Origin of the sequence: Pseudobacillus badius (genome assembly GCF_002189605.1) — a bacterium.
Taxonomy (GTDB): domain Bacteria; phylum Bacillota; class Bacilli; order Bacillales; family Domibacillaceae; genus Pseudobacillus; species Pseudobacillus badius.
Genome location: NZ_MWMM01000003.1, coordinates 53,440 through 168,782, shown reverse-complemented (window position 1 = coordinate 168,782; position 115,343 = coordinate 53,440). Strand labels below are relative to the sequence as shown.

The window sequence follows — 115,343 nt, the reverse complement described above, 5'->3', positions numbered from 1 at the left end:
CTGGCGGTGAACAACAGCGCGTATCCATTGCGCGTTCCATCGTCAATCAGCCGAAGGTCGTTATTGCTGACGAACCGACAGGGAATCTTGATCCTGATACAGCATGGGGGATTATGGATATTTTTGAAAAGATTAATGCGAAAGGCACGACCTTAGTAATGGCGACTCATAACAAGGAAATCGTCAACACGATCCGCCGCCGGGTATTGGCGATTGAGGATGGCCGGATCGTACGCGATGAACAGCGGGGGGATTATGGCTATGAAATCTAGAACACTCCGCCGTCATTTCAGGGAAAGCTTTAAAAATTTAAGGCGCAATGGCTGGATGACGTTTGCTGCTATTTCGGCTGTGACGGTTACTTTGCTGCTTGTCGGAGTTTTTCTGACGATTCTACTAAACTTAAACAAAGCTGCAACCGATATAGAGAATGATGTCGAAGTGCGTGTCTTAGTTAAGTTGGATGCAACGAAGGCAGAACAGCAGGAGCTGAAGAAGCGGCTGTCAAACTTGCCGGAGGTAGCAAGCGTTACCTACTCGCCAAAAGAAAAAGAGCTTCAAAATTTAATTAAAGACATGGGGGAAGACTTTGCTCTATTTGAGCAAAATAACCCGCTCTATGACGTATTTGTAGTGAAAACGAAGCGGCCTGCAGATACACCGAAAATAGCAAAAAAGATCAAGAGTTTCCAGTATACAGAAGATGCTATTTATGGAGAAAAGAAGGTTGAACGTTTGTTCAGCTTCTTAAAAACAAGCCGCAATGTCGGGCTCGTTCTTAGCATTGGCTTGCTGTTTACAGCGATGTTCTTGATTTCCAATACGATTAAAATGACGATTTTTGCGCGGCGAAAAGAAATTGAGATTATGAGATTAGTTGGTGCGACTAACTGGTTTATCCGCTGGCCGTTCTTATTAGAAGGGCTTTGGCTCGGATTGCTCGGCTCTTTGCTGCCGGTCGCAGCCGTGATGATTGGCTATTCTTATGTGATCGGAGCAATGACGACATATATGCAGGGCCATTTTATTCAGCCGCTGCCTTATTCTCCATTTGTATGGCAAATCAGTGGAATCCTTCTGCTGATCGGAGCGTTTATCGGCATGTGGGGAAGCTTTGTAGCTGTGCGCAGGTTTTTAAAAGTCTGATAAATAAACAAGAAATTTTCGGGGGAAGAGAGAGGAGAATTGGAGTTTGAAGAAAGGCATAGGTTTTAAAGTTGTTTTAACGGCGTCCATTGGTTTTGGCAGCACGTTCGGTTTGGCCGGAGAAGCATTTGCTTCGAAACTATCGGATCTTGAGAGCCGCCAGAATCAAATCGAAAACAAGCAATCGAACGTTGAGCAAAACATTAATGAGAAAAGCAAGAAAATTACTGAACTCCAAAGTGAGCAGGCCAAGCTGTCTGCAGAAATTAAACAGCTTGACCAGTCCATTACCAAGGCTGAAAAGCAAATCCGTGAAAAGCAAACAGCGATTGCTAATACGAAGAAAGAAATAGAGAAATTAAGAAAAGAAATAGAGGAGCTCAAAGCCCGCATCGCTGAGCGTAATTTGATTCTTCAGGAACGGGCCCGTTCTCTTCAGCAGAGCGGTGGATCAGCAAGCTATATTGATGTGCTGCTCGGTTCCGAAAGCTTTACTGATTTTATCAACCGCGCCAGTGCTGTAACGACGCTTGTGAAAGCAGACAAAGATATTCTGCAAGAGCAAGAGAAAGACAAGAAGCAGCTCGAAAAGAACGAAAAAGCAGTAAAAGCCAAGCTGGCTAACCTGGAAAGCATGCTGGCGGATTTGAAGGAATTAAAAGCAGGCCTCGATAAGAAAAAGGCTGCTAAAGATCAAGTAATGGAACAGCTCGCCAATGAGGAAGATCATGCCCACAACCAGAAACTAAGCTTGGAGGAAGAGAAGGAACTGCTTGCTTCTCAAGAAAAAGCAATCCAAGCAGCCATCACATCTGAGCAATCCCGCCTTGCGAAAGAAGAAGAAGCCCGCAAGGAACAGGCCCGTCTGGCTCGCCAAAAAGAGCAGCAGCCTGCTGCTGATCAAAGGGAAAGCAGCCGGCAGCCAGCTGCAGCACCACAGGAAAAGTCAGTCGCTGAAAGCCGTTCAAATGATACCCCGGCTGTTTCAGCAGGAAGCTTTATGCGTCCGGCTCAAGGACATGTTTCTTCCGGATTCGGTGCAAGAAGCCTAGGGGATCATAAAGGAATCGATATTGCCAACAGCGTCAGCGTGCCAATCGTTGCCGCGGCAGATGGAGAAGTGATTCGATCTTATTATTCATCTTCTTATGGCAACTGTATTTTGATCTCTCACTCTATTAACGGAAAAGTCTTTACTACCGTTTATGCTCATATGTCAGAGCGTGTGGTCCAAGGAGGAAGTGTTTCCAAAGGACAGGTAATCGGCTATATGGGTAACACAGGCCGCTCATTCGGCCAGCATTTGCACTTCGAAGTCCATGAAGGACCTTGGACACTATCGAAAGAAAATGCGGTTGACCCTCGCAAATATGTGAACTTTTAAGAAAAAGCCGTTCTTGAAAGCTGGTGGCAGCTTTTGGGGACGGCTTTTATATTTTGCCGGCTGGCAGGACGAAAGAGTCTGGGCGTTCGCCCGCGCAATCTCCCCCCTTTTGAATAGGCTGTAATTGTAAGTGAAGGGGAGGTGTAAAGTATGAGCGCTGGCGGATGCGGATATGGAGGCGGCTTTGCGTTGATCGTTGTCTTATTTATCCTCTTGATTATTGTTGGCTCGGCTTATATTGGCTGGGGTTACTAATCAATAACAGAGGAGAGGAGTGTCTCGTCAGCTGACTTTTCAGCTGAGAGATACTCCTTTTTTCAGAGGTGAGAAGAAAGTTAGCCTGCCGCGCCAACATATAAGGGACGAAACATTGGACGAAAGCAGAATTTTTGTGTAGGTTAATACCTGTAGAGGTACTAAATCATTTGCGGTTATTCAAGTTTAACAAAAAAGTCATTAATCATATTCAATTTGTCAGGCAATATTTTTAAGTAAAGGAATAAAATAAGATGAACTGGTTTACGATAGGTTCTTTGACAGTTCCTGCTTCCCAACTCGCCTTCTTGGCTGCCTGTATCATGGCATCCTTGGCGATTTGGCTGAAAAAGGACAAGCCGTTTTTGGATTTTTATATGAATGCTGTTTTTCTGTTCATAGCTGTTTGGAAGGGGAGCGTTGTTTTGTTCAGCTTCCCCATTGTTATGAACTCGCCGCTCGCCTTATTATATTTCGACGGCGGCTGGAAAGGGGTGTGGCTCGGTTTCTTGGCTGTCATTGCCTATGCTGCCTGGAAATGCCCTCTGCCAAAACAGAAGCAGGCCGTTTGGTCGTGGATGGTCATGGTGCTGGCCTTTGAAGCAGCGCTGGCCTTGCTGACTGGACAGGCGGGCATAGCGATGTGGTTTCGGCTGGCGGGAGGACTCGTCTTGCTCTTTGTTCCCTTGAAACAAGCAGGCAGGACGATTTGGCTATTCACCTTATGGCAGCTGCTGTTTGGATCGATGTCAGCTGATTTGCTTTCCCAGGCGAATATGATATATATAGCGGCAGCGCTATTTTTCACTTTGATGATTAGGAGGGATTTTGTTGGATAAGAAATGGTTTGGCATTCTGCTGCTGATTTTACTTGCAGGCATTGCAGCAGTGAATATCATAAAGGATCGAAAGGAAATTACAGAGATCGAAAATCCGGGGATAGAGGTTGCTGATCAGGAAGCTGAATCAAGTGCAGCTGCCGGAATCGGACTAGGTGATCTGCCGCCGGATTTCTCCCTGCAAACCTTGGATGGGAAAAAAGTGTCTTTATCCGATTACCGGGGGAAAAAGGTCATTCTAAATTTCTGGGCAACCTGGTGTCCGCCTTGTAAAGCGGAAATGCCTCATATGCAGAGTTTTTACGAAAAAGAAGCAGAAAAAAGCGGGGCGGAGATTCTGGCCGTCAATTTGACAAGCAAGGATAATGGACAAGCAACAGTGGCTGACTTTGTGAAGCAGTATGATTTAACGTTCCCTGTTTTGCTCGATGAGGAAGGAGCTGTTGGCGAGAAGTATCAAGTCAGTATTATTCCAACCACCTATTTCTTGAACACAGACGGCACAGTCCATCAAGTCGTTAAAGGGCCGATGGACGAGGAAATGATGCGCGGTCTTGTCGATGAAATGGAATAGGCAAATGACAGCTGGCAAGAAAACAGCCTAAGCTAACAATGAAGCTTATGCTTGCTTCTTGCCTTTTTTCTAAGAGGCATTCATAACTTGTCCACTCTTCTCATAAAGTGGAAGAAAGGGCTGTCCGTGCGGTAGTGTAAGCCGGGCGGCTTTTTTAGCTTTCCAAATTGGAGGGGACGGAATGGTGAAGAAAAAATGGGTGGCAGTGCTGACGGCGTCTTCTTTTATCATAGGAGCCGGCGGAATGTATGGGGGGCTGAACGTGCTTGATGAAAAAGAGAACACGGCACAGCCCCAGCGGATGGCATCAGAACAAAAGAGCACGCCGGATGAGCTTCACAAAGTGCAGACGGTGTACGAGGTGATCGCGAATCAATATGTAGAAAAAGTCAATCGTACAGAGCTGATTGAAGGCGCCATTGACGGAATGGTCAGCTCGTTAAAAGATCCTTATTCTGTATATATGGACGCCGATACGGCAAAGCAATTTGAAGAAGCGCTCGATTCCTCCTTTGAAGGCATTGGGGCAGAGATTACAGTCGTTGAGGGCAAGCTGACGATTGTCGCTCCATTTAAAGATTCACCAGCCGAAAAAGCAGGTCTAAAGCCGAAAGATCAAATTGTGACCATTGACGGCAAATCGGTGAGCGGTCTGACCATTTATGAGGCAACTAAGAAAATACGCGGAAAAAAAGGCACGACAGTTACCGTGGGCATCATTCGCCCAGGCATGACGAAGCCGCTGGATATTAAAGTGAAGCGTGAGGATATCCCGATTGAGACGGTATTTGCCAAAGTGAGAGAGAAGCAAGGGAAGCGAATCGGTTTAATTGAAATGACCTCTTTTTCTGAAGATACGGGGAAAGATTTCAAAGCGAAGCTGAAGAAGCTCGAGAAAAAAGAACTGGACGGTCTCGTGATTGATGTGCGCGGAAATCCGGGCGGTTTCTTAACAAGCGTTGAAGAAATTTTAAAAGAACTGGTTACCGAGAATAAGCCATACATGCAAATAGAGGAAAAGTCCGGGCGTAAAGTGCCTTATTTCTCGGAGAAGAAGAAGGTGAAGCCTTACCCGGTGGCCGTACTGACGGATGAGGGAAGCGCTTCTGCTTCTGAGATATTGGCAGGGGCGCTGAAGGAGGCGGAAGGCTATCCAATCATCGGCGAAACAAGCTTTGGAAAGGGAACTGTTCAACAGCCGGTGCCGCTCGGAGATGGCAGCAACTTAAAGCTGACGACTCATAAGTGGCTCACGCCGAATGGCAACTGGATACACAAAAAAGGAATCCGCCCCGATATTGAAGTGCGCCAGCCGGATTACTTTTACGCGCACCCGCTCCAGGTGAATAAGCCGCTAATGCGTGAAATGAACAATGACCGTGTAAAAAGCGCGCAGATGATGCTGGATGGTCTTGGGTATGCGCCTGGAAGAACAGATGGCTACTTCAGCAAAGAGACGGAGGAAGCTGTACGCGCCCTGCAGATAAAATCAGGCGTCAAGGTGACCGGGAAAATCAATAAAGAAACAGCAAGAAAGCTGGAAGAGCAATGGACGGCCGAAATGAAAGAGGAGAAAAATGATCTCCAGCTGCAAGCGGCGCTTTCTTATATTAGAAACTTGGATAGGTAAAAGAGAGGCTTTAAAAAGAACGATTGCTGAAGAGGCTGTCGTTCTTTTTTGTGTGCAGTAATACTTCTTTCACAAATGAAACAAGATATATACTCACGCATGGCCACTTTTTTTGCTACAATATTCAATATAATGCAATTCACGTAAGGTGGGGAACGTTATGCTACAAGAATGGTTACTGGAGCTCTTGGCCGGCTTCGGAAAATTATTTATCCATCCAATTTTTTATTTTTCGTTCCTGCTTGCTTTCGTCGTTGGCATGTTTCGTGTAAACCGGGAACGGAAAGACTTTCATACACGCGTGTATGATATTTACCAGGAAATTCGCTATATTTTGCCGTCCAGCTTATTCCTCGGACTGCTGCTCTCTCTTGCCGCAATCGGTTTTGGTCTTACGCTCCCTTTGGAACTGCTCAATGTCATTGCTGCTGTGACGATTGTGTTAAGCGCAGGAGGCTTTCGTTTGCTGTCTCCTGCATGGACGATTGGCCTGGCTTTGCTGATTTTTATTGTATCGGAGAAAATCGGCTATTCGTTTATCCCGTATGACGGTCTCTCGCTGAACAAAATTCTGATGACCATGGCCATTATTTTGGCTCTCTTATTGATTACAGAGGGGATTTTGATGCTTAAACGGGGCTGGCAGGGCACATCGCCGCGCCTTGTGGATAGCCCGCGCGGATTGAAGGTAGGTGTGCAATTCGCTCAGCGTTTATGGCTGGTGCCGGTGTTTTTGGTGCTGCCGGCCGGTGATTTGACAGCGCCATGGCCTTGGTGGCCGGTCATATCCGTTGGGTCGGAGACTTACTCCCTCATCTGGTTTCCTTTCTTGATCGGCTTTGCCCAGCTGATTAAAAGCACACTGCCGGAGCTTGCTGTAAAGGCGACGGGCAAAAGCGTGATGGCCATTGGGGCTGTTACATTGCTGCTTGCTGTATCGGCTTATTGGGTACCGCTGCTTGCTGTAGTCAGCGCAGTATTTGCTTTTGTCGGGCGTATTTGGATTTCCTGGCGCCATTACGCATATGAAAAGGATCGTCATTATTTCTTTACCCCGCAGCCCAAAGGCGTCATGATTCTTGGGATTCTCCCCTATACACCTGCAAAGAAAATGGATTTGAAAATCGGGGAAATTATTTATAAAGTAAACGGTATTGACGTCAATACGGAAAGCGAATTTTATGAAGCGCTGCAGAAGAATGCAGCTTACTGCAAGCTTGAGGTGCTAGATGTGAACGGACAAAACCGCTTTGCCCAAGGCTCGCTTTACGAGGGACAGCATTACGAGCTTGGCTTAATTTTAGTAGATGAAGGCAAGGAACTGGCTGCCGAGGAGGCAAAGTGACAAATCCCTTCCTTCTTAATCTGCCACAGCATTGAATGACTTCTTCACTAAAGAGCGCCGGGCTGCCCGGCGCTCTTTGTGTTTAGCGTTTGTGCTGCAGCAGACGGTTATGAAGGTTCGTTAACAGCAGCAAAGCAAGAACGGCGCCAGTTAAATTCAGCGCCATGTCCCATTGGGCGTCCCACATATCACCTTGCATGCCGAGAAAGTCTGTCGATACTTTTTTTCCTTTAATGATCACGACCGACAGCCATTCAATGATTTCATAGAGCGCTGCTATGGCAAGCGAGAGGCTGAGGCTGATGATGGAGAGCCAGAAGCCCTTAGTTAACGGTGATGCCCGCAGGAGAATTTCTCTGATGACGATAACGAACATTCCCTTTAAAAAGTGCCCTAATCGGTCATAGTGGTTCCTGCTTAAATCAAACGCATCCTTCAGCCGGTTAAAGAGAGGGACCTTCGCATAAGTGTAATGGCCGCCAATAGACATCGCAACCGCTAAGATGGCAATAATGATATAAGAAAGAGTCGTCAGCTGAAAGCGGCGATAGGTGGCGCTTAAAATGATCAAGCCGGCCACAGCTGGAAGAACTTCCGCTGCCCAGGTCAGATAATCAACGGGTTTAATGACTGACCAGATAATGAATGCAAGAACAAAAACTAATAATAACAAATGCATGGCTGTGTCTCGATTGTGCCCCACTGTTCTCCTCCTGTTAACATCTCATTTATTTTAGTATGAAAGAGAAAGTGCTTTCCTATGCAGTTCATTTATATGGACCATCTGTCAGTATAAAAAAAGAGAGAAGGCTGCGCCTATCTCCCTTTTGTTGGTGCTTATTGCTGTCAGGCAATCAGTTTCAGGCCGCTCATCAGGATAATCACTGACATCACTGCTCTTAGCGGCTTGGCAGGAAATTTAGCGGATAAGCTGCTTCCTAGAATCACCCCGGGTATGGAACCAAGCAAGAGGTTCATCATTAAAGAGTAATCGACATTGCCGATCCCGGCGTGCATTATGCCAGCTGCCGTTACTAACAAAAAAGCATGGGCAATATCCGTGCCGACCAGCTCTGATGGCCGCATTTTATACAAATACAACATAGCGAGCGCAAATAAAGAGCCAGAGCCGATCGACGTCAAGCCGACAATAAAGCCTAGTACGGCACCAATCGCGATGGTTAGCGTTCTTTTTTCTTCAAGAGGTTTGCGCTGAATATAGTTGGATTCAAATTTGTCCTTCATAAAGGTTTTAACGAGTGTCGTTAAAGCGACCAAAATTAAGACATATCCAAGGGCGTGCTTGATAATTTCCTCTTGGTTGTTGAAAAAAGAATCGAACAGATGCAGAAGGCCAACGGCGCAGATGGCACTTGGCACGCTGCCGATTGCTAAATATTTAACGAGCCGCATATTGATGGTCTTCTGTTTCCAATGCTGAATGGAACCGAACAGCTTGGTGATCGAGTTATATACAAGATCTGTACCGACAGCGATGGCCGGGTTAATCCCGATCAGCACTAAAACAGGCGTTAATAAGGCGGCGCCGCCCACCCCAGTCAAACCAACCAAAAAACCGACAAGGAGCCCCATGATAATTATTCCCATGCTCATTAGCTGCACACTCCAGTCCGACTTTAATCGGTATAAAAAATAATTTTTATATCCTCACTTTATGAAGAGCGTGCATGCCTTGCTACTAGGAGAAGGGAAGCGGATAAGCCATTTTTGAAAGAAAAAGGAAAACCGATAAAGGTTATCAGGGGAATGAAAAGATGAACAATGTTTTTGGGGGAATGAGAAAAGCCCGGCCTAAAAGCCGGACTTGAGGAGTTTATTGGTTGTTGTTTGTTCCGTTCAGATCGATTTTTTTGCATCCTACATATAAGCAGGATAAAACGTCCAGGTTCGGGTTTGCTTTAGACAATCCTTTAATATAAGGAGTAACCAAATCTTTGAAATCTGCGCCTACTTCTTCTTCTTCAAGAATGCCATACACATACAGCTTTTTTTCATCGAATAAAAGGGCCAGATTTCCAACGGCTTTATTATTAGGGTCCACTACATTTAACACTTGAAACTGAGGAGTCATCACCTCAGGTGAAAAGTATATTTGCAATCTGATCTGCTCCTTTACGTAAATTGAAGTTTTTTAAACAATGTGTCGCTTTCCTCGGAAGGCTCTTTTTTACTTACTTTAATAAGGACAAGGCATAAGAGGGCAGCGAGCAAGGTTAAGCCGGCAGTTGTCAAAAACATGCCTGTCCGCGACCAAACCATTAACGCACTGTAAACGGGCGGGCCGATGGCTACCCCTAAGAACCGGACTGATCCGTACAGAGAGGTGACAAATCCCCTGCGGTCAGAAGGAACCGACCCGGTAATAAAACTGTTAATACACGGAAGAACAAGTCCGGTGCCGATGCTGCTGATGACGAGAACGGCAAAAAAGGGAACAAGGCTTTTAAAGAACACCAAGGCCGAAAAAGAAAGGGTCATTAAAAGCAAACCGATGACAATCAACGATTTCATCAGGCCCATTTTTTTGCCGATTTTGCTGCCTGTGATATAAGAAGTAGTTGTCATGAAGAGCAAAGGAATGGCCAAGATGCCTCCTTTTAGCACTCCATCTATCTTGTAGGTCTTCTCAAGAATATCGGAAATGTAAAATAAAATTCCAAATAGAGTAAACAAACAAATAGCTCCCGTTAAATAGGCGGCAAATAGCCAGCGCCCTTCCGTTTTAAAAACAGACACCAGGCCCTTTATATATTGGCCAACGGGCGGCGGTTCTTTTTTTGTTTTCTTTTCTTTAATAAAGAAAATCGTCAGCAAGATCGAGATAAAGCAAAAAATCGGGAAAACAAAAAATGCTGCGTACCAAAAGAGCAGCGCCACAAGAGAGCCGATAATCGGACTGATGACTTTTCCGAAGCCATTGGAAGCTTCAACCAGTCCAAGCACTTTGCTTTGTTCTCCTCCTTTAAATAAGTCCCCCGTCAATGCCATAGCGATCGGCGCAGTGCCGGCAGCGCCAATTCCTTGCATGACCCTTCCGGCAAGAATCCATGTATAAGCGTTAGAGAACCAGGCGGCAGCCATTCCTGCCAAAAGCCCTCCCACTCCATACAGAATAAGAGCCGGAATAATGACGGCTTTCCTTGAGAAGCGGTCGGATAAGTAGCCTAGTATAGGAATCGATAAAGCGGCAGCGATCGAAAATACCGAGATAATCAAGCTTACTTGAAATTGAGTGATATGGAGCTCTGTTTTCATTTTTGGGAGAACGGGAATCAGCATGGAATTTCCCAAGACCAGAATAAGCGGAATGGAGCCGATCGCAAAAATAGTCATGCCTTTTCGTTTCTGCTTTGGCAATGATGTACACCCCTGACTGTTAAGAATATATGCCTTTCTATTGTTTGGATGCCGCTTCATCTTTATGCAGGATAATCGTCTAATTTCCGTGGGGAAAAGCCCATTATCTACACGTTTACCCAGTTTTTGAATAGTCTATCTTAGAAAAATAGAGGAGGCCCATTCCCTATGGAATTTTTAGAATTGCCGAAGAGAACGGCAGGAAACAGAACGTACGGCTTAACTTCAATTATTGATTTAGGCACCCCATTAGAAGAGCTGAAAAGCATTTTACATGATTACGCTCCCCTGATTGATATCGCTAAATTGGGCTTTGGCTCGGCTTACGTAACACCAAACTTAAAAAAGAAAGTCGACCTCTATAAACAGCATGACATCCATCCTTATTTTGGAGGCACGCTGTTTGAAAAGTGCTACTACCAGAATAAAATTCCGGAGTACTTGGCCAGTTTGCGCGATTTCGGCATTGATTACATTGAGGTCTCAAACGGGACGCTGAATATTCCATTGCAGGAACGGCTTGACCTTATTTCCCGAATAAAAAAAGATTTTCGCGTTATTGCAGAGGTGGGCTCTAAAGATTCCAGCCAGGAAATGGCTGTCTCACAATGGAAAGATGAAATGAAGCAATTGCTTGAGGCAGGCTGCCAATATGTGATTACAGAAGGAAGAGACTCCGGCACAGCGGGCATTTATGAGAAAAACGGCAATATTAAATGCAACTTGATCAGTGAATTAATCCAAGACATCGACAGCAAAAAAATCATTTTTGAGGCGCCTACTCCTAAGCATCAAATGTATTTTATTAAAGAGATTGGAGCAAATGTAAATTTAGGCAATGTGAAAATTAACGACGTGCTGGTTTTGGAAGCCCAACGGCGCGGGCTGAGAAGCGAGACTTTTTATTTGGAGGACAGTGAATGCAAATTACCCTTATAAGGCATTTGCCAACGGAATGGAACAAGCAGCAAAAGTTGCAAGGGAGAAGAGATATCGAACTTGCGCCATTAACGGAGGCTTCCTGGCAGGGCGTCCTGCAGAACAGGCTTCTGCTTGACAAATTAGCGCCATTTGATGAGGTGCTCGCCAGTACGATGAAGCGGACCCAACAAACTGCGCAAATTTATGGCTATCCATTTACAGTCGAGCCTTTGCTGGATGAATTAGATTTTGGGCCATTCGAAGGTCTTTCCAAGGAAAAGCTTTATGAATACTGTGGAAAGAAATGGATGGATCATCCGGAAGAATTAATCCTGGGAGAAAGCGTAGCAAATTTGAAAAGACGGATTGTTTTATTTTTGGAGAAGTACAGGGACCGGCAAAATATATTAGCATTCGGCCATGGCACCTGGATAAGAGCCGCGATCTCTTATTGCTATTGCGGGGATATCAATCATATGAACAAAATAACGAATGCGTCATTTTGAATTTTCATGTTTAGGCACAGCGGGGAAAGAAATGGGGGAAAAGCTGGTGGCAGAGCCGTTAACCTATGAAAAGTGGGACGACAAAAAGGCAAGAGAAGTGTTAGAAGGCCAGTCTGACTCTTTAGACGTGTTGAAGTGGGCTTTCCATGAATATGGGCAGGATATCGTCTATGCTTGCAGCTTTGGAGCGGAAGGAATCGTGTTGATCGATTTGATTGCCAAGGTAAACAAGCAGGCCGAAATTGTTTTTCTCGATACGGGGCTGCATTTTCCGGAAACATACGAGCTGATTGACAAGGTGCAGGAGCGTTATCCATCGCTTTTCATAAAGAAGGTGAAGCCGGCAATGACGGTGCAGGAGCAAGCCGAAGAGCACGGAGAAGAGTTATGGAAACGCGATCCTAACCTTTGCTGCCATTTGAGAAAGGTGGCTCCTCTGCAGGAGGCATTAAAGGATGCCAAAGCGTGGATTTCAGGGCTTCGAAGAGAGCAGTCTCCGTCCAGAAGTCATGTTGAGTATATCAATAAAGATGAAAAGTTTCATAAGATAAAGGTTTGTCCGCTTATTCACTGGACGTGGGAAGAGATTATGACCTATCTCCATGTTCATCAGCTGCCGTATAATCCGCTGCATGATAACGGGTTTCCAAGCATCGGATGCACACCGTGTACGGAGGCAATTTCAGGGAATGAAGGATCCCGGGCTGGCAGGTGGGCTGGGCGCCCGAAAACAGAATGCGGCCTTCATCAAGATTAAAAAGCAGGTATCGGAGGGAAGAAATGTGGGAGAACAAGCGCCGCATGGCGGCAAATTAGTCAACCGGGTGAACTTGCGCTGCCCGGTTGATGCTTCACTTCACGCTATTGAGTTGAGCCCTTTGGAGCTGAGTGATTTGGAGTTAATCGCAAATGGAGCCTACAGTCCGCTAGAGGGGTTTATGGGAAAGGCTGATTACGAAGCAGTTGTTGATCATATGCGGCTGGAGAACGGGACTCCCTGGTCATTGCCTATTACATTGGCCGTAGATGAACAGCGAGCGGTGCGGCTTAGACATGGAGAAACGGTCAACCTTGTTCATAAAGGCGCTATTTATGGTGTAATGACGGTAGAGGAGCTGTTTTTCCCGGATAAAAAAGCCGAAGCGGATAAGGTCTATCAAACGGCTGATTTGAATCATCCAGGAGTGAAAAAATTGTTTGCGCGGCCGGAAGTCTATGTAGCCGGTCCAATTACCCTTGTAAAAAGGCCGGAGAAAAGCAAATTTGCCCGCTATTATTTAGATCCTGCGGAAACGAGAAAGAAATTTCAAGAGCTTGGATGGGAAAGCATTGTTGGTTTTCAAACACGCAATCCTGTACATCGGGCCCACGAATATATCCAAAAAACGGCATTGGAAACAGTAGACGGCCTCTTTTTGAATCCTCTTGTCGGCGAAACGAAAGCGGACGATATTCCGAGTGAAATCCGCATGGAAAGCTATGAGGTGCTTTTGAACAATTATTATCCGAAAGACCGGGTGTTTCTAGCGGTTTTTCCAGCGGCCATGCGCTATGCTGGCCCGCGGGAAGCTATTTTTCACGCCATTGTCAGGAAAAACTTCGGCTGCACACATTTTATTGTCGGCCGGGATCATGCAGGCGTAGGCAGTTATTATGGCACGTATGATGCCCAAAAGATATTCAGTTATTTTGAAGAGGGAGAACTCGGGATTAAGCCGCTGTTTTTTGAGCATAGCTTCTATTGCAAAAAGTGTGCAAATATGGCATCGGAAAAAACGTGTCCTCATGGGAAAGAAGAGCATGTTATTCTCTCGGGAACGGCCGTCCGGCAAATGCTGAAAAATGGAGAGCATCCGCCCCAAGAGTTCAGCCGGCCGGAAGTGATTGATACCTTGATCAAAGGCATGAAGAAAGCTTATACAAAAATATAAAGGATGTAGAGTATGGGAAAAGCTGATCACATCACTTGGCATCATGCAGCAGTAACGAAAGAAAAGCGCCACCTTTTAAACGGGCATAAAAGCTGTGTGTTATGGTTTACCGGGCTATCAGGCTCTGGCAAATCAACGGTGGCCAATGCAGTGGATGAAGCGCTGTTTCAGCGGCAATGCCGCAGCTATGTGCTCGACGGGGACAATATCCGCCACGGATTAAATCAGGATTTAAGCTTCCAAGCAAGGGACCGGAAAGAAAACATCCGCCGAATAGGAGAAGTGGCAAAGCTGTTTGTCGATAGCGGCCACATTGTTTCTTCTGCTTTTATCTCGCCTTTCCGAGAGGACCGGCAGCTTGTCAGGAATATGTTTCAGCCAGGTGAATTTATTGAAGTGCATATCCATTGCCCCATTCACATTTGTGAGGCACGTGATCCGAAGGGGTTATATGAAAAGGCGAGAAAAGGAGTCATCCCTGATTTTACAGGCATTACTTCTCCCTATGAGCCTCCTGAGCATCCTGAGATTGTCATTGAGACGGATCAACTGTCCATTGAGCAAGCAGTGCAGAAAGTCATCACGTACTTAACAGAAAAGAAGATCCTGTAAGGCGGATCTTCTTTTATTTTCGTCTCCAATGGGGAGAGAGCACACTGACTTTCCGGAAGCGGAAGGCATAAATATAATCAATAATGCTAGTAGAGAAAAACTGGCAAATAACAGCATAAATCACAATTTTATAATCAATGATCAGGGAAGTGAGCAGAAAAATAAACAAATTAATGCCCATCATGACCTTCCCTGGACTCCAGTTTTTATAAGAGGCAATCATCAACGCCGGGATGACCATTCCTCCGCTTGAAGCTCCTACTCGAATCAGGAGACCGACGCCGATGCCGAAAAGAATACTGCCCGCTAACATATCGAAAAAAATGTGGACATGCACATGGGGAATTTGATACGTCAGAATACTGATCGTCGTGGAAGTCACTGCTACTGAGGTAATTGTCCGGAAAGTCCAGGTAAAGCCGAAATAATTCAATGCAAACAGCAAGAAAAATGCATTGGCCAGCCATAAAGAAAAGCCGAGGGGAAAATGGAACCAATGATTCATCAGGAGAGCCAGACCCGCAGCTCCGCCAGAGGGGATGGAGTGTGGAAACAAGAATAAAGACATGGCCATCCCTTGCAAGCAAGCACCGGCGAACAAGTAGAAGTAGATTAACAGCAGTTTTCTCATAAGGGTTCAAATAAATCCTTTACATTACTTTGTCTCATCTCCATATAGACTCCTCCCAAAAGACTTTCTCTCCTTGTCCATTTTATGAGAGGCGAAAAAGGAATATGTTTCATTCCGGAGATGCGGTTTTCCAGCCCCATGAAAAGACCATACAGCAAAAGGCGCCTCAATCGGACAAAGGGCATAGAGTCCAATCGAGGCACCTTGTTTATTTTACAATGCGCTTATAACCTGAATAGGTCGCCAGGAAGTAGCCGCCATACACGGTGATAATAATGAGCCCGGTTAACAGGGAGGACAGCAGAACATTTCCGCCTCCTGCAACCATAATCTCTTTATTCACCACTTGAACACCAAAAATGGAGTGGAGGACGGCCAGAGAAAGAGGCATCGTAAAATAAATGAAAATTTGTCTGAAGATCGCTTGGTTGATGCCTTTTTTCGTCACGCCGATTTTCTTCAATATCGTATACCTTTCGGCGTTGTCGCTTGCTTCCGAGAGCTGCTGCAAGGCAAGCACAGCGGCGCTGGAAATCAAGAAGATAATTCCAAGATAGATGCCGATGAAGACGGTAATGGCCGATGCGCCCGTATAGGTTTCATGTACCATTGTTTTCGTGGCGCCGCTTAATGTAAAGCCCTGTTCTTTTTGCAGCTGGCCGCGCATCGAGGCATTCAGCAGTTTGTACAGGTAATCATTTTTGGCACGCTCGCCGCCGTCATACTGGATATTTGTGATGGAATGGAGCGGCTTCATCGAGACAGCTGCTTGATCAGGCACCACCGCTGTTAAGAACTCCAATCCTTTAAAGTCCGTAGAGGACGCAAAATCAATCACATTTCCGGCAATAGAGTATGTTTGACCATTCAATTTAATTGTTTTCGTTTCCCGCGTGAAGCGCTTAAATGTGTCTTTGAAGGTGCTCCCGGCACTGGATAATAGGAGGACCTCATTGTCTTTTGTCTTCACCGGCTTTTTCCCTTGCATGGCGGCAATTGCTTCATAATCGGAACGGGCAATAGCCGTCACGTAAGTCTGATCAAAGTGGTCAACGAGCGGCTCGCTGCTTTTATCTTTGTAAGGAAGCAGAAGCGGCTTTAACGATTGATCCGTTTGATAGCGAGTGAAGCGGTACGTTTCTCCATAACTGTCTAAGTCCAGTCCCAGCTTCTGTTCAGCTTGGCGGATATCCTTGATGGGTGAGTTTTCTTCAATGAACAAGCCTACGCTGGCATCATAAGGTGTAGCGGCTTCTAAATCGCGGTTCATCGCATCCTTTAGGCTGAAGCCGCTGGAAAGGACGCCGATTGTGAAGAACAGCATTAAACAAATAATTGTCATGGACAAGAAGGTCGTATTGACTTTGCTGTTAATTTGCCGCAGCACAAAAATATTGATGTCTTTAAAGTAAATATTTTTGGACTGCTGGATAATATTTAAAGCGAACCCTGACAATGACATGAAAAACAGCAGGGTGCCAAACGAACCGAGTCCTACGCATGTCCAGACAAGCGCCGTGCTTTCCATCAAGCCGTATTTCAGCATGACTCCGTAAGCGATCCCCAAAATGAGGAGCGACAAAATAAACAGCATGACTGAAACAGCCGTTTTTCGCACCTTTAACTGCTCGTTTTTTCTTGCCGCTGTTAATAAATCGATTAATTTATATCTTGAGATGACAATGCTGTTAAACACCATGACCAGTAAATAAATGATGCCAAAGTAAAGAACGGTTTTCAGCATGGCATCATTCGAAAAAACGAACGCATAACCGGTAAAATCAACGTCAAACATGGAAGCTGTCAGCAGGGATAGCCCTTGCGAAATAAATACACCGGCCGCCAAGCCTGCCGCCAATGACAGAATGCCGACAACGAGAGTCTCCGTAACAAGGAGCCGGGAGATCTTATATTTGCCCATGCCGAGCGTCATATATAAGCCGAGCTCTTTCTTTCGCCGCTTGATTAAGAAATTATTGGCAAAGATGATCAAAAAGCCGAGAATAACAGAAACGAAAATGGAAACAAAGGAAAGCAGCTGCTTCAATGTTCTAATTATATCTGACTGGCTTGCCGATAAATCCTGCATCGCTTCCTGATCAGCCACTGAGTTAAAGCTGTAAAAAATACAAACCGCGAAGGTCAAGGTCAAAAAGTAAATGAAATAATCTTTAAAGCTTCGTTTAACGTTGCGAAGCGATAGCTTAAAAAACATTATTCGTGTCGCCTCCTAAAAGGGTGACTACTTCGATAATCCGGCTGAAAAACTCCTTGCGTGAATCAGTGCCTCTGATCAGCTCGTTAAAGACTTTGCCGTCTTTAATAAATAAAATGCGCTTGGCATAACTGGCTGTAAAAGCATCATGCGTGACCATTAGGATGGTCGCTTGCATTTCGTCATTCAGCTTCTCAAATGCATCCAGCAGAAGCCGGGAGGATTTTGAATCAAGCGCCCCGGTCGGCTCATCCGCCAGAATAATCGAGGGGTTAGTTACGATGGCTCGCGCGGAAGCAACGCGCTGTTTTTGGCCGCCTGACATTTGATAAGGAAATTTGTTTAATACAGAGGTGATTTCCAGCTTGGCCGCCGCTTTTTCTACAAGCTGCGTAATTTCCCTCGGGTTTCGTCCCTGAATGGTCAAGGCAATCGCAATATTTTCAAAACCGGTCAGCGTATCCAGCAGGTTGAAATCCTGGAAGATGAAGCCGAGCTCATCCCGCCGGAATTTCTCCAGCCTTCCCCCTTTTAACTGGGTGATGTCGGTGCCGTTAATTTGAATATTTCCAGTCGTTACATGATCGATGGTGGAAATACAGTTCAACAAGGTTGTTTTCCCGCTTCCGGACGGCCCCATAATACCGACAAACTCGCCTTTTTCGATTGAGAAGCTGATATTATCGATTGCTTTGGTCACATTCCCTTTATTGCCAAAGTATTTTTCAATTTGTTCAACTCTTAACACGGAATCCAATTTTGCCACGCTCCTTTGTATGATACGTTCAGTGTACCGCCTTTAAAGGGAGGGACATATTGCTTTTCGTTGCAGAAGCCTTACATTTTTGTAAGATTGGCAAAGAGCCGCTTGCCAATGGCTGATCACGCGGCTGGCAAGCGGCTTTTTTTATTGCTCAAGCAAAGTGACTTTGCTTTTTGGAAAGATGATCGTTACTTCTGTTCCAGCGTGTTTGACTGATTGGATATCGATTCCGAGATGAAGTTTATCGGCAAGCTGCTTGCATAAATACAGGCCAATGCCGGTCGATGCTTGGAAAGCTCGTCCGTTTTCTCCCGTAAAGCCCTTATCAAATACTCGCCGGATATCTTTTTCATCAATGCCGATCCCGTTATCAGCAATATGCAGCACGAGATTATGCTCATGCCTGCTTACAAAGATGCGAATGTGTTTCTTGTCGGCTTGACTGTATTTGATGCTGTTAATGATGAGTTGGTTAAGAATGAATTCCACCCATTTTTCATCGGAGTATACAACATCTTCAAACTCGGCCAATTCTAATTGAATTTTGTTATAAATAAAGGCTTTAGCATTTTTTTTCAAAACATTCGTCACACAGCTTCTCAGCTTAAATTCTTTCACGAGATAGTCTTTATCTGCGCTGCTGCTGCGAGCATAATACAGCGCTTGTTCAACGAGCCCTTCAATTTTGTTCAGTTCTTCGTATAACCCTTTTGCTACAGTGTTTTGCTGATTATCAATAATTAATTTGGCTGCGGCGATCGGAGTTTTAATTTCGTGAACCCATGTTTCCACATATTCGCGGTATTCTGTCTGCATCCGTTTGTGCTGATTGACGTGCTCGTGCATTTGCTTATTTGTCGACTGCAAAATCTCGTACATCATCTGTCCTTCCAAAAAATCAGGCGGCTCCACCATCTCTGTAAGCAAATATTGCTGATCAAGCAGCTGTGCATTCTTCACGAGCGGGTCATAATAATTTTTTCTTTGCCAGAATTCCAATGCATAGGAAGTAAAAAGGGGAGTAAACCAGCAAAGAAAAAGGAGGATAATCAGCCATGCAGGCACATGAATCACCCATAGAAAAACAGAGACAGCGAGGAACAGCAGGACATTCACAAATAAGAAAGCGGACCTTTCCTTTAAGTAGGCGCTTATCTTCATGATAAGATATACCCGAGACCCCGTCTCGTTTCAATCGGATTTTCCATACCGAGGCTTTCAATTTTTCGGCGCAGACGCGTTACATTCACGGACAAAGTATTGTCATCAACAAATAAATCGGAGGACCATAAGTGTTCCATTAGTTCTTCTCTGGAAACGATGCTGCCTTTCTTCACCATCAAATAATGAAGAATTTTAAATTCATTTTTCGTTAACTCCTGCTGCCCGCCTTTATAGGAGATGGTCCCATTCGCTAAGTGGAGCTTGAGTTCCCCTACTGTCAGGCTTAATGCCTCGGGCTGTTTATAAGCCCGTTTAAGAACGGCATCGATCCGGGCAAGAAGGATCTGTGTATGATAAGGCTTTGTCACAAAATCATCTGCGCCAAGATTCATGCTCATCAATTCATCCATTTCATTATTCCGGCTTGTGACGATAATAATTGGCACCTGAGATGATTTCCGGATTTCCCGGCAGATGAAATAGCCGTCGAATACCGGCAAATTAATATCGAGCAAAATTAAATGAATGTCCTCCTTTGTTGCATAAGAGAGAACATGCTGGAAATCATCGGGCGCTTCCACCTCATAGCCATAGGCTGTTAAAAAGTCTTTGAGCTCATTGCGCACCGTTTCTGCATCTTCTATAATCAAAATTTTCATTTTCTGCAAATTCACCGCTCCTTTACATGCGAGGCTGCCTATAGTTTACTTTTTCAAAAAAAAAAAGAAAAGCAGTATTTGGAAAAGATGCCGGCTTTGCCCGTAAAAGCTTGTAAAAAATGCTTGATTGTTTTAAGTGCAACTAACAAAAACTATACATGCTTGAAAAAGCAATTCAACAGAGGGCAGGTGGAAGTAGATGAAAAAGAACATTCAGCTATTACCTATTGTTGCTTCAATCGGCATCGGCGCCGTAGCTTACAGTATGATGACGGGCCGAAGCGGACAGCTTCCAAGCATGATTCCTCAGCTGACAGGCATGGGGGGCGGGGGAATGAATAATCAGCCCGCCCGGTCCGGACATCCATCCATGCGATAAATAAGAAGAGGGCGCCCTGGGTATTTATATCGGGCGCTCTCTTTCCACTACATCTGAAGTTGGCAAGAAATTCTCCAAAAAAAAGAGAAATGAACATAGCCGGCCCTAATAGAATAAAATGTAGCATCCATTCATTGCTTGCCTGTTATTATTGTTTGTTATTTTGTTTTCTAAATATTGACTGAAAAAGACCGATATCTTAAAGTAGAAGTATGTAAAAGTGAGGTGAGGATATTGGGAAGGCAGTAGAAAGAAATGTAAAAATGTTTGCAGGCAGTGCAGATCAGTTTATGGAAACAAACAACCAGACTGTTTTTTGTAAGCAAACAGGCCGGATCAAGCCTCAGCGCGCAAAAAAAAGGACGGTTGAATAGAAATATTCATTTTAACTTAACGGAGGTGTAATTCCTTACGGCACAATGTAGCCGCAAGGATCTTATTTGGACATATTAAACTTAATCATGGTTGCCTTTTTAATTGCATTAACCGGTTTCTTCGTAGCGACCGAGTTCGCAATTGTAAAGGTCAGAAGCACAAGGATTGATCAACTGGCAGCAGAGGGACGGGCAAATACAGAGGCTGCAAAGAAAGTAATTTCAAATCTTGATGAGTATTTATCGGCCTGTCAGCTAGGAATCACGGTGACGGCTCTTGGACTCGGCTGGCTTGGTGAGCCGACGGTGGAAAGCTTGCTTCATCCGCTGTTTGAGCGTCTGAATTTGGGAGATTCTGTTGTCAGCGTGCTGTCATTCTTGATCGCTTTTTCCACGGTTACTTTTTTGCACGTCGTTGTAGGTGAACTGGCGCCGAAAACGATTGCTATTCAAAAGGCAGAGCAAGTGACGCTGCTGGCTGCCAAACCAATGATTATTTTTTACCGACTAATGTATCCATTCATTAAATTGCTGAACGGGTCATCCACGCTGTTAATTAAATTATTCGGCTTTAAATCTGTGTCAGAAAGTGAAATGGCGCATACCGAAGAAGAACTGCGGATGATCTTGTCAGAAAGCTTAAAGAGCGGAGAAATTAACCAATCGGAATATAAATATGTGAACAATATTTTTGAATTTGATGATCGTCTGGCGAAAGAAATCATGGTGCCGCGTACAGAAGTAACAGCATTTGATAAGTCGCACACCGTAGAGCAATGTATTGAGGTAGCTATGGAGGAAAATTACACCCGCTACCCGATTGCAGATGGCGATAAGGACCGCATCATCGGCATGGTGAATATGAAGGAAGTCTTAACAGACTATATTCGGGATGAAACAAAGAAGAATGTGACGATCGACCATTATATTCGCCCGGTTATTCAAGTCATCGAGTCTATTGCGATTCATGATTTGCTTGTAAAAATGCAAAAGGAACGCATTCAAATGGCGATCCTGATTGATGAATACGGCGGTACGGCCGGACTTGTCACGACAGAAGATATTCTTGAGGAAATCGTCGGGGAAATTCGCGATGAGTTTGATCAGGATGAAACACCAATGATTAAACGAATCAATGATCACCAAACGATGCTTGATGGGAAGGTGCTGCTGAGCGAAGTCAACGACTTGTTTGGAACGGATATTGATGAGGAAGATGTTGATACGATCGGCGGATGGATTTTAACGGAGAAGTTTGAGGTCCAGGAAGGTGACACGATCGAACGGGACGGTTTCACATTTAAGGTTGTGGAGCTGGACGGCTACCACATCAAATTTGTTGAAGTGACAAAAGAAGTTCCTGAAATCCCGCCAGTGATCGGAGAAATCGAGGCTGTCAAAGAAGCCTGATTCAAGAATAGACCAAAAGCCTGATTCGCTTGATGCGGATCAGGCTTTTTTTGATAGGGGCCTGTTTTTAAAAGTGAACTACTTTACGGATAGCAGCTTTAACACGGGACGGGGTCGGCAGGTAATGCTCTTCTAACGCCCAAAATGGAACATGAACATCGGCGCCGGTGACGCGCTCGATCGGCGCCCGCATATAGAGAAAGGAGGTATCGTTAATAATAGAAAGGATATCATTACTTAAGCCGCCGGTAGCATGTGCTTCGTGAACAATGACACAGCGGCCTGTTTTTTGAACGGATTCTGCAATAATGTCCTTATCAAGAGGATACAGCGTGCGTAAATCAATCACGTCACAGGTAATGCCCGCTTTGGCAGCTTCTGCTGCTGCTTTCATTACGACCGGCATCATCGCTCCCCAGGCGATCAGTGTGACATCCTCTCCTTCCTGAACTCTTTGGCCTTTGCCGATTTCCACTGTATATTTCTCCTCCGGCACGTCGCCGCGAATGGAACGGTAGGAATGCAGAGGCTCGAGGAACAGGACCGGATCAGGATCTTCCACGGCTGCTATGAGCAATCCCTTCGCATCATAGGGAGTGGAAGGACAGACCACTTTTATTCCCGGCATATGTGTAAATAACGCTTCTGCGCTGTCTGAGTGGATTTCCGGCGCGCGGACGCCAGCTCCGTAGGGCGCGCGAATGACTAGGGGAACAGTGAAAACCCCTTTGGAGCGATAGCGCATTCGTGTAGCATGAGTCATAATTTGTTCGTATGCCGGGTAAATAAATCCTAAAAATTGAATCTCAGCAATTGGGAGCAGCCCGTTCAAGGCCATGCCGATGGAGGCGCCCATCAATCCTGATTCACTTAACGGCGTATCAAAAACTCTCTTCTCTCCAAACTCCTCCTGCAGTCCGTCCGTTGCCCGAAAGACACCGCCATTCTTTCCGACATCTTCTCCAAGGATAACCACTTCTTTTCGCTCCTTGAGCATAGTGCGCATTCCGTCTGTAATCGCTTGAATGAATGTTAATTGTCTTGATTTCACGGTTGTTAACATTTATTCTTCCTCCTGTAAATGCTTAAGATATTGCTGTTTATGCTCCGCAATGGTCCAGGTAGGTGTTGCAAATATAAAATCGTACATGTCATTTATATCTGGCGGCGGCATCGATTCCATTTCCTTTACAGCCTCTTCGATCTCTTCAGCAGCTTCGGCCTGTACGCTATCCATCCAAGCATCATCTCCATAACCGTTACGTTTGATAAAATGCTCAAGCCGCGTAACGGGGTCGTATTCCCGCCGTTCTTCACTTTCTTGCTGATCGCGATACTTGCTTGGATCATCAGCGGTTGTATGGGCGCCATACCGCCATGTAATTGCTTCAATCAACGTAGGTCCTCCGCCATTGCGGGCCCGCTCCAGTGCCTTTTTTGTCTGAAAGTACACGGCAAATATATCGTTTCCATCGAGCCGAACGCCTGGAATATCATAAGCCACGGCTTTTTGGACGATCGTTTCCGAGTTCATTTGTTTATGAATGGGGAGGGAGATGGCATAGCCGTTGTTTTGGTTGAAGAAAACGACGGGAGCCTGATACACGCTTGCAAAATTTAAGCCTTCATGAAAGTCTCCCTCTGATGTAGCGCCATCGCCGAAATAGGCGATGACAGCTTCCGATGAACCTTTAAATTTAGCAGCCATTGCGGCTCCGGCTGCCAAGGGAAGCTGGGTGGCAATAGGGACTGAGGGCGGCAAAATCTTCTTTCCCGCCGGCGGCAGGTTCCCTTCCACGCGGCCATTCCAGGAAGAGAGGATACCGTACGATTTTCCGAAAGTGATGCTGGCGGCATGGTCGCGGTAAGTTGGAAACATCCAGTCGTCCGCTTCAAGAGCTAATGCGCTGCCGACTTGAGCAGCCTCCTGTCCTTCAAAAGGAGGATAAGTGCCTAACCGTCCCTGCCGCTGCAGGCTCTTTGCTTTACGATCCAATGTCCGCATGCGAACGAGCTGTCGATAGAACGTTTGGGCTAACTCTTCGTTGATGGCGCTTTCATAAACTGGATCGACCAGCTGGCCTTGATGGTTGATGACTTGCTGAACAGGGAAATGGACGTTGATTTTATGCTCGCTTAATAATGGGGTAGAGATCACTTTTGCTGCCAATTTAGCCACTCCTTTAATTGGTTTTTAAAAAACTGACTTTTCAATTTTTTATGATGTTTTACATCTTAATACAGAAAAAAATATCGCGCAAATACGTACATTAACGCGTTTTTTCTTTATGGCAGCAGTAGTTTACCCTATTAAAGACTAACAGCTGAGCCTGCTGGAGAAAGAAAGTGTTTAGAAAAAGAACAAGCCGGCAATTCCTATAGATAGGAATTGCCGGCTCAAAAGCTCCGCGCAATCTTTGCATACTAAGTATTTTTACAAAAATACGAAATAAATAACCGCTGCAAGCACAATTCGATAAATCGCGAATGGCGTCAATTTAATTTTGTTGATAAGCGCCAGGAAGAAACGGATCGACAGCAGGGCAAACAGAAAGGCGCTAATGAAACCGACGATGAAAAACGGAAGTACATCGATGGAGAAATACTCCCAGTTCTTGATAAGAGAAATCGCACTTGCTCCTGCCATGATAGGCATGGCCATAATAAAGGTAAAGTCAGCTGCCGCCCGATGGCTCATGCCAAGCAAAACGCCTCCGGAAATAGTGGACCCCGAGCGGGAAAAGCCCGGCCACAGCGCGATACATTGGAACAAACCGACGAGAAAAGCTTGCTTGTACGTAATTTCGTCAACCGTTTTTGTTTTTACACTCTTAGGCGCCAGCCAGTCGGCTGCCAGCATAAGCAGGGCGCCGGCAACGAGGCCAATTAACACCGTGTACACATTAAAGAGGTGTTCATCAATATAGTCCTCAAAAGCAAACCCGAGTACAATGGCAGGAATCAGCCCGATGAATATATGAACCAATGTCAGTCTAGGCCCGATCTGACTCATCGTTCCCTGGTTCTTTTGCAATCCCAGCAGGTTAAGAATGCGGTCTTTAAAGACCACAACAACGGCTAAGATAGAGCCGAGCTGGATGACAACCTTAAAGGTATTGGCCACTGGAGCGGAAAACAATTCCTTCGATTTTAACAAAATATCATCTACAATAATCATATGACCTGTCGAAGAAACAGGAGCAAATTCTGTTGCTCCTTCTACGAGCCCAAGAATAAAAGCTACAAATAATTCCCATAAATTCATGTTGTCACCTCAAAAAATAAAATAAATAGCCACTTAACGATTGTAGGGCTACAATGAAAATATGTCTAGAAAATCGAATAAATGCCTTTCATTTTTTCTCCTATCAATTATAGCTTCGGAAAGGAAGGATCAGTCAATGGGAATACATAATTATTTTAAGAGTTTATCGGACTTGGAGCAGCTGTTCCGGCTGCCTGGAAAATTTAAATATCAATCGCATAATGTGGCCGCCCATTCATTTAAAGTCACGAAGATTGCCCAATTCTTAGGGACCATTGAAGAAATGGAAGGACAAACTGTCAATTGGCAGGCATTGTATGAAAAAGCGTTGAATCATGACTATGCCGAGCTGTTTACGGGTGACATTAAAACCCCTGTCAAGTACGCCACAAAGGAGCTAAAAGATCTGTTCTCTCAAGTCGAGGAGCAGATGGCGAAGAAATTTGTGGAGCAGGAATTTCCGCCGGAACTGCAAAGTATTTACATGGAACGGTTTAAAGAAGGGAAAGATGATACGCTTGAGGGGCGTATTCTCTCCGTCGCTGATAAGATTGACTTGCTGTATGAGTCTTTCGGAGAAATTTTAAAACGCAATCCCGAGCCGCTTTTTCTGGAAATATACAAAGAAGCCTTGTCCACGATTATGGAGTTTTCCGATTTGAACTGCGTAAAATATTTTATTAAAAATATTTTGCCTGATATGCTGTCTGAAGAGTTTATTCCGTATAACGAGCTGAATTACATGACAGAAATGATTGTAAAAAAATATGAGAAAAAGTAAGTTCTTTTTCTAAAAAAGGCTTCCGAAGTGGAAAAAATTTCAGTATGATGGAGTCAGAAAAAGCTGCTTGCTGGGAGTGAAAACATGGTAGGGAAAATAATATTGGCAATGTTTCTGCCCGGCTTTCTCGTTGTTTTTTTCACGAGGGTGACATTTAATCATTTTTTAGGCCTGGGTTTAACTGTCGCGTTAATTGCGGCCTCTGCTTATAAGGGGTATACGCACACATGGCCGCTTATTATTATAGATGCTGCTTCATTGACATTGGGCTTCTGGCTTGCCAGTCTCATGGTGAAAAAGAAAAAACAACCGAAATCGTAAGCGGGCAGGCAATGACTGACTTCTGTTTAATGCTCTCTTGAATATAAATTCCGGCGCCGACGCTTCAAGGCAGCCGGAATTTTTTTTGAGCCGGCAAAATCAGTCAAGACGAGTGATCACGGGGAACAATCGAATGAGAAAATAATAAATGAAAAATAGCACTTGCTTTTTTATACCCCATAGGGTAATATGAAGTTAAATCAAATATACCCGTTGGGGTAATAGGAGGGTGTAAACATGTTTTTTCGTTCTTACTTTGATGAAAAGTTAGCTCAATACTCTTATATGGTCGCTTGTCAAAAAACCGGAGAAGCCATCGTTATTGATCCGGCCCGTGATATTACGCCTTATGTAGAAACAGCCCAAAAGGAAGGCTTTCAATTAACAGCCGCAACAGAAACGCATATTCACGCTGATTTCGTTTCAGGAGCCCGTCAATTGGCGCATGATTACGGAGTCACATTATATTTATCAGATGAAGGCGATGAAAACTGGAAGTATCAGTACCTTGATAACCTTTCCGCTCAACTGGTGAAAGACGGCGATGTTTTCATGGTTGGCAATGTGGAATTTAAAGTAATGCATACACCAGGACATACCCCGGAAAGTATTTCATTTGTGCTGACAGACAGAGGCGGCGGTTCAACGGAGCCAATGGGAATCTTTACTGGCGACTTTGTTTTTGTCGGTGATGTCGGCCGTCCGGACTTGCTGGAAAAAGCGGCCGGCGTAAAAGGCACGGCTGCTTCCGGAGCGGCGCAAATGTATGATTCGCTTCAGAAATTTAGACAGCTGCCGGATTATTTAGTTGTCTGGCCGGGACATGGCGCAGGAAGTGCTTGCGGCAAATCACTTGGCGCTGTTCCACTCTCCACTGTCGGCTATGAAAAAGCTAATAACTGGGCTTTGCAGGAAATGGATAAGGAACAATTTGAAAAAGAACTTCTGAAAGATCAGCCGGAGCCTCCAAAATATTTTGCTGTCATGAAAAAAGTCAATAAGGCCGGCCCGGCTGTGCTGACGAATGAAACGATTCCTTATGTAGAAACCTACAAAGAATTAGAGGCATATATCAGCCGAGAAGATACAATTATAGTGGATACTAGAAATGGAAATGAGTTTGCGCAAGGACATATTGAAGGCACAATCAACTTGCCGTATACCAAAATCTTTACAAACTGGGCGGGCTGGATTCTCGACTATGAAAAGCAGCTGGTGCTTATTGCAGAAGAACAACAGACCGTTCACATTCAGCATTCGCTTGAGTCAATCGGACTGGATCGCATCGCCGCATTTGCCAGCCCGAATGTTGTCAGTGAAGCACCGGAACTTGAGAAGTATGCCAATATTAATGTGAATGAGTTAAAAGCCCAATACGAAAAGGAAGATGTCTATGTAGTGGACATCCGCCAGCAGGGAGAATGGGAAGCAGGACATATCCCAACAGCCCGCCATCATATGCTTGGCTATTTAGAGGAAGAAGCGGATCAATTACCGAAGGACAAAAAGCTTATTATTCATTGTCAATCCGGAGCCCGTTCTGCGATTGGAGCAAGCTTGCTTCAAGCCAAAGGTTTTAAAAACATCGAAAACCTGGCCAGCGGCTTTGCCGGCTGGAAGAACGAAAACGGACCAGTCAAACAATCATAACAAGGAGGAAACAGGATGAATAAAGTAACCGTCTATTCAACAAATATGTGCCCATATTGCACAATGATGAAAAATTTTCTGAAGGAACAAGGTATTCCGTTTACAGAAGTAAACGTGCAGCAAGACCGGCAAGCGGCCCAGCGTCTAGTGGAAACAACCGGACAAATGGGTGTGCCGCAGACAGAAATTAACGGCCAATGGATTCTTGGATACGATCCGGATGCGGTCATGGCGCTGCTTAAATAAAGAGTAAACAGGGTGCCCTATAAGCGATCTTTTCGGGCGCCCTTCTTTTGTCCCGGAAATGGCTTGAAGGATGGCAAGGGATGGCCGCAGGCAGAAAACAGGCTATGGAGGTGATTCTTCGTGGAATATGGAAAAGACTTAAAAAACCGTTTAAAACGCATTGAAGGACAGGTTCGCGGCATTATGAAGATGATGGAAGAAGGAGAAGACTGTACGGCTGTTGTCACGCAGCTGAGCGCCATTCAGGGAGCTGTCGGACGTGCGGCCGGCCTGATTGTCAGCAGAAATTTAGAGCAATGTATCCGGACGAATATTCAGGAAGGGGAACCGACAGATGACCTGGTGAAAGAAGCGGTCAACCTCCTTGTAAAGAGCCGGTAATTTTTTGAGCAAAATTATACCCCATGGCGTAATAGGAGGGAAAACATGACGATTGCTTTTTATCTTATCTTGACAGCAGTTGCGGTGGCGGCATTAAAAAATATGATGCCGGCAGCGGGCGTGCGCCAGGCTACAGCGGCAGAATTGAAAAAGGACACGGGGAAGAAGGAAAAACAATGGATTGATGTCCGCACACCGGGAGAATTTAATGCAGGTCATATTGCCGGCTTTAAAAACATTCCGCTTCATCAGCTGTCTGCCCGTTTGAAGGAACTTGATCCCCAGCAAGAGGTTGTGGTGATGTGCCAGAGCGGCATGCGCAGCCAAAAGGCTGCCCGGCTATTAAAGAAGAAAGGCTTTAAGCATATTGCCAACGTAGCCGGCGGCATCGGCGCGTGGAGATAAAAAATAGGAAAGGGGAGAAGAACGAATGGATTGGTCTATTGGCTGGATTGCTGTTATTTTTTTCATTGGATTTATTGGCTCTTTTCTATCCGGAATGGTTGGCATCGGCGGCTCTATTATTAAATACCCGATGCTCTTGTATATTCCGCCCATGCTGGGCTTTGCGGCCTTCAGCGCCCACGAGGTTGCCGGCGTCAGCGCGGTCCAAGTCTTTTTTGCGACAATTGCCGGGGTATGGGCATACCGGAAAAGCGAGTATTTAAATAAGACGTTGATTATTTACATGGGGGCTGCCATTCTTGTCGGAAGTTTTATTGGAGGATTTGGCTCGCAGAAGATGGATGAATCCACTGTTAATGTGATTTATGGAGTGCTTGCTGCACTTGCTGCGGTCATGATGTTTATTCCTAAGAGAAACTTGGACGATCGGCCAATGGAGGAAGTGAAATTTAGTAAATGGCTTGCTGCCTTCTTTGCTTTCGTTGTTGGCATCGGTGCCGGGATTGTCGGAGCTGCCGGAGCATTTTTGCTTGTGCCGATTATGCTCGTTATCTTAAAAATTCCAACGAGAATGACGATTGCCAGCTCGCTCGCTATTACCTTTATTTCCTCGATCGGTTCGACAGCCGGCAAACTCATGACTGGACAAGTGCTGTTTATGCCGGCTGTTATTATGGTAGTGGCCAGCCTTCTTGCTTCGCCGCTTGGCGCCAAAGCAGGACAAAAAATGAATACGAAAATATTGCAGTGGCTGCTTGCTGTCTTAATTGCGGCTACAGCCATTAAAATTTGGGTGGATATTTTAGTATAAAGCAAGCCCTCTCTAATGAATGGAAAGAGTTAGGCTGCCGGCAAATTCGATAAAAATCGAGTTTGCCGGCAGCTTTTTTATTTTGCTGGCGGGCTCAGCTGGTTTCCCTTCCGGTCGCTTCAATCAACAGCCGTGCAATTATTCTCCTAGAGCCGATGAGACCAGCCTTGCTCGTTCTATCAGTTTCTCTGCTATGAACTTAAGGAAGGTGGCCAGCAGGACTTAGAGAGAAACAGGAACATATGTGCGTTTATTAATAGCCAGCCAGGTTTCATTTATGCTAAAATGGGGATTATGATTACTAACAATAGAAAACGGCACAAGCTTTAATAGAAAGCATGTTGATAGAACAGAATAAGCACATTTGCCAGGAGGCAGGGGGTTGAATGGTGAAGAACCAATTTGAAATCGTGTCTAAATACAGCCCGCAAGGCGACCAGCCAAAAGCGATTGCTGAGCTTGTTTCGGGCATAAAGGAAGGAAAGAAGCATCAGACGCTGCTCGGAGCGACAGGGACCGGGAAAACTTTCACGATCTCTAACGTGATTAAAGAAGTAAACAAGCCGACGCTTGTCATTGCCCATAATAAGACGCTTGCGGGCCAGCTGTACAGTGAATTTAAAGAGTTTTTTCCGAATAACGCTGTTGAATATTTTGTCAGCTACTACGATTATTATCAGCCGGAGGCTTATGTGCCGCAGACGGATACATTTATTGAAAAAGACGCAAGCATCAACGATGAGATTGACAAGCTGCGCCACTCGGCTACTTCTTCTTTGTTTGAGCGCAACGATGTCATCATTATTGCCAGTGTATCGTGTATTTACGGTTTGGGCTCGCCGGAGGAATATCGTGACCTCGTGATTTCTTTGCGCGCCGGGATGGAGATTGAACGGAATCAATTGCTGCGCAAGCTCGTGGACGTCCAATACGAGCGCAATGATATTGACTTTAAGCGGGGGACTTTTCGCGTGCGCGGAGATGTAGTGGAAATCTTTCCTGCCTCCCGTGACGAGCATTGCATTCGAGTGGAGTTTTTCGGAGATGAGATTGACCGGATCCGCGAAGTCGATGCGCTGACTGGCGAAATTATTGGCGACCGTGAACATGTCGCTATTTTTCCAGCTTCCCACTTCGTTACAAGAGAAGAAAAAATGAGAATCGCGATTGGCAACATTGAGCAAGAATTGGAAGAGCAGCTCGCTGTTTTGCGTGCGGAAAATAAATTGCTTGAGGCCCAGCGGCTTGAGCAGCGGACGCGTTATGATTTAGAGATGATGAGGGAAATGGGATTTTGCTCAGGCATTGAGAATTATTCCCGCCATTTAACCTTGCGCCCGCCTGGCTCCACACCGTATACACTGCTTGATTACTTTCCAGAAGATTTTCTTATTGTAGTGGATGAATCACATGTGACGCTTCCGCAAATCCGGGGAATGTTTAACGGTGACCAGGCGCGCAAGCAAGTGCTTGTCGATCATGGCTTCCGCCTTCCATCGGCCAAGGATAACCGGCCGCTGAAGTTTGAAGAATTTGAAGAGCATGTGCGTCAAATTGTCTATGTATCCGCCACGCCAGGGCCATATGAGATCGAGCATACTCCGCAAATGACCGAACAAATCATCCGGCCGACCGGCCTGCTTGATCCAACGGTCGACGTTCGCCCGATTGAAGGCCAGATTGATGACCTGATAAGTGAAATTAATGAGCGGACGGCTCGGAATGAACGCGTGCTTGTAACAACGCTAACGAAGAAAATGTCTGAAGACTTAACGGATTATTTAAAGGAGATCGGTGTCAAAGTCCAATATCTTCATTCGGAAATAAAGACGCTGGAACGAATAGAAATTATCCGGGATCTGCGTCTTGGAAAATTCGATGTGCTGGTAGGCATCAACTTGTTGAGAGAGGGGCTCGATATTCCTGAAGTCTCACTTGTGACCATATTGGATGCTGATAAGGAAGGGTTTCTCCGCTCGGAACGCTCGCTGATCCAGACGATGGGACGGGCTGCCCGCAATGCCGGCGGCCATGTGATTATGTATGCCGACAAAATCACTGATTCTATGGCCAAGGCGATAGAAGAAACGAAGCGGCGCCGTGAGATTCAACAGGCGTACAATGAAAAACACGGCGTTACGCCAAAAACCATTCAGAAAGATATTCGTGATGTGATCCGGGCCACGCATGCAGCGGAAGAAGCAGAAAGCTATGAAACGGCCGCTTCCAAGAAGAAACTAGCTCCGCAAGAACGGAATCGCCTGATTGCCAGCTTAGAAAATGAAATGAAGGCAGCAGCCAAAGCGCTCGACTTTGAATTGGCCGCCCAGCTGCGTGATGCATTGTTAGAGTTGAAATCGGAAGGATGACTTGGATATGGGAATAGATAAAATTACAGTAAAAGGAGCCAGGGCACATAATTTAAAAAACATTGATATTACGATCCCCCGTGATAAGCTCGTTGTACTGACAGGCTTATCGGGCTCGGGAAAATCATCGCTGGCGTTCGATACAATTTATGCGGAAGGACAGCGCCGGTATGTAGAATCTTTATCCGCTTATGCCCGCCAGTTTCTTGGCCAAATGGATAAGCCGGATGTTGATGCGATTGAAGGGCTGTCTCCGGCCATTTCTATTGATCAGAAGACAACGAGCCGGAACCCGCGCTCAACGGTCGGAACAGTGACTGAAATTTATGATTATGTGCGTTTGTTGTTTGCCCGTGTCGGCCGGCCGACTTGCCCCGTTCACGGCATTGAAATTACATCGCAGACGATCGAGCAAATGGTTGACCGCATCATGCAATATGAAGACCGGACGAAGCTGCAAGTGCTTGCGCCGATTGTTTCCGGCCGGAAAGGCACGCATGTCAAAGTGTTTGAAGATATCAAGCGCCAAGGCTATGTCCGCGTGCGTGTCAACGGGGAAATGCGGGAAGTTGAGGAAGAGATTGAGCTTGAGAAAAATAAAAAGCATTCCATTGAAGTCGTGATTGACCGTGTTGTAGTAAAAGACGGCGTTGAAGCCCGGCTCGCTGATTCCCTGGAAACGGCATTGAAGCTCGGGGAGGGCAATGTCATTATTGATGTTATCGGCCGCGAGGAATTGCTGTTTTCCGAGCATCATGCCTGCCCGCATTGCGGTTTTTCCATAGGGGAACTTGAGCCGCGCATGTTTTCCTTCAATAGTCCGTATGGAGCCTGTCCAACATGTGACGGTCTCGGATCGAAGCTGAAAGTAGATGTGGACTTAGTTATTCCTAACCCGGATTTAAGCTTGAAGGAGCATGCGATCGCCCCATGGGAGCCGACAAGCTCACAATATTATCCGCAGCTGCTGGAAGCGGTTTGCCATCATTACGGCATTCCGATGGATGTGCCTGTCAAGGAGCTGGACAAAGCGCAGCTTGATAAAATTTTAAACGGATCAGGACGGGAACGGATTCATTTCCGCTATGAAAACGACTTTGGCCAAATCCGGGAAAATGACATTATTTTCGAAGGTGTGCTCAACAATATTGAGCGCCGGTATAAAGAAACAAGCTCAGATTATATCCGGGAGCAAATGGAAAAGTATATGGGACAGCAAAAATGTCCGACCTGTAAAGGATACCGCCTCAAAAAAGAAAGCCTGGCCGTGAAAATCAATGGCCTGCATATTAGCGAGGTCACCGATTTTTCGATCGAAGAAGCAGAGCAATTTTTCGAGCGCCTGTCATTAACAGAAAAAGAAATGCAGATCGCCCAGTTAATTTTACGTGAGATTCGGGAGCGTCTTGGCTTTTTAGTCGATGTAGGACTTGATTATTTAACGCTTAGCCGTTCAGCTGGTACGCTGTCGGGAGGAGAAGCCCAGCGTATCCGCCTGGCTACCCAAATCGGCTCACGATTGACCGGTGTTCTCTATATTCTCGATGAGCCGTCTATCGGGCTTCATCAGCGTGATAACGACCGTTTAATCAGCACTATGCAAAATATGCGCGATATCGGCAATACACTGATCGTGGTCGAGCACGATGAAGATACGATGATGGCCGCTGATTATTTAATTGATGTGGGACCTGGCGCCGGCGTGCATGGCGGTGAAATTGTGGCAGCCGGTACGCCGGAAGAGGTCATGAACGATCCGGCTTCGCTGACCGGCCAGTATTTGTCAGGGAAAAAGTTTATCCCGCTGCCAGCCGAGCGCCGCGCACCGGATGGCCGCTGGGTGGAAGTAACAGGCGCAAAAGAGAACAACCTGAAAAATGTAAAAGCTAAATTTCCGCTTGGTACATTTATTGCTGTCACCGGGGTGTCCGGTTCGGGGAAAAGTACGTTAATCAACGACATTCTTTATAAAACTCTTGCGCAAAAGCTGCAGCGTTCCAAGCAAAAGCCGGGCAAGCACGGCACGGTCAAAGGGATCGAGCATCTTGATAAAGTGATTGACATTGATCAGTCGCCGATCGGGCGTACGCCGCGTTCTAATCCGGCTACCTACACCGGTGTTTTTGATGATATCCGTGAAGTATTTGCCTCGACCAATGAAGCGAAAGTCCGCGGCTACAAAAAAGGGCGATTCAGCTTTAATGTGAAGGGCGGCCGCTGTGAAGCATGCCGCGGAGACGGGATTATCAAAATCGAAATGCACTTTTTGCCGGACGTGTATGTGCCATGTGAAGTATGCCATGGCAAGCGCTACAACCGCGAGACGCTGGAAGTGAAATATAAAGGCAAAAATATTGCAGATGTTCTTGCTATGACAGTAGAGGATGCCCTGGACTTTTTTGAAAACATTCCTAAAATTAAACGTAAGCTCCAGACGATCGCAGATGTCGGCCTTGGTTATATCAAGCTGGGCCAGCCGGCGACGACACTGTCTGGAGGAGAAGCCCAGCGCGTGAAGCTTGCTTCGGAACTGCACCGCCGCTCGACCGGCCGTTCGTTTTACATCTTGGACGAGCCCACGACCGGCCTGCATGTGGATGATATCGCCCGCCTGCTCACTGTGCTGCAGCGGCTGGTGGAAAACGGCGACACTGTTCTTGTGATTGAGCACAACCTCGATGTGATCAAGACGGCAGACTACATCGTCGACCTTGGCCCTGAAGGCGGCGATAAAGGCGGAACCATTGTAGCGGCCGGCACGCCTGAAGAAGTGGCGGCAGCGGAAGGGTCTTACACCGGTCATTATTTAAATAGAGTATTGGTCCGCGAGCGCGAGAGAGTGGAACACATAGAAAGCTAAGGTGCCGCGATTGGCAGCTACTTGCAAAAATAGTGAAACTTTTTCTTTTGATCTTCGTAAGAATGAACAGAAAGCCAATTCTTAAATGAATGGAGTGCCTGAAATGAACGAAGAGAAAAAACGAATTTTAGAAATGGTGGAATCAGGTTTAATTTCAGCAAGTGAAGGCTTAACTTTGCTGGAGGCGCTGGATAAAGAACCTTCGAAGCAAGCATACAAAGAGCGCCGGGACAGCTTTTTCGATGAGCTGATCGGCCTTGGCCAAAAGCTGAGCGGCACCGCAGAAAAGAAAAGCGAGCCATCCGGCGCTTCCGCTAACCAGCCAAAGGATAAGCTCTTTCAGTTTGTCCAGTCGGCTGTCCAGAAGCTCAAGGATTTTGAGCTTCCGCTCGGAAAAACAGCTGAGTTCTCGCATACGTTTCAGGAGACAGACTTTACTCCGAAGCGCATTAAGGCAGAAGTGGCGAGCGGCAGCTTTACGATTAAGCCTTGGACAGAAAGCGGCGTAAAGGCAGAGTGCCACGTTAAAATCTACGGGGCTGACAACGAAGATGAAGCGAGAGAATCGTTTATCAAGAACAGTGTTTTTTATGCGCGTGAAGACAAGCTCTCCTTCTCGGTCGGCTTAAAGCTAATGAAAGTGGACACAGTTTTGTATGTGCCGGAAGCTGCTGTCCACGATCTTTCTGTCAAGCTGTTTAACGGCTCCTTCGCCATGCGCGACATGGAAGTGCAGGAGCTGGAAGTAAAAACAGCCAACGGCAAAATCGAAGTGAAAAAATCGAAGGTGGGCGACTTTGAAGGAGAAACGGGCAATGGCCAAATCTTCTTCGTTGATTGTGAAGGCAAAAAAGTGGAAGCCAGCTCGTTTAACGGAGCTGTTCATGTTATCGGCTCGGTTGGCTACACGGATATTAAATCCTTTAACGGCAACGTTCTTTGTGATTTGAAGTCCGATGCCGCCCACACGGTTAAAGCCCAAGCGGTAACCGGAAACATTGAAGTGTATGTGCCGGATCATATGGCGATGAAGGGGATGCTGCGCACCAATCTTGGCTCTCTGTTGCTTCCTGAATCTGGAATGAAAAAAATAATGGAAAAAGAGGAAATGGTTCAGAAGCTTGTCCGTTTTGAGAGCGAAAAAGAAGCGACTGGCCAAGTAGTCATCGATGCAGAAACAAAAACGGGAACAGTTTCCGTAAAAACAACGTTATTTCATGAAGCAGCGAATGATGGAGAGAATGAACCGCCCTCTATTCCCGAAGGTAAGTGATAAAGATGAATTGGATCATAGGTATTTTAGTTAATGCAGTCTTGTTTATTGCCATTTCCGGCTATTTTACAGGCCTGTACGTAGACAGCTTTTTATCGGCGGTTATTGCTAGTGTTGTTTTGTCCATCTTAAATATGATTGTCAGACCGCTGCTTGTTCTTTTTACTTTGCCGATTACTTTTTTGACACTTGGTCTTTTCCTGTTTGTCATTAACGCTGTTACATTGCTTTTGACAGACAGCATCATGGGCTCCGCATTTGACATTTCCGGCTTTGGCATGGCGCTTCTTATCGCCGTCATTATGGCAATTGTCAACCTGGCTCTGCAGATGACCATCTTAAAAAAAAATGACTGATTGCTCCTGTTGAGCGAAAAGCAAAAGCCAGCCTTCTCCGCCATTATCTGTCAAGCAGCAGCGACAGAAAAGCGGAGAAGGCTGGTTTTATTTTATGAGGAAACACAGTTTTTTGCCGCCTCGGCATTTTCGCTATCGGCTGTTGCATGCAAAAAGCTGGTTCAATAAAGCTAGCAGCCATTAGCCTTTTCATCCGTATCCCTCCCTGTTTCTTTTTACTTTCATCACATGGAAATGAAAATTTATCATTCTTCATTTTAATTGAACCTAGTAAAAGTGTTACAATGGTATCAGAATGCCATCATGAGGAGGAAAAAACAGTGGCTAAAGTGCGTACATCTGATTTGCTGGAAAATCTCGATTTGGAACTCATCAGCGGTGAAGACGGCATTCATCGTCCGATTATAACAAGTGACCTTTCCCGGCCAGGCCTTGAGCTTGCTGGCTTTTTTGATTATTACCCGAAAGAAAGGATACAGCTGCTCGGAATGACGGAGCTGACTTTCTTTCAGAAGCTTCATTCAAATGAGAAGCTGCCGCGAATGGAAAGACTATGTGATGACAGAACACCTGCTATTATTATTTCACGCGAATTGGAAGTACCGGAGGAATTAATTGAAGCATCAGAACGGCATGCAGTGCCCGTGATGAGATCAAAGCTGACAACAACGAGGCTTTCAAGTAAGTTGACGAATTATTTGGAAAAGATGCTGGCTCCAACAACCGCCGTTCACGGTGTGCTTGTTGATATTTACGGTGTAGGCGTACTGATTACCGGCCAAAGCGGCGTAGGTAAAAGCGAAGCGGCTCTTGATCTCGTAAAACGAGGGCATCGCCTTGTAGCTGATGATTGTGTGGAGATTCGCCAGGAAGACAATGATACACTTGTCGGCAGTGCACCGGAGCTGATTGAGCATCTGCTGGAAATTCGCGGGCTGGGCATCATTAATATTATGACGCTATTTGGCGCTGGCGCCATCAGAGGCAACAAACGAATCACTCTCAATGTTCACCTTGAGCTTTGGAATTCGAAAAAACAATATGACCGGCTAGGAATTGAAGAAGATAAGCTGAAGATTATTGATACAGAAATTACGAAAATCACCCTTCCTGTGCGTCCAGGAAGAAACATTGCCGTCATTATTGAAGTAGCGGCGATGAACTTCCGCTTGAAACGGCTCGGAATTAACACAGCGAAAGACTTCACAGATAAGTTAGCGAATGTCATCAGCGAGCGCGATACAGATTTTATGTAATAACAGCTGATGGGCAGAAAGGGGAAAAAGAATGGAAGGTTACCCGCTTAATCCGATTGCTATTGCGATTGGGCCATTTGAGGTTCACTGGTATGGCTTAATCATTGGCTTCGGCATTGCACTTGGCTTTTATTTAGCTGCCAAAGAAGGCGACCGTCTCGGCTTGCCTAAAGATACATTTGCCGACTTGCTCATTTGGGCGATTCCGATCGCCATTATTTCGGCGCGCATTTATTATGTTTTATTCCAATGGGAATATTACTCTCAGCATCCTGGAGACATTATTAAAATTTGGAATGGCGGAATTGCCATTCACGGCGCATTGATCGGCGCGGTTGCGACAGCTGTTGTTTTCTCAAAAGCCAAAAATATTTCCTTTTGGAAATTGGCTGACATAGCCGCTCCAAGCATCATTTTGGGGCAGGCCATTGGCCGATGGGGAAACTTTATGAACCAGGAGGCGCATGGCGGGGAAGTGACCCGCTCCTTCCTGGAGAATTTGCATTTGCCGGAGTTTATCATTAATCAAATGTATATTGACGGACAGTATTATCATCCAACGTTTTTATATGAATCCATTTGGAATTTTGCTGGTTTTCTCTTGCTGTTAGGCTTGCGCAAAGTGAACTTAAAACGGGGAGAACTGTTTTTAATTTATGTGATGTGGTACTCCATCGGGCGCTTCTTTATTGAAGGGCTGCGGACAGACAGCTTAATGCTGACAGATTCGCTGCGGATCGCCCAAGTGATTTCGCTCGTTCTTTTGGCAGCGGCTGCTATTCTCCTGTTCATCCGCCGCAGCCGGAAAAGCAGCCAGCTGCCTTATAACAGCTTAGCGAATGAATAAATGGGGAGGGTAACATGGGGAAAACACTAAAAAACGGTTTTATTTCAGGGGTAAAAACAACTTGGCTGCTTGGAAAAATCATTTTTCCTGTCACCCTCATCGTGACGCTGCTGCAATATACGCCGATATTGCCTTGGCTGATGAAGGCGATCAGTCCGGTTATGGGATTGTTTGGTTTATCAGGGGATGCCTCCATTCCGCTGGTGCTTGGCAACTTTTTAAATTTATACGCGGCAATCGGCGCCATTTTGTCGTTAGATTTAACCGTGAAAGAAGTATTTATATTAGCTGTTATGCTGTCATTTTCGCATAATTTGTTTATCGAATCTGGTGTTGCTGCCCGTGTTGGCGTGAAGCTGTCTGTTGTCCTGGCAGTCAGATTAGGGCTTGCTGCTGTATCAGCGATTGTGATCAATCTTATTTGGCATGGCGGAGGCGGCACCGCGCAGTACGGGATGGCACCGCCGCTGCAAGCCGATCCGGATGGCTGGGGACAAATTTTGATGATTGGTCTTGAAAAAGCGGGTTATGGCATTTTCCAGCTGGCGGTCATTGTCATGCCATTAATGTTGATGATTCAAGTCTTAAAAGACTTAAAATGGCTGGATATCTTTTCCCGCTGGATGGCTCCGGTTACTCGCTTGCTGGGAATGAAAGAAAACACATCGATGACATTGGCATCCGGCTTGCTTTTCGGCCTCGCGCTCGGTTCAGCAGTTATGATTCAAGCGGTAAAAGAGGATGGCGTCAGCAGCCGGGATGTGACACTGGCGATGGTTTTTCTGGTAGCGTGCCATGCCGTCGTGGAGGATACCGTTATTTTTATTCCGCTCGGTATTACCGGATGGCCTCTGCTTGCTCTGTTTTTAATCCGGCTGATGACAGCCATTGTACTGACGCTCGCGGTGTCAGCACTTTGGAAGCCGGCTGAACTGGTCCAAAGAAAGGAAGCAAAACTCTCATGACAAAAATAACAACCTTGCTGTTTGATTTAGATGGAACGTTAATTAATACAAATGAATTGATTATTTCTTCATTTTTACACACGTTAAATCACTATTTTCCAGATCAATATAAGCGTGAAGACGTCTACCCTTTTATGGGACCGACTCTCGCAGAAACATTTTCGGGGATCGATCCGGAGCGCGCAGAAGAAATGATTGCTCACTATCGCAAATTCAACCTTGAGAACCATGACCTGCTCGTTACGGAGTTTGAGGGCGTATATGAGACGATCCGCACATTAAAAGAAAATCAATTTAAGCTTGCTATTGTATCAACAAAGCTTAGAGATACGGTCATAAAAGGGCTTAAATTGACTCACCTGTATCCTTTTTTTGATACGATCGTCGCTTTGGATGATGTGACTGAGCCCAAGCCGCATCCTGAACCGCTGCTGAAGGCCTTGCGAGAGGTTGGCTCTAAGCCGGAGGAAGCGATGATGATCGGTGATAACTTTCATGATATTGAAGGCGGAAAAAATGCCGGCACTCTAACAGCCGGGGTAGCCTGGTCTGTTAAAGGAAAAGACTTTTTGCAGTCCTTCCAGCCGGATTATATGCTCGATACGATGCCTGAACTTCTTGATATTTTAAAGATTGGAGTTCCGGAGAAGTGAGAAGGACGAAGCGGTATAAAACGGAGGGAGCCAACTCGCTCTGGAATATTTATCAAACCGTTTCTTTTTGGAAAACATTTAAAAACACAGTGATCATTGAGATTGGCCGGTTTACGCCTTTTATGAGGCTGAAAAACAGTTTATACCGGACTTTTCTCGGCATGAAAATCGGTGATCAAACAGCGCTCGCTTATAAAGTGGTGCCGGATATTATGTTTCCGGAGCTGATTTCGATCGGCCGCAACACGATTATTGGCTATAATACAGTTATTCTCGCTCACGAATATTTGATTGAAGAATATCGCCTCGGGGAAGTGATCATCGGCAATCATGTAATGATTGGCGCCAACAGCACGGTGCTGCCGGGTGTGACGATTGGAGACGGAGCCGTTATTTCTGCTGCCACTCTTGTGCATCGCGATGTGCCTCCTGGTGCCTTTGCCGGCGGAAATCCTATGCAGATTAAAGAAAAGCCTCAGCCGGAGCTGTCGAACAAGTCTCTAAAGTAGAAGCAGGCGGAGAAAAAAGGACCGTCTCAGCAAGCCATTCTTTATGGCTTGCTGGGACGGTCCTGGCTTTTTTATGCATAAGGATAAGGGAGAGAAATTAGCTGAAAATAATAAAACATTATAGCAGGAAAAAGGTATAAACGAAAAAAATTCATTGTAAGCGCTCTTAAAATAAAAAAAGGGTTGTTAATTGATTTTTTAGAATATAGAATATTAATTAAATTATTCGGAAAATTCAAAGAGGGGGAATTAGAGTGCTTACATTTTTTGCTGCTTTGTTTTTACTGATCGTAGGCTACTTGGTTTATTCTAAATTTGTTGAGCGGGTTTTCGTCATTGATGACAGCCAGAAAACACCGGCTTATACACAAGCGGATGGCATGGATTATGTGCCGATGAGCTGGTGGAAGGGATCGCTGATTCAGCTGCTTAATATTGCTGGTCTTGGACCGATTTTTGGAGCAGTATCCGGTGCCCTCTACGGCCCAGTCGCATTTATATGGATTGTTGTCGGCTGTATTTTCGCCGGAGCAGTTCATGATTACTTTTCGGGCATGCTTTCACTTCGGCACGGAGGAGCTCAATACCCGACTCTTGTGGGGCGTTATCTGGGCAAAGGGATGAAAGCGGCGATCAATGTGGTGTCTATTATTTTAATGATTTTGGTAGCGGCTGCGTTTACAGCCGGACCTGCCCAGCTGATTGCGCAAATTACCCCTTTAAGCTTTATGGCTGCTCTTGTTGCTGTGTTTGCTTATTTTTTGCTGGCAGCGGTTTTGCCGGTAAATAAAGTGATCGGAAAAATTTATCCGGTTTTTGGCGCGATTTTAATTTTTATGGCAATCGCGATTGCGGCTGCTTTGCTGTTCGGGAGTAAGCCGATACCGAATTTAACTTTCGAAAACCTGCATCCCGGGGAGCTGCCGATCTGGCCGCTCTTAATGGTCACCATTTCCTGCGGAGCTATTTCGGGATTTCATTCCACGCAAAGTCCAATTGTTGCCCGCACAATGAAGAAAGAATCAGAAGGACGAAAGATTTTCTATGGGGCGATGATCGCTGAAGGAGTGATTGCTTTAATTTGGGCAGCAGCCGGCATGACATTCTTTGGAGGAACAGGAGGATTGCAGGCGGCACTCGCATCTGGAGGACCAGCTGGTGTAGTCAATGAAATTTCTACCTCGCTGCTTGGCACGCTCGGAGGAATCTTAGCGATACTGGGCGTTATCATTTTGCCGATTACGACCGGGGATACGGCGCTTCGCTCTTCAAGAATGATGCTGACTGAAATGGCTTCTAAGTGGGTGGATGCTGAAAAGAAAAATGTTGTGCTGATTTTTACGGTTATCGTGGCGACGCCGATGTTCTTCCTTTCAACGATTGATTACACCTTTTTATGGAGGTACGTGGGCTGGACGAATCAAGTGGTAGCGGCGGTCATGCTGTGGACAGCAGTCTCTTATTTGCTCAAAGAAGGCAAGGCGCATTGGATTGCAGGGGTTCCGGCTATGTTTATGACAGCCGTCGTATGCACATATATCTTTTATGCGCCAGAAGGGTTTGCCATGGATTATCAAGTTTCTCTCCTGATCGGTGCTGTTTTAACGGTCTTGGTTGGAGCAATCTATGTTTGGCAAATAGTTAGGCATAAGCAATTAAAGTTAAAAGAACTGTCTGTACACTCGGCTTAAAAAACTGCGGGCTGTCCATTTTTAGTGGCGCCCGCAGTTTTTTTGTGATTAAGGCTTGTTCAAGCGTATAGGTTCTGCCAATCTATGTATATAGCTATTTTTGGGAGGCCGATCATGGGCGGAAGAACAAAACATAAACTGACACTGCGTGCACTTATTGTGCTGCTCGTTGTTCTGGTAGTAATATCATCGCTCGGTGTGACAAACATGCTGATTGCCAGTGAAGTAACCAAATCGACAAGAGAAACGCTGGAGGAAAAAGCTGCAATGACATCCCGGCTTGTTGCTGAATCAGAGGTGGTCCGCAACAGCTTATCAGGAGAAAGGCCGGAAACAGACATTCAGCCGTTTGCAGAGAAAGTGCGCCGGCAGTCAAAGACGGATTATATTACCGTCTTTGATATGAACGGGATCCGTAAATCCCATCCTGCTCCTGCGTTGATCGGCAAGCCATTTCAAGGCGGGGATGAAGGCGGGGTGCTAGCGGGAAAAGAGTATATGTCTACTGCAGAAGGCTCTCTAGGGCGATCGATTCGTTATTTTACCCCTATCTATAATGAAGCAGGCCGTCAAGTAGGGGCGGTAGCGGCAGGGATCACGCTGGAGAAAGTAGAAACCGCGGTCACAGAAAGCCGGCATACCATTTATGCCGGGCTTGCTGCCGGGCTGTTCATTGGCTTATCGGGCGCCTTCTATCTAGGCCGCAGAGTGCGCGAAGTGATGTTCGGTTTAGAGCCCCATGAAATTGCCCGCTTGCTTGAAGAACGAAATGTCATGATCGAATCTGCTCATGAAGGAACGATTGCGATAGATAGAAAAGGCCGGGTGACATTAATGAATAAAGCTGCTCGCCGGCTGCTTGAGCAAACAAGGGCATTCGGATCATTGCCGGACAAGGAGGCAGATTCCATTATTTCTTCCTTTGGGCTGATGGCCGTACTAGAAACAGGTGAGGCGATTATGGATAAAGAGGTGGATATCAACGGCTCTGTTTTTTATATGAATGCTTTCCCCCTGCTCGTAGAAGGGAAGAGGATTGGCGCCATTGCCAGGTTCAGGGATCAAACGGAGTTGAAGAAGCTGGCCGAGCGTTTGAGCGGAACGGAAATGTATGCCGAGGCCCTTAGAGCGCAAACGCACGAATTCATGAATCGGCTGCACGTCATTTTAGGCATGGCACAAATGAAAAACTATGCTGCTTTGCCCGCTTATATTGAGCAAATCAATATTCATTATCAAGATAGTGTCGGTTACTTGGCGCGCCGCATTAAAGATCCGGTGATTGCTGGCTTTTTACTGGCCAAAATGAGCTATTCTATTGAAAAAGGAAAAGAGCTGCGCTTATCAGAGGATTCTTATTTGCCTGCTGTAGATAGCCGGCTGACGCATGAATTGATTACGATTTTAGGAAACTTAATTGATAACGCACTGGAGGCTACCCCTGTTAGCGGCCGGCCGGTTACTGTATTAATTGAATCAGAAGGAAATCATTTAATCATTGAAGTAAAAGACCACGGAAAAGGAATGCCCGATCCGGACCGCATCTTTGAAAAAGGGGTTTCCGATAAAGGGAGCCACCGCGGCTTTGGGATGCATCTCGTTCGTAAAAGTGTGGAACGGCTGAACGGAGAGATTCAAGTATCCTCACAAGAAGGAAAAGGGACGATCATAGAGGTGATAATTCCTCTGGGGAAAAGGAGAGAACCAAATGATTACGGTATTAATTGTTGAAGACGATCCGATGGTAGCGGAACTGAACAAGCAATATGTAGAGGCATTGCCGGGTTTTCAGATAATCTCTGCTGCGGCTTTGCCGGAGGAAGCGCTGCAAAAAGTGCAACAATTAAAACCGGACCTGCTGCTGCTCGATATTTATATGCCTGGAATGACTGGTCTGGAATTGCTTAAGCAATTGCGCACAGCCGGTTCAGAAACAGATGTCATTGTTATTAGTGCAGCGAATGATACGGCAAGCATTCAACAGGCGCTGCAATACGGCGCGGTAGATTATTTAATTAAGCCATTTAATTGGGAACGATTTCAACAAGCGATGTTAGCTTATCGGGAGCGCAAACAATTTTTGCTCGCTTCCCACGCAGTAAAGCAGGGGGACATTGACCGGATGCTTCATCAGCATACAAGGGCCGTATCGCCCTCTGACTTGCCGAAAGGGCTGACTAAAGAAACATTGAAAATAATTTGGAACGCTATACAGGAAGAGGGGGAAGCTGATTTTTCAGCAGAGGATATTGCCTTTAGCTCGGGAGTTTCCCGTGTATCTGTGCGTAAATACTTATCATTTTTAGATAGCGCGCATATTTTAACTGCAAGCGTTTCCTACGGTTCCGTTGGACGCCCGCAAACCCGGTATCGGCTGAATGGAGAAAATCATGAGCAGATACATTGTTTTATTTAAAGAAAGCGTTTGCTTTTTTTACTTTCAAAACACTTTTTTTACTTACTTAACTACAATTAACCGATTCATTGAATTATCTTTATTAAAAAACAATTTAGATAATTAAGAGGGGGATTGTATGCAGCGATCAGCAGTAAGTGTTTGGAATGAATGTTGGAAGGCGCATGATAAGCTGAAGCAATTGTTGTTATTCTCAAATGGGAGATCGGCACAGCCAGCAGCTGTCAAAGCGCGGGAAGAAAAGGAGGGGAACTCGCATCCTCCCCGAAAAAACCATTATATGCGTCCTGTCCAATGGATAGGCTTTTTGCTTGGTCCAGTGCTTTTCTTTGCGATTCTATTGTTTTTCTCGCCGGCAGGCTTGAATCCAGAAGCAAAAGCGGTTCTGGCTATTACCGTATGGATAGCTGTTTGGTGGATTACGGAAGCGATTCCAATACCCGTTACTTCTTTGCTGCCTCTGATATTAATGCCGCTGACGGGCGCGCTTGATGGAGATGCGGCAGCTGCAGCGTATGGCGATCCGATTATTTTCTTATTTCTCGGCGGCTTCATGATTGCTATCGCAATGGAGAAATGGAATTTGCACCAGCGGATTGCCATGAATATTGTATCTTTCCTAGGAACAGGCTCTAAGCGTATCGTCTTGGGCTTTATGGTGGCGACCGGCTTTTTGTCTATGTGGGTGTCTAATACAGCGGCTGTCATGATGATGGTGCCGATCGGAACAGCGATTACTTATCAAGCTGCTCAAATTGTTAAACAAACCGGCGACCGGACGATTGACATTCGCGGATTTGAGAAAGCAGTTATTTTTGGCATCGGCTTTGCCGGCACGATTGGCGGTCTTGGGACGCTGATCGGCACACCGCCGAACATTATTTTGGCGGCGGCCATTAAAAATTTATATGGAGTCACCATTTCATTTGCAGATTGGCTCTTTCTTGCAGCTCCGGTTGTATTGATTCTTTTGATTTTATCCTGGCTTTATTTAGTGAATATTGCCTTCCCCATCAAATTTAAAGAGCTGCCGGGCGGTGCGGAATTAATTCGTGAAGAAAAGCAGAAGCTCGGAAAAATGAGCTCAGAAGAAAAATGGGTAATGGCCGTATTTTTATTTGCTGCCTTTATGTGGATTACACGGACATTTATTTGGCAAGAATTTATCCCTGGAATTAGTGATGCGATGATTGCCATCCTTGCGGGAGTCCTGCTTTTCATTCTTCCTTCAAGACAAAAGGGAGGAGCGCTGTTAGACTGGTCAGTAGCGCGTGACTTGCCTTGGGGCGTGCTGCTTTTATTTGGCGGGGGGCTGGCCATCGCTTCCGGATTTAGCGAGACTGGTCTTGCCAAGTGGATTGGAGAACAGCTGATGGTGCTGGAGGGTCTGTCTATGCTTCTCGTTGTTGTATTTGTGACAGCTTTCGTTTTGTTTTTAACAGAGATCACATCCAATACGGCAACGGCAACTATGATTATGCCGGTATTGGCCTCGTTGGCCCTAGCTTTGAACTTGCACCCGTTCGTCTTAATGATGCCAGCGGCCATGGCTGCAAACTGTGCATTTATGCTTCCGGTTGGAACACCGCCGAATGCAATCATTTTTGCGACGGGGAAAATCAAGATTAACGAGATGGTTCGTGCTGGTTTTTGGATTAACATTATTGCGATTGTTTTCATTACAATAGCTATGTATGTGATGATGCCAATGATTTTTAATGTAGACATTACATCCTTTCCGGAAAACTTTAAATAATAAGCAGCAATCAAAAAACGTTTCGGCAGCCGGAACGTTTTTTCTTTCTCTTGACGAAAATTGTCAGAAACGTTAAACTACTTATAATTACTTCATCATGTTAGCACATTAGCGAACTAAAGTGTGTTGCGTGAAATATACGGATAATCGGGTGATAAATAATGTCGAAGCTGTTAATGTTTGAAAAGCCTGTTGGGATGCGTGACACGCTGCCCCATATATATGAAACAAAGCGGAAATTAAAAGAAGCGGCAGCGGCAGAGATGAGGAGTTGGGGCTACCGCTTTATTGAAACACCTGCCCTTGAATATTACGAGACGGTTGGAGCTGCTTCGGCTATTTTGGATCGCCAGCTGTTTAAGCTGCTTGACCAGCAAGGGAACACTCTTGTGCTGCGGCCTGATATGACAACGCCAATTGCGCGTGTCGCTGCCTCGAAGCTGCTGAAGGAACGGGTGCCGCTTCGTCTTGCTTACTCCGCCAGCGTCTACCGGGCCCAACAGCGAGAGGGCGGCAGAGCGGCTGAGTTTGAACAAATTGGCGTAGAAATGATTGGCGACCAAACGGTTAGCGCTGACGCAGAGCTCATTGCCCTGCTTGTATCGGTATTGAAAAAAACAGGGATGGAGCGCTTTCGGCTTTCTCTCGGTCATATTCGTTTTACGGATGAGCTGTTCCGGCAAATTTTAGGTACAGAAGAGCGAGCCCAATATTTGCGCCGGTTTTTATACGAAAAAAATTATGTCGGCTATCGTGAGCATGTTAAAGGGTTGGCGCTTTCCTCCATTGACCAGCAGCGGCTTCTTCGCTTTCTCGATTTATCAGGCGAGTTGAACTGCCTGGAAGGGGCGGCTGATTTAATTGAAGGCGGTGCGGGCAGCGAGGCCATTGCTGAATTGCGCAGCTTGTACGAAAGGCTGCAGGAATATGGAGTGGCAGAATATATACAATTTGATTTGCCGCTCGTCAGCCATATGAGCTATTACACGGGATTGGTGTTCGAGGTATATGTGGACGGAGCGGGAACACCGGCCGGCAACGGAGGACGCTATGATCATCTTCTGGAGAAGTTTGGCCGTCCGGCTAGCGCAACTGGATTTGGGCTGCGTGTAGACGTATTGTTAAGCGCTCTTGAACAGCTGGAAGAGGAGGAAAAGGTGCACTGCATCTTATTCAGCAATGAGCGGCGGATCGAAGCGATTCAAGAAGCGAGAAAGCGCAGGGAAGCAGGAGAAGCGGTGCTGTTGCAGGATGTGGCTGGCTTGGAAGATGTTGACCGGTTCACAGAAACATGCAAAAGTGTTTCATTCTTCGTAGGAAAAGCAGCAAGCGGAAGGGAGTTTTGATAGCGATGTTAACAATTGCGATGCCAAAAGGACGGATTTTCGAAGAAGCCGCCGGTCTGCTTCGTAAAGCGGGCTACCAGCTGCCTCCGGACCTTGACGAATCACGCAAGCTGATTATTGAAGTGCCGGAAGAACAGCTGCGTTTCTTTCTAGCCAAGCCAATGGATGTGGCTACATATGTGGAATATGGGGTGGCGGATCTGGGGATTGCAGGAAAAGATGTCCTGCTTGAAGAAGAAAGAGATGTATATGAACTCATTGATTTAAAGATCAGCCCTTGTTACCTTGCGGTTGCCGGTTTGCCGGATACAACTGTCGATGAGGTGGCTCCCAAGGTGGCAACGAAATATCCTAATGTGGCTTCTTCCTATTTTCGGGGAAAAGGAGAACAAGTGGAGATCATTAAATTAAATGGCTCTATTGAACTGGCCCCGATGATCGGCCTTGCTGACCGGATTGTTGATATTGTTTCCACCGGCCGGACATTAAAGGAAAATGGTCTTGTTGAATATGAAACGATTGTCGATATTACTTCCCGGCTAATCGTCAATCCGGCTAGCTACCGCTTGAAGGACAAGGAAATCGGTCAGCTGGTCAGCAGGCTGGCAGAAACTATTGCAGAAAAGGCAGTGTGAAAAAAGATGAGAATCGAAACTGTCACACAGGAACTATCATTAAAACGTTCTGTGGATAGCGGAACCGAGCAGCAGCGTGCCGCGGTCCAGCAAATTATCCGGACGGTGCGCTCTGATGGAGATGCCGCCTTGCTCGCATATACGCGGCAATTTGATGGGGCGGAATTAAGTGATATGCGAGTAACGCCTGAGGAAATAGCTGAAGCCTATCAAGCGTTTCCGAAAGAGATGGCTGAGGTCATTAAAGAAGCGGCTGGCAATATTTCTTTGTTTCATCAAAAGCAGCTGAGGCAAACATGGACATATACGGATCAGAATGGCACGATGCTTGGGCAGAAAATGACGCCGCTTGACTCAGCAGGCGTATATGTGCCAGGAGGAACGGCCGCCTATCCATCCTCTGTTCTTATGAATGTCCTGCCGGCAAAAGTCGCGGGGGTCAAACGGATTGTTATGGTATCGCCTCCCGGCTCTGATGGCCGCCTCCCTGCAGGTGTTCTTGTGGCTGCTGATATTGCCGGGGTAGAGGAAATTTATAAAGTCGGCGGTGCCCAAGCGGTAGCCGCGCTCGCTTATGGCACAGAAACCATTGAGCCTGTCGATAAAATTACCGGCCCCGGCAATATTTATGTCGCGCTCGCTAAACGGGAAGTATTTGGCGATGTTGATATTGATATGATTGCCGGCCCGAGCGAAATCGTTGTTCTTGCTGATGAAACGGCCTACCCTGCCGAAGTTGCGGCAGACTTATTATCGCAAGCGGAGCATGATCCGCGCGCCAGCAGTGTGCTTGTTACGCCTTCCCGGAAGCTGGCGGAGGAAACAGCTGCTGAAGTGGAGAAACAGCTCAAAAGCCTGCCGCGAGAGGAGATTGCCCGGGAAGCCATTGAGAATTACGGCGCTATTTATGTCACAAATGATATGCAGGAAGCTGTCAGTGTAGTGAATCAGCTAGCTCCCGAGCATTTAGAGATTATGACAGAACGTGCGTTAAGCATAGTTGAGGATATTCGCCATGCCGGTGCTATTTTCATTGGCCGCTTCAGCTCCGAGCCGATTGGCGATTATTTTGCAGGGCCTAATCATGTCCTGCCGACAAATGGGACGGCCCGTTTTTCTTCACCGCTGAATGTGGATGATTTTATGAAGAAATCAAGTTTAATTATGTACAGTGAAAAAGCCTTTCGTGAAAATGCCGATAAAGTCGCTGCTTTCGCTCGGCTTGAAGGATTGGAAGCCCACGCCCGGGCTGTCGAGGCTCGAAAGGAACGCTAAACCATGTTGGAAAATTAAAAGAAGAGGGAGTGGCCCCATTGAGTAACCGAACATCAGAATTAAACCGCACCACGAATGAAACAAAAATTCAACTTGCTTTTTCCATCGACGGTGAGGGCCAGGCAGATATTCAAACGGGCGTGCCGTTTATGGATCATATGCTTGATTTGTTTGCGAAGCATGGCCAGTTTGATCTAACTGTCAAAGCGGACGGCGATGTGGAAATAGATGACCACCATACGACAGAGGACATTGGCATTTGTTTAGGGCTTGCTTTAAAGGAAGCTCTCGGTGACAAGAAGGGGATTAAGCGCTACGGAAATGCTTTTGTTCCAATGGATGAGACGCTAGCCCAAGTAGTGGTTGACTTAAGCAACCGTCCTCATTTTGAGATGCGCGGAGAGTTTCCTGCTCAAAAGGTAGGAACGTTCGATACCGAGCTTGTCCATGAATTTCTATGGAAGCTTGCTCTTGAAGCAAGAATGAACCTCCATGTCATCATTCACTACGGCAGCAATACCCATCATATGATTGAAGCGGTCTTTAAAGCGCTTGCCCGGGCGCTTGATGAAGCGACAATTATTGATCCGCGCGTTAAGGGCGTGCCGTCAACGAAAGGAATGTTATAGAAGATGATCGGCATCGTTGATTACGGAATGGGCAACTTGTTCAGCGTCAGCAAAGCGCTTGAGAGAATAGGCGTGCCTTATATTATTAGTGAATCGCCAGAAGAACTGAATGAGACGAAAGGTTTGATTTTGCCGGGCGTCGGTTCGTTTAAAGATGCGATGGCTTTATTGAAAGAGAAGAAGCTTGACGAGTTCCTGTACGCGTATGTGGACAGCGGGCGCCCGCTTTTAGGCATTTGTCTTGGCATGCAGCTGTTATTCCAGGAAAGTGAGGAAAATGGCCGGACTCAAGGACTTGGCTTATTAAGAGGACGGGTGGTTCGCATTCCTGCTGACAGCGGCGACAAAGTGAAAGTGCCGCATATGGGATGGAATCAGCTGGCGTTTCACCAGCAATCACCTGTGCTTCATCGGGTGGAGGAAGGCTTTGTCTATTTTGTCCATTCGTATTACGTTGAGGGAATAGACCGGGAAGCGTTGCTTGCCAGCACAGTTTACAGCGTGGAAATCCCGGCGGTTGTCGGGAAAAGCAATGTATTCGGCATGCAGTTCCATCCTGAGAAAAGCAGCCGGGTCGGTATGCAGCTATTAACTAATTTTGCAAAAGCAATGGAGCAATCGGGGGCGATTTTATGAGTTTTACCATTTATCCAGCTATTGATATGCGCGGCGGCAAGTGCGTCCGGCTAAAGCAAGGAGATTACAGCCAGGAAACGGTATATGGCGATTCTCCGTTTGACATGGCTAAGTCCTTTGCAGAGGACGGAGCAGAATGGATTCATATGGTCGATTTAGACGGAGCAAAAGACGGAAGGCGCATCAATGACCGCTTTGTCATTGAAGCAGCGCAAAAGCTTGGCGCCAAAGTGCAAATTGGCGGCGGCATCCGCAGTGAAGAGGACATTCTTCACTATTTGGATAATGGGGTTGATCGAGTGATTATTGGCAGTTTAGCTGTCTCAGAAACAGACCTTGTGAAACAGTGGCTTCGCAAGTTTGGCAGCAGAATGGCAATCGGGCTGGATGCAAAGGACGGATTTGTTGCCACCCATGGCTGGCTGGAAACCTCTTCATTGCGAGCGGTGGATCTGGGCAAAGAACTGGCGGATGCGGGAGCCGAAACATTCATTTTCACAGATATTGCTACAGACGGAATGCTTTCTGGCCCTAATATTCAAGCGGTAGCTGAGCTAGCTCTCGCTACGGGGAAACGCGTCATCGCTTCTGGAGGCGTCAGCTCGTTAGAAGACATAAGAGAAATCAAGCGCCATGAGCAGGCCGGAGTAAGCGGAGCGATTGTCGGAAAAGCGATTTATACCGGCCAGTTCACTGTCAGAGAGGCATTAAAGGAGGCAGGAAGATGATTACAAAACGAATTGTGCCCTGTCTGGATGTGAAAGACGGCCGTGTCGTTAAGGGCATTCAGTTTGTTGAACTGCGCGATGCGGGCGATCCGGTGGAGCTGGCGAAAATATATGATGAGCAGGGGGCGGATGAACTTGTATTTCTCGATATCTCTGCTTCTCATGAAGGGCGAAAAACGATGGCAGAAGTCGTTCAGGATGTTGCTTCGCAGCTGGCTATTCCTTTTACTGTCGGCGGCGGCATTAATTCGCTTGAAGATATGAAGCGTATTTTGCGGGCCGGTGCCGATAAAGTGTCGTTAAATACAGCAGCTGTTCTTGATCCCGAACTGATCACGATTGGGGCGGATTATTTCGGAACACAATGTATCGTTCTCGCTATCGATGCGAAGCGTGACGAGGAGCTTGATTCATGGCGGGTCTACACGCACGGCGGGCGGCAAGCGACAGACCGGGAAGTGATTAGCTGGGCCAAGGAAGCGGTGGAGCGGGGCGCAGGCGAAATTTTGCTGACAAGCATGGACAGCGACGGAGAAAAGCGCGGCTTTGATCTGGCATTGACAAAAGCGGTAAGTGAAGCCGTGTCCGTTCCTGTTATTGCATCCGGCGGTGCAGGAGAAGCGAAGCATTTTTTTGAAGTATTCACAGAAGGATCAGCCGATGCTGCTTTGGCTGCTTCTATTTTTCATTATAAAGAAACAAGCGTCAGCGAAGTGAAAAACTATTTGAAGGACCGGGGAGTGAATGTGAGATGAGCATAACCATAGAAGAGATTCGATTTGACGAAAAAGGGCTCGTGCCGGCTATCATTCAAGATGCTGCTACATATGAAGTGCTGACTCTTGCTTACATGAATAAGGAATCGCTGCAGCGGACGATAGACAGCGGCGAGACGTGGCTTTTTAGCCGGTCCCGCCAAGAGCTTTGGCATAAAGGCGAAACGAGCGGGAATACCCAGAAGGTTGTGAACATTAAGTACGATTGCGATCAGGACGCGCTTGTTGTACTCGTCAAGCCGCAGGGGCCGGCCTGTCATCTCGGAACGACAAGCTGTTTTGAATATTCCTTGTACGGCGAACAAACAGAGATGCTGCCTTATACCATTCTGCATAAGTTAGAAGAAGTGATCGCGGACAGAGAACAGACCCGTCCGGAAGGCGCCTATACGACGTATTTATTTGAAAAAGGCGTGGATAAAATTTTGAAAAAAGTGGGGGAGGAAGCAGCGGAGGTTATTATTGCCGCCAAGAACCGTGATCAGGATGAACTGCAGTGGGAGGCCGCTGATTTGCTCTATCATCTGCTGGTTCTGCTGCGGGAACAAAAGGTAGAGCTTGCTGATGTGTTAGGTGTGCTGGCGAAACGCCACGAAGAGAAGAGAAAATAATATACGGAGCTGTCTTAAAAGTCGAGGATGAATGGACTTTAGGCAGCTCTTTTCTTAAGCTCTGGCTCATTCGAAAACCGTAACAGCTGTTCCCGGTTTTATCAGCTGGCGCGCTTGCTGGTATTTTTATTTCTTCTTTATTAACGAGCCTTTGCCATCTGTGATATACTCAATAGGTTAATTAACAATGCTCGGAGGACTTTCATGACAAAACACTCAAAGCTACGGAAGGAAAAAGGGAAGGTCGTCTCTTTTTTGCCGACAGGTGAGTATTATTATACAAAAGGGTTAAAAGCGCTGCGTAAGAGAGAACTGTCAAAGGCTAAGAAGTATTTGTCACGCGCGATGGATTTAGAGCCGATGGAACCGATGATTGCCTGTCAATTGGCCATTGTTGAAACAGAGCTCGGCAATTTCGAACAATCAAACGGCTTGCTGCATTTCGTGCTGGATGATTTAGATCCTTTGATTAGTGAGTGTCATTATTTTTTAGCGAACAATTATGCCCACTTAGGCTTATTTAAGGAAGCATTTAAGCATGCGAAAGCGTACTTAGAACAAGATGAAGCCGGTGAATTTATCGAGGATGCAGAAGAATTGCTGGACTTGATCGAGCTTGACAGCGAGGAAGATTTAGATGAACTGGATGAGCAGGACGAGTTAATTGCTCTTCAAGAAGAAGCCCGCTATTTGCTTGAGGGCGGCAGCTTTGAAAAAGCAATTGAGCGCCTGGAAGGCTTAATTGCCAAGCATCCAGATTTTTGGCCCGCCCATAACAACTTGGCACTGGCCCACTTTTATCTTGGGGAAGTAGAAATGGCTCATCAAGTGCTTGACAGCGTGCTGGAGAAAAATCCGGGAAACTTGCATGCCTTATGCAATTTGGCCGTTTTTTTATTTTACGAAAAGCAATATAGTCTCCTGCGGCAGCTGGTGGACTTGCTTCGCAAAACATACCCCATCTTGCCGGAACAGCAATTTAAGCTTGGTGTCACCTTCGCGCTTATCGGGCAGTATGAAGAGGCCTATCGCTGGCTGAAAAAGCTTCATAAAAAAGGGTTTGACGGAGAACCTGCTTTTTATTACTGGCTATCCCACTCCGCTTACTTTTCAGGCCGGCAGGAAGCAGCTGAAAATGCTTGGAAGCACATGTTGAAGATAAGTCCGGAGAAAGCTGGCCAGGAACCGTGGGCAAGTAAAAAAACAGAGCAATTAGGCTATGAGCATCAGCCAGCCTCCATTGTAAGAAGGATGAATAGCGAGTATGAAGAAGAGCGTCTGTTTGGCATCTTCTTGCTTTCGGTTGCAGAAGATCAGAAAAAAGTAATGAGCCATCCTGATTTTTGCGACATTGAGTCACTTGCTTTCCGGGAAAGAATCTATTTGGCGGATGTGCTTGGCATACCTGTCGATCCGCAGCTGAAAAAAGAATCACGCATCAGTCTGGCACATGAAACAGCTCTTGTTCTTTATAGAAAATTTCAGCCGATCGGTACAGAAGAGGCGGGATTATTAATGCTCTGGTTTACGGTTTTTGGTGAATTGGCAGAAGAACAATCCCGCTTGAAGAATCAAGCGGCATTTGCGGCGGCGACTGAGTATATGTGGCGCAAGCTGCGCGGCGAAAAAGAATCGCAGACAAGCCTTGCAGAGCAATATGATCTTTCTCCTTCAACTTTGCAAAAATACATCAAACATGTGCGCGAACGATTATAGTGAGCAGAAAAATAGACGAAAAGCCCTTCATTGATTAGGATAGAAAGAGAATAAACTATACGATTTAGGGTATGTATATAGTACTGAAAGAAAAGGAGTGGCTAGCTTTGGCAGCAGAAGATAAAATTTATGATGTCATTATTATCGGTGCGGGACCGGCGGGAATGACAGCCGCTGTTTATACATCACGCGCTAATCTTTCTACATTGATGATTGAACGCGGCGTGCCGGGAGGACAAATGGCAAACACAGAAGAAGTAGAAAACTATCCGGGATATGACCATATTCTTGGTCCGGAATTATCTACAAAAATGTTTGACCATGCCAAAAAATTCGGCGCTGAATACGCCTATGGCGATATTAAAGAAATTATTGACGGCAAGGAATATAAAACAATCAAAGCGGGTGCAAAAGACTTTAAAGGGCGTTCGGTTATCATTACTACAGGAGCGGAGTGGAAAAAGCTTGGGGTGCCTGGCGAAAAAGAATTAACTGGCCGCGGCGTTTCCTATTGTGCGGTGTGTGACGGCGCTTTCTTTAAAGAAAGAGATCTGGTCGTTGTCGGCGGCGGCGACTCTGCGGTTGAGGAAGGAAGCTATTTAACGCGTTTTGCTAAAAACGTAACCATCGTTCATCGCCGTGATGAGCTCCGTGCTCAAAAGATTTTGCAGGACCGGGCATTTAAAAACGAAAAGATTGATTTTATTTGGAATCATACAGTCAAGGAAATCAATGAAAAAGATGGAAAAGTAGGCAGTGTAACACTTGTGTCGACTGAAAATGGCGAGGAAAGGGAATTCCCTGCCGATGGCGTATTCATTTACGTCGGCATGCTGCCGCTTTCTAAACCATTCTTGAATTTAGGAATTACGAATGAGGCCGGTTATATCGTAACAAATGAAAAAATGGAAACAAAAATCCCGGGCATCTTTGCAGCTGGCGATGTGCGCGAAAAAACGCTTCGCCAAATTGTCACAGCAACAGGTGATGGAAGCATCGCTGCCCAGGCTGCCCAGCATTACGTTGAAGAATTAAAAGAAGAATTAGGGGTAAAAGCATAAGTTTAACAGTCTGTTAATCGGCTCGTAATGAAGCTGCAATAAAGATGTGTTACAGTAGTTCAGTAATCTGATACACCCCCTATATTTAATCATATCCCTTTTGGCGAGGTTGTTCCGATAACCGGCATTAACTTCTGCGGCTCAAGCAGCTGTTAGAGGTGCCGTTATGGAACAGCCCTTTTTTTGTGGAATGATTCCAAATGAGGGACATTTTCTAAGCGGTTCTTCATTTTCAGAAAGGAAACTGTTTCTTCTGAGAACCCGGCATTGAGATCAATAGAGTGAACATAGTATAATAATAAGAATGAAAGAAGAGGCGGATTGTCTGGCTGTTCCTAAAGCCGGGCTTACCCGGAGGTGAAAAATATGCAGCGTGTAACAAACTGTTTATTGCTAAAAGATGATAAAGTTCTGCTCCTGCAAAAGCCTCGCCGCAACTGGTGGGTTGCCCCGGGCGGAAAAATGGAGCCAGGAGAATCAGTCCGGGACGCGGTGATCCGTGAATACAGGGAGGAGACGGGCATTTATTTGCGCCGTCCTGCCGTGAAGGGCATCTTTACCTTTATTATTAAAGATGGCGACGACATCGTATCCGAGTGGATGATGTTTACCTTTTTCGCTCAGGAAAGTGACGGGGTCTCCATTAAAGAGAGTGAAGAAGGAAAGCTTGAATGGCATCCCGTTGAAAAAATAAAAGAGCTGCCAATGGCAGAAGGCGACCGCCATATCCTGGATTATATGGTGCATGGCACAGGTGTCATTTATGGCGCTTTTACATACACGCCTGATTTTAAGCTGATTTCCTATCGGCTTGATCCGAATTAATACGAAGCAATATCCATGAGAGAGACAGCCGCTAAAAGAGAGAGGGGATTGAGAATGACCAATAAAGCGGGAAATGAAATGCAGCTGGTAATCATTACTGGCATGTCCGGAGCGGGAAAAACAGTGGCTATTCAAAGCTTTGAAGACCTTGGCTTCTATTGTGTCGATAATTTGCCGCCGACCTTGCTGCCTAAGTTTTTGGAGCTGATGAAGGATTCAGGCAATCAAATGAATAAGGTAGCCGTCGTAATGGACATGCGCGGCCGCGAATTTTTCGATTACCTGTTTCAGGCGCTGGATGAAGCGGCCGAGATGGCTTCAGTCACGCCCAAGCTGTTGTTTCTGGAGGCGGAGGATTCTGTGCTTGTCCGCCGCTATAAAGAAACGCGGCGCTCTCATCCGCTGTCGCCGACCGGCTTGCCTTTGGACGGCATTCAGCAGGAACGGGCGCTGCTGGAGGATTTGAAAGGCCGAGCGCACATTATTTACAATACTTCTTCAATGAAGCCAAAGGATTTGCGCGAGAAAATTCTTAGCGAATTTTCCCCTAATAAAAAAGCGGCCTTTACCGTCAATGTCATGTCCTTCGGCTTTAAGTACGGTCTGCCGATCGATGCGGATCTTGTATTTGATGTCCGTTTCTTGCCTAATCCCCATTATGTCGATCATCTGCGTCCTCATACAGGGCTTGAAGAAGACGTATCAAGCTATGTGATGAAGTGGAATGATACCCAAAAGTTTTTGGAGAAGGTGCTGGACTTGCTTTCCTTTATGCTTCCCCATTACAAAATGGAAGGTAAATCCCAGCTTGTTGTGGCGATTGGGTGCACCGGAGGACAGCATCGTTCAGTAGCTTTGGCGGAGCATATCGGCCATTACTTTGCCGGCGATTATCAAACCCGAATTACCCATCGGGATATCAACAAGAGAACGGTTCAGACGATATGAGACAAAGCCAGCCAAAGAAAGTGGTCATTATTGGCGGAGGTACAGGGCTATCGGTTCTGCTGCGCGGCTTGAAGAAGCATCCAATTGATCTGACAGCTATTGTCACAGTAGCTGATGACGGCGGAAGCTCCGGGCGGCTGCGCGATGAGCTGAAGATTCCTCCTCCCGGCGACATTCGCAATGTCCTGGCCGCTTTGTCAGATGTCGAGCCGCTCGTGGAGACGCTTTTCCAACATCGCTTCAGTACGAAGAATGAATTGTCCGGCCATTCGCTTGGCAACTTGATGATCGCTGCATTAACGTCGATTACAGGCGATTTTGTGCATGCGGTTCAGGAAATGAGCAAAGTACTAAATGTACGCGGCAAAGTGCTGCCGGCTGCTAATCAGAGTGTTGTTCTCCATGCTGAAATGGAGGATGGAACGATTGTATCCGGCGAGTCGAAAATTCCTTATTCCGGCAAGCGGATTAAGCGTGTATTTTTGTCACCTGGTGATATTCAGCCTCTGCCTGAAACCATTCGCGCCATTAGAGAGGCTGATTTGATTATTGTTGGACCCGGCAGCTTATATACGAGCATCTTGCCCAATTTGCTTGTGCCCCAAATCGGGGAAGAAGTGTGTCAGGCTGCCGCAAAAAAGGTATATATTTGCAATTTGATGACCCAGGCAGGGGAAACACTGGACTTTACGGCAAGCGACCATGTGAAAGCGATTTATGACCATATGTCCTGTGCGTTTATCGACACTATTTTAGTCAATAACGATCCGATTCCTGAGTATATCCAAGAGAAATATAAAGAAGAGAGAGCGAAGCCGGTGTTCTATGATGTGGATTTATTAAAATCACTCGGCCTCAATGTCATCTTTGATGAAATTGCTATTCGTGAAGGCGGGGTAGTCCGCCATGACACCAACAAAGTCGCTGAGATTCTGTTTCGGCTTATTCAAGACAAAAAATAAATGGAAGAAGGTGGCTTAGTTGTCATTTGCTTCTGAAACAAAAAAAGAATTGACAGCGCTTGAAGTGAAAGATTGCTGTGCCAGAGCTGAACTGTCAGCGCTCATTCGGATGAACGGCTCACTTTCCTTCTCCAATCGTGTCCTCATTGTCAACATTCAGACAGAAAATGCAGCGATTGCTAGGAGAATTTACGTGCTGCTAAAGAAAAACTATGAAGTAGAAGTAGAATTGCTTGTACGGAAGAAAATGAGACTGAAAAAAAATAATATCTATATCGTTCGCTTGAAGGAACGGGCACGTGAAGTTCTTGAGGACTTAGCGATTATCGATCATTCATTTTCTTTTGTTCACAATATATCTCCAACTTTAATTGAAAAGAAATGCTGCCGCCGCTCTTACTTGCGCGGTGCGTTCTTAGCGGGAGGATCCGTCAATAACCCAGAAACATCTTCCTACCACTTAGAGATCTTCTCCCTTTATAAGGAGCACAATGAGGCTTTATGCGAGCTGATGAACAGCTTTGATTTGAACAGCAAGACGCTGGAGAGGAAAAAAGGCTTCATTACCTACCTGAAAGAAGCTGAAAAAATCACAGAGTTTTTGAATATTGTCGGTGCTCATAACGCACTGCTGCGATTCGAGGATGTACGGATTGTCAGAGACATGCGCAACTCAGTGAACCGTCTCGTCAATTGTGAAACGGCAAATTTGAATAAAACGATCGGTGCCGCTTTGCGCCAAGTGGAAAATATCCGCTTTATTGAATCATCCGTCGGTCTTGATGTGCTTCCCGATAAATTGCGTGAAATCGCTGAATTGCGGGTAGCCCATCAGGATGTCACTCTCAAGGAGCTTGGAGAAATGGTTTCGGGCTCTGCTATTAGTAAGTCAGGGATTAACCACCGTCTGCGCAAAATTGATGAAATTGCTGAAAAGATTCGGGCAAATGAACCGATTAATAAATGATGAAAGAGGAGAAAGTTATGATTGAAAAAACAACAGAAGTTCAATTGAAAACAGGCTTGCAAGCACGTCCGGCCGCTTTATTCGTTCAGGAGGCCAATCGCTTTGCTTCAGAAATTCACCTTGAGAAAGACGGCAAAAAAGTAAACGCCAAAAGTATTATGGGGATTATGAGCCTGGCAATTAACCGCGGATGCACCGTGACATTATCTATTGACGGCCGCGATGAGGAAGAAGCAATGGCGGCGTTAATTGAATTTGTCGAAAAAGAAGGCAACTACTAAAAAAATAACGGGCGATGTATCAGATGAACAAAGCCCGTAAGCCGTTACATAGCAGCAAATGGCCTTAACAGCAAAAAGGCTGCCCGCAAGCCGGCAATTGCCGGCCTTCGGAGCAGTCTTTTTCGTTTTTATTTACCAGGCAGTTCGTTGCGTGTTAAGATCTTGTCGATCAAGCCGTACTCAAGTGCGCGTTCCGCTGTCATAAAGTTATCGCGGTCAGTATCACGGGCAATGACTTCAAGCGGCTGGCCTGTGCGCTCTGCTAGGATTTGGTTTAGTTTATCACGCAGGAAGAGAATGCGCTTAGCGGCGATTTCAATTTCTGTCGCCTGTCCTTGTGCGCCTCCAAGCGGTTGATGGATCATGACTTCACTGTTAGGAAGGGCATAACGCTTGCCTTTTGCGCCGGCTGCCAACAGGAATGCTCCCATAGAGGCAGCCATACCGATACAAATGGTTTGTACATCCGGTTTAATAAATTGGATTGTGTCATAGATCGCCATGCCGGCAGTAATGCTGCCGCCTGGGCTGTTAATGTAAATGGAAATGTCTTTTTCCGGGTTTTCAGCTTCAAGGAACAATAGCTGAGAAACAATTGAGTTGGCAACATTGTCATCAATTCCGCTGCCAAGCATGATAATACGGTCTTTCAGCAAGCGAGAATAGATGTCATACGCGCGCTCTCCGCGGTTTGTTTGTTCAATAACTGTAGGAATTAAATTCATGTTCTTTCCTCCTTGAAAATAAAATGATGAGAAATTCTTATGTAGTAGTATCATACATTGATGGTCAATTAAGGTCAAATATTATGTCTTAAACAAATGCCATATGTGGAAAAAGATGCTTCTCCAATAGTTTTCTATTATACCCACTTGAATTCCTGCTAAACCCTCAAGAAAAGAGGCTGAAAGTGTTTTTATAAAAGAATTTAAAATAATGATTGCCTTTCTGCAGATTTTCCGCTATAATTTTGAAATGTACTTATCAAGCCCTCGTGGTGCAACGGATAGCACGTCAGATTCCGGTTCTGAAAATGTGGGTTCGATTCCTGCCGAGGGCGTATACCATTAGGAAGCTCCATAGTTTAGTGACTCTGTGTCATAAGCTGTGGAGCTTTTTTGTTGCGGCAAAAAAGAAAGCTGTCCTTTCTTTAACTTACATAAAAAGTATATAAAATCCATTTGTGTTTAGAACTTACAAATAACAAACCGTTTAATTTTTTGTTACGGCATTTTTTCTTTCGTGTTCCATTGAAGCGCTCAGCAGCCGAAAACCGCAAGCTGCCGCTGGTTTCTCATTGCAATCCACCAGGGCTTTTTTTCGTTGCCGTATATATTGGATGAAAAATTCTAAATTTTCATTCTCAAATTTATATCCTGTTGTATAATAGAATAGGAAGGGGGAGAGGAATTTGAGTATGCATTTAAAGCCCGGACTTTGGCAGCAGCAAACGATGAAACTCGCAATGACCCAGGAATTGACACAAGCAATTGCTTTGCTGCAATACTCTGCCCAGGAGTTAACAGAATTTCTAGAAGCAAAGACAATGGAGAATCCATTTATTCAATTAGAGGTATCAGAAATGAAAGCGCTTCAGCCGAAGGAAAAAGCGGGGGTGCGCAAAGGGAGACTGGAGAAGAAAGACGATAAAAACTGGGTAGAGCATTTAGCTGATCATTCCCAGACACTAACAGACTATTTAAGAATGCAGCTTTCGCTCGTGCCGCTGAACAACGAGCAAAAGCGCATACTTGACTTTTTATTATATAATATGGACGAAAACGGATATATGTCGATTACGGTCGAAGAAACCGCTGGAATGTGCGGCTGCCGGGAAGAAACGGCTGCCGAGGTTCTCCAGCTTATTCGGGAATTGGAGCCAGCGGGTGTCGGAGCTGAAAACTTACAAGATTGCTTGCTTTTGCAGCTCGAGCGCATGGAAGGTGTGCCGCCGCTTGTCCCTGTGATCATTCAAGATTATTTCATTGCGTTTGCAGAGAAGAATTGGCGCCTGGTGGCCAAAAAGCTAGGTGTTGATGTAAAAGCCATCCAGGAGGCGGCGGATTTCATCCAGAAGCTCAATCCGAAGCCAGGGGCCCGCTTTCATTACGAGCAGCCGACCTATGTCCGTCCGGATTTGACGGTCGTGCTGAAAAATGATTCGATAGAGGTGCATTTACTGGAAGATGAGATGCCGAAAATTGTTTTTCAAAAAGACTATTTTGAAGAACTGGCAAGCCATAAGGATGAGCAGTTGAAAGAATTTATGAAGGATAAACATAAAGATTATCTATGGCTGCTGAAAAGTCTGGAGCAGCGTAAACGAACCATTCAGCGTGTCGGCTTAAAAATTGTTGAAAAGCAAAAAGACTTCTTTTTTTATGGACCGAGCCGCCTGCAGCCGCTTACTATGAAGGAGATTGCAGATGAGCTTGAAATTCACGAGTCCACAGTCAGCCGGGCCGTGCGCGGAAAATACATGCAGACACCTTATGGCACATATGAATTAAAGACATTCTTTCCGGCGGGTCTGTCAGGAGGCACGGAAGAGACGGCTTCTGCGGCCCAGGTTAAGTCAAAGATTACGGAACTTGTCAATGGGGAAAGCAAGACAAAGCCGCTTTCCGATCAGGAAATTAGCAATCTGTTAAAAGAAGAGGGATGGCAAGTATCGAGAAGAACAGTCGCTAAGTACCGTGATCAGCTCTTTATCCCTTCTTCGTCCAAAAGAAAACGTTACGATTGAGAATAGAGGAATTCAAGAATGAAAGAAGTTTATTTTTATACGAGACCCCAATGTCCGCTCTGTGAAGAGGCCAAGCGCACATTGGAGCTTGTACGGGAAGAGATCGCGTTTCGGATGTATGAAATGAACATTAATGAAAGCGATGAATTAACTGAGAAATACGGATTAATGATTCCTGTCATTGAAGTAGATGGGGAAATTGTTCAATATGGAGAGGTTGATTATCCGACGATTAGGCTTAGGCTGGATAACTAAATGCAACAACGCATGCTAAAATGAAGAGTTCATATTAGTTGCTTTCCCTTATGGTCCCTGTTAAAATAAGCTTTGTAACAGGGATTTATTTTTTTAGACTAAGTGGGACGCGCTTTTAATTATAGGGACAAAAAATGACCCTATGTAAAATGAGGGATCGCTATATGCAAACAATGATTGAAATTCAAAAGAAAATCGTGCCTGATTTGCTGGCAGTCTTACAAAAAAGGTATGAAATCCTTCAATCTATTCGCTTGTCACAGCCGGTAGGCAGGAGGATTTTGGCGCAGTCACTCGGCTTCACGGAGCGAACGCTTCGAACAGAAGTGGAGTTTCTCAAAGCCCAGCATTTGATTGACTACCGGACGACGGGGATGATTCTGACGGAAGAAGGAGTCTCGGTTCTTGAGGAGCTTCAAGGGTTGATGAGCAGCATAAAGGGTATACATACGATGGAAGAAAAGTTAAAGAAACAATTTGGCCTCGATGAAGTGACGATTGTCCATGGAGACAGCGATCAATCCTCCTGGGTGAAAAAAGAACTTGGGAAAGCCTGTGCAAATAGTATAAAACAGCGTCTGTTGGCAAAGAATATCATCGCAGTCACAGGAGGGACAACGACACTAGAGGCAGCTGAAGCAATGACAGCCGATTTTGCCGGCGGCAAGGAAGTCGTTTTCGTGCCGGCACGGGGCGGACTGGGAGAGGACCTTGTGAACCAGGCCAATTCCATCGTAGCAAAAATGGCGGCCCGCACCGGCAGCAAACACAGGTTATTATATGCCCCCGACCAAATTAGCCGGGAAACCCATGCATCTATTTTAAAGGAACCGGCCATTAAGGAGGTTCTTCAGTTAATTAAATCCTCTACGCTCGTTTTGCATGGGGTTGGTGAGGCGATTGCAATGGCGAAACGCCGGAATACGCCGGAAGAGGAATTCCAAAAAATTAAAGAGAAAAAGGCTGTTGCTGAGGCTTTCGGCTATTACTTTAATGAAGAGGGACAAATTGTCCACCGGGTGTCAACGATCGGCTTGCAGCCTGATGATCTTGCATCCGCTCATGATGTACTTGCGGTCGCCGGCGGAGCGTCGAAAGGCAAAGCCATCCGTTCTTATTTGCGGGGAGCGCCTAAGACCACGGTGCTGATTACAGACGAAGCAGCCGCTCAGCAGCTGTTAGCGGAAAATTAAAAAGAAAATGGACAGTCTGCGGACTGTTAACCATAAAAACTTTACATGTAAAGAAGGAGCGATTGATATGACAGTAAAAGTGGGTATTAACGGATTTGGACGAATTGGACGCAATGTCTTCCGTGCAACTTTAAAAAATCCTAACATTGAAGTGGTCGCAGTGAACGATTTAACAGATGCTGAGATGCTGGCCCATCTTTTGAAATACGATACAGTGCATGGCACTTTAGAAGAAGAAGTGAGCGTTGAAGGAGAATATATTCTTGTCGGAGACAAAAAAGTGAAAGTAACAGCCGAACGCGATCCAGCGCTTCTTCCATGGAAAGAACTTGGTGCGGAGGTTGTCGTTGAATCCACAGGCCGCTTTACTAAACGGGAGGATGCAGCTAAACATTTAGAGGCAGGAGCGAAAAAAGTAGTGATTTCAGCTCCGGCGAAGGATGAGGACATTACGATCGTTATGGGCGTGAACCATGAGCAGTATGATCCGTCTAGCCACCATGTTATCTCTAATGCTTCTTGTACAACAAACTGTTTGGCTCCGTTTGCAAAAGTATTGAATGACAAGTTTGGCATTGTGCGCGGAATGATGACGACGGTTCACTCTTATACAAATGACCAGCAAATCTTAGATTTGCCTCATAAAGATTACCGCCGCGCGCGGGCAGCAGCCGAAAATATTATCCCGACAACGACAGGTGCGGCCAAAGCAGTGGCGCTTGTACTGCCTGAATTAAAAGGCAAGCTGAACGGCATGGCGATGCGCGTGCCAACGCCAAACGTATCAGTTGTTGACCTTGTTGCTGAACTAAAAGAGGACACAACAGCCGAAGAAGTGAACGCTGTGCTGAAAGAAGCAGCTGAAGGCGAATTGAAAGGCATCCTTGCCTACAATGAAGAACCGCTCGTTTCACGCGACTATAATGGCAGCCCGGCTTCTTCTACTATCGACGCTTTATCTACAATGGTTTTAGAGGACAATATGGTGAAGGTGCTCTCTTGGTATGATAATGAGTCTGGCTACTCTCACCGCGTCGTTGACCTTGTCGATTATATTGCTCAAAAAGGCCTCTAATGACAATAGTGTGATACTAATAAGAAAATGTGTTATATTTTTCAACATCTTTATTGGAAAATGGTAACCTAACATCTATAATGTAAATGGGATGAAAGGGGAGCGGGGAAAAAAGATCCCCCTCCTTTTTAATTTATCTTTTTATTGAAGAGGGAGGACCTTTTTAGATGAACAAAAAGACGATGAAAGACTTGGATGTGAAAGGAAAACGCGTGTTTTGCCGTGTGGACTTTAACGTGCCGATGAAAGATGGAGCCGTTACAGATGATACGCGCATTCGGGCGGCTTTGCCGACCATCCAATACTTGTCTGAGCAAGGAGCAAAAGTGATTTTGGCGAGCCATCTGGGCCGTCCGAAAGGCGAAGTGAAAGAAGAATTGCGCTTAACGCCTGTCGCATCCCACCTATCCCAGCTCTTTGGCAAAGAAGTCAAAAAAGTTGATGAAGCTTTTGGCGAAGCAGTTGAACAAGAAGTAGCTGCTATGAAAGATGGCGACGTGCTATTGCTGGAAAACGTCCGTTTTTATCCGGGAGAAGAGAAAAATGATGAAGAGCTAGCCAAGAAGTTTGCTGCTTTGGCTGACCTCTATGTTAATGATGCCTTTGGCGCGGCTCACCGTGCTCATGCGTCAACAGAAGGGATTGCCCATTATTTGCCGGCAGCCGCTGGGTTCCTTATGGAAAAAGAGCTGGATGTTCTCGGCAAAGCGTTATCTAATCCGGAGCGCCCATTTACGGCTATTATCGGCGGTGCTAAGGTAAAGGACAAAATTGATGTCATTGATCATCTGCTCGATAAAGTGGACAATTTAATCATCGGCGGCGGCCTCGCTTTCACGTTTGTTAAAGCAAAAGGCTATGAAATTGGAAAATCATTGCTTGAAGAGGATAAAATTGACTTAGCGAAGCAGTTTATGAAAAAAGCGGAAGACAAAGGCGTCAAGTTCCTTATGCCGATTGATGCGGTAGTTGCCAATGAGTTTTCCGAGAATGCAGAAGCAAAAGTTGTGGCGATTGATGAAATTCCGGAAGAGTGGATGGCGCTTGATATTGGACCAAAGACGGCAGAACTCTACAAGGAAGCTATTCAAGAGTCTAAGCTTGTGATTTGGAACGGGCCGATGGGTGTGTTTGAAATGGACAAGTTTGCCGCGGGAACAAAAGCAGTGGCAACGGCGCTTGCTGAAGCGGAAGGTACATATTCAGTAATCGGCGGCGGAGATTCGGCAGCAGCGGTTGAGAAGTTCCGCTTGGCAGATAAGATGAGCCACATCTCAACTGGCGGCGGTGCTTCTCTTGAGTTCATGGAAGGAAAACAGCTTCCGGGAATTGTGGCTTTAGACGACAAGTAAAATCACAAATGAGAAAGGATGAAGCTTTATGCGCAAACCTATTATCGCAGGAAATTGGAAAATGCATAAAACGGCAGCAGAAGCAAAAAGCTTCGCTGAAGAAGTGAAAAGTCTGGTGCCTGATGCCAGCATAGTTGACAGCGTTATTTGCGCTCCTGCCCTGTTTTTAGAGCAGCTTGTTCAAACGGTGCAAGAATCTGATGTAGAGATCGGCGCCCAAACGATGCATTTTGAAGAAAACGGCGCATTCACTGGCGAAATCAGCCCGAAAGCTCTGGCTGATATCGGAGTGAAGTATGTGATTATCGGCCACTCTGAACGCCGTGAAATGTTCAATGAAACAGATGAGACAGTGAATAAAAAGGTTCGGGCAGCTTTTAAATTCAATATGACACCAATTGTCTGCTGCGGCGAAACGCTCGAACAGCGTGAAAACGGCGAAACGAATTCCTTTGTCGCTGGCCAAATTGAAAAAGCCTTGGCAGGGCTGACAGCTGAACAGGCAGGAGAAGCGGTCATTGCTTATGAACCGATCTGGGCGATTGGAACGGGAAGATCTTCTACAGCAGAAGACGCAAATGCCGTATGCGCCCATATCCGCCAAACGGTGGCGGAGCAATTCTCCCAAGAGACAGCGGACCAAGTTCGCATTCAATATGGCGGCAGCGTAAAGCCGGCTAACATCGGTGAATTTATGGCTCAGCCTGATATTGATGGAGCGCTTGTAGGCGGTGCCAGCTTAGAACCTGCGTCATTTCTGCAATTGCTGGAGGCCGTTAACCATGGCTAAATCACCGGTTGCCCTGATTATTTTAGATGGCTTTGCCTGCCGCGAGGAGACGAAAGGAAACGCAGTCGCTCAGGCGAAGAAGCCGAACTTTGACCGCTATTGGGAGCAATTTCCCCACTCCACGCTTACGGCGAGCGGCGAAGCGGTAGGCCTTCCGGAAGGCCAGATGGGGAACTCGGAAGTAGGGCATTTGAATATTGGTGCCGGCCGTATTGTTTATCAAACGTTAACGCGGATTAATATTTCGATCCGCGAAGGTGAATTTTTTAAGAATGAAGCTTTTTTAGCCGCAATTCAGCATGCAAAGAAGCATGGATCGGCTCTTCACTTGTTCGGGCTGCTGTCTGATGGCGGTGTTCACAGCCATATTGAACATTTGTTTGCTTTACTGAAGCTTGCCGCGCAAGAAGGATTAGAAAAAGTATATCTTCACGCCTTTTTGGACGGCCGTGACGTCGGGCCGCAAACGGCAAAAGGCTACATTACAGAAACACTGGAAAAGATGAAGGAATACGGAGTGGGGCAATTTGCCACGATTTCCGGCCGTTATTATGCAATGGACCGGGATAAACGCTGGGACCGTGTCGAAAAAACCTACCGGGCCCTGGTGTATAACGAAGCGCCGTTTTTCAAGGACCCTCTTGAAGTAGTAGAAGATTCGTATGCAAACGGAATTTATGATGAATTCGTTGTACCGGCCGTTTTAACGGATGAAGCGGATCAGCCGGTGGCGAAAGTAGAAGACAACGATGCGATTATTTTCTTCAACTTCCGTCCGGACCGGGCTATTCAATTATCCAATGTTTTTACGAACGAAGAATTTGCAGGCTTTGACCGCGGCGACAGGCTGCCGCAAAACCTTCAATTTGTTTGCATGGCTCCTTACAGTGCAACAGTTAAAGGGGACATTGCTTTCAATAAAGTCGATTTGATGAATACCATTGGGGAAGTGTTGTCTGCCCATAACTTAAACCAGCTGCGCATTGCGGAAACAGAAAAGTATCCGCATGTTACCTTTTTTATGAGCGGAGGCAGAGAACAAGAATTTCCAGGAGAAAAGCGGATCTTGATCGATTCTCCGAAAGTCGCTACCTATGACTTAAAACCGGAAATGAGCGCCTATGAAGTCACAGAGGCACTGCTTGATGAAATTCATAACGACCGGCAGGATGCAATCATCTTAAACTTCGCCAATCCTGACATGGTCGGCCACTCGGGGCTTTTGCAGCCGACAATCAAAGCTGTGGAAACCGTCGACGAGTGCCTTGGCCGCGTGGTTGATTTAATTATTTCTAAAGGCGGAACAGCCATTATTACAGCGGATCATGGAAATGCGGATGAGGTGATTACACCGGGCGGCGATCCGATGACAGCTCATACGACAAACCCTGTGCCGGTCATCGTGACAAAGGAAGGCGCAGAATTGCGCGCCGGCGGCATTTTGGGAGATTTGGCACCAACGATGCTTGATTTGCTGAAAATTGACAAACCAGCGGAAATGACTGGAACATCTTTAATAAAAAATAAATGATTCACATAAAAGGAGAGAATGTTATGCCAATTATTACTGATATTTATGCACGCGAAGTATTAGATTCCCGTGGAAATCCGACAGTAGAAGTAGAAGTGTATACACAATCCGGAGCTTTCGGAAGAGCGCTTGTGCCATCTGGTGCTTCCACTGGAGAATACGAAGCAGTCGAACTGCGCGACGGCGATAAAAGCCGTTATCTTGGCAAAGGAGTATTGAAAGCCGTTGAGAACGTAAATGATGTCATTGCCCCTGAGCTTGTCGGCAGCTTTGAGGTGCTTGATCAAATCGGCATTGACCGGGCGATGATTGAATTGGATGGAACAGAGAATAAAGGCAAATTAGGCGCTAATGCGATTCTTGGCGTATCTATGGCTGTGGCACATGCGGCGGCTGACTTCCTCGGTGTTCATTTGTATGAATATCTTGGCGGAGTGAATGCGAAGCAATTACCGGTACCAATGATGAATATCTTAAACGGCGGCGAGCATGCTGATAACAATGTGGATATTCAAGAGTTTATGGTTATGCCGGTTGGAGCAGAAAACTTCAAGGAAGCTCTTCGCATGGGAGCAGAAATCTTCCACAGCTTAAAATCAGTTTTAAAAGAAAAAGGATTAAACACAGCAGTAGGAGACGAGGGCGGTTTTGCACCAAACTTAAAATCCAATGAGGAAGCTTTGCAAACGATCATTGAAGCAATTGAAAAAGCCGGCTATACGCCTGGAGAGCAAGTGAAATTAGCGATGGATGCGGCTTCTTCTGAGTTTTATAATAAAGAAGACGGCAAATATCATTTAAGCGGAGAGGGAGTTGTAAAAACTTCTGCCGAAATGGTTGATTGGTACGAGGAAATGGTTTCTAAATATCCGATCGTTTCTATCGAAGACGGATTAGATGAAAATGACTGGGAAGGACACAAAATGCTGACTGAGCGCATCGGCAGCAAAGTCCAGCTTGTCGGCGATGATTTATTCGTAACAAATACAGAAAAGCTTGCCAAAGGAATTGAGCAAGGAGTCGGCAATGCGATTCTGATTAAAGTGAATCAAATCGGTACGTTAACTGAAACTTTCGATGCAATCGAAATGGCCAAGCGCGCTGGCTATACAGCTGTTATCTCTCACCGCTCTGGTGAAACAGAAGATGCAACTATTGCTGACATTGCTGTGGCCACAAACGCCGGCCAAATTAAAACAGGCGCACCTTCAAGAACAGACCGTGTGGCAAAATACAACCAGCTGCTTCGTATTGAAGACCAGCTTGGCGACCTTGCCCAATATCTTGGAAACCAAACATTCTATAACTTAAAGAAATAAGACGGTTCAAGCCGCTGCCTCATCTCCACTGATGGGGCAGCGGCTTTTTGTGTTCTGCCAGGCAGGAGGCTAGGGGAAGTTGTTCACTTTTTGGCTGTTTTATGGTAAGGTTATCTTATTCGTATGTTCGTTGATGGAGGTAGAACCATAATGCACACTTTGTTAGTAACTTTGCTTGTGATTGTATCCATTGCGTTAATCGCTGTTGTTCTTTTGCAAACAGGAAAAAGCGCCGGGCTTTCCGGAGCAATTTCCGGCGGAGCGGAACAGCTTTTTGGCAAACAGAAAGCACGCGGCATTGATTTAATTTTACACCGTGTAACCGTGGTGCTCGCTGTTTTGTTTTTTGTTTTAACGATTGCCGTATCGTATTTCGGGCTGTAATATCAAAAGGGCTGTGAGACAAGCCGGCTTTGTGCCGCTTGATTCACAGTCTTTTTTTGTGTCCTTTTTTGAGCGGTTTCGCTACAGGTGCAGTCAGCTTTCTAAATGATTAGGCCTCCGCATGAAATAATAGAGAAATAGCAATTCAAGAAGCGGGAAATACCTCGTTAGGCGCCTCTCGTGATAGGAGGTATGTTGAATGGGGGAAGGTTATTTATTCTTGAATAATAAATGCCATAGTGCATAATGGGCGGAAGGCTAGAAGGGAAGCACTCGGTATTTCGGAACTTTCATTGCTGGCATGCAACTTGCAATTCAATGGAATAAAAGTGTGTGGGGAGGAAAGATGAAATGAAATATCCTTTGTCGCCAGATGTAAAACCGGAATTTTGCACGACAGGTTCTTTTATGCGCTTGCCTGCTGAACACGAAGACGCCCGTGTGGCCATCGTTGGCCTGCCTTTTGACACGGCCGCTTCCTTCCGGGTAGGAGCCCGTTTTGCCCCGCAGGCTATTCGGCAGTCGTCTATGACGCTGTTTCCGTATCACCCGGTGCTTCGAGTGTTTCCTTTTGAAGAAACAAACGCCATTGATATCGGGGACGTGCCGGTGATTCCGCATAATATTCACAGAAGCTATGGATTGATGGAGGAAACTGTTTTAGGTTTGATGAAGCAGCATATCATCCCGATCGCTCTGGGAGGAGATCATTCTGTCACTCTTGCGAACCTGCGGGCTGCTGCGAAAGTATACGGTCCGGTAGCGATGATTCATTTTGACTCGCATACCGATACATGGGATACATACTACGAAGAAAAATATTGGCACGGTTCGACTTTTATCCGGGCGCATGAAGAAGGGCTGCTGCAAAATGAAAAAGTCTTCCAGATTGGCATTCGGGGCACACTGAACCATCCAGGGGATATTCGCTCCAGTACCGACCTTGGGTACAACCTTATTACGACTCAGGAGCTGAAAGTACGCGGAATCGCAGACGTAGTAGCGGAAATAAGAGAGAAGATCGGCGACACGCCCTGCTTTTTGACATTTGATATTGATTTTGTTGACCCCTCCTGTGCGCCGGGAACAGGCACGCTGGAAGTAGGAGGGCCGACGAGCTTCGAAACGCTGGAAATGGTTCGTTCGCTGACCGGCTTTAATTTTATCGGATTTGATTTAGTGGAAGTGCTTCCTCCTTACGATCCGGCTCAAATTACCTCTCTCTTAGCGGCCACAATTGTTCATGACTTTACGGGCCTGGCTGCGCTGCAAATAGCTGCAAAACATAAAAAGACTGTTGCCGAAACAAAATAACAGCAGTATAGTAAGTAGAAATATAAAATATTGCCAAACAAGAATGTCAATGATGAAGAGAGTAATCATGAAGAGGGAAGATAGAGAATCGGGGATGGTGGAAGCCTGGTCGAACTCAAATGATGAACCGCACTTCGGAGACGCCTGCCTGAATGATAGTGTAGGGCCGGCCGGGACTCGCCCGTTAACAGAACAAAGCTGGTTTCGTTACGGAACAAAAAGAGTGGCACCGCGAAGTATCAACTCTCGTCTCTTATATAGAAGAGGCGGGAGTTTTTTATTTTTTTGCCGGGAGGAGAAAAAGAATGAGATTCAGTGAAGAGTTTGCTGCAGCTTTATATCAAGTGCTAAAGGACGATTTGCCAAAAGAGGAAATCCAGCAGCTGATTGAAAAACCGAAGCATGCTGAGCATGGCGATTTGGCTTTTCCGTGTTTTTCGCTAGCCAAAATCCAGCGGATGGCCCCGCAAAGCATTGCAGAGCAGCTAAGCTGTGCAGTTCAGTCTCCGCTCTTTGAAAAGGTGGAGGCGGCCGGCGGGTATGTAAATGCTTTTTTGGACAAGAAATATGTAACGAAATTGGTGCTTGAAGAGGTGATGGCGAAAAAAGAACAATATGGAACGCTCCATATCGGCAAAGGGGAAGTAATAGTTATCGATATGTCCTCACCGAACATCGCCAAGCCATTTTCCATGGGTCATCTTCGTTCTGCCGTGATCGGACAGTCGCTCGCCCTGCTGCTTGCTAAAGGCGGATACAGACCTGTAAAGATCAATCATCTCGGCGACTGGGGCACGCAGTTCGGCAAGCTGATTGCTGCGTATAAGAAGTGGGGGGATGAACAGAAAGTAAAGGAGCACCCGATTAAAGAATTGCTCGCTCTTTATGTGAAGTTCCACGATGAGGCAGAGCGGAATCCGGAGCTGGAGGCGGAAGGCCGCCAATGGTTTAAACGGCTGGAGGATGGCGACCAGGAGGCAGTTGTTCTGTGGGAATGGTTCCGGGAAGAATCGCTCAAAGATTTTTCGCGAATTTATCAGCTATTAAATATTGAATTTGACTCGTATGCAGGAGAAGCCTTTTACAACGACAAAATGGATCGAATCGTCCGGCGGTTGGAGGAGAAAGGGCTGCTTACTGAATCGGAACAGGCTCAAGTCGTGCTGTTAGCGGAAGAAGAACTGCCGCCTTGCTTAATCAAAAAGTCAGACGGAGCCACTTTGTATGCAACAAGAGATTTAGCAGCTGCCTTCTATCGCAAGGAAACGTATCATTTTGCCCAGTCTCTGTATGTAGTAGGCGGCGAGCAACGCCTCCATTTCAAGCAATTAACAAGCGTGTTAAAGAAAATGGGGGAGAGTTGGGCTGACGAACTGATCCATATTCCGTTTGGCATGATGCGCAAAGACGGCAAGAAAATGTCCACGAGAAAAGGACAGGTTGTGTTGCTTGAAGAAGTTTTGCAAGAATCGATTGCTTTGGCGAAAAAGAATATTGAACTGAAAAACCCCGGGCTGGCGAATAAGGAAGAGATCGCCAGACAAGTTGGCGTCGGAGCGATTGTGTTTAATGACTTGAAAAATTACCGGCTGAATAACATTGATTTTTCGCTGGAAGATATTCTGCGGTTTGAAGGGGAAACGGGGCCGTATGTGCAATATACTCATGCCAGAGCCTGTTCGATTTTGCGGAAAGCCGGCTTTCATGCAGAAGAGAAACGAACGGTTGTGTTATCCGGTGAAAAAGAATGGGAAGCGGTCAGCCTGATGATGTCCTTTCCGGAAGCCATTGAAAAAGCAATCAATGAGTTTGATCCTTCACGGATTGCCAAGCATACGATTCAGCTGGCTCAAGCCTTCAACAAATATTATGCAGAGGTGAAGGTACTGGAGGAAGATGAGCAGCAGCTTTCCCGTCTGGCTTTTGTTTCAGCTGTGGCCCAACTATTGAAGGAGGGGCTGGCTTTGCTGGGCATTGAAGCGCCTGATGAGATGTAATTGATTGAAAAAGCCTTGCTGAATGGTTCTTTCCTCTTTCATTTTCTTACAAGAAAATCTTTTCTTGCCTTTTCTCTCCATGAATTAGTTCCTCTCGCTGGTTTCCAAGGACATTATTTCGTAAAATGATAATGAATGTCTGTGGAACGGTTCATACTAGAGAAAAGGGGTTTTTTGTACTATGAAATTACGTTTGCCGAAACCATTTACATTTGAAGCTGGAAAGCGGGCGGTTTTGCTGCTTCATGGGTTCACCGGAAACTCTTCCGATGTGCGGATGCTTGGCCGCTTTTTGGAAAAGAGAGGATACACCTCACATGCTCCGCATTACAAGGGACATGGAGTTCCGCCGGAGGAGCTGGTTCACACCGGCCCAGAGGACTGGTGGCAGGATGTAATGGACGGCTATGAGCATTTGAAGAGCCTTGGCTATCAGGAAATCGCCGTAGCCGGCTTATCACTCGGCGGGGTCTTTTCCTTAAAGCTCAGCTATACGCTCCCTGTGAAAGGAATTGTCACGATGTGCGCGCCGATGTATATCAAAAGCGAAGAGGTTATGTATCAAGGAGTGGTAGACTATGCCCGCCAATTTAAAAAGTTTGAAGGAAAATCGGACGAGGTAATTGAACAAGAGATAGAAGCGTTCAAAAAAACACCGATGAACACGTTGAAAGCCTTACAGCATCTCATTGCCGACGTGCGCAACAATATAGATATGATCTATGCACCATCCTTTATCGTCCAAGCCCGTCATGACGAGATGATTAACCCGGAAAGCGCGAACATTATCTACAATGAGATCGAATCAACAATGAAGGAAATAAAATGGTATGAAGAGTCCGGCCATGTGATTACACTGGATAAAGAAAAAGAACAGCTTCACGAAGACATTTATGCTTTCTTGGAACGGCTGGACTGGAATGTGTAAGATAAAATGCAAGGAGGGATTGTTATGGATCAGCAAAATGAATTAGTCGACAGGCTGCTGACTTATATGAAAGAAGAGTCTTATAAACCTCTCACTGTTAAAGAGCTGGAAGAGATGATGCAGATTGAAGATTCTGCCGAGTTTAAGGACTTTGTGAAGGCGCTTGTTTACATGGAAGAGAAAGGGCTGGTCGTTCGTACACGGGCCAACCGTTACGGGCTTCCTGAAAAAATGAATTTAATACGAGGCAAAATTTCTGGTCATTCAAAGGGCTTTGCCTTTTTAATCCCGGAAGAGCCAGGAATGGATGACGTATTTATCCCTCCTCATGAGACAAATGGCGCCTTAAACGGGGACATTGCGCTCGTCCGCATTACATCTGAGACGAGCGGATCGCGGCGCGAGGGGGCAGTCGTCCGTATTTTAGAGCGAGGAAAAACGGAGATTGTTGGTACATATACCGACAGCAAGCATTTTGGCTTTGTGATTCCTGATGACAAAAAGTTTGCGAGCGATATTTTTATTCCGAAAGAAGCCGCCCACGGAGCTGTAGAAGGCCACAAGGTAGTCGTGAAAATCACCTCCTATCCGGATGGGCGCAAAAGTGCTGAGGGGGAAGTTATTCAAATTCTCGGCCACAAAAATGACCCGGGCGTCGATATTATCTCGATTATTTACAAGCACGGACTGCCCCAGGAATTCCCGGAAGAAGTGATGGCTCAGGCCCATGCTGTGCCGGAAACGATCAGTGACAAGGATATAGAAGGCCGCCGGGATCTGCGAGGCGAAACGATTGTCACGATTGACGGAGCCGATGCCAAAGATTTAGACGATGCCGTGACGGTGACAAAGCTGGAGAACGGCAACTACAAGCTTGGTGTCCATATTGCTGATGTCAGCTATTATGTGACAGAAGGATCGCCTATTGATGAGGAGGCCTATGAGCGCGGTACAAGTGTATACTTGGTTGACCGTGTGATCCCGATGATTCCGCATCGCCTTTCTAACGGCATCTGCTCGCTTAATCCTAAAGTAGACCGGCTGACCTTGTCTTGTGAGATGGAAATTAACCCGTCTGGAGAAGTAGTCGGGCATGAAATTTTCCAAAGTGTCATTAAGACGACAGAAAGAATGACATACAGCGATGTAAATCAAATCCTCGTGGAAAAAGATGAAGAGCTTCGAGCTAAGTATGAACCGCTTGTGCCGCTGTTTGAGCAGATGGAGGAGCTGGCAGCTATCCTGCATAATAAGCGGGAAAAACGCGGAGCGATTGACTTTGATTTTAAAGAATCAAAAGTCATCGTGGATGAGGAAGGCAAGCCGGTTGATATTGTACTGCGGGAGCGTTCGGTAGCGGAACGCTTAATTGAAGAATTCATGCTGGCGGCCAATGAAGCCGTAGCGGAGCACTTCCACTGGATGGATGTGCCGTTTATCTACCGTATCCATGAAGACCCGAAAGAAGATAAGCTCCAGCGTTTCTTTGAGTTTATTACCAATTTCGGTCTCGTTGTCAAGGGAACTGCTAATTCTGTGCATCCGCGTGCACTGCAAGAGGTGCTGGAAGCAATTGAAGGAAAACCGGAAGAAGTGATTATTTCCACAGTGATGCTTCGCTCCATGCAGCAAGCGAAATACTTTGATGAGAGCTTGGGGCATTTTGGGCTATCGACTGATTTTTATACTCATTTTACTTCTCCGATCCGCCGCTATCCGGATTTAATTGTGCATCGTTTGATTCGCACCTATTTAATCGAAGGGCGTGTGGATCCGGCTACGCAAGCGAAATGGGAAGCGCGGCTGGCGGAAATTGCCGAGCATACATCTAATATGGAGCGCCGGGCTGTCGATGCGGAGCGCGACACGGATGAACTCAAAAAAGCAGAATTTATGCTCGATAAAATCGGGGAAGAATTTGACGGCATCATTAGTTCGGTGACGAACTTCGGCATGTTTGTTGAACTGGAAAATACAATCGAAGGCCTGGTTCACGTTTCGTATATGACGGATGACTACTATCGCTATGACGAGCAGCAATATGCCATGATTGGCGAGCGTACGGGCAATGTGTTCCGCATCGGTGATCAGATTACAGTCCGGGTACGAGATGTCAATAAGGATGAACAATCTATTGACTTTGAAGTGGTCGGCATGAAAAATACGAAAAAGCGCCCGCAGGAACAGGCAAGAACAATTAATGTGAAAGCAAAGAACAAAAAAGCGAGCGGCCCGCAAGGCAATAGCGAGGAAGGAGCGGGTGGCGAGTGGACGAACCAGCCGCCGGAAAAAAAGAAAAAGCGCGGCAAGTACTATGAAGGCGTAGCGAAAAAACAAGCAAAGAAAAGACGCAGAAATAAAGGATAAGAGACGCCTGGCAGCTTCAAAGCTGCCAGGCTGGACTGAATAACGGAAGGTGAAGAGATATGCCAAAGGGAGAAGGAAAGGTAATTGCGCAAAATAAAAAGGCGCATCATGATTTTTTCATTGAAGAAACCTATGAGGCAGGGATTGTGCTGCAAGGAACCGAGATTAAAGCCGTCCGTGCCGGAAGAGTGAATCTGAAAGATGCGTTCGCCCGGATTTATAAAGGGGAACTGTTCGTCTATAACATGCATATAAGCCCGTATGAACAAGGCAACCGCTATAATCATGAACCGCTTAGAACGAGAAAGCTGCTGTTGCACCGCAAGCAAATTGACCAGCTGATCGGAGAAACAAAAGAGGCCGGTTATTCGATCGTGCCGTTGAAAATGTATTTAAAGGATGGCTATGCTAAATTGCTAATTGGACTCGCGAAAGGGAAAAAGAAATATGACAAACGTGAGGACCTGAAAAGAAAAGAAGCGAAGCGGGACATCGAGCGGGCGTTTAGAGAGCGGCAGAAAGGGTAAAAGGGGAACGGTTGTTGCTTTTTCTGCTGAAAATGGTATAATAAGAACTGTAGCTGAGCATCGGACATATCGTCCGGTTCCTATTTCTATAATGGGGACGTTACGGATTCGACAGGGATAGTTCGAGCTTGGGCTGCGAGCCGGAGGGCCGTCTTCGCACCAACGCAAACGCCTAAATATAACTGGCAAAAAAGATTTAGCTTTAGCTGCCTAATATAGGTTCAGCTGCTCCTCCCGCTATCGTCCATGTAGTCGGGTAAGGGGTCCAAACTTAGTGGACTACGCCGGAGTTCTCCGCCTGGGGACAAAGGAAGAGATCAATCAGGCTAGCTGTCCGGACGCCCGTCGATAGGCAAAAGGAACAGTGAAACCCCAATATATCGACTACGCTCGTAGACGTTCAAGTGGCGTTATCTTTGGACGTGGGTTCGACTCCCACCGTCTCCACCAATACATAATATGGTGGAAGTACTCGTATATTAACGATGATATAAATTAGGGATATTGAACGGGAGTTGAACCTCGTTGCAATGTCCCTTTTTTCATACGTGCCTATTATGCCTAGTTGGAGACCCTCAAACTTACTAGTAAGTAAATTCTATCACAACGATAAAGGAGTATATGGAGGATTTATTGGTATAGATTCCTAATACATAGTAAAGGTAATGGGCAGCGATCCCATTACCTTTTATTTTTAAACAAAACAGATACAGGTATTATTAGGAAGCACAGGAAAAACGTCATCCATGTAGTTTGCCTATTTCATTCAATTCATTTCAATCCTTCCAGAATCAAATAAATCTAGAATATGGGCCAATGAATGCCCATCCGCCTTAACAGGACCTTTCTGTTCATCATGTGACGAATGAGACGATGCCAGTTATTGCAAATAAAATAGAAAGGAAAGTGATTACCTTAACGCTGCATAGGTGTTTAAGAAGAAGAAGCCTTCCCCACCCATTCCATCACAGCGCGGATCACCTTTTCTAACTCCTGGCCAAGCGGGGTTAATTGATAGGTGACTTTTCTTGGAGAAGCTTCGAATGTCTCCTTGACTATGAGCCCTTCATTTTCTAATTCGCGCAGTCTTTCAGTCAGGAGCCGATCAGAAATCCCTGGAATTTCGTTTAATAATTCGTGGTACCTTTTCTCTCCTTTCAGTAAAGTATAGATAATGACTCCCATCCAGCGCTTTCCAATAAACTCGATTGTATGGTGAAAATTATCGCAAATGCCTGCAGCGTTCCTGTTTTTGCTTTGAAGACAATCAAACTCGTTTTGTTTACTCATCGCGCTAACCTCAATGTGTTTTAAATAAATTTTATCACATTGTATTTGACAGCCCAACTTACTAATAGTAATCTTATTCTTGAACTTACTTAAAGTAAGTTCAATGAGGAGGGAAAGAACATGGAAACAACTATGTGCAGCTTATCGGAAGTGATCCGCGAGCGAAAATCTGTTAGAAAATATGATCCAAACTATATAATTCCACGACATAAAATAGAGGAAATGCTCCAAGAAGCAACGCTTGCTCCTTCATCCAGCAACTTGCAGCCGTGGCGCTTTCTCGTCATTGACGATCAAGAGATGAAGAAGGAGCTCCGGGGAATTGCTTACAACCAGGAGCAAGTAGAGACGGCTTCTGCGGTCATCGCTGTGCTAGGCGATACGGAAATGTACAAGAGCGCGGAAAAGGTCTATCAAAGCAGCTATGAGGCAGGCTTTATCGATGAAGAAAGCATGAAGAAGGTCATTCAAAGCACGAACAATACTTATCCAAATGCGCCATTTGAGGCGAGAGCAAATATTGCTTCTTTTGATGCCGGGCTTGTATCCATGCAGCTGATGCTGATTGCCAAAGCTAACGGCTATGATACCGTCACAATGGGCGGATTTGACAAGCAGAAGTTTGCTGAAAGATTTGAGCTGTCCGAAAGGTACATGCCGATTGTGTTGATTGCGGTTGGAAAAGCAGCTGCTCCGGCTTACCAAACGACACGCCTTCCTTTAGAAGAAGTCGTGCGCTTTATCTAATTGAATCATGCGTAACAGTGTGAAGAGCATTCGGCTTAGCTGCCGAATGCTCTTTTGCATGAAAATGGAGGTTTATCGGTTATTGAAAGGGGAAAGCTTTCATTTATGGGGCAGGCAAGAACCTGCTTTCAATTAGGAAGAAAGAGGAATAACACCTTATTCATGGGAATGATTTTTATCATTTTTAAATCTTCAAAATATTTTACAATAATATATTGAAATTATGGAGCAATAGAAGTAATATAGTTCTAGCGATATATTGCATACTTCGTCTTGAAGCCTTAGTGGACGAAAATAGATATTGCATCTTAGAAAGGAACTAATAATTATGAAGACGAAATTACCTTTTTCAGCTTATCTTGCCATAGGAGTCATGTTGTTTGCTTTATTCTTCGGAGCGGGCAATCTTATTTTTCCGGCACAGCTTGGCCAAAATGCCGGAACAAATGTATGGCCGGCAGTCATTGGCTTTTTAACTACAGGAGTGGGTCTGCCTTTCCTCGGCATTTTGGCAATGGGCTTTTCCGGAAGTGCAAACCTCCAGGAACTGGCAAGCCGGATTCACCCTATATACGCGATGGTCTTTACTTCACTGCTTTATTTAACAATTGGTCCGTTTTTTGCTACGCCCCGTACAGGAACAGTAGCGTATGATATCGGAATTGCACCCTTTGTGGGGGAAGATTTTGCTCGCGGAGGCTTGCTCATTTTCACATTCATATTCTTTGGAATCACCATGTGGCTGTCATTAAACCCTTCAAAAATTGTTGATCGGGTGGGGAAAATACTATCTCCGGCACTGATTGTACTGATCTTTGTTTTACTTATTACAGTGATTGTCAAGCCAATGGGAGCCATTCAAGCGCCGCAAGAGATCTATACAAACGGGGCTTTTGTGAAAGGCTTCTTGGAAGGCTACAATACAATGGATGCGCTGGCCTCGCTTGTATTTGGTATTATTGTCATTCAAGCTATTCGTGCAATGGGTGTGACATCTAATCGGGAAGTTTTATCCGCAACAGTGAAAGCCGGCGTTGTGGCAATCTTTTTCCTTGGTGTGATTTATGTGGGAATTGCTTATCTGGGCGCAACCAGCACAGAAAAATTTGGTGTGTTTGATACGGGAGGCGCCGTATTGAACAGCGCTGCTTCTTATTACTTTGGAGGCTTTGGAACGATTATGCTGTCGCTGATTATTATTCTTGCTTGTTTAACGACCAGCATTGGATTAATTACAGCGTGCGGTGAGTATTTTCACACGTTAACGCCAAAAATCAGTTATAAAAAGTTCGTTGTCTTCTTTTCCTTGTTTTCGTTCGGAATTGCGAACTTCGGATTATCGAATATTATTATGTACTCTATTCCAGTGTTAATGTTCTTGTATCCGCTCGCGATTACATTAATGCTGCTGACCTTCTTGTCGCCGCTGTTCAGCCATTCACGGATTGTGTATGTATCGGCAACGATCGCTGCCTTGATGATCAGCACGATTGACGGATTAAAGACGTTTTGTGACTCTTTCTCTATTCCGTACTTTAACTGGATGAAAGCAGTGGTATCTTTTTATGAACAAGCCTTGCCATTGTACAGCCAAGGGCTTGGATGGCTCTTGCCTGTTCTCATCGTGATTGTTGTGACAGGTGCGATTGTTTATATTCAAAAACTTGCAACTGTTGAAGCTTAATAAAAAGCCGGCTCCCTTAGGGACCGGCTTTTTATAGTTGTTTTGATGTCAGCGGGCGAAAGTCTTCAATAGAGCGGAGCCAGTTTTTTCTCATGCTGTCAGCAGCGCCTGCCGTATCTCGATTCTTTAAGTAATCAATAATGGCCGTATGTTCTTTAATCGACTTTTCCGTCAAGATCATGGAGATATGAAAAAACAGCCTTCTTACATGAGCTTGAAGAAAGGGGATCATGTTGGAAAGATACGGATTGTTGGCTGTATCAACGATAATTTGATGAAACTCTTCATCAATCTTTAAAGCTTGAAAATAATTTTTCGCCTGGACAGCCTGGGCGAACTGTTCGTTTGTATTTTCCAGAAGAGAGATGACCGCATCTGTCAAATGAGGAACTGCTAGTTCCGCTGCTAGCGCCTGCAGAGCGGCCAGCGGAGGAAGGAGATCTTTCATCGATTCTTCTTCTACTTGCGTCACCCGCGTTGATTTACCCGGATACATTTTAACAAAGCCTTGGGCTTCGAGAAGCTGAAGCGACTCGCGAATCGGAGTTCTGCTGACCCCTAGTGCTTCGGCAAGCTCTTTGTCATTCAATTTTTCCCCCGGCTGCAAGGTGCCATCAATAATCCATTGCTGCAGTTGAATGAATGCGCTTTCTTTTGCGGATTTTCTTACTGGCTTTGAATGATCGATAGGTATCGGCATGGAAGTTCACCATCCTGCATTAAATTCTATATTATCTCTCTATAGTATACAGGAAAAAAGGCTATATAGAAATATACAATATATTAGTGTTTTCAGAACAATGATAAATTGAGAGCAGAAACGGATGTCTGCCAGGCTGCTGATAGATAGTCGGATAGACAGACCATTTATTTATATTTCAATAGGTTGACGGAGCGATTCGTTGTGGATTTAAAAAGTCAATAGTATATAACGGATTAAATGTGTCTAAATTATAAAAAATAATTGACAAAACTGTGAAGTGGGGAAATAATAAAAGAAAGGGAGATGGATGAAATGGAAAACAGGTGGAGAATGTTAAACGCTGTGAAATATCTCGGCGGTACAGTGCTTGCGCTCGGGATTATTGCCTTTTTAATTGGATTCTTTGCAAGCGGTTCCAGTGTATTGACTCCTATGGGCATCGGAGCAGTAGTGGGCGCAGGATTTGTTTTTGTGTTCGGAGTATTTTTTGTAGCTGCTGAGGAAATGCTGGAAAAAGCTTATCAAGGGACAGCACCGTATAAAACTAAATAAAAAGAGTTATTTATAATAAGTCTCAGACTGTAGACAAAACTTAATGGAAATTGAGTTTGTCTACAGTCTTTTTATTTTGCTTGTGAAGGGGTTCTGTTGCTTTCCATTCCAGGCTGCTTCGCTTTCCGCGGGGCGGGCGGTGAGCCTCCTCGCCGCACAAGCGCCAGCGGGGTCTCGCCTGTCCCGCTGATCCCGCCGGAGTCTTCGCGCCTTTCATTTCAACCAACAGGGGTACAAAAAGAGGAAGCTATATCTGTTTGAAAATGGGGTCATCCTGCCGTTATCAAGCGGCTGAATGGAACATCAGCAGTCTTTTTATTTTCTTGCAAACGGGTCTGTTGCTTTCCATTCCAGGCGCTTCGCTTTCCGCGGGGCGGGCGGTGAGCCTCCTCGCCGCCAAAGCGCCTGCGGGGTCTCACCTGTCCCGCTGATCCCGCTGGAGTCTTCGTGCCTTCCATTCCAATCAACAGAGTGCACAAAGTTAGGGTAGCTGTATAATGATTACCTATGTGAACATAAATCGATCAAACGCTTGAGGCAATGAAGATGCTTTCGCAATCATCCTATCCAACGAAACCAAATAGATGGGAGCGCTCTAGACCAGCTTGTACCAGAGAAGCATCTGGTTTATCAAATGAAGGCAGCGATTGATTTTTCCTTTATTTATGACTTGATGGAAGAGTTGTACTCGGAAGTAGGCCGCCCAAGCATGACTCCTGTTTTTTCGCGTTCCGTTAATGTGGAAGGTAACAGGTCTCTTTAAGCTGTGTTTCGGTAATGAAGGGGAACTAGGCCTTTTCCTGCAGACGCTGGCGGGCAGAGTTCAATGCCGGTGCAACGGGCTTGTGGCCTGTAGCGCGTGCCAATCCGTAGATGGGCATATTTCCATAAATGCATTCATATTTGCCCTTAGGCACGATATAGGTTTCATGATAAATTCCCACAGCCTCGTTATCTCCAACGAGTTGATTAAAGTTTTTCCAGGCAGTAAGGTGAGTTTGTTCCTTCGCATAGGCTAATAACTCGTCAAGGGAGCGCCAATATTGCACCATTAAAGTTGTCCGCAATCCAAAAAAGGATTCCATCGATAAAAATCCCAGCTCTTTGTTTGTATAGAGCTCGCGAATCATTGGCGGCATCGCTTTAAACACCGGCACCCATTTGTGGACGGCCCGCCATTTGTTTATGCGCATGCCGATTATGAAAATGACAATCTCATCCTCTGACTTTGCTGTATAACGCCCGGAGAATACTTTGTTTTGAGACATCGAACTTCCTCCTTATAATTGGTCAATTTTCTTCATTGTGCACTCGCACCATTCGATAGCAGCCCGTGTGGTCCGTTGTCCATAATCCAATGTCATCAGCCAAAATTGGGCTTCTTGCTTATCGGCATAATTGCTCTCGATCATCTGTTCAATCGCTTCATAGGCTTGAAAGCGTTCATGAAGCTTTTGCGAATAAGTGGATAGATGGGATAAAAGGCTCTCGCGGTCTTCAGGCTGGCTGAAGAACAGTTTTAATAACCACTCATTTTTTTCAGCAGGGATTTCCTGGATAGGTGTTTGCACCCACTGCTGGAGGGCTTTTTTTCCTTTAGGCGTGATAAAATATTCTTTTTTGTCAGGCTTCTTTTCCTGTGCCGTCTCTTCTACCGTCGCCAGCTCTTCATCAACAAGCTGCTTCAGCGTCGGGTAAATTTGCCCGTAGCTGACTTTCCAAAAGTGATTTAAGCTTCTATCCATCATTTGTTTAATTGAATATCCGGAATGGCAGCCGGTTGTCAGCAAGCCAAGTATGGCGTGCTTTGTGTGATTTTCTTTTCTCATGTTGTCTCCTTATATCATTTTGTTATATATCATTTAGATATATATTATAAAATAAAAGAGAAAAAAGAAAGCAATTTTCTGAAAAAAGCTGTTGATTGCCGGTTTTACGAAACTTAGCTGCCCTTCGTCACGTATATCCAGTGAAGAGAGGATGATTTTATGTACTTTCCTTCTAAAAAAGATTGGTGGCTCTCCATTCTCTACTGGCTATTGATAGGAGCTTGTGTCAGCTCTCTGTTTATTGAAGAAGATCATAAGGTGCTGATTTTCACACTTCCTCTAGCCGTTTGGCTCGCTTGGAGCTGGTTTGCGACAGGCTATTACATCTGCGATGATTGGCTGATTATTAAAAATGGCCCGATCAAGAAGAAAATCCTTATTAAAGAGATTACAAAAGTGGCAAAAACCAAAAATCCATTGGCGGCCCCCGCGTTATCTGTTGACCGCCTTGAAATTATTTATGGCGCTGATTTTGAATTGGCCCTCATTTCGCCAAAGGATCAAGAGCGGTTTGTTTCTGTCTTAAAAAGTATTCATCCGCCAATAGAAACAGCTGGAGATTGAATAAAAAGAGAATCTGATCAAGGAAAGAGACCGCTCATTTTTTGGAAAAAAACAGTTTTCTTACTGGCAGGCTCTTGTTAAAATTAGGGAGAATTGATTTAATACATACGCTTTGGCGGGGAGGATAAGAAAATGTTTAAAAAAATAGCAGCTGATGCGCTCGGATTATCGGATATCGGAACAATTATTTCGCCGGCAGATTATGATAAGGCGGACGCTGATGATTATGTAATGCATGAAGACGAGGAGAAAATTTATTTTTTAATTAAAACGAAGGCAGATGAATATTGCTTTACGAACCTTGCGCTGATCCATGTGGATGGAGAAAGTGCGGTATCGTCCAAAAGGACATTAAAGCGTTATCCTTACGCTCAATACAAGATTGCTAATGTTGTATTGGAGACAGCTGGAAAAATCGATATGGATGTAGAGATTAAATTTCAGCTAGGCAGCCAAATGTTTGATATTGATGTCAGAAAAGACCAGATAGAGCAATTGAAAGATTTATATAAGGCATTGCTTCGCATTGCGGAAATCACTTATGAAAACAGCGTGTACATCGATATGGCTTCCCAAAGTCTTGATAAAGCGGTCCACATTTTACAAAACTCGCGCACGGATGAAAAGCAACTGGGAAATACATATCGCGAACTGACAGACTTTGGCTTTACATGGATGACATCCGTTCGAGAGCAGTATCATGTAAAAGACTTTGGCGAAGTATTTGAAAAGTATATTAACAATTAACCAACTGGATAGCCCATCGTTTCGATGGGTTTTTTTGTTGAGGCGGCGCTAACAGGGGGCTTGATCAGACAGAAGGAGTCTTTAGATAGAGCGTTCAAATATTTGTTAAATAATTATTCCGAAATTTCCATTGACCTTTTGTTAAAAAGACAATAGAATGAAATCAGCGAAATGATAACAATTATCATTATCAGGAAATAAATAGAAAAGGCAGGAATGTATGAATATGAGAAAATTGTTTAAACCAATGCTGGCAAGCGCTGTGCTTGCGCTCGGCCTTGCTGGATGCGGAGCTAACGAGAAAGAAGCGGAGCCAGAAAAAGCAGCACCGAAAAAACAGGAAGAGAAAGTGGTAAATGTCTATACAGCTCGTCATTATGAAGCAGATGATGAAGTATTCAAGAAATTTACAGAAGAGACGGGCATCAAAGTAAACGTGGTAAAAGGAGAAGCGGAAGAGCTGATCGAACGTTTAAAGCGTGAAGGAAAAAGCACGGAAGCTGATTTATTCGTGACAGTGGACGGCGGCGTTCTTTCCAATGCCAAGAAAACAGGCATTTTGCAGCCGGTTGAATCTGAAACGGTTGAAAAGAACGTTCCAGAAAAATTCCGCGATCAAGATAACAATTGGGTCGGCATGTCTACAAGAGCGCGTGTGATCGTCTACTCAAAAGACAGAGTGAAGCCGGAAGAGTTATCAACGTATGAAGATTTAACGAGTGATAAGTGGAAAGGAAAAGTACTAGCTCGTTCTTCTACAAATATGTACAATCAGTCGCTGCTTGCTTCTTTCATTGAATTAAATGGTGAAAAAGAAGCTGAAAAGTGGGCATCCGGCATTGTGAAAAACTTTGCCCGCCAGCCTGACGGCGGTGACCGTGACCAAGCGAAGGCGATTGCAGCCGGTGTTGGTGACGTAGCGATTATGAATACCTACTATGTTGGATTATTGGCTAATTCAGAAGATCCAGAAGAAGTGAAAGTAGCAGAAGGGCTTGGTGTGTTCTTCCCGAACCAAGAAACAAACGGCACCCATGTCAATATTAGCGGAATCGGCTTAACGAAGCACAGCAAGCATCCGAATAACGCAACTAAATTGATTGAGTATGTGACTGATCAGGAAGCACAAGAATTTTTGTCAGCGAACAACTATGAATTCCCGGTAAATGAAAAAGCGGAGAAGCCAGAGCTGCTTCAATCATGGGGTGACTTTAAAATGCAGGATTTAAACTTTGAAAAGCTTGGCGAATACAACCAAAAAGCGATTGAGATCTTTAATAAAGTAGGCTGGAAATAAAAGTGAAACGAAAGCTGATAAGACGTTCAATTCGTAAAGAATTTAACGGTTGGTGGGCAATCAGTCTAATTGGGGCGACAGTCATACTGTTGCCCATTCTCTTTGTTTTCTCCTCTTTATTTTTGAAGCCGAACGAAAACTGGTTTCATATCCGCGAGTACTTGCTGGGGACATATGTAAAAGAAACATTCATTTTAGTGATTTCAACAGGGGTGCTGACAGCGATTTTAGGGGTGACGCTGGCTTGGCTTGTAACGGCCTATGACTTTCCGTTTAAGCGTTTTTTTCGCTGGGGATTAATTTTGCCGCTGGCGATTCCGCCTTATATTGCTGCTTACACCTACAGGACTATGCTCAGCTATACGGGAGTGGTGCAAGCAACGCTGCGAAATGAATTTGGCTACCAAATCAATCCGGAGTGGCTGAACATTTCCTCTTTGCGCGGAGCCATCTTTATTTTTACTCTCTTTTTATATCCGTACGTATTTTTAATTACCAAATCTTTTTTAGAGAATCAAAGTGCTTCGTTTTTTGAAAATGCCAGGCTGCTTGGAAGAAAACCGTTTTTTATTTTTTGGAAGGTCGTGCTTCCCCTTGCCCGGCCGGCAGTTATAAGCGGGGTCGTTCTTGTTATTTATGAAGTGCTGAGCGACTATGGGGTCACAAGTTATTTTGGCATTCATACGATCACTACAGCGATTTTTCAAACATGGTTTGGCATGTATGATGTGCAGACAGCGATGAGACTGGCTGCTTGGCTGATGCTCATTGTCGTTGGCTTGTTCATTATTGAACGCTTGTTAAGGCGCCGCCAGCGCTACCATTTGCCGGCGAAGTCAAGGCCCCTTGCCGCTATGAAGCTGAAAGGAGTCGGGGCTGCTGCCGCTTTTGTTTACTGTACAGCTGTGTTTTTGGCCGGATTTTTCATTCCGTTTATCCAGTTAATTGCTTGGGCTGTACTGACATTTGATACAGTATGGAATGATACGTTCTCTACATTGCTGTATCAGACGCTTTACGTTGCCTTGATTTCAACCATGCTCGTCATGATTTTGGCGGTTATCGTGGCAAATGTCTGCCGCAAGCCATCCGCCTTTACTTATTTCTTAGCGAAATGGGTGACGACAGGGTACTCTATTCCCGGCGCTATTATTGCCATTGGAGTGCTTGCGATATTTATCGGCCTTGATCAATGGCTTGCCCCGTTATATGAAATGATGGGGATGGCTGATGCTCCGTTAATCTTGAGTTTATCTATTGTTATGTTGATCACCGGCTATGTGATTCGCTTTATGGCAACCGGCTATAATGCAGTAGAGGTCGGTTATGAGAAAATCGGCATCAAATACGCAGAGGCTTCGCGGATGCTTGGCAGCGGTGTCACAAAAACATTTTTCAAGGTAGAATTGCCGCTGCTCAAAGGGGCTATTTTCAGCGGGTTTATCTTAACCTTCGTGGAAATATGCAAGGAGCTGCCGCTGGCGCTGCTGCTGCGGCCGTTTAACTTTGAAACATTGTCAACAAAGACATACCAATTTGCTAAAGATGAGCGGATTCATGAAGCATCCATTTCATCGCTGATTATTATTGCGATCAGCGCCTTGTCGATCATTGTTCTGCAAATGGTAAATAAGAAGGTGAAAGAATGAAAATTGTCGATATCAGAAATCTGGTTTTTTCTTTTTCTTCTGCGGGGGAGCCGGTCATTAATGACGTATCCATGACAATTCAGAAAGATGAAATTGTCGGGATCGTCGGCCCGAGCGGCAGCGGAAAAAGCACGCTGCTTCGTTTAATTGCCGGATTGGAGATGCCGTGGCAAGGTTCAATTTATATTGCAGAAAAGCCGGTAGTGACAGATAAACTATTTGTTCAGCCGGAAAACAGGGGAGTAGGGATGGTATTCCAAGACTATGCACTATTCCCGCACATGACAGTCAAAGAAAATATTATGTTCGGGTTATCCCGGCTTCCGCGCCGGGAGAGAGAGCCGCGGATTGCTGAAATGCTGGAACTGGTGAAAATGGAGAAATTTTCCGAGCGGTATCCCCATGAATTGAGCGGCGGCCAGCAGCAGCGGATCGCTTTGGCGCGGGCACTTGCGCCGAAGCCGAATGTTTTGCTGATGGATGAGCCGTTCAGTAACTTGGATGCCGATTTAAAAGCGGAAATTCGCGCGGATTTATGCGTGATTTTAAAGAAAGCGAACATGACCTGCATGGTGGTCACACATGATCAGGAAGATGTGGAGGCGATTTGTGACCGCCGCATTACAATGGGACAAAGACAAAAAGAGGATGAATCGCACTAAAGAAATAGATTAAGAAAAGCCGTTCTTTCATCGACTTGCAGTCAGTGAAAGAACGGCTTTTTGCGGTCTCTTATCTTATTTGGCAACGGTCAGTTGATGCTCTTCATGTTCATGTAAGCCATCTTTATTTTCTACATGGACTACGACAGTAAATTCACCGGCATCAGGGAACGTATAGGAGCCTGTATATTCGCCTGGCTTCGCTTCTTTCGCATCAGCCCAAGCGTGCTTGTCCTCGGTTTTGGCGTTCGAAATTTCATAGCGGACTTGCGCTTTTTCCAGGGGCGACTCATCCATTTGCAAGTGAACAGTCAGTGGTGTATCGGTGTTTGCCTTTACATGCTCTGGTTTCGCAAAATGCATGGAAAATCCTTTAGCATGTTCTCCATGGCCATGATCATCCTTTGGTTTTTCGCCATGGCTATGCTCATTCGCCGCATGTTCTTCATGAGGCGCTTGCTGGCCCTCAGCAGCGCCTTTTCCAACCGTCACTTTCTTTAATGGCATCGTGTGAAGGTCACGTGCGTCTACATGTACTTGGACGGTAAATAAACCATCACGGTCAAAAGTAGTTTCGGCTGTGTATGTGCCGTCTTTATTGTTTTTAGCTTTAATCATCTGGCTGTCTTCTTTTTTGTCTTCTTCCCATATTTCAAATTGCACTTTCTTGGCATCGGCTACTTTCTCATCACCCTGGGACACAGCTGCTTTCAACTGAACCTTTTCGTTCACAGCAATCGTGTCGGGAATATCAAGTTCAGCTTTGAGCGGCTGCAGTGACTTTTTAGGCTCTTCCGCTTCTTTTGTTGTCTCATTGCTGCATGCGGCTAAAGCTGCCAGAGCAAGAACAAAGGTGATCGTCCAAAATAATTTTCGCATAGTAATTCCTCCGATTCGATGTGTCTTTGTGTGAAAGCCCATCGTTTATTGTGACAAGGCTTTTTTCACGTCTTTGATGATATCCTCGCTGTGAGAGTTTAAATTAAAGCTGTACTCATTCACAATTTCTCCATTTTGATCCACTAAGTAAAAATTAGTGTTATGAATAACCTGATCAGATGATTCCGGCTTTTGAATCAACGTTTGGAATTCTTCCCTTCCAAACGTTTCGATTTGTTCTTGCGTGTAGCCGGTGAGCATGTGCCAGTTTGAATCATCTTCTGTAAAGGAAGCCATATACTTTTTCAGCTTTTCCGGTGTATCTACAGCCGGGTCCACGCTAAAAGAAACAAGCTCTACCGGAAGGTTTTCGTCCTTCAGGCGCTTTTGCAATTCAGCCATATTAGCCGTCATCGGCGGACAGACGGTGTCGCAGCTAGTGAAAATAAAGTTGGCGACCCAGACTTTCCCTTTCAGCTCCTTGCTGCCAAAGGCTTTGTTGTTGTGATCAGTAAAAGTAAATGGCTTCATTTGATAAGGTTTCGGCTCAGTCAGGCCGCAAGCTGAAAGAATAATCAGCGCTATGCTTAGCACAAGCAGCCATGTTTTTTTCATGCTGTCCCCTTCTTTCGGTTATATCATTCGTCATCAAGAGAAGGCGGGCTGTTGATGACTATCCGCTTTCTCTGTAACTTGGTGCTCATCCTCTTGCACTGATAGACAGAGGCTTCAGCGTTTTACTTAGATTCAACATAAACGATAAAGGCTGTTTGCGTTCCTACAGCATAAACAATAATTGTGAAGTTTGTGTGAGGAATCTGTAGCGATTTTTAAACAGCAGGATCAGCGAGCAACGGCAGCCGAATCGTAACAGCCGTTTCTTCTGGTGTCTCGCTGCGGATAGAAAAAGTGCCGCCGTGCAGCCTGATAATTTCCTTCACGATGGAAAGGCCCAGACCGGTGCCGCCGGTCGCACGGCTCCTTGCTTTATCCGTCCGGAAAAACCGTTCGCCAATCCGTTCAAGATCTGCTTCCTGGATGCCGATTCCCTGGTTCGTGACTTGAAGAACCATCTCGTTATTTTCTGCTGTTAAGTGAATGCCCAGCAAGCCGCCCTCACAAGAATATTTAATGGCATTGTCGATCACATTGTACATGACTTGCTGAATCCGTTTAGAGTCGCCGTCAATGATCAGGTCTTCTTGAAAGTTTACTTCTGTTCGCAGCTTCTTTTCACCAATGTGAATGTCAAACAGCTGAAGTGTATCCAGCAGCAGCTGGGCGACAGCGATCGGCTCTTTATTAAGCATATACATCGTCTCCTGAAGGTGATCCAAATCAACAAGGTCATGAATCAGCTTTTTGAGCCGGTCCGTTTCTTTGTCAATGGTGTTCAAGTATTGCTGGGCTTCTTCAGGAGAAGAATAAATTTGCTGTTTGAGAGCTTGGGCGTAGCCGCTAATATACGTTAAAGGTGTTCTCAGTTCATGAACGACGTTTGATAGAAATTCTTTTTTTCGAATATCCTGCTCTTCCAATGAGGAGCTCATTTTATTAAACGCCCGCGCCAGCTGGCCGATTTCATCGTTGCCCCGGACCGGGAGCCGGCTGGAATAATTGCCTTTGGAAACCTCTTGAGAAAACTGCTGAATTTCCGTAAGCGGCTGAAACAGCGACTGCCGGATGCGGTTGACAACAAGCACCAGCAAAAGGAAAAACAGAGTGCCGGTTAAAATTAAGATAGGCAGGCTGCCTTGAAACACTTCCTGCAGAGCTGCCAGCGGCACGTAAATATAGACGAAGCCGATCAAGCCTGTTTCGCCCATGATCGGAAAGACCGCTCCGATAATTTCACGCTCGAACTCTTTGACATAGCCTTCCTTCATAACATACTTGCCCTGTTCCAGCTGCTTGCGGTCATGCCGATTGACAAGCGCTTTGTAGTCGACTTTGTAAGGGAAGTAAGTAGAAAGCTCATCCAAATTATCAACGACGATAATTTCATATTCTGATACGATGTTATACCAATGGATCTTTTCAATAATTTCCTTGCTCAAGGTGCCGTAATGATAGTGGGAAGCCGTTCGTTCTCCCTGATAAATCACAGATTCTCTAATGCTCTTCAAGTATAGATCTTTGTATAAAAAGTGCAAAAAGAAAAAAGAAAAGACAATCGTAAAGACGATGCAGGATAAAATAAGCAAGAGCACTTTTTGGCTTAATGTAAAATTCTTTTTCACTCTCACACCTCAAATTTATAGCCGACTCCCCAGACGGTTTGAATGAGTGACGCCTGGTCTTTTAACTTTAGCCGCAGCGTTTTCACATGTGTATCTACCGTTCTTTCACTGCCATTATAATCCTCTCCCCAGACTAATTGAAGCAGCTGCTCTCTTGAAAACACTTTTCCAGGGTTTTGCGCCAGCCGCACGAGCAGCTCGTATTCTTTTAATGTAAGCGAAAGGGCCTTGCCGTTGACTGTCGCTTTGTAGGCGTTGGCATCGAGGGCAAGCGGCCCGATTGTATAGCGGTCTGTTGGCCGCGATGAAGGATTGGCTCTTCTTAAGACAGATTCTATTCTTGCCAGCAATTCGCCCGGATGGAACGGCTTGACGATATAATCATCTCCTCCAAGCTTTAAACCATGGATCTTATCCCATTCTTCTCCTTTAGCAGATAAAAAAATAAGCGGCAGATCATATTTTCTTTTAACCTCTTTTGTGAAAGAATAGCCATCCATGTAAGGCATCATGACATCGACAATTAATAAGTCGGGCATTTGCTGGTCAATAGCCGACAGCGCCTCCATGCCATTTGCTGCTTGAATGACTGTGTACCCTTCTTTTTCTAAAAATGTGGATACAAGCTGCCTCATTGCTTCTTCATCATCTATGATCATAACTTTTAATCCGTTCATAGGTATTCCTCGCTTTCGTTCCCTCTTTTCTTCTTATTGTAGCCATTATTTGTGAAGTTTTGGTGTAAACAATGAGGGAAAATCATGAAATTTTATGCACAAAGCATGGAAAATTTAAAAAGTCCATTGACCAGTCAGTCAATAGATATTAAACTGATATTGACTAACGAGTCAATTTTGATCCGTCCGAATAAAAGGAGGAGAGGGAATGGAGATTGTTGAACTTCACCAGCTAACCAAATCTTATAGACGTAACCGGGGGATTGCAGACGTATCGTTTTCGATTGAAGAGGGGGAAATCTTTGGCTTCATTGGGCCAAATGGTGCCGGAAAGAGCACTACCATCCGCACGCTATTGAATTTTATTTACCCTACAAGCGGCAGCGCCTCCATTTTCGGCAAGGATATTGTAAGAGAATCAAAGGAAATCAGAGAGCGTGTCGGTTATTTGCCGTCAGAGGTCCACTATTATGATGATATGAGAGTCATTGATTTATTAACTTATTCGGGGCGTTTTCATAAGAGCTTTAAAGAAGAGCGCTTGAAACAACTGGCTTCCCGGCTCGATCTGCATTTGGACCGGAAGATTGAAGACCTTTCATTTGGCAACCGCAAAAAGACGGGCATCGTCCAGGCGCTTCTGCATGAGCCTGATCTGATCATTCTGGATGAGCCAACCAGCGGGCTTGATCCATTAATGCAGCATCATTTTTTTGATTTGCTGCATGAAGAGCAAAAGCGGGGGGCTACGGTGTTTTTTTCCTCCCACATTTTAAGCGAGGTCCAAAAACTATGTGATCGGGTGGCTATCATCAAGGAAGGACAGCTTATGAAAGTGGAAACCATTGAAAGCCTGACGAAAAATAAAGTAAAGAATATTACTGTTGTGGTGGATGGAGCTGAGAGTGTATCCATCGAATTGGCGGGCATCATCAGCTGTGAGGCAAAAGCAAGTGAACTAAAAATCCTCTACAGCGGAGATATTCAGCTGCTTTTAAAGGAGCTGAGCGGTTTGCCGTTAAAGGATGTATTAATAGAAGAGCCGTCATTGGAAGAAGTGTTTATGCATTATTACGAAAGCTGAGGTGGAGACTGATGATCATACGAAGAGAGTGGAAGCGCAGCCGCAAATCTTTACTGGTTTGGAGCTTGATCCTGGCAGGGCTGATTATTTGGCTGTTAAGCATTTTTCCTCAATTTGCGGAGCAGCAGGAGAGCATGGATCAATTATTTGCGGCCTACCCGGATTCTATGAAGGATATGTTTAAGATGAACGAGCTAAGCCTTGGCACCCTGATAGGATTTTACGGGGTAGAGGTATATATGATGACGACACTCCTTGGCAGTATCTATGCGGCTATTCTCGCGTCGAATATGCTGGCCAAGGAAGAGAGCGAAAAGACGATTGAGTTTTTGCTGGCAAAGCCGGTATCAAGAACTGAAATTGTTGCTCAAAAGGCAGCCGTTGTGATTCTCAATCTTTTCATCCTGAATGCCACGGCTGCAGGGGCCAGCCTGATTGGTTTTCAATTTGCGAAAGGCTACGATGTGCCGTATAAAATATTTGCTTTCCTCGCGATCGGTGCGTTCTTGCTTCATCTTACGTTTGCTGCCCTTGCTTATTTGCTGTCAGCGATTATGAGAAAAACGAGAAATACATTAGCTATTTCTATTGCGGTCGTCATCATCGCTTACTTTTTCAATATGATGTCAAACCTATCCGAGAAAATTGAGGCGCTAAAGTATGCCAGTCCGTTTTATTATGCAGATGCGGCTGCCATCGTAAACGAAAAGCAACTGGACCCGTTAGCTGTTTTGGTGATGCTATCGGTTAGCTCTCTTTGCTTTTTTGCGGCATTTTGGGTATATAAAAGAAAAGACATTTCTGTTTAATAAAGAAAGTTCGAGGTGTGTAACGTTGTATGAAGCTTTTGAAAAACAGCCTCAGGCAAAGAAAGAGTTCATTTTGCAAGTAGCGATCGAAGAATTTGCCAAAAACGGCTATGAAAAAACATCAACTGATGTGATTACGAGCCGTGCCGGTATTTCCAAGGGAATTCTCTTTCACTATTTTAAAAGCAAAAAAAACCTCTATTTATATCTTGTTTCTTACGTCAGCGAACGCTTAACAGAGAAAACGCTTGCCGCCATGGATCATATACAATCCACTGATTTCTTCGAACGGATTAAAGAGGCGGTCCTGCTGAAGCAGCGGGCGCTTTCTCCTTATAAGCAGGAGGCGCAATTTCTTATGGATGTTTTCCTGCATCCGCCCAAGGCGGTTGCGGCAGAAATAGAGGAGCTGCTTCAGCAGCAATCAGCTGAATACGGAGCTGAGTTTATCCAAAGCCGCCTGTATCCGGCTGAACTGATTGTTGAAAAGAAGCTGCGGCCTGGGGTGACAAAAGAACGGGTCATTCAAATGACCGCTTTCGTTGTGGAACAGATGTCGGCTAAATACCAGCTGCTGCAGCAAAATAAGCAGTATGATTTTTTGGAAGATCCCGGCTTGTTCATGAAAGAGCTCGGTGATTATCTTGAGATTGTTGAGCATGGCGTATATGAGTGACAATTAAAAGCAGCGGTTCCTGAGAAAAGCGCCTGCTAAAATAGAGGTCAGCCTCGAAAAGAAAAACGGACCGGCTCAAAAAGTGACGTTTCATCACCTTTTGGACCGGTCCGTCTTGATCAGGCTTTTCTTTTCTTGCTAATTAAAAAAGTAATTTGCGCCATGGTAAAAGGCAAAGAGGACTTTTTGCGGTAAGCAAGATATTTAGCTTCCCATAAGTCGGCGTATTTTTCTTTGAATCTTCTTAAGCCTTGGAATTGGTAAAAGAATTGACCGTGCAAAAATATTTGAGCAGCAATTTTTTCGCTTAAAAATGAAAACCTGGAGGTTCCGACATTAGACAGTGGAGCCATACCTAGATGAAAGAAGGAATAGCCTTGTTCTTTCGACCATTCAAATAGTGAAAGAAAGATAAAGTCCATCGTGCCAGGCGGGGCATCCGGCCTAAACCTCATTAAATCCACAGAAACTGTTTGCCCGCCATCGTATACCGGCATCAGGCTGGCAAACCCAATGATTTGCCCATTAGCAGTTTGAACGACGGCTACTTCTGATTTATGGAGATAGTCTTCATCAAAAAAACCCAGAGAGAAGCCTTTTTCTTCTCTTCCTTGCAGCCATTGCTCTGAAACCTCGTGCAATTCATTCATCAACTCTGGTTGGAAGGGAGGAGCTATAACGTCAAAACGATAGTGCTCGCGCTCAAACTTGTTTTTAACTGCTCTTTCCCCTTTTCTCCTTTTTCCTGATAAAGAAAAGCTAGTCAAATCAACTGTGGCTTCTTCCCCGAGTTTAAAAAAGTCATAGCCGTACTCATGAAGAGAAGGAAGCATTTCATCGCTTACTTCATAGAAAGCAAGCGTGTAGCCATACAGGTCGGCCGCCCTCATAAATTCCTCAATAGCAGCCGGAAAGTCTGCCTTCTTTCCAAGTGGATTGCCGAGTATGACTAGTTTATCGGCATATGTCTGATAAGAGAACAGGACCGTTCTTTCTTTGTTCCAATAGACGTATTTGTCATGCAGGAAAATGAGGTGGGCCAGGACATTCCCTTTGTATTGATTGAGGTGGTTCAGAATTCTTGCCTCCTGATTTTCTGGTCTTTCAAGTAGCCGCTGTTTCGGCTTGCGGATCAGATAGCCGACAGCGAATATAAAAAAAGCGATGATTAGACCGATCGATGCACTGAAGAATAAATCGGTATAGCTGGTAATAACATAGGGGGCCAACGCTTTTGGAACATTAAGCTTTGCTGACGGCAAGTTCAAATAGCCAATCAGCAAATACATGCAGGTAATCGCTGAAAACAGCGTCAGGTCAAAGAGAGCCTTTCCCCAAGTTAATACATAGCTTTCCCTGTAAAAGCTTCTTTGAGAAGCCTTCAGAAGAAGAGCCACAACCACCATAAAGGCGGCTTCCTCGTAATCAATGCCTTTGAACAGGGAAAACAGGGCAGCAAAGCCAAGCACAGCCATTCCAAGCTGATAAGCCCGTTTTACATGATAATTAATCCCCCGTGACAAGCCGAGCAGCATAAACCCGGCTGCGACTGAAAGCTGATGGGAGAGATTCATGATAGGAAAGGATAAAAATTCATGAGCCACTTTGATTCTCTCCAATATCCCTGGTACGGCCGCTGATAAAAGCAGAATAAGCCCGGAAGCAAATATAAGAATCGTCAATAAAACATGGCTGACCTTTTGCCCAATAGCATTTGGCAGGTTGTCCCAGGCTTGATTCCATTTGTCCCAATATTCTTTAATAAATAAGAAAGCAGCCAGCAAAAACGGAAGCAAAAAATAACCTGCCCGGTAAAAGAGCAGCACAATGAGCACTTTTTCATCGGCTATATTTAAATGTTGCGTGCCCCAAATGAACACTAAATCAAACGAGCCAAGACCGCCGGGAATCATGCTCGCTATCCCGGCACAGGACGCTACAATAAAAATAGGCACAAGTTCATGAAAAGGCAGCGGAACGTTCAATACCCTGCTTAATATCCAAATCACCGAGAAAGCTGCTATCCATTCCAGCGAGGAAATGAGCAAAAGAACGGCGGCTGTGCGCCAATCGATCAATGATTGCTTTCCTTTTCTATTTTGATAGACATAGACCAAAGCAAAGACGGGAAGATACAGTCCGACTGCCAGTACAGCTAAGAGCAGCCACTTTGTATTGGCAACCAGAGAGAAATGTTTATAAGCGACAGGAATAATCCAGGCGAATAAAGAAATACCGGTAAGATAAAACAAGGAAACAGACGTAATAGCCGTCAGCAGTCTTCGTTTATCGGGCTTGTAATCATTATAAAAGTACGTCCTGAGCATCACTCCGACCAGTCCGCCAAATCCAATTAAATTAGAAAAGGAATTGGTGATAAAGGACTGCTTTATCAGTTTTTTCGGCTGTACCTTAATAGCGAGTATGCGAACTAGAATGACATCGTAAAAAAACATCGGAAAGACGCCGCACAGGGGCACAATTAAAGTAAGCAGAAGCTCCATCGGGTGCAAGTGCTCTATTTCTGTTTGGATTAAGATCCTGTCCAAGCCGTTGGAAAATTGCTTAATTTCTACGGCCGCAAGTATAAACAAAGTGATAGGGAAAATAATTTTTATCATCTGGAAAAGTTTTTCTCTGTTAAAAGACAGCATGTATTACACCTAGTTTCTTTTGCTGATTGGTAGTCAACATTCTAAATACGTAAATAAAGAAAGCCTGCTTTCTCAGTGTAGCCGCCGCCTTTTCTCTTCAAACAACTCTTTTGTCCGGCAATAATCATATTTTACATATAGAGGAATTAATGAACAACGCTTTAGGCAAAAAAAGAAGGGCTCGGCAATGGAAGAATCCTCTGGAGAAGCGGATGCCCGCAATTGATAGAAAGAGGGCAAATCCGAGCAAACGATTTTGCTCAGATTTGCTGCTTAGGGGATCAACTGATACCGCTTTAATTTTCGGTAAAGCGTATTTCGAGATATGCCAAGCTGTTTGGCCGCTTGTGAAATATTATGGCGGCTTGCTCTTAACGACTGTTCAATCAGCAGTCTTTCCGCGTCTTCTAATGTATGAGCAGCCGGTAGGGAGCTTGAAGAAGCAGAAGCGGCTATTTGCTGCTCCTGCGGCGGGAGCTTTATATGCTGAATATCGATCCAGCGGCCATCAGCAAGAAAGCTTGCTTGTGTCACTATGTTCTTTAATTCCCGGATGTTGCCCGGCCAATGGTGGCTAAGGAGCTTGTTTTCCGCTTCGGAGGTAAATTGCTGTGCATGGCCGGAGAGTGTGAAGAGGAAGTGGCGGGCCAGTTGAAGCAAGTCTCCGCGTTCCCTGAGCGGCGGAATGGATAAGACAATTTCATTTAAGCGATAGTAGAGGTCCGCCCGGAAGGTGCCTTTTTCAATTTCTTCAAGCAAGTTGCGGTGAGTAGCTGCAATCAGGCGTACATCAACAGGATATGTTCGATGATCGCCAACAGGCATAACTTCCCGCTCCTCCAGCACACGAAGAAGAGCACTTTGCGCTGGCAAAGGCATATCGCCAATTTCATCTAAAAAAATCGTTCCTCCATCAGCCGCCCGAAATTTCCCCAGGCTTCCGGCGTTGTCCGCTCCTGTAAAAGCGCCTTTTTTATAGCCGAAAAGCTCACTCTCAATTAAATGTTCTGCTAAGGCGCTGCAATTGACAGCGATAAACGGCTTGTTCGATCGCTTGCTTGCTCTGTGAATAGACTGGGCAAACAACTCTTTGCCTGTTCCGCTTTCTCCATGAATAAAAAGCGAAAAGTCCGTATGAGCCGCCTTTTGGGAAAGAAGAACCGCTTGTTTAATCTTCGGGCAGGAGGCAACCATCCGGTCGAAGGTATGATGCTTGCGGACCGGTGACTGCGATTGAATAATGTGGGTGCTTTTTGACGGTCCGCTGACTGTTGCATGGACTGTTCCCTCCTGAAAAGAAGAGAAAATGGTTCCGACACAATCCAGGCCTAACAGTTTTTTTGCTTCCGTGTTGGCGTAAATAATGCGGTTGTCTTCATTGATGGTAATGACTCCTTTAGAGTGGCAGCTCCTCAAGGCTTCTGTTTCCCGAATAAGCCATTTGTTTTCTGCTTTGATATGCTCTGTTAGCAGCCGATGCTCGATCGCTTCAGCAGCCAGCATAGACATAATTAACGCATGATCTTGTATATTTGTGCTGCGCGAGCTGAAGTTGACGATTGCCGCGACTTGGCCGGACTCATCGAAAATTGGGCTTGCTGAACAGGTTAATACGTGGTTCTCTTGAAAGAAATGTTCATTCCCGTGAATATTTACCGGCACTTTATGTTCAATGCTGAAGCTGACGGCATTAGTGCCGCGAAAGTTCTCCCCCCAACAAGTGCCAATTGCCAAAGCCTCCTCATTTAAAAAATCTGCTTGGCCTGTTCCTCCATAAGAATGGAGGATATATCCCTCATGATCCAGTAAATCGGCCCGGTAATGATAGTTCTTCAAAAATTTATCCAACCTCTGAAATACTGCTTTTGATGCGTCAATAAGCCGTTCATTTTTCTCCAGCAACTGTTTTAATGAATGTCCCTCTGCCTTATAAAAGACCGGTTGTCCGTTCCGGTCAAACCCAAGCTCCTGACAGCGTCTCCAAGAATGTTTTAGCCATGTTTGCTTATCGTTCAGCGCATTTCTAATCATCTTTCGAGTCCCGCCTCGCATTAAAGTAGTGAATTTTCTAACAATTATACTATAAATGACGGCAGGAATAAACTTCTTGTGCCAAAATGTGACAGTGTTCTATTTTGTGACAGGTAATGTGCCACGTTTCAGGACAATACGGAAAGCCGAACACCCCGAGTGCTGACAGCAACAGGAGCTTATTGTTGGCATAAAAGTTGCTAGCTAAATAGCAAAAGGGTGAAAGGGGAGAGAAGAATGGAGTTTCAATTTGGTATTCCAAGCCACGTCACTTTTGGACGGGGAAGCGTGAAGAAAGTCGGGGAAGTGCTGGAGGAGTTCAATGCAAAGAAGGTACTATGCGTATACGATCAAGGTGTCAAGCAAGCAGGGATTGTTGGCCAGGTCATTACATATTTAAAGGCAAAGAAGATAGAAGTTGTCGAGTTCGCTAATGTCGTACCGAACCCGCCGGACACGATTTTAGAGGAGGGGGCTGAGTTAGCTGTAAAGGAACAGGTGGAGGCAATCGTGGCTGTCGGCGGGGGAAGCCCGATCGATGCGGCAAAAGCAATTAACGTGTTAATAACGAATCCAGGCCCTATTCATCAATATGAAGGCTTGAACCTCGTCAAAAATCCGACAAAGCCGTTAATCGCGATTCCGACAACAGCCGGAACTGGAAGCGAAGTAACAGCTGTCAGCGTCATTACAGACACGGCGGGAGAAAAGAAGATGGTGATTGGCGGCCGTCATTGCGGAGCGGATGTTGCCTTAGTTGACCCGGATTTAACGGTGGGGCTTCCGCCCGCCGTCACAGCAGCGACTGGCATGGATGCTCTTACGCATGCCATTGAATCTTATGTTTCCAAGCTGGCATCAGTGCCTAGCGATGTGAATGCGTTAAAAGCGGTGGAGCTTATCTATAAAAATTTAGCAGAAGCTTATAAAAACGGCAGCAATATCGAGGCCCGGACAAATATGCTGCTTGGCAGCATGATGGCGGCCTATGCCTTTAATTCAGCTCTTCTGGGACTTGTTCATGCGATTGCCCATCCGCTGAGCGTATATTGCGGTCTGCCCCACGGCGTGGCCAATGCGTGTATGCTTCCTGATGTGATGGAATACAACGCGCAGGATGAGAAAGTACAAAAGCGCTTCAGAGATATCGCTCAAGCCATGGGAATTTCAGTCGAGGGCTTATCTGACAAAGAAGCAGCTGATCAGGCGGTGGCAGCCGTGAGAGAGCTATCACAAAGCATTAATATTCCTTCACTGGAAGAGGCCGGCGTGAAGCGTGAACAGTTTGAACAACTGGCGGAAGCCACCTTAAACGAAGAGATTAGCATTATGGTGAACCCCAGAGATGTAACGGAACAAGAGGTAGTAAAGCTGTTAGAACTGGCTTATTCAGCAAAGAAGGCGGGGGTATAAATGACGAAAGCATATCAGCTTTTTATTGATGGAAAGTGGACAGACAGTGTATCAGGCAAAACATTTGAATCAGTGAATCCGGGCACGGGTGAAGTGCATGCTGTTGTAGCGGAAGGAGGAAAGGCGGATATCGATCAGGCTGTTCAAGCGGCACGCCGGGCCTTTGAATCCGGTCCCTGGGCAGAGATGGCTCCTGGGGACCGGGGGCGCCTTCTTTATAAAGCCGCTCAGCTGCTTTGGGAAAACGCAGATAGACTGGCAGCGATTGAATCGGAGGATAACGGACTGCCAATCAATGAGACAAGCTTCATCGCGATGCCGGCTACGATTGATGTCCTGGAGTTTTATGCGGGATTAGCAAACAAAGTGCAGGGGGAAACGCTGGCTTCTCCAGCTAATCGCTTTAATTACACATTGAAAGAACCACTCGGTGTAATCGGGGCAATTGTGCCATGGAATTTTCCGCTAATGCTGACAATGTGGAAGCTGGCTCCAGCTCTTGCTGCCGGGAATACGATCGTGATTAAGCCGGCCGAGCAAACACCAGTCAGCATTTTGGAAATGGTGAAGCTCTTTCAGGAAGCTGGCATTCCGGACGGCGTAATCAATGTGGTGCCGGGCTTCGGAGCAGATGCAGGGGCTGCCCTTTCTGCTCATCCGCAAGTAGATAAAATCGCGTTCACAGGCTCCACAGCAACCGGACGACTGATTATGCAGGCCGCCAGTCAAAACCTGAAGCCGGTCAGTCTTGAACTTGGCGGCAAGTCACCGAATATTGTGTTCGAAGATGCCAACATCGAGGATGCCGTAAACGGCTCTATGTTCGGAATATACTTTGCGCAGGGACAAGTATGTGCAGCCGGTTCCCGATTGTTTGTCCAAGAGAGTGTGTACGATAAATTTATGAGTGAATATGTGCGGAAGGTGCAAAGCATCCGTGTCGGCAATCCGCTTGAGTCATCCACGCAAATGGGCCCGCAAGTATCCGAGCAGCAGCTGCAGAGGATTGAACACTACGTTGCTGCCGGCCTTGAGCAAGGGGCCCAGCTGGCAACAGGAGGAGAACGGTTTAAAGATGCTGGCGGCGGCTACTATTATACGCCGACAATCTTTGAAAATGTGACCAACCAGATGACGATTGCTCAAGAGGAGATTTTTGGACCGGTCGTTTCTGTCATTCGCTTTAAGGATGAGGAAGATGCCTTGAAAAAAGCCAATGACACTCTTTACGGACTGGCATCCGGAGTTTGGACGAATGATTTGAAGCGGGCGCACCGAATGGCCCGCGGGCTCAAGGCCGGAACTGTATATGTGAACACATTCAGCATGCTCGACAGCACGGCGCCGTTTGGCGGCACGAAGCAAAGCGGATTCGGCCGCGAACTCGGTGTTCAGGCGATGGATATGTATACAGAAACAAAGCATGTGTGGGTGGATCTTGGCAAGGAAGGATTGAACTGGTACGGCGTTTAAGTGATCCAGTTTCTTTCTTGTAGCAGAGACCGTTCTTTTTCTGCCATAATGAAGAGGTTTCAGAAAGAATAGATTTACGGATGAAGCAGGATAAATCGAGCTATTCAAAGCTTGATTTATCCTGCTTTTTTTGTGGGTAATTAGTTGTGGTTTCAGGGAAGATTGTTGAAATTTGTCAAATGTTTGCTAGAATATGTCCTGGGTAAAAGATACTAATCTCACAAAAAAACCGGTTTTTTATTCTTTCTAAATGACTTAAGTCCTATATTTGAAGGGGTGGATAGATAAGAGGCGTAAATAAAGCAAGCGAAGCTTTGATGCCTCGCTATTCTGAGGGAATTTAAAAAAGCACATGTTATATGGATGGTTTCACTTATCTCTGGATCTACATACAACAGGAATGGAGAAGGACAATGTTTAAATTACTTCGAAAAAGCTTTTTAGCAAGAATATTGGCATCATCAATGTTAAACATTATTTTAGTCGGCTTGGCACTGATTGGCTGCGGCTATGTGATCCAAGGCCAGGTGCTTGAGAAACAAGTTCACAGTCAAGCAGAGAAAATTTTAGAGCGTACGTCTGATAAACTCAACGATCAAGAAATTATGGATGCAGCAGCGGATAAAGAGGAAGATTCGGCTCTTCATAAGGAGCTTCGCAGTTATTTTGATACTGTGTCTGAAAATAACCCGCAAGTGGCTCAAGCTTATATATTCGGCACTGAACTAGAGGGAGGCAACAAAACGTCCATTATTTCAATGCCTTCTCACGTATTGGAGGCATTCAAGGGGGACGGCATGGTTTTAGGAGATTTATATGAACAGCCGAAAGTGATTAGTGAAGCTGTTGCTGAAATGCTGTCAACCGGGGAAATTGTGTATACAAAGGTTTATAGCGATAACTACGGAACATGGATGACAGTTCTAAAGCCATTTAAAAATGATCAAGGAGAAATCACCGCTTACTACGGCATTGATATTGATGCCAGCATTGTGGCGAAGGGCAAACGTGACTTGCTCGTTTATTGCTCAATCGCTTTACTTATCATTCTGGCCATTTTGTTAACCGTGCAATTTTATCTTGTCCGAAAATCCATTGCTCCTCTTAAGGAATTAGGCAAGGGAATCGAGACATTCAGGGATGGCAGCTTTGAGATTTCCTTAAAAGAAGGCGACGATGAAATAGGGCAGTTAAACAAGAAATTTAATGAAATGGTTACTGCCATGGGACAAATTATTTATGCAATCAAAGAAGCGTATGAGCGCAATGCAGACTATTCCGAAAAGCTTTCCGCGGCTGTGAAGGAAGGAAGCGAGCATTATAACTTTGTCGTGTCTGAATTGCAGCAAATGTCAGAGCAAATGAAAAATCAAGAGAAGGCTACCTTTGACAGTTCGTCTTCTATTAATGAAATTGTGTCAGGTATTACAACGATTGCTGACTATTCATCAGACGTCAGCAGCAAGGCGGGAGAGCTGGAAACTCGCGCGAAGACAGGAAACAAGGCAGTGAGCGACATTATTTCACAAATGAACTCAGCAGAAAAATCTGTAGGCAACTCATCTCAAGCTCTTCAGGAACTGAATGAAAAGTCCGCGGAGATTTCCGGCATTGTTAATTTAATCAGTGAGATTGCCGAGCAGACGAATTTGCTTGCTTTGAATGCAGCGATTGAAGCGGCGCGGGCTGGCGAGCATGGAAAAGGCTTTGCGGTCGTTGCTGATGAAGTTCGCAAGCTTGCAGAGCAATCCCGTGAATCCGCTGAACAAATTAAAGGTTTAATTTCCATTATTCAAAATGAGGTAGATAAAGCTGTTTCTTCGATCTCCATCGGTGTACAGACTGTTTCCACCAGTGTGAACAGCAGCAGCGAATTAACCGATATATTTGCCGGCATTATGACTGACATTCGCAAGGTAAGCGGCCAGGTTCAGGAGATTTCAGCTTCTACCCAGCAAATTGCTGCCGAGTCCGAAGAAGTGGCTGCTGTCATTGAACAGCTAAGCGGCATTGCTAAAAGCAACACGGAAACATCAGCCGGCATTAGCGGAATGACGGAAGCGCAAAAAGGAAACATGAGTCTTATTGCGGAAGATGCTGAGGAGATGAACAAGCTTTTCCAAAAGCTGCAGCAGTCTATTTCTATGTTTAAAATTTAATGATAATCGTGGAGGTATGAACGAATGGCCCAAACAATGCTCTCTTCGCAATTTACATCAAAAGATTATTGGGAAAAAGAACTGACCAGCCCGCTGCCGCCTTTACATTTGCCGGTGGATAAGCAAAAGCATGCGGCAAGTGAAGCGGATTTTCAGACACTGACCGTACAGTTGAAAGCATGCTCCGTTCAAGAGGTGTTTGACGCACTAGAGCAAAAACAGGCTAGTTTCCGTCCGTTTTTTATCTCTGCCTATCTTCTTCTCCTTCACAGACTCACCAATGAAGAAGAAATCATGCTGGGAATAGCAGCGGATCAGGAAAGTGTTGTTCCGATAAGAGCCGGTTTTACCGATTGCCGAACGGTTATGGACGTTTTGAAGCAAGTTAATCAAAAAATGAGAGATGCCGCTGCTCATAGCCGTTTTAATTGGAAGGAGCTGCTGAAGAAAGAAGAAGGGACAGGGTATAGCACTACTTTTTCTTTCGGAAACCAACCTGGAGCAGAACCGTCCGATTTAGCGTTTCAGCTTTTTACAGATGGCACAGGACTGTCGCTGGTGATTGAGTACAATGCAGCCCTTTTCCTGCCGGAAACAATCGCGCGTTTTTCAGCCTATTTTGAGCAGATTGTTGCCTACATGACTAGAGCTGATCATTTAGAGGTTCCGTTTCAGGCCATTCCCATTATTACGGCTGAGGAACAAGAGATGTATAAGCGTTTAAATGAAACAGCGGCTTCGTTCCAAGAAACGGCAGCCATACATCACCTAGTTTCAGAAGCAGCTGAGCGCTTTCCAAACCAAATGGCCGTGTCTTCTCATGGGCACAGCATCACTTATGCAGAGCTTGAACAACGCTCCAATCAGGTGGCCCATATGCTTCTAGATAAAGGCTTGGCTAAAGAGGAGCTTGTTCCTATTTTCATGAAACGAAGCATTGGAACTATCATTTCCATACTTGGCGTGCTGAAGGCGGGCGGGGCTTATGTGCCGCTTGATCCCGATCATCCGGTTGAGCGCAACAGCTATATTATCAAGGACACTCATTCACAGCGGGCCTTAGTGGACTCTGCGTATATGGACGCATTTAGAAAGCTTGTGCCGCAAGATAAAGCCTACTGTATTTTCTCAGAGAGAGACTCTGCAAAGTATCCTTGCAGCCCAGTTGATCAACAGGTAACAGCTGACCAGCTGGCTTACGTGATTTATACATCAGGTTCTACCGGCCGCCCTAAAGGCACGCTGATTCGCCATAAGGGAGTCATCAATTTAATTAATTGGTCAACCAAAGAAATGGGCTTTACTCACAAGGATGTTCTTTGTCAATTTGCGCCTTATAGCTTTGATGCCTCTATTTATGACACGTTTAGCGCACTCTTTAACGGTGCACGGCTCTACTTGCTTTCCGATGAGGAGAGAATGTCAGTAGAAGCCTTTGCGGAAGCTGTTGAAAGAGAAGAAGTGACATCGATCGCCATTTTGCCGACTATCTTCTTTAATGAATTGGTAGCAAAGCTTTCTGAAGAAGGGGTTAGAAAGTTTAAAAACATTCGCCAAATAACCGTTGGCGGTGAAGCGTTAATCATGGAAACCGCCTTCGCTTTCCGCAAGAAATTTGGCCGCCATATCGATATTTACAACATGTACGGACCGACAGAATGTACGGTGATGGCCACTTTCTATAAAGTAAATGAAGGAATGCTCGCTACTCCTACTGTACCGATCGGGCATCCGCTTGATAATCATGCGGTGTATGTTGTCAACGAGGCAGATCAATTGTGCCCGATTGGGGTGCCGGGCGAGCTGCTGATCAGTTCGGCCGGGGTTGCCCGCGGATACTTGAATCAGCCGGATAAGACAAAGTCGGCGTTTATTCCAAATTTGTTTCATGACCGTTTCAGCTCTGTGCTTTACCGGTCCGGGGATGTGGTGCGGCTGCTTCCATCTGGAGAAATCGAATATGTCAGCCGAAAAGATTCGCAAATAAAGATTAGGGGACACCGCATTGAAATTGGAGAGGTAGAGGATGCGCTAACAAGCCATGAACAGGTCAAAGATGCGGCAGTTATTCCAAAAGTTGATGAAGAGGGGCTCAATGTTCTGGCCGCTTTCTATACGAGTGTAGCAGGAGAGGAGCTTTCTTCATTAGAGGTGCGGAATTTTCTGCTAGAGAAGCTCCCTAAATATATGGTCCCGGCTTACATTCAGTATGTTGAAGAAATGCCTGTTTCACCTTCAGGAAAGATTGACCGCCGGACGCTTGCGGCTTATGAACTCATTAAGCAGGAGCACCCGGTTGTGAAGAACTTGCCGCGGACAGAAACAGAAAGCGTGATTGCAGAAGCATGGAAGACCTCGCTGAAGCTGCCTGCTGTCGACATTTATGATAACTTTTTTGAAATTGGCGGCCACTCGCTGAAGATCCTGGAAACGCTTGTATTGTTAAAGCCTGCATATCCTCAGCTCAAAATTAATGACTTTTTTATGTACCCGACAGTTGCTGAGCTGGCGGCGCGGGCGCGGGCGCTGGAGCTGTCTGCTGCTGCAGCAAATACAGAAAAAACAGCGGCTGTTCATGAGGTCATTGATTTGCCAGAAAAACCAATAAAGATTGGAAATAAGGAGCCGGAGCATTTGCTGGCTGCCCATCATATATTGCTGACTGGAGCAACGGGCTACTTAGGCTCTCATATTTTAGAGCAACTGCTGCGCCAAACGAAAGCGGATGTCTACTGCTTAGTACGCGGAGAATCCTCTGAGCAGGCAAAGAGCCGGCTATGGAATGTACTTGTCCATTACTTTGGCACAGAGTTAGAAATGGAAGCCGGCCAACGTGTCAAGGTGATAGTCGGAGATTTAGAGAAGGAAGATCTTGGGCTCTCTAAAGACGATCAACATCTTATAGAAAAGCAGATCGACAGCATTATTCACTGTGGGGCGGATGTTAGGCACTTCGGGGAAACGGATCATTTTTCGAAGGTGAATAAGCAAAGCACAGAGTCTCTTCTTAAGTTTGCCGAAAAACGGAAGGGCTTGCGTTTCCACTATATTTCTACTCTTGGTATTCCTGAGGACCTTGCATTAGAAGGAAAGTGGGATGCAATGGCAAGCATGGAGGACTGGCTGAATGCTTCCTTAACGAATGTATATGTAAATAGCAAACTTCAATCAGAAAAGCTGTTGTTTAGAGCAGCTGTTGACGCAAATATTCCGGTAACGATTTACCGTGCCGGCAATTTAACTTGCCATTCACGGACAGGAAGGTTCCAAAAGAATATCGACAGCAACGCTTACTACCGGATGCTGAAAACGATGCTGGCTTTAAAAGCTGCCCCAAAAGTAGATTGGCATGTAGATTATACACCTATAGATTATGCAAGTGAGAGTATTGTTGCTTTAGCGCTGCAGGAGGAATCCGCCGGGCGGGTGCTTCATATTTGTAATCAAGTGCAGATCCATTATTCAGATATGATCAAGCATTTGAGAACGTGCGGATATGACATCAAGCTGAAAGAGCCTGAAGCATATGAAAAGTGGCTGTTTGGCGATCCAGATATCGATCATGAAATTTTGCAGCTGACCATTGCTCAGCTGGAAGGAGATGGCGCCAAGGATTCTCCTTATCGCTATACTTGTCCAGAGACGAAGCAGCTGCTGCAAAAGACGAATGTCAGCTGTCCAAAAATAGATGAAGAGTTTTTCGCCAAAATGATCTCTTATGCCACGGAGATTGGTTATTTTCCGCAGCCGTAACAGATAGTAAAGAGAAAGTTTACACAATTGGCAAACGCTTGTTTTTTAGCTGCTCTCTTGCTTGCTCATTGCAGGCAAGTGCTATAAAAACAAGCGTTTTTATTTTTAATCGTTCCTGTTAAGAAGAGCGGCTTGGTGTTTGACGGCGGGAAGCGTTCCCGCCGTCAATTTCTCGGAGTCTATAAATAAAAATACTTGTGAGGAGCCAGACAGATTGATTGAATTGTTGATTACTGAAAGAACAAAGGGGGAGCAATTCTCTCCCGCTCTTTATTCTGTTTTGACAGATGAGGAACGGGCCCATGTGCGTCGTTACCGAAGGAAAGAAGACCAGATGAACTCTTTTATTGGCACGCTATTAGCCCGTTATTTAATGGAACGTCATCACACAGGACAGCGGCCGATTAAACGAACGGCGAGCGGCCAGCCTTACGTGGAGCAGTTTTCGGGGCAGATCAGCATGTCTCATTCTGAAGAGTTCATTGCTTGTGCGTTTCATCCAAACGGGAAAATTGGCGTCGATATTGAAAAGGTAGGCGACATTGATTTAGAAGTCATTTCTGAATTTCTTAGCAAAAGCGAACAGCGAACCTTCCAAACAATGGAGACTAAGGAGGAAAAGTTGTTCGCTTTATATACATACTGGACGTTAAAAGAAGCCCTTTTTAAAGCGGAAGGGACAGGGATAGCAGGAAGAGCCCTTACATCGATTGAATTTAATCTAACTGCTCCTCCGGTTTTGTATTCGCCTGCCGAATTGGCCGGGAAATGGAACTTCTTGTTTGCCCCCAGTTTTCCGGCTTATTGCTGCTCTGTGTGTTATTCTTCAGAGCCAGCCGCAACGGTCAATATTCAGATGATGTCTTTACATGAGCTGAAAGAATACTTCACTCTCAGACTATATGGGAATTAGCAGCATAAACAAAGAGGAGAAAGCAGAGGCTTGGCCGCAAGCCAGCCTCTGCTTTCCTATTTTCTTTTAACTGCTAAAAGGAACAGGAGAATCGTTAGGCCGGCACCAACTAACGCATAAATGACCGCGGCATACATGTCCACAAAAAGAACGATTTGCTCCCATGATTCCCCAAACAAAGCCCCGGCATAGACAAGAAGAAGGTTCCATACAAAGGTGCCGATCGTGGTGAAAAGCAAAAAAAGCGAAAATCTCATTCGTGCCATGCCGGCCGGAATGGAAATCAAGCTGCGCAAGAACGGGATGACCCGGCAGACGAGAACAGTCCAGTACCCATAATCATTGAACCAGTGATCCGCTTTGTAAATATCTTTTTTGTTGAGATGGAGAACATGTCCCCAGCGGTCAATGACCTTTTCAAGCCGTCCGACATCAAGCAGGTTGCCCGCTTTATATAAGATAACGGCTCCGGTAATCGATCCGCCTGTTGCCGCCAGGACGACACCGGGAACGGTCAGTGTTGAAAAAGTGGTCATGGTGCCTCCAAAAGTGAGGATAACTTCAGAAGGAATCGGCGGAAAGATGTTTTCGATAGCAATCAACAGAAAAATGCCGATGTAGCCAAATTGCTCCATCATCTCAATCATCCAGCTTTGCATACAAACATTCACCCCGGTAAAGTTTTTGGCTGCTGTTTTACTATGATATGAGAGAGGGAGTGGGGAAAGTCGCTTTTAAATCATTAAACAGATTTTTTTGAGAAGCAGTCCAGTGTTTACTCAAGAAGGATGGGCAAACAGGTTTTTAGAATCGCAGAAACTGTATGGGCACTTCCAAACAGATCAACATCATGCGTCTGGAAGTGCCCATACAGCCTGGCTTAGCTATTTAACTTTTCGTAGATGACCCGCAGCTGCCGGCGCTCTTCGGACGTTAATTTTTCAAACAGCTTCTTTCGCAATTCTTGTCCTTCTTTGTGTGCTCTATGCAGCATTTCATGGCCGAGCTCTGTAATCTCCAGATAAAGAATTCGCCGGTCATTTTCATCAGCAAGACGAACTGCCAGCTTTTTAGAAATAAGTTTTTCCGATAAGTGTGTTAAAGACGGCGGGGTCAAGCCGAGTGCTTTGGCAATATCGGAAGGGCGGCTTTTGCCGTGTTCATATAAGTGACTCAATACTAAAATGTGAGAAACGCCTAGATTTTCATTAAACGTTCGATTCCATTGAATAATTAATTTATTGGTGACTTGATCCATCGCATGTAAAAGTTCAAAAACCGATTCTTGTTCCATAAAATCCCTGCTTTCTATCCTGCGGTTCTTAGTTGATTATAACAAAAAATAAAGCTAACCCGAGAAGTTATTTGATTGTAGCTTCCGGGCTAGCTTTTTGATTGATAGGATGTGTTAAAGTATAAAAATCTATGAGAGGCGGACAACCGCCGACCGTGTTATTGGGCAGAAAAACCGCCATCAATAACAAGCTCTGCACCAGTGATGAAAGAAGCTTCATCAGAGGCTAAATACAAAGCAGCATTTGCAATATCTTCAGGCTGCCCTAAACGCTGCAGCGGAGTAGCCGCTACCATTTGTTCTACGTAGCTTTTAGTAGATTCAAGGTTCTTGGTCATCGGTGTTTCGATAATTCCAGGGAAGAGTGCGTTGACGCGAATGCCCATCCGCCCGTATTGAGTAGCCGCCGCTTTGGAAATGGCGCGCACAGATCCTTTAGAAGCAGAATATGGATTAAATCCCATTCCGATTTGGGCTGTAAAAGAAGAAATATTGACGATTGATCCTTGTTTTTGTTCGGCCATGTAAGGAACGACATGTCTGATTCCAAGGAATGGGCCAAAGCCATTGATGGAAAGCATTTTTTGCCAGTCTTCAATCGTAACTTCTTCAGGCGGTTTTTCCGAGGAAATCCCGGCGTTATTGACAAGAATATCAATTTTGCCGAATTTTTCTTTTACCGTTTTTAATAGTTGTTCCCAGTCTTCATCAGAAGCAACGTTTAATTTCATGCCATGTACGTTGTCAACCTTGCTTATTTCAGCTAGCGCTGCTTCGTTAATATCAGCGGCAATAACTGTTGCTCCTTCTTCACTGAAGCGGTGTACCATCCGCTCGCCGATTCCAGAGGCGCCCCCTGTAATAATAGCTACTTTATTTTCTAATCGTTTCATTCTAACGTCCCCCTATTAACGTAGTTTAACGGAACCGCCATCAACCATAATGGTTTGTCCGGTAATGTAATCTGAGTCAGCGCTTGCCAGAAATACAGCTGTCCGTCCAATGTCTTGTTCTGGATCACCGAGTCGGCGAAGCGGAATTTTTTCAACCATTTGGTCGTACGCTTCTTCGTTATGAGCCCGCCAATGTTCCATGCCAGGAGTAAGAGCAATTGGAGAGATCACGTTGACGTTAATGCCGTCTACGCCCCATTCGTTCGCTGCTACGCGTGAAATGGCGCGGATCGCTTCTTTGGCTGCTGCATAAGAAGCCTGGGTTACTTGTCCCTCAAGACCTGCTCCTGATGCAAAGTTAATAACTTTCCCTTTTGTTTTCTTTAGTTCCGGATAGCAGGCTTGCATGAAATGGAATGTTGGATAAAAGCCTGTTCCAAAAGAGAGATCAAGGTGCTCCATCGTTGTTTCAATAAAAGGCACGTTTCTTGATGCGTGAGCGTTGTTAATTAATATATCGATTTTACCGAAATGTTTCACTGTATCCTGAACAATTGATTCAATATTTTCTCTTACAGAAATATCCTTTATGAAAAGCAGGCCTTCCTTCAGTTGGCTGACCTCTTCTAAAACTTTCTGTCCATTTTCTTCATTTACATCCACGATCACGACATGTGCGCCCTCTTTTGCCAAGGCGAGTGACATGCCATGCCCGATGCCGCCAGCACCGCCAGTTACGATCGCTACTTTTCCTTCCAGCTTCATCGTTTTCCCTCATTTCTGAATAGTATTTAGAAGCTTAAGTATTTTGCATTTAAATAATACAACAAAAAGAAATTGGGAACAAGATAATTGCTCACAGGAAAGAGAAAGTCAGGGCCTGTACGGCCGCTGACTTATTTCTCTTCTTCTTCCGTGTAAACGTCTTCCTTGTGAATGTCTGTTTCTTCTGCCATCTCTGCGGAAAACGCCGGGTCCCGCTCAATGTAGCTTCTATCCTGACCAGTAGTAAATACGCTTCTCATTAGATAAAAGTGGAAAAGAACTTCGGCAGAGGCGATGACAGCTGCTGTCCAGAAGCTGGCCCACCCAAGCGAAATATTTTCATTAATCACGGCACTTCCGACGATCCAAATTCCAATGTATGCTAAGCCGAAATCCGCAGCGACGGCTGTCATATTGCCGTAACGCGGCAGGACAAATAAATCACCGAGGATATAGGCAGCGATAGTTAAAAGAATACTGATCGTCAGAATTTCTCCAAGGTCAATGCCGTAGAATGCGCCCATAATGACCCATACAGCTGCTGTTACGACGACAAATTTGATCAGTAACGCTCTTACATGTTCCATGTGTCTAACCTCCTTGTAAAAATAGTTTGATGCTCAAGCAAAAAATTATTCTTTTCTTATACAAACACTTCCCGGAGTCCATAAACAAACAACAGGCGGAGCTGCTCTTGGAAGAGAGATCCGCCTGTTGTTTATATTTTTTGCGAGAGAGCTGTGTTAGCGATAGTCACATCGTTTTGCAGCAGCCTATTTAAATCGTAAGAAGGGTAATACCCTTTTTTGTACATATAATTGTAAATAGCGGTGTGGGATTCGATCGCTCCATTGAGCTGTTTGACGAGCACAGCACGCAGCGCAGGGGTAGCCGTTTCCGTAATGGCAATGGCTAAGTTACGCACCGCTGTTTTTAAAAAAGCGAGCAGGTCACCAGCATAAAACGGTAATTCATCGACACGCAGATTTTCTTCCCGCTGCATGTGCGGAGCCATCCTGTAAAAGCGGAGCAACTCCTGGATATTCCCGGTCAGGCTGTGAATGGCTTGCTGATAAATCTTTTTCAGCTCTGGATCAGTGATCTTAGGATAGGTTTTCTTCAACTTCATTAATCCGAGGGATTGAAAGACTGTCAGCTCATGCAGTTCCATCGTTTCATGCCAGGCTAAATGGCGATGTTCATTCATCAAAAGATCTCCTCCTGTTATCGCATTCCTGCTATTATATGCCTTGGATTTGGTTAAGGAATTTGTCTGCTTTTACTTGTATAAATAAAAATCCGCCGCAGCATACTAACGGCGTACCACTCAACTACAGGAGGGATTTACTTTGATGAATCAAAACGAACAGACTCATACGAACATGCATACAGGTGCTGTGTCGCCGCAAATGAATCACGGAGCTCACGAGGTGCTTGATGTTCATGAAGTCTTATCCGGTGCGGTAGGTACGATGAATGAATACATGATGCTTCGTTCTCACGTGAAAGATCAGGAGCTGCTCGATATTCTTGACCGTCAGTATCAGTTCATGCAGCAGGAATACAATACCACGCTGGATTGTTTCCAATCTGGCCAAGATCCGGCTGTCCCGACCCAAAGCTATAAAATGCAGCAGGATAATGACTTTATCTATGGCTTAACACCAACACAGCCAAAAAAACCGATGCAATCTACATCTGAGATTAACGATGCGTTCGTCTCAGGAGCGATGCTTGGGGCAGTGAAGTCCACTGCTTCCATGAAAACAATGGCAGCTTTGGAATCAACAAATCCAGTTGTGCGC

General features: G+C 45.5%; 111 protein-coding genes, 1 tRNA gene, 1 other RNA gene, 1 pseudogene and 1 other annotated feature (2 of these 115 only partly in view). Of the genes and pseudogenes, 84 read left to right on the top strand and 30 right to left on the bottom strand.

What is annotated here, in order from left to right:
* The 8 genes from ftsE to B1A98_RS07065 form a co-directional block, all read left to right on the top strand.
* Positions 1 to 272: the 3' portion of a cell division ATP-binding protein FtsE gene (gene ftsE / locus B1A98_RS07100; protein WP_063384725.1), read on the top strand. Its footprint begins 415 nt before the window's first position; the window shows 272 of its 687 coding nt (coding positions 416–687); its start codon lies beyond the left edge, outside the window; it ends in the stop codon at positions 270 to 272.
* Positions 262 to 1,146, top strand: a complete 885-nt coding sequence (ftsX, locus tag B1A98_RS07095) for a permease-like cell division protein FtsX (RefSeq protein WP_063384726.1) — start codon at positions 262 to 264, stop codon at positions 1,144 to 1,146. The genes ftsE and ftsX overlap by 11 nt, the downstream gene beginning before the upstream one ends.
* Before the next feature lie 46 nt (positions 1,147 to 1,192).
* The gene (locus tag B1A98_RS07090) at positions 1,193 to 2,530 is read left to right on the top strand and encodes a murein hydrolase activator EnvC family protein (protein ID WP_063384727.1); all 1,338 of its coding nucleotides are present in this window, start codon (positions 1,193 to 1,195) and stop codon (positions 2,528 to 2,530) included.
* A gap of 150 nt (positions 2,531 to 2,680) precedes the next feature.
* Entirely contained in the window at positions 2,681 to 2,785 is a 105-nt protein-coding gene (locus tag B1A98_RS07085; RefSeq protein WP_082028000.1) for a YjcZ family sporulation protein, read from the top strand.
* Between the two features lie 254 nt (positions 2,786 to 3,039).
* Positions 3,040 to 3,624 (top strand): hypothetical protein, encoded by a 585-nt coding sequence (locus B1A98_RS07080; protein ID WP_063384728.1) that lies wholly within the window; start codon positions 3,040 to 3,042, stop codon positions 3,622 to 3,624.
* Positions 3,617 to 4,198, top strand: a complete 582-nt coding sequence (locus B1A98_RS07075) for a redoxin domain-containing protein (RefSeq protein ID WP_063384729.1) — start codon at positions 3,617 to 3,619, stop codon at positions 4,196 to 4,198. Before B1A98_RS07080 ends, B1A98_RS07075 begins: the two co-directional genes overlap by 8 nt.
* A 184-nt stretch (positions 4,199 to 4,382) precedes the next feature.
* Positions 4,383 to 5,828, top strand: a complete 1,446-nt coding sequence (locus B1A98_RS07070; RefSeq protein WP_063384875.1) for a S41 family peptidase — start codon at positions 4,383 to 4,385, stop codon at positions 5,826 to 5,828.
* A gap of 160 nt (positions 5,829 to 5,988) precedes the next feature.
* Entirely contained in the window at positions 5,989 to 7,173 is a 1,185-nt protein-coding gene (locus B1A98_RS07065) for a PDZ domain-containing protein (RefSeq protein ID WP_063384730.1), read from the top strand.
* A gap of 82 nt (positions 7,174 to 7,255) precedes the next feature.
* On the opposite strand, the gene B1A98_RS07060 is transcribed toward B1A98_RS07065, so the two are convergent.
* The 4 genes from B1A98_RS07060 to B1A98_RS07045 form a co-directional block, all read right to left on the bottom strand.
* Positions 7,256 to 7,852 (bottom strand): DUF2238 domain-containing protein, encoded by a 597-nt coding sequence (locus B1A98_RS07060; protein WP_063384876.1) that lies wholly within the window; start codon positions 7,850 to 7,852, stop codon positions 7,256 to 7,258.
* A 167-nt stretch (positions 7,853 to 8,019) separates the two neighbouring features.
* The gene (locus B1A98_RS07055; RefSeq protein ID WP_063384731.1) at positions 8,020 to 8,787 is read right to left on the bottom strand and encodes a sulfite exporter TauE/SafE family protein; all 768 of its coding nucleotides are present in this window, start codon (positions 8,785 to 8,787) and stop codon (positions 8,020 to 8,022) included.
* Positions 8,788 to 9,007: 220 nt separating this feature from the next.
* Positions 9,008 to 9,292, bottom strand: coding sequence for a hypothetical protein (locus B1A98_RS07050; protein WP_041113433.1), 285 nt, complete (start codon positions 9,290 to 9,292; stop codon positions 9,008 to 9,010).
* 14 nt (positions 9,293 to 9,306) lie between these two features.
* Complete coding sequence (locus B1A98_RS07045; RefSeq protein WP_041095728.1) at positions 9,307 to 10,527, bottom strand: MFS transporter; 1,221 nt, start codon at positions 10,525 to 10,527, stop codon at positions 9,307 to 9,309.
* A 192-nt stretch (positions 10,528 to 10,719) separates the two neighbouring features.
* Between B1A98_RS07045 and B1A98_RS07040 the strand changes: the two genes are divergently transcribed.
* The 5 genes from B1A98_RS07040 to cysC are packed head-to-tail and all read left to right on the top strand — an operon-like array spanning position 10,720 to position 14,521.
* Positions 10,720 to 11,490, top strand: a complete 771-nt coding sequence (locus B1A98_RS07040; RefSeq protein ID WP_041094914.1) for a phosphosulfolactate synthase — start codon at positions 10,720 to 10,722, stop codon at positions 11,488 to 11,490.
* Positions 11,472 to 11,978: a histidine phosphatase family protein gene (locus tag B1A98_RS07035; RefSeq protein ID WP_082821717.1), complete on the top strand. Its 507-nt coding sequence runs from the start codon at positions 11,472 to 11,474 to the stop codon at positions 11,976 to 11,978. Before B1A98_RS07040 ends, B1A98_RS07035 begins: the two co-directional genes overlap by 19 nt.
* A 31-nt stretch (positions 11,979 to 12,009) precedes the next feature.
* Positions 12,010 to 12,735, top strand: a complete 726-nt coding sequence (locus B1A98_RS07030; RefSeq protein ID WP_063384732.1) for a phosphoadenylyl-sulfate reductase — start codon at positions 12,010 to 12,012, stop codon at positions 12,733 to 12,735.
* A 25-nt stretch (positions 12,736 to 12,760) separates the two neighbouring features.
* A complete protein-coding gene (gene sat / locus B1A98_RS07025) occupies positions 12,761 to 13,909 on the top strand; it encodes a sulfate adenylyltransferase (protein ID WP_063384733.1) in 1,149 nt (382 codons plus the stop codon).
* 12 nt (positions 13,910 to 13,921) lie between these two features.
* A complete protein-coding gene (gene cysC, locus B1A98_RS07020; protein ID WP_063384734.1) occupies positions 13,922 to 14,521 on the top strand; it encodes an adenylyl-sulfate kinase in 600 nt (199 codons plus the stop codon).
* Positions 14,522 to 14,534: 13 nt separating this feature from the next.
* On the opposite strand, the gene B1A98_RS07015 is transcribed toward cysC, so the two are convergent.
* The 5 genes from B1A98_RS07015 to B1A98_RS06995 form a co-directional block, all read right to left on the bottom strand.
* Positions 14,535 to 15,152: a YitT family protein gene (locus tag B1A98_RS07015; protein WP_041094904.1), complete on the bottom strand. Its 618-nt coding sequence runs from the start codon at positions 15,150 to 15,152 to the stop codon at positions 14,535 to 14,537.
* Between the two features lie 208 nt (positions 15,153 to 15,360).
* Positions 15,361 to 17,367, bottom strand: a complete 2,007-nt coding sequence (locus B1A98_RS07010; protein WP_063384735.1) for an ABC transporter permease — start codon at positions 17,365 to 17,367, stop codon at positions 15,361 to 15,363.
* Positions 17,357 to 18,124, bottom strand: a complete 768-nt coding sequence (locus tag B1A98_RS07005) for an ABC transporter ATP-binding protein (RefSeq protein WP_063384736.1) — start codon at positions 18,122 to 18,124, stop codon at positions 17,357 to 17,359. The genes B1A98_RS07010 and B1A98_RS07005 overlap by 11 nt, the downstream gene beginning before the upstream one ends.
* Before the next feature lie 150 nt (positions 18,125 to 18,274).
* A complete protein-coding gene (locus B1A98_RS07000; protein ID WP_063384737.1) occupies positions 18,275 to 19,291 on the bottom strand; it encodes a sensor histidine kinase in 1,017 nt (338 codons plus the stop codon).
* The gene (locus B1A98_RS06995; protein WP_063384877.1) at positions 19,288 to 19,953 is read right to left on the bottom strand and encodes a response regulator transcription factor; all 666 of its coding nucleotides are present in this window, start codon (positions 19,951 to 19,953) and stop codon (positions 19,288 to 19,290) included. The genes B1A98_RS07000 and B1A98_RS06995 overlap by 4 nt, the downstream gene beginning before the upstream one ends.
* A 199-nt stretch (positions 19,954 to 20,152) precedes the next feature.
* Here B1A98_RS06995 and B1A98_RS06990 point away from each other — a divergent pair, with 199 nt between their 5' ends.
* Positions 20,153 to 20,332, top strand: coding sequence for a hypothetical protein (locus tag B1A98_RS06990; protein WP_041094896.1), 180 nt, complete (start codon positions 20,153 to 20,155; stop codon positions 20,330 to 20,332).
* Positions 20,333 to 20,772: 440 nt separating this feature from the next.
* The gene (locus B1A98_RS06985; protein WP_063384738.1) at positions 20,773 to 22,116 is read left to right on the top strand and encodes a hemolysin family protein; all 1,344 of its coding nucleotides are present in this window, start codon (positions 20,773 to 20,775) and stop codon (positions 22,114 to 22,116) included.
* 67 nt (positions 22,117 to 22,183) lie between these two features.
* On the opposite strand, the gene B1A98_RS06980 is transcribed toward B1A98_RS06985, so the two are convergent.
* The 3 genes from B1A98_RS06980 to B1A98_RS06970 all read right to left on the bottom strand — a co-directional run bounded on the left by B1A98_RS06980 (position 22,184) and on the right by B1A98_RS06970 (position 25,381).
* A complete protein-coding gene (locus tag B1A98_RS06980) occupies positions 22,184 to 23,179 on the bottom strand; it encodes an alpha-ketoacid dehydrogenase subunit beta (protein WP_063384739.1) in 996 nt (331 codons plus the stop codon).
* Complete coding sequence (gene pdhA / locus B1A98_RS06975) at positions 23,180 to 24,241, bottom strand: pyruvate dehydrogenase (acetyl-transferring) E1 component subunit alpha (RefSeq protein WP_063384878.1); 1,062 nt, start codon at positions 24,239 to 24,241, stop codon at positions 23,180 to 23,182. It abuts the gene before it with no gap.
* Positions 24,242 to 24,550: 309 nt separating this feature from the next.
* Positions 24,551 to 25,381, bottom strand: a complete 831-nt coding sequence (locus B1A98_RS06970; protein ID WP_063384740.1) for an undecaprenyl-diphosphate phosphatase — start codon at positions 25,379 to 25,381, stop codon at positions 24,551 to 24,553.
* Positions 25,382 to 25,517: 136 nt separating this feature from the next.
* On the opposite strand from B1A98_RS06970, the gene B1A98_RS06965 reads away from it, so the two are divergent.
* The 11 genes from B1A98_RS06965 to B1A98_RS06915 all read left to right on the top strand — a co-directional run bounded on the left by B1A98_RS06965 (position 25,518) and on the right by B1A98_RS06915 (position 36,834).
* Positions 25,518 to 26,162, top strand: a complete 645-nt coding sequence (locus B1A98_RS06965) for a YfbR-like 5'-deoxynucleotidase (protein ID WP_041094888.1) — start codon at positions 25,518 to 25,520, stop codon at positions 26,160 to 26,162.
* Between the two features lie 84 nt (positions 26,163 to 26,246).
* On the top strand, positions 26,247 to 26,483 hold the full coding sequence (locus B1A98_RS06960; RefSeq protein ID WP_063384741.1) for a CsbA family protein: 237 nt from the start codon (positions 26,247 to 26,249) through the stop codon (positions 26,481 to 26,483).
* A 237-nt stretch (positions 26,484 to 26,720) separates the two neighbouring features.
* Entirely contained in the window at positions 26,721 to 28,133 is a 1,413-nt protein-coding gene (locus tag B1A98_RS06955; protein WP_063384742.1) for an MBL fold metallo-hydrolase, read from the top strand.
* A 15-nt stretch (positions 28,134 to 28,148) separates the two neighbouring features.
* On the top strand, positions 28,149 to 28,379 hold the full coding sequence (locus tag B1A98_RS06950) for a glutaredoxin family protein (RefSeq protein ID WP_063384743.1): 231 nt from the start codon (positions 28,149 to 28,151) through the stop codon (positions 28,377 to 28,379).
* A gap of 120 nt (positions 28,380 to 28,499) precedes the next feature.
* A complete protein-coding gene (locus tag B1A98_RS06945; RefSeq protein ID WP_063384744.1) occupies positions 28,500 to 28,760 on the top strand; it encodes a metal-sensitive transcriptional regulator in 261 nt (86 codons plus the stop codon).
* A gap of 45 nt (positions 28,761 to 28,805) precedes the next feature.
* On the top strand, positions 28,806 to 29,165 hold the full coding sequence (locus tag B1A98_RS06940; protein ID WP_063384745.1) for a rhodanese-like domain-containing protein: 360 nt from the start codon (positions 28,806 to 28,808) through the stop codon (positions 29,163 to 29,165).
* 25 nt (positions 29,166 to 29,190) lie between these two features.
* Positions 29,191 to 29,976, top strand: a complete 786-nt coding sequence (locus B1A98_RS06935) for a sulfite exporter TauE/SafE family protein (RefSeq protein WP_063384746.1) — start codon at positions 29,191 to 29,193, stop codon at positions 29,974 to 29,976.
* Between the two features lie 386 nt (positions 29,977 to 30,362).
* Positions 30,363 to 32,345, top strand: coding sequence for an excinuclease ABC subunit UvrB (gene uvrB / locus B1A98_RS06930; RefSeq protein ID WP_420916242.1), 1,983 nt, complete (start codon positions 30,363 to 30,365; stop codon positions 32,343 to 32,345).
* A 7-nt stretch (positions 32,346 to 32,352) separates the two neighbouring features.
* Positions 32,353 to 35,205, top strand: coding sequence for an excinuclease ABC subunit UvrA (gene uvrA, locus B1A98_RS06925; RefSeq protein WP_063384747.1), 2,853 nt, complete (start codon positions 32,353 to 32,355; stop codon positions 35,203 to 35,205).
* A 103-nt stretch (positions 35,206 to 35,308) separates the two neighbouring features.
* Positions 35,309 to 36,478 (top strand): DUF4097 family beta strand repeat-containing protein, encoded by a 1,170-nt coding sequence (locus B1A98_RS06920; RefSeq protein ID WP_063384748.1) that lies wholly within the window; start codon positions 35,309 to 35,311, stop codon positions 36,476 to 36,478.
* A gap of 5 nt (positions 36,479 to 36,483) precedes the next feature.
* Positions 36,484 to 36,834 (top strand): phage holin family protein, encoded by a 351-nt coding sequence (locus B1A98_RS06915; RefSeq protein WP_063384749.1) that lies wholly within the window; start codon positions 36,484 to 36,486, stop codon positions 36,832 to 36,834.
* Between the two features lie 43 nt (positions 36,835 to 36,877).
* Here the strand turns inward: B1A98_RS06915 and B1A98_RS20395 are convergent, their stop codons facing one another.
* Positions 36,878 to 37,027, bottom strand: a complete 150-nt coding sequence (locus B1A98_RS20395; RefSeq protein WP_158286022.1) for a hypothetical protein — start codon at positions 37,025 to 37,027, stop codon at positions 36,878 to 36,880.
* A gap of 127 nt (positions 37,028 to 37,154) precedes the next feature.
* Here B1A98_RS20395 and hprK point away from each other — a divergent pair, with 127 nt between their 5' ends.
* The 24 genes from hprK to B1A98_RS06795 all read left to right on the top strand — a co-directional run bounded on the left by hprK (position 37,155) and on the right by B1A98_RS06795 (position 60,323).
* Entirely contained in the window at positions 37,155 to 38,090 is a 936-nt protein-coding gene (hprK, locus tag B1A98_RS06910; RefSeq protein ID WP_041094869.1) for an HPr(Ser) kinase/phosphatase, read from the top strand.
* 31 nt (positions 38,091 to 38,121) lie between these two features.
* Positions 38,122 to 38,937, top strand: a complete 816-nt coding sequence (gene lgt, locus B1A98_RS06905) for a prolipoprotein diacylglyceryl transferase (RefSeq protein ID WP_063384750.1) — start codon at positions 38,122 to 38,124, stop codon at positions 38,935 to 38,937.
* A gap of 14 nt (positions 38,938 to 38,951) precedes the next feature.
* On the top strand, positions 38,952 to 39,902 hold the full coding sequence (locus tag B1A98_RS06900; RefSeq protein WP_063384751.1) for a nucleoside recognition domain-containing protein: 951 nt from the start codon (positions 38,952 to 38,954) through the stop codon (positions 39,900 to 39,902).
* Positions 39,899 to 40,555: a pyrophosphatase PpaX gene (gene ppaX, locus B1A98_RS06895; protein WP_063384752.1), complete on the top strand. Its 657-nt coding sequence runs from the start codon at positions 39,899 to 39,901 to the stop codon at positions 40,553 to 40,555. The genes B1A98_RS06900 and ppaX overlap by 4 nt, the downstream gene beginning before the upstream one ends.
* On the top strand, positions 40,552 to 41,064 hold the full coding sequence (locus tag B1A98_RS06890; RefSeq protein ID WP_063384753.1) for an acyltransferase: 513 nt from the start codon (positions 40,552 to 40,554) through the stop codon (positions 41,062 to 41,064). The genes ppaX and B1A98_RS06890 overlap by 4 nt, the downstream gene beginning before the upstream one ends.
* A gap of 254 nt (positions 41,065 to 41,318) precedes the next feature.
* Positions 41,319 to 42,755, top strand: coding sequence for a carbon starvation CstA family protein (locus B1A98_RS06885; RefSeq protein WP_063384754.1), 1,437 nt, complete (start codon positions 41,319 to 41,321; stop codon positions 42,753 to 42,755).
* A gap of 114 nt (positions 42,756 to 42,869) precedes the next feature.
* Positions 42,870 to 44,486 carry a DcuS/MalK family sensor histidine kinase gene (gene dcuS, locus B1A98_RS06880; RefSeq protein ID WP_063384755.1) on the top strand — a complete coding sequence of 539 codons (1,617 nt, stop codon included), beginning with the start codon at positions 42,870 to 42,872 and terminating at the stop codon, positions 44,484 to 44,486.
* A complete protein-coding gene (locus tag B1A98_RS06875; protein ID WP_063384756.1) occupies positions 44,464 to 45,171 on the top strand; it encodes a response regulator in 708 nt (235 codons plus the stop codon). Before dcuS ends, B1A98_RS06875 begins: the two co-directional genes overlap by 23 nt.
* A 118-nt stretch (positions 45,172 to 45,289) precedes the next feature.
* On the top strand, positions 45,290 to 46,927 hold the full coding sequence (locus B1A98_RS06870) for an SLC13 family permease (RefSeq protein WP_063384757.1): 1,638 nt from the start codon (positions 45,290 to 45,292) through the stop codon (positions 46,925 to 46,927).
* A gap of 161 nt (positions 46,928 to 47,088) precedes the next feature.
* Positions 47,089 to 48,273, top strand: a complete 1,185-nt coding sequence (locus B1A98_RS06865; protein WP_041094851.1) for an ATP phosphoribosyltransferase regulatory subunit — start codon at positions 47,089 to 47,091, stop codon at positions 48,271 to 48,273.
* 5 nt (positions 48,274 to 48,278) lie between these two features.
* A complete protein-coding gene (hisG, locus tag B1A98_RS06860; protein ID WP_041094849.1) occupies positions 48,279 to 48,908 on the top strand; it encodes an ATP phosphoribosyltransferase in 630 nt (209 codons plus the stop codon).
* Positions 48,909 to 48,914: 6 nt separating this feature from the next.
* Entirely contained in the window at positions 48,915 to 50,183 is a 1,269-nt protein-coding gene (hisD, locus tag B1A98_RS06855; RefSeq protein ID WP_063384758.1) for a histidinol dehydrogenase, read from the top strand.
* 38 nt (positions 50,184 to 50,221) lie between these two features.
* Positions 50,222 to 50,812 (top strand): imidazoleglycerol-phosphate dehydratase HisB, encoded by a 591-nt coding sequence (hisB, locus tag B1A98_RS06850; protein ID WP_063384759.1) that lies wholly within the window; start codon positions 50,222 to 50,224, stop codon positions 50,810 to 50,812.
* Positions 50,813 to 50,815: 3 nt separating this feature from the next.
* Positions 50,816 to 51,448, top strand: a complete 633-nt coding sequence (hisH, locus tag B1A98_RS06845) for an imidazole glycerol phosphate synthase subunit HisH (protein ID WP_063384760.1) — start codon at positions 50,816 to 50,818, stop codon at positions 51,446 to 51,448.
* Complete coding sequence (gene hisA / locus B1A98_RS06840; RefSeq protein WP_063384761.1) at positions 51,445 to 52,176, top strand: 1-(5-phosphoribosyl)-5-[(5-phosphoribosylamino)methylideneamino]imidazole-4-carboxamide isomerase; 732 nt, start codon at positions 51,445 to 51,447, stop codon at positions 52,174 to 52,176. Before hisH ends, hisA begins: the two co-directional genes overlap by 4 nt.
* On the top strand, positions 52,173 to 52,931 hold the full coding sequence (gene hisF / locus B1A98_RS06835) for an imidazole glycerol phosphate synthase subunit HisF (RefSeq protein ID WP_041094839.1): 759 nt from the start codon (positions 52,173 to 52,175) through the stop codon (positions 52,929 to 52,931). Before hisA ends, hisF begins: the two co-directional genes overlap by 4 nt.
* Complete coding sequence (gene hisIE / locus B1A98_RS06830; RefSeq protein ID WP_370511056.1) at positions 52,928 to 53,563, top strand: bifunctional phosphoribosyl-AMP cyclohydrolase/phosphoribosyl-ATP diphosphatase HisIE; 636 nt, start codon at positions 52,928 to 52,930, stop codon at positions 53,561 to 53,563. Before hisF ends, hisIE begins: the two co-directional genes overlap by 4 nt.
* A 204-nt stretch (positions 53,564 to 53,767) precedes the next feature.
* Entirely contained in the window at positions 53,768 to 55,279 is a 1,512-nt protein-coding gene (locus B1A98_RS06825) for a tetratricopeptide repeat protein (RefSeq protein ID WP_063384762.1), read from the top strand.
* A gap of 107 nt (positions 55,280 to 55,386) precedes the next feature.
* Positions 55,387 to 56,340 carry a thioredoxin-disulfide reductase gene (gene trxB, locus B1A98_RS06820; protein ID WP_041094835.1) on the top strand — a complete coding sequence of 318 codons (954 nt, stop codon included), beginning with the start codon at positions 55,387 to 55,389 and terminating at the stop codon, positions 56,338 to 56,340.
* Between the two features lie 366 nt (positions 56,341 to 56,706).
* Positions 56,707 to 57,165 carry an NUDIX domain-containing protein gene (locus B1A98_RS06815; RefSeq protein ID WP_041094833.1) on the top strand — a complete coding sequence of 153 codons (459 nt, stop codon included), beginning with the start codon at positions 56,707 to 56,709 and terminating at the stop codon, positions 57,163 to 57,165.
* A gap of 54 nt (positions 57,166 to 57,219) precedes the next feature.
* Entirely contained in the window at positions 57,220 to 58,113 is an 894-nt protein-coding gene (gene rapZ / locus B1A98_RS06810; RefSeq protein ID WP_041094831.1) for an RNase adapter RapZ, read from the top strand.
* Positions 58,110 to 59,075, top strand: coding sequence for a gluconeogenesis factor YvcK family protein (locus B1A98_RS06805; RefSeq protein ID WP_063384763.1), 966 nt, complete (start codon positions 58,110 to 58,112; stop codon positions 59,073 to 59,075). The genes rapZ and B1A98_RS06805 overlap by 4 nt, the downstream gene beginning before the upstream one ends.
* A gap of 19 nt (positions 59,076 to 59,094) precedes the next feature.
* Positions 59,095 to 60,042, top strand: a complete 948-nt coding sequence (gene whiA, locus B1A98_RS06800; RefSeq protein ID WP_041094827.1) for a DNA-binding protein WhiA — start codon at positions 59,095 to 59,097, stop codon at positions 60,040 to 60,042.
* Positions 60,043 to 60,059: 17 nt separating this feature from the next.
* Positions 60,060 to 60,323, top strand: coding sequence for an HPr family phosphocarrier protein (locus B1A98_RS06795; protein ID WP_041094825.1), 264 nt, complete (start codon positions 60,060 to 60,062; stop codon positions 60,321 to 60,323).
* Between the two features lie 128 nt (positions 60,324 to 60,451).
* On the opposite strand, the gene clpP is transcribed toward B1A98_RS06795, so the two are convergent.
* A complete protein-coding gene (gene clpP / locus B1A98_RS06790; RefSeq protein ID WP_041094823.1) occupies positions 60,452 to 61,048 on the bottom strand; it encodes an ATP-dependent Clp endopeptidase proteolytic subunit ClpP in 597 nt (198 codons plus the stop codon).
* Positions 61,049 to 61,311: 263 nt separating this feature from the next.
* Here clpP and B1A98_RS06785 point away from each other — a divergent pair.
* The 16 genes from B1A98_RS06785 to ssrA all read left to right on the top strand — a co-directional run bounded on the left by B1A98_RS06785 (position 61,312) and on the right by ssrA (position 78,551).
* Positions 61,312 to 61,383: transfer RNA gene (locus B1A98_RS06785), tRNA-Arg, on the top strand.
* Positions 61,384 to 61,740: 357 nt separating this feature from the next.
* A complete protein-coding gene (gene rpoN, locus B1A98_RS06780; protein WP_041094821.1) occupies positions 61,741 to 63,069 on the top strand; it encodes an RNA polymerase factor sigma-54 in 1,329 nt (442 codons plus the stop codon).
* Positions 63,070 to 63,087: 18 nt separating this feature from the next.
* A complete protein-coding gene (locus B1A98_RS06775) occupies positions 63,088 to 63,324 on the top strand; it encodes a glutaredoxin family protein (RefSeq protein WP_063384764.1) in 237 nt (78 codons plus the stop codon).
* A gap of 164 nt (positions 63,325 to 63,488) precedes the next feature.
* Positions 63,489 to 64,517, top strand: a complete 1,029-nt coding sequence (locus B1A98_RS06770) for a sugar-binding transcriptional regulator (protein ID WP_063384765.1) — start codon at positions 63,489 to 63,491, stop codon at positions 64,515 to 64,517.
* 67 nt (positions 64,518 to 64,584) lie between these two features.
* On the top strand, positions 64,585 to 65,592 hold the full coding sequence (gene gap / locus B1A98_RS06765) for a type I glyceraldehyde-3-phosphate dehydrogenase (RefSeq protein ID WP_063384766.1): 1,008 nt from the start codon (positions 64,585 to 64,587) through the stop codon (positions 65,590 to 65,592).
* Positions 65,593 to 65,759: 167 nt separating this feature from the next.
* Positions 65,760 to 66,944 (top strand): phosphoglycerate kinase, encoded by a 1,185-nt coding sequence (locus B1A98_RS06760; RefSeq protein WP_063384767.1) that lies wholly within the window; start codon positions 65,760 to 65,762, stop codon positions 66,942 to 66,944.
* Between the two features lie 28 nt (positions 66,945 to 66,972).
* Positions 66,973 to 67,734 carry a triose-phosphate isomerase gene (gene tpiA / locus B1A98_RS06755; protein ID WP_063384768.1) on the top strand — a complete coding sequence of 254 codons (762 nt, stop codon included), beginning with the start codon at positions 66,973 to 66,975 and terminating at the stop codon, positions 67,732 to 67,734.
* Positions 67,727 to 69,265 (top strand): 2,3-bisphosphoglycerate-independent phosphoglycerate mutase, encoded by a 1,539-nt coding sequence (gpmI, locus tag B1A98_RS06750; protein ID WP_063384769.1) that lies wholly within the window; start codon positions 67,727 to 67,729, stop codon positions 69,263 to 69,265. Before tpiA ends, gpmI begins: the two co-directional genes overlap by 8 nt.
* Positions 69,266 to 69,288: 23 nt before the next feature.
* The gene (gene eno / locus B1A98_RS06745; RefSeq protein WP_041094807.1) at positions 69,289 to 70,584 is read left to right on the top strand and encodes a phosphopyruvate hydratase; all 1,296 of its coding nucleotides are present in this window, start codon (positions 69,289 to 69,291) and stop codon (positions 70,582 to 70,584) included.
* 150 nt (positions 70,585 to 70,734) lie between these two features.
* Positions 70,735 to 70,968: a preprotein translocase subunit SecG gene (secG, locus tag B1A98_RS06740; protein ID WP_041094799.1), complete on the top strand. Its 234-nt coding sequence runs from the start codon at positions 70,735 to 70,737 to the stop codon at positions 70,966 to 70,968.
* 351 nt (positions 70,969 to 71,319) lie between these two features.
* Positions 71,320 to 72,282, top strand: a complete 963-nt coding sequence (gene speB, locus B1A98_RS06735; protein WP_063384770.1) for an agmatinase — start codon at positions 71,320 to 71,322, stop codon at positions 72,280 to 72,282.
* A gap of 40 nt (positions 72,283 to 72,322) precedes the next feature.
* Positions 72,323 to 72,539, top strand: a binding site (T-box leader).
* A gap of 48 nt (positions 72,540 to 72,587) precedes the next feature.
* Positions 72,588 to 74,279: an arginine--tRNA ligase gene (gene argS / locus B1A98_RS06725; RefSeq protein WP_063384772.1), complete on the top strand. Its 1,692-nt coding sequence runs from the start codon at positions 72,588 to 72,590 to the stop codon at positions 74,277 to 74,279.
* Between the two features lie 181 nt (positions 74,280 to 74,460).
* A complete protein-coding gene (locus tag B1A98_RS06720; RefSeq protein WP_041094791.1) occupies positions 74,461 to 75,207 on the top strand; it encodes an alpha/beta hydrolase in 747 nt (248 codons plus the stop codon).
* Positions 75,208 to 75,231: 24 nt separating this feature from the next.
* Positions 75,232 to 77,574 carry a ribonuclease R gene (gene rnr, locus B1A98_RS06715; RefSeq protein ID WP_063384773.1) on the top strand — a complete coding sequence of 781 codons (2,343 nt, stop codon included), beginning with the start codon at positions 75,232 to 75,234 and terminating at the stop codon, positions 77,572 to 77,574.
* A 59-nt stretch (positions 77,575 to 77,633) separates the two neighbouring features.
* Positions 77,634 to 78,101: an SsrA-binding protein SmpB gene (gene smpB, locus B1A98_RS06710; RefSeq protein WP_041094787.1), complete on the top strand. Its 468-nt coding sequence runs from the start codon at positions 77,634 to 77,636 to the stop codon at positions 78,099 to 78,101.
* 93 nt (positions 78,102 to 78,194) lie between these two features.
* Positions 78,195 to 78,551: a transfer-messenger RNA gene (gene ssrA / locus B1A98_RS06705) on the top strand.
* Between the two features lie 483 nt (positions 78,552 to 79,034).
* Here ssrA and B1A98_RS06700 read toward each other — a convergent pair.
* Positions 79,035 to 79,391, bottom strand: a complete 357-nt coding sequence (locus tag B1A98_RS06700; protein WP_052474962.1) for a winged helix-turn-helix transcriptional regulator — start codon at positions 79,389 to 79,391, stop codon at positions 79,035 to 79,037.
* A gap of 120 nt (positions 79,392 to 79,511) precedes the next feature.
* On the opposite strand from B1A98_RS06700, the gene B1A98_RS06695 reads away from it, so the two are divergent.
* On the top strand, positions 79,512 to 80,138 hold the full coding sequence (locus B1A98_RS06695; protein WP_063384774.1) for a nitroreductase family protein: 627 nt from the start codon (positions 79,512 to 79,514) through the stop codon (positions 80,136 to 80,138).
* A 328-nt stretch (positions 80,139 to 80,466) separates the two neighbouring features.
* Complete coding sequence (gene brnQ / locus B1A98_RS06690) at positions 80,467 to 81,822, top strand: branched-chain amino acid transport system II carrier protein (RefSeq protein ID WP_063384775.1); 1,356 nt, start codon at positions 80,467 to 80,469, stop codon at positions 81,820 to 81,822.
* A 31-nt stretch (positions 81,823 to 81,853) separates the two neighbouring features.
* On the opposite strand, the gene B1A98_RS06685 is transcribed toward brnQ, so the two are convergent.
* The gene (locus tag B1A98_RS06685) at positions 81,854 to 82,522 is read right to left on the bottom strand and encodes a GntR family transcriptional regulator (RefSeq protein ID WP_063384776.1); all 669 of its coding nucleotides are present in this window, start codon (positions 82,520 to 82,522) and stop codon (positions 81,854 to 81,856) included.
* A 315-nt stretch (positions 82,523 to 82,837) separates the two neighbouring features.
* Between B1A98_RS06685 and B1A98_RS06680 the strand changes: the two genes are divergently transcribed.
* Together B1A98_RS06680 and B1A98_RS20995 are read left to right on the top strand one after the other, a co-directional pair.
* Positions 82,838 to 83,077, top strand: coding sequence for a hypothetical protein (locus B1A98_RS06680; protein ID WP_063384777.1), 240 nt, complete (start codon positions 82,838 to 82,840; stop codon positions 83,075 to 83,077).
* Between the two features lie 565 nt (positions 83,078 to 83,642).
* Positions 83,643 to 83,798, top strand: a pseudogene (locus B1A98_RS20995) (transposase); the annotation flags it as partial.
* A 67-nt stretch (positions 83,799 to 83,865) separates the two neighbouring features.
* Here the strand turns inward: B1A98_RS20995 and B1A98_RS06670 are convergent.
* Positions 83,866 to 84,345: a DUF4188 domain-containing protein gene (locus tag B1A98_RS06670; RefSeq protein WP_063384778.1), complete on the bottom strand. Its 480-nt coding sequence runs from the start codon at positions 84,343 to 84,345 to the stop codon at positions 83,866 to 83,868.
* Positions 84,346 to 84,357: 12 nt separating this feature from the next.
* Positions 84,358 to 84,906 (bottom strand): PadR family transcriptional regulator, encoded by a 549-nt coding sequence (locus tag B1A98_RS06665; RefSeq protein ID WP_063384779.1) that lies wholly within the window; start codon positions 84,904 to 84,906, stop codon positions 84,358 to 84,360.
* Positions 84,907 to 85,065: 159 nt separating this feature from the next.
* Between B1A98_RS06665 and B1A98_RS06660 the strand changes: the two genes are divergently transcribed.
* From B1A98_RS06660 to B1A98_RS06640, 5 genes are all read left to right on the top strand, one after another.
* Positions 85,066 to 85,470, top strand: coding sequence for a PH domain-containing protein (locus B1A98_RS06660; protein WP_063384780.1), 405 nt, complete (start codon positions 85,066 to 85,068; stop codon positions 85,468 to 85,470).
* A 132-nt stretch (positions 85,471 to 85,602) separates the two neighbouring features.
* A complete protein-coding gene (locus tag B1A98_RS06655; RefSeq protein ID WP_063384781.1) occupies positions 85,603 to 86,217 on the top strand; it encodes a PH domain-containing protein in 615 nt (204 codons plus the stop codon).
* A gap of 220 nt (positions 86,218 to 86,437) precedes the next feature.
* On the top strand, positions 86,438 to 87,514 hold the full coding sequence (locus B1A98_RS06650) for a Fe(3+) ABC transporter substrate-binding protein (protein WP_041113457.1): 1,077 nt from the start codon (positions 86,438 to 86,440) through the stop codon (positions 87,512 to 87,514).
* 2 nt (positions 87,515 to 87,516) lie between these two features.
* Entirely contained in the window at positions 87,517 to 89,163 is a 1,647-nt protein-coding gene (locus B1A98_RS06645) for an ABC transporter permease (RefSeq protein ID WP_240492448.1), read from the top strand.
* Positions 89,160 to 89,825 (top strand): ABC transporter ATP-binding protein, encoded by a 666-nt coding sequence (locus B1A98_RS06640; RefSeq protein WP_063384783.1) that lies wholly within the window; start codon positions 89,160 to 89,162, stop codon positions 89,823 to 89,825. The genes B1A98_RS06645 and B1A98_RS06640 overlap by 4 nt, the downstream gene beginning before the upstream one ends.
* A 75-nt stretch (positions 89,826 to 89,900) precedes the next feature.
* Here the strand turns inward: B1A98_RS06640 and B1A98_RS06635 are convergent, their stop codons facing one another.
* The 4 genes from B1A98_RS06635 to B1A98_RS06620 form a co-directional block, all read right to left on the bottom strand.
* On the bottom strand, positions 89,901 to 90,704 hold the full coding sequence (locus B1A98_RS06635) for a FixH family protein (protein WP_063384784.1): 804 nt from the start codon (positions 90,702 to 90,704) through the stop codon (positions 89,901 to 89,903).
* Positions 90,705 to 90,749: 45 nt separating this feature from the next.
* Complete coding sequence (locus tag B1A98_RS06630) at positions 90,750 to 91,319, bottom strand: SCO family protein (protein WP_063384785.1); 570 nt, start codon at positions 91,317 to 91,319, stop codon at positions 90,750 to 90,752.
* A gap of 215 nt (positions 91,320 to 91,534) precedes the next feature.
* Entirely contained in the window at positions 91,535 to 92,944 is a 1,410-nt protein-coding gene (locus B1A98_RS06625) for a sensor histidine kinase (RefSeq protein WP_223662074.1), read from the bottom strand.
* A 2-nt stretch (positions 92,945 to 92,946) separates the two neighbouring features.
* Positions 92,947 to 93,621, bottom strand: a complete 675-nt coding sequence (locus B1A98_RS06620) for a response regulator transcription factor (protein ID WP_063384787.1) — start codon at positions 93,619 to 93,621, stop codon at positions 92,947 to 92,949.
* Between the two features lie 208 nt (positions 93,622 to 93,829).
* Between B1A98_RS06620 and B1A98_RS06615 the strand changes: the two genes are divergently transcribed.
* From B1A98_RS06615 to B1A98_RS06605, 3 genes are read left to right on the top strand one after another with little or no spacing between them, the layout of a single operon-like run.
* Complete coding sequence (locus B1A98_RS06615; protein WP_041094755.1) at positions 93,830 to 94,705, top strand: ABC transporter ATP-binding protein; 876 nt, start codon at positions 93,830 to 93,832, stop codon at positions 94,703 to 94,705.
* An 11-nt stretch (positions 94,706 to 94,716) separates the two neighbouring features.
* Positions 94,717 to 95,514, top strand: coding sequence for an ABC transporter permease subunit (locus tag B1A98_RS06610; protein ID WP_063384788.1), 798 nt, complete (start codon positions 94,717 to 94,719; stop codon positions 95,512 to 95,514).
* A gap of 25 nt (positions 95,515 to 95,539) precedes the next feature.
* Positions 95,540 to 96,190, top strand: a complete 651-nt coding sequence (locus B1A98_RS06605; protein WP_063384789.1) for a TetR/AcrR family transcriptional regulator — start codon at positions 95,540 to 95,542, stop codon at positions 96,188 to 96,190.
* A 119-nt stretch (positions 96,191 to 96,309) separates the two neighbouring features.
* On the opposite strand, the gene mprF is transcribed toward B1A98_RS06605, so the two are convergent.
* Both mprF and B1A98_RS06595 read right to left on the bottom strand, forming a co-directional pair.
* Positions 96,310 to 98,811: a bifunctional lysylphosphatidylglycerol flippase/synthetase MprF gene (gene mprF, locus B1A98_RS06600; protein WP_223662072.1), complete on the bottom strand. Its 2,502-nt coding sequence runs from the start codon at positions 98,809 to 98,811 to the stop codon at positions 96,310 to 96,312.
* Positions 98,812 to 99,117: 306 nt separating this feature from the next.
* A complete protein-coding gene (locus B1A98_RS06595; protein ID WP_063384791.1) occupies positions 99,118 to 100,875 on the bottom strand; it encodes a sigma-54-dependent Fis family transcriptional regulator in 1,758 nt (585 codons plus the stop codon).
* Between the two features lie 237 nt (positions 100,876 to 101,112).
* Here B1A98_RS06595 and B1A98_RS06590 point away from each other — a divergent pair, with 237 nt between their 5' ends.
* The 5 genes from B1A98_RS06590 to B1A98_RS06570 all read left to right on the top strand — a co-directional run bounded on the left by B1A98_RS06590 (position 101,113) and on the right by B1A98_RS06570 (position 110,586).
* A complete protein-coding gene (locus B1A98_RS06590) occupies positions 101,113 to 102,288 on the top strand; it encodes an iron-containing alcohol dehydrogenase (protein ID WP_063384792.1) in 1,176 nt (391 codons plus the stop codon).
* Entirely contained in the window at positions 102,289 to 103,761 is a 1,473-nt protein-coding gene (locus B1A98_RS06585) for an aldehyde dehydrogenase family protein (RefSeq protein WP_063384793.1), read from the top strand.
* Positions 103,762 to 104,174: 413 nt separating this feature from the next.
* Entirely contained in the window at positions 104,175 to 105,920 is a 1,746-nt protein-coding gene (locus tag B1A98_RS06580; protein ID WP_158286021.1) for a methyl-accepting chemotaxis protein, read from the top strand.
* A gap of 24 nt (positions 105,921 to 105,944) precedes the next feature.
* Positions 105,945 to 109,673: a non-ribosomal peptide synthetase family protein gene (locus B1A98_RS06575; RefSeq protein ID WP_063384795.1), complete on the top strand. Its 3,729-nt coding sequence runs from the start codon at positions 105,945 to 105,947 to the stop codon at positions 109,671 to 109,673.
* 214 nt (positions 109,674 to 109,887) lie between these two features.
* On the top strand, positions 109,888 to 110,586 hold the full coding sequence (locus B1A98_RS06570) for a 4'-phosphopantetheinyl transferase family protein (RefSeq protein ID WP_063384796.1): 699 nt from the start codon (positions 109,888 to 109,890) through the stop codon (positions 110,584 to 110,586).
* A 56-nt stretch (positions 110,587 to 110,642) separates the two neighbouring features.
* Here the strand turns inward: B1A98_RS06570 and B1A98_RS06565 are convergent, their stop codons facing one another.
* The 6 genes from B1A98_RS06565 to B1A98_RS06540 form a co-directional block, all read right to left on the bottom strand.
* The gene (locus B1A98_RS06565; protein WP_063384797.1) at positions 110,643 to 111,245 is read right to left on the bottom strand and encodes a DedA family protein; all 603 of its coding nucleotides are present in this window, start codon (positions 111,243 to 111,245) and stop codon (positions 110,643 to 110,645) included.
* 221 nt (positions 111,246 to 111,466) lie between these two features.
* Positions 111,467 to 111,880, bottom strand: a complete 414-nt coding sequence (locus B1A98_RS06560; protein WP_063384798.1) for a MarR family winged helix-turn-helix transcriptional regulator — start codon at positions 111,878 to 111,880, stop codon at positions 111,467 to 111,469.
* A 158-nt stretch (positions 111,881 to 112,038) separates the two neighbouring features.
* A complete protein-coding gene (locus B1A98_RS06555) occupies positions 112,039 to 112,773 on the bottom strand; it encodes an SDR family NAD(P)-dependent oxidoreductase (RefSeq protein ID WP_063384799.1) in 735 nt (244 codons plus the stop codon).
* 15 nt (positions 112,774 to 112,788) lie between these two features.
* Positions 112,789 to 113,538 carry an SDR family NAD(P)-dependent oxidoreductase gene (locus B1A98_RS06550; protein WP_063384800.1) on the bottom strand — a complete coding sequence of 250 codons (750 nt, stop codon included), beginning with the start codon at positions 113,536 to 113,538 and terminating at the stop codon, positions 112,789 to 112,791.
* A 131-nt stretch (positions 113,539 to 113,669) separates the two neighbouring features.
* Positions 113,670 to 114,125: a YndM family protein gene (locus B1A98_RS06545; protein WP_063384801.1), complete on the bottom strand. Its 456-nt coding sequence runs from the start codon at positions 114,123 to 114,125 to the stop codon at positions 113,670 to 113,672.
* A gap of 131 nt (positions 114,126 to 114,256) precedes the next feature.
* On the bottom strand, positions 114,257 to 114,745 hold the full coding sequence (locus tag B1A98_RS06540) for a spore coat protein (RefSeq protein WP_063384802.1): 489 nt from the start codon (positions 114,743 to 114,745) through the stop codon (positions 114,257 to 114,259).
* 142 nt (positions 114,746 to 114,887) lie between these two features.
* Between B1A98_RS06540 and B1A98_RS06535 the strand changes: the two genes are divergently transcribed.
* On the top strand, positions 114,888 to 115,343 hold the 5' portion of the coding sequence (locus tag B1A98_RS06535; protein WP_087903742.1) for a spore coat protein. It continues 174 nt past the right edge of the window; 456 of the gene's 630 nt are visible here — the first part of the coding sequence; its start codon is at positions 114,888 to 114,890; its stop codon lies off the right edge, out of view.

Coding starts and splice junctions, on each gene's coding strand:
- ftsX (WP_063384726.1), top strand. CDS start 262: ATGAAATCTAGAACACTCCGCCGTCATTTCAGGGAAAGCTTTAAAAAT.
- B1A98_RS07085 (WP_082028000.1), top strand. CDS start 2,681: ATGAGCGCTGGCGGATGCGGATATGGAGGCGGCTTTGCGTTGATCGTT.
- B1A98_RS07080 (WP_063384728.1), top strand. CDS start 3,040: ATGAACTGGTTTACGATAGGTTCTTTGACAGTTCCTGCTTCCCAACTC.
- B1A98_RS07065 (WP_063384730.1), top strand. CDS start 5,989: ATGCTACAAGAATGGTTACTGGAGCTCTTGGCCGGCTTCGGAAAATTA.
- B1A98_RS07060 (WP_063384876.1), bottom strand. CDS start 7,852: ATGCATTTGTTATTATTAGTTTTTGTTCTTGCATTCATTATCTGGTCA.
- B1A98_RS07055 (WP_063384731.1), bottom strand. CDS start 8,787: ATGAGCATGGGAATAATTATCATGGGGCTCCTTGTCGGTTTTTTGGTT.
- B1A98_RS07045 (WP_041095728.1), bottom strand. CDS start 10,527: ATGACTATTTTTGCGATCGGCTCCATTCCGCTTATTCTGGTCTTGGGA.
- B1A98_RS07040 (WP_041094914.1), top strand. CDS start 10,720: ATGGAATTTTTAGAATTGCCGAAGAGAACGGCAGGAAACAGAACGTAC.
- B1A98_RS07035 (WP_082821717.1), top strand. CDS start 11,472: ATGCAAATTACCCTTATAAGGCATTTGCCAACGGAATGGAACAAGCAG.
- B1A98_RS07030 (WP_063384732.1), top strand. CDS start 12,010: ATGGGGGAAAAGCTGGTGGCAGAGCCGTTAACCTATGAAAAGTGGGAC.
- cysC (WP_063384734.1), top strand. CDS start 13,922: ATGGGAAAAGCTGATCACATCACTTGGCATCATGCAGCAGTAACGAAA.
- B1A98_RS07015 (WP_041094904.1), bottom strand. CDS start 15,152: ATGAGAAAACTGCTGTTAATCTACTTCTACTTGTTCGCCGGTGCTTGC.
- B1A98_RS07010 (WP_063384735.1), bottom strand. CDS start 17,367: ATGTTTTTTAAGCTATCGCTTCGCAACGTTAAACGAAGCTTTAAAGAT.
- B1A98_RS07000 (WP_063384737.1), bottom strand. CDS start 19,291: ATGAAGATAAGCGCCTACTTAAAGGAAAGGTCCGCTTTCTTATTTGTG.
- B1A98_RS06995 (WP_063384877.1), bottom strand. CDS start 19,953: ATGAAAATTTTGATTATAGAAGATGCAGAAACGGTGCGCAATGAGCTC.
- B1A98_RS06990 (WP_041094896.1), top strand. CDS start 20,153: ATGAAAAAGAACATTCAGCTATTACCTATTGTTGCTTCAATCGGCATC.
- B1A98_RS06980 (WP_063384739.1), bottom strand. CDS start 23,179: ATGTTAACAACCGTGAAATCAAGACAATTAACATTCATTCAAGCGATT.
- B1A98_RS06970 (WP_063384740.1), bottom strand. CDS start 25,381: ATGAATTTATGGGAATTATTTGTAGCTTTTATTCTTGGGCTCGTAGAA.
- B1A98_RS06965 (WP_041094888.1), top strand. CDS start 25,518: ATGGGAATACATAATTATTTTAAGAGTTTATCGGACTTGGAGCAGCTG.
- B1A98_RS06960 (WP_063384741.1), top strand. CDS start 26,247: ATGGTAGGGAAAATAATATTGGCAATGTTTCTGCCCGGCTTTCTCGTT.
- B1A98_RS06955 (WP_063384742.1), top strand. CDS start 26,721: ATGTTTTTTCGTTCTTACTTTGATGAAAAGTTAGCTCAATACTCTTAT.
- B1A98_RS06950 (WP_063384743.1), top strand. CDS start 28,149: ATGAATAAAGTAACCGTCTATTCAACAAATATGTGCCCATATTGCACA.
- B1A98_RS06940 (WP_063384745.1), top strand. CDS start 28,806: ATGACGATTGCTTTTTATCTTATCTTGACAGCAGTTGCGGTGGCGGCA.
- B1A98_RS06935 (WP_063384746.1), top strand. CDS start 29,191: ATGGATTGGTCTATTGGCTGGATTGCTGTTATTTTTTTCATTGGATTT.
- uvrB (WP_420916242.1), top strand. CDS start 30,363: ATGGTGAAGAACCAATTTGAAATCGTGTCTAAATACAGCCCGCAAGGC.
- uvrA (WP_063384747.1), top strand. CDS start 32,353: ATGGGAATAGATAAAATTACAGTAAAAGGAGCCAGGGCACATAATTTA.
- B1A98_RS06920 (WP_063384748.1), top strand. CDS start 35,309: ATGAACGAAGAGAAAAAACGAATTTTAGAAATGGTGGAATCAGGTTTA.
- B1A98_RS06915 (WP_063384749.1), top strand. CDS start 36,484: ATGAATTGGATCATAGGTATTTTAGTTAATGCAGTCTTGTTTATTGCC.
- B1A98_RS20395 (WP_158286022.1), bottom strand. CDS start 37,027: ATGAAAAGGCTAATGGCTGCTAGCTTTATTGAACCAGCTTTTTGCATG.
- lgt (WP_063384750.1), top strand. CDS start 38,122: ATGGAAGGTTACCCGCTTAATCCGATTGCTATTGCGATTGGGCCATTT.
- B1A98_RS06900 (WP_063384751.1), top strand. CDS start 38,952: ATGGGGAAAACACTAAAAAACGGTTTTATTTCAGGGGTAAAAACAACT.
- ppaX (WP_063384752.1), top strand. CDS start 39,899: ATGACAAAAATAACAACCTTGCTGTTTGATTTAGATGGAACGTTAATT.
- dcuS (WP_063384755.1), top strand. CDS start 42,870: ATGGGCGGAAGAACAAAACATAAACTGACACTGCGTGCACTTATTGTG.
- B1A98_RS06875 (WP_063384756.1), top strand. CDS start 44,464: ATGATTACGGTATTAATTGTTGAAGACGATCCGATGGTAGCGGAACTG.
- B1A98_RS06870 (WP_063384757.1), top strand. CDS start 45,290: ATGCAGCGATCAGCAGTAAGTGTTTGGAATGAATGTTGGAAGGCGCAT.
- B1A98_RS06865 (WP_041094851.1), top strand. CDS start 47,089: ATGTCGAAGCTGTTAATGTTTGAAAAGCCTGTTGGGATGCGTGACACG.
- hisG (WP_041094849.1), top strand. CDS start 48,279: ATGTTAACAATTGCGATGCCAAAAGGACGGATTTTCGAAGAAGCCGCC.
- hisD (WP_063384758.1), top strand. CDS start 48,915: ATGAGAATCGAAACTGTCACACAGGAACTATCATTAAAACGTTCTGTG.
- hisH (WP_063384760.1), top strand. CDS start 50,816: ATGATCGGCATCGTTGATTACGGAATGGGCAACTTGTTCAGCGTCAGC.
- hisA (WP_063384761.1), top strand. CDS start 51,445: ATGAGTTTTACCATTTATCCAGCTATTGATATGCGCGGCGGCAAGTGC.
- hisF (WP_041094839.1), top strand. CDS start 52,173: ATGATTACAAAACGAATTGTGCCCTGTCTGGATGTGAAAGACGGCCGT.
- hisIE (WP_370511056.1), top strand. CDS start 52,928: ATGAGCATAACCATAGAAGAGATTCGATTTGACGAAAAAGGGCTCGTG.
- B1A98_RS06825 (WP_063384762.1), top strand. CDS start 53,768: ATGACAAAACACTCAAAGCTACGGAAGGAAAAAGGGAAGGTCGTCTCT.
- B1A98_RS06815 (WP_041094833.1), top strand. CDS start 56,707: ATGCAGCGTGTAACAAACTGTTTATTGCTAAAAGATGATAAAGTTCTG.
- rapZ (WP_041094831.1), top strand. CDS start 57,220: ATGACCAATAAAGCGGGAAATGAAATGCAGCTGGTAATCATTACTGGC.
- B1A98_RS06805 (WP_063384763.1), top strand. CDS start 58,110: ATGAGACAAAGCCAGCCAAAGAAAGTGGTCATTATTGGCGGAGGTACA.
- B1A98_RS06795 (WP_041094825.1), top strand. CDS start 60,060: ATGATTGAAAAAACAACAGAAGTTCAATTGAAAACAGGCTTGCAAGCA.
- clpP (WP_041094823.1), bottom strand. CDS start 61,048: ATGAATTTAATTCCTACAGTTATTGAACAAACAAACCGCGGAGAGCGC.
- rpoN (WP_041094821.1), top strand. CDS start 61,741: ATGCATTTAAAGCCCGGACTTTGGCAGCAGCAAACGATGAAACTCGCA.
- B1A98_RS06775 (WP_063384764.1), top strand. CDS start 63,088: ATGAAAGAAGTTTATTTTTATACGAGACCCCAATGTCCGCTCTGTGAA.
- B1A98_RS06770 (WP_063384765.1), top strand. CDS start 63,489: ATGCAAACAATGATTGAAATTCAAAAGAAAATCGTGCCTGATTTGCTG.
- gap (WP_063384766.1), top strand. CDS start 64,585: ATGACAGTAAAAGTGGGTATTAACGGATTTGGACGAATTGGACGCAAT.
- B1A98_RS06760 (WP_063384767.1), top strand. CDS start 65,760: ATGAACAAAAAGACGATGAAAGACTTGGATGTGAAAGGAAAACGCGTG.
- tpiA (WP_063384768.1), top strand. CDS start 66,973: ATGCGCAAACCTATTATCGCAGGAAATTGGAAAATGCATAAAACGGCA.
- gpmI (WP_063384769.1), top strand. CDS start 67,727: ATGGCTAAATCACCGGTTGCCCTGATTATTTTAGATGGCTTTGCCTGC.
- eno (WP_041094807.1), top strand. CDS start 69,289: ATGCCAATTATTACTGATATTTATGCACGCGAAGTATTAGATTCCCGT.
- secG (WP_041094799.1), top strand. CDS start 70,735: ATGCACACTTTGTTAGTAACTTTGCTTGTGATTGTATCCATTGCGTTA.
- speB (WP_063384770.1), top strand. CDS start 71,320: ATGAAATATCCTTTGTCGCCAGATGTAAAACCGGAATTTTGCACGACA.
- argS (WP_063384772.1), top strand. CDS start 72,588: ATGAGATTCAGTGAAGAGTTTGCTGCAGCTTTATATCAAGTGCTAAAG.
- B1A98_RS06720 (WP_041094791.1), top strand. CDS start 74,461: ATGAAATTACGTTTGCCGAAACCATTTACATTTGAAGCTGGAAAGCGG.
- rnr (WP_063384773.1), top strand. CDS start 75,232: ATGGATCAGCAAAATGAATTAGTCGACAGGCTGCTGACTTATATGAAA.
- smpB (WP_041094787.1), top strand. CDS start 77,634: ATGCCAAAGGGAGAAGGAAAGGTAATTGCGCAAAATAAAAAGGCGCAT.
- B1A98_RS06700 (WP_052474962.1), bottom strand. CDS start 79,391: ATGAGTAAACAAAACGAGTTTGATTGTCTTCAAAGCAAAAACAGGAAC.
- B1A98_RS06695 (WP_063384774.1), top strand. CDS start 79,512: ATGGAAACAACTATGTGCAGCTTATCGGAAGTGATCCGCGAGCGAAAA.
- brnQ (WP_063384775.1), top strand. CDS start 80,467: ATGAAGACGAAATTACCTTTTTCAGCTTATCTTGCCATAGGAGTCATG.
- B1A98_RS06685 (WP_063384776.1), bottom strand. CDS start 82,522: ATGCCGATACCTATCGATCATTCAAAGCCAGTAAGAAAATCCGCAAAA.
- B1A98_RS06680 (WP_063384777.1), top strand. CDS start 82,838: ATGGAAAACAGGTGGAGAATGTTAAACGCTGTGAAATATCTCGGCGGT.
- B1A98_RS06670 (WP_063384778.1), bottom strand. CDS start 84,345: ATGTCTCAAAACAAAGTATTCTCCGGGCGTTATACAGCAAAGTCAGAG.
- B1A98_RS06665 (WP_063384779.1), bottom strand. CDS start 84,906: ATGAGAAAAGAAAATCACACAAAGCACGCCATACTTGGCTTGCTGACA.
- B1A98_RS06660 (WP_063384780.1), top strand. CDS start 85,066: ATGTACTTTCCTTCTAAAAAAGATTGGTGGCTCTCCATTCTCTACTGG.
- B1A98_RS06655 (WP_063384781.1), top strand. CDS start 85,603: ATGTTTAAAAAAATAGCAGCTGATGCGCTCGGATTATCGGATATCGGA.
- B1A98_RS06650 (WP_041113457.1), top strand. CDS start 86,438: ATGAATATGAGAAAATTGTTTAAACCAATGCTGGCAAGCGCTGTGCTT.
- B1A98_RS06640 (WP_063384783.1), top strand. CDS start 89,160: ATGAAAATTGTCGATATCAGAAATCTGGTTTTTTCTTTTTCTTCTGCG.
- B1A98_RS06635 (WP_063384784.1), bottom strand. CDS start 90,704: ATGCGAAAATTATTTTGGACGATCACCTTTGTTCTTGCTCTGGCAGCT.
- B1A98_RS06630 (WP_063384785.1), bottom strand. CDS start 91,319: ATGAAAAAAACATGGCTGCTTGTGCTAAGCATAGCGCTGATTATTCTT.
- B1A98_RS06620 (WP_063384787.1), bottom strand. CDS start 93,621: ATGAACGGATTAAAAGTTATGATCATAGATGATGAAGAAGCAATGAGG.
- B1A98_RS06615 (WP_041094755.1), top strand. CDS start 93,830: ATGGAGATTGTTGAACTTCACCAGCTAACCAAATCTTATAGACGTAAC.
- B1A98_RS06610 (WP_063384788.1), top strand. CDS start 94,717: ATGATCATACGAAGAGAGTGGAAGCGCAGCCGCAAATCTTTACTGGTT.
- mprF (WP_223662072.1), bottom strand. CDS start 98,811: ATGATAAAAATTATTTTCCCTATCACTTTGTTTATACTTGCGGCCGTA.
- B1A98_RS06595 (WP_063384791.1), bottom strand. CDS start 100,875: ATGATTAGAAATGCGCTGAACGATAAGCAAACATGGCTAAAACATTCT.
- B1A98_RS06590 (WP_063384792.1), top strand. CDS start 101,113: ATGGAGTTTCAATTTGGTATTCCAAGCCACGTCACTTTTGGACGGGGA.
- B1A98_RS06585 (WP_063384793.1), top strand. CDS start 102,289: ATGACGAAAGCATATCAGCTTTTTATTGATGGAAAGTGGACAGACAGT.
- B1A98_RS06580 (WP_158286021.1), top strand. CDS start 104,175: ATGTTTAAATTACTTCGAAAAAGCTTTTTAGCAAGAATATTGGCATCA.
- B1A98_RS06575 (WP_063384795.1), top strand. CDS start 105,945: ATGGCCCAAACAATGCTCTCTTCGCAATTTACATCAAAAGATTATTGG.
- B1A98_RS06565 (WP_063384797.1), bottom strand. CDS start 111,245: ATGCAAAGCTGGATGATTGAGATGATGGAGCAATTTGGCTACATCGGC.
- B1A98_RS06560 (WP_063384798.1), bottom strand. CDS start 111,880: ATGGAACAAGAATCGGTTTTTGAACTTTTACATGCGATGGATCAAGTC.
- B1A98_RS06555 (WP_063384799.1), bottom strand. CDS start 112,773: ATGAAACGATTAGAAAATAAAGTAGCTATTATTACAGGGGGCGCCTCT.
- B1A98_RS06550 (WP_063384800.1), bottom strand. CDS start 113,538: ATGAAGCTGGAAGGAAAAGTAGCGATCGTAACTGGCGGTGCTGGCGGC.
- B1A98_RS06545 (WP_063384801.1), bottom strand. CDS start 114,125: ATGGAACATGTAAGAGCGTTACTGATCAAATTTGTCGTCGTAACAGCA.
- B1A98_RS06540 (WP_063384802.1), bottom strand. CDS start 114,745: ATGAATGAACATCGCCATTTAGCCTGGCATGAAACGATGGAACTGCAT.